Here is a 111,799-nt window from a genome sequence, read left to right as displayed (position 1 = left end):
CCCCTCGGTGTCGCGGATCAGGTCACTTGAGGAAGGGGAGGCGCTTGACCAGGGGGATGCTCCCCCACCAGCGGCCGAGGCCCAGGGTGTCGCCGGCGCTGACCAGGGCCAGGCCGATGATCAGGACCGCGTAGACGAGGTGGTCGTCCATGAAGGGGTTGTTCTCCGGAGGCAGGACGGCCGACCACATCATGACCAGCAGGGCGGCTCCCGCCGCGGCGGCGATCCGCATCCCCACGCCCAGGATGAGGGCGGCGCCGACGCCGGCCAGCCCGAGCATGAACAGCCAGTCGGCCCAGCCCGCTCCCGCGATGTCGTGGTAGAAGCCGGCGAACGGTCCGACGGGCGCGTGCGCCAGGAACCCCTCGGTGGGGCTGCCGCCGTCGATCCACGCCTTGGCGGCGGGGGTCTCGTGGCCGAGCCCGAAGGTCTTGTCCAGGAACGCCCAGAAGAAGATCCAGCCGAGCGCGAAGCGGGCGGCGGCCCACATGTAGCGGGCGGCGGGCGACTCGGTCAGCGGCTTGGGGGTGACCACGCGGATGAGGGTGTCGCGTCCCACGTGGGTCTTGTGCTCGGAGAGTGCCATCGCCTCTCACCTTCCATCACTTCGTTGATCTCGTCACCTCTTACTGAATCCTGAACCGGCCTTTGCCTGTAGGACCGTTAGGCGCACGATCGGCGGGACGAAGGTCCCCGGGTGCGGTGGTCGGAGGACCCGGGAGGTCCCGGGCGCGAGGGGCTTCCGCCTCTGCGGCCGCCGGCCCCGGATGCGTAGCGTCGCCATGGAGGGAAGGCGAAGGGACCGCGTCATGGGAGCGACGACCATGCGAGCACGGACCGGCCGCTGGCGCGAGCGGATCGACCGCCGGCGGCGCAGCTGCGGCTTCGACCGCAACGACCTGCGGCGCGGTGTGGACCGGATCCAGTGGAGGCTCGGTCTGCTGCTGCTCATGGTCTTCCTCAGCGCGACGCCGCCGCTGGTGGCCCATGCCGTCCGGGCCGCCTACGGCTCAGGGGTGCGGGCCGAGCACCGGCAGGCCGCCACCCGGCACCGCGTCGAGGCCACCATCGTGAAGGTGCGGGACCCGGAAGGAAGGCGCACGGTCACCGTCGCCTGGACGGACCCGAACGGGACGCGGCGGACCGCCGACTACACGACATGGCGGGGAGCCGCGGTCGGGGAGCGCCTCATCCTGTGGGCCGGGCCCGACGGCGTCTCGCTCACACCGCCGCGCCGGCACGCGCAGACGGTCGTCCACACCGCGGTGAACGGGACGGGGGTCGTCCTCGCCACGGGACTGCCCCTGCTCGGCTTCTATTGGCTCGTCCGGGCGCGGTGCGACCGGAGCCGCTACCGGATGTGGGACGCCGACTGGGCACGCCTCGACAACCACCGCATCGGCCCGTGACCTTCCGGTCAGGCGGGCTTGAGGGGGACGCGCCAGACCAGCACCGTGCCGCCCTCCGGGCCCCGCTCGGCGGTGCACGTTCCGCCGAGCCCCTCGGCACGGGCCTCCATGTTGCGGAGCCCGCTGCGGCGGCCGCCTTCGGTGATGCCGACGCCGTTGTCCTCCACCCGCACCGTGACATCGTCCCCGACATCGATGTTCAGGGCCGTCGCGGTGGCCTGGGCGTGCCGGGCGACGTTCGACATGGCCTCCCGGACGACGGCCAGGAGCTGCTCGCCGATCTCCTCGTCGACCGAGGTGTCGAGCAGGCCGTCCAGCCGCACCGAGGGCGCGAACCCCAGGTGCTCGGCCGCCCTGTCGGCCAGCGCGTGCACCCGGCTGCGCAGCGACGTCTCGTCGGTCTCGGGGCCCTGAAGCGCGAAGATGGACGAGCGGATCTGCCGGATCGTGTCGTCGAGGTCGTCCACCGCCCGCTGCACCCGGACGGCGACCTCCCGCTTCTGCGTGATCTTGATCGCCGCCATCAGCCCCATCGCGGTCGCGAACAGCCGCTGGATGACGGTGTCGTGCAGGTCCTTGGCGATCCGGTCGCGGTCCTCCAGCAGCGCGAGCCGCTCGGCGTCGCGGCGGCGCTCGGCCAGCTCCAGGGCCACCGCCGCCTGGCCCGCGAACGCCTCCAGCAGCCGCTGCGTCCCCTCCGAGAACAGCGCCCCGCCTGGCGGGTTGGCCACGGAGATGACACCGCGCGCCGCCGAGCCGAGCCCCAGCGGGACGACCAGCAGCGGACCCACCGGCACCCGCATGGGCACGTTCGACTCGCGCGCCGCCTTCTCACCGTTGGCCAGCCGCAGGGCGACCCCCTCGGTGAACACGGGCCCGGCCACCGACTCCTCCAGCGGCACCCGCAGGCCCTGCAACTGCTCGGCGTCCGCACCGCGGGCGGCCTCCACCACGAGGTGGCTGCTGCCGTCCTCCACCAGCGCCACGGTCGCGAGCCGGGCCTCGGCGATCTCCTGCGCCCGCTGCGCCACCAGCCTCGTCACCTCGTGCGGGTCGGTGCCCGACAGCAGCGCGGTGGACACCTCGGCCGACGCCTCCAGCCACCGCTCCCGGCGGCGCGTCTCCTGGTACAGGCGGGCGTTCTCGATCGCGACGCCGGCGGCCGTGGCCAGCGCGATCACCACGACCTCGTCCTCCTCCTCGAACTGGCCGCCGTCGGCCTTCTCGGTGAGGTAGAGGTTGCCGAACACCTCGTCCCGCACGCGGATCGGGACGCCCAGGAACGTGCGCATCGGCGGGTGGTTGGCCGGGAACCCGCTGGAGGCGGGATGCTCACCGAGGTCCGGAAGCCGCAGCGACCGCGGATCCCGGATCAGCAGGCCCAGGATCCCGTGCCCGTGCGGCCAGTGGCCGATCGCCTCGATCTCCCCGTCGCTCACGCCCACGGTGACGAACTGCACCAGGTGCTCGCCCTTCTCGTCGATCACGCCGAGGGCGCCGTAGCGGGCGTCGACGAGGGTGGTGGCCGCCTCGGTGATCCGCCGCAGCACCGATTCGAGGTCCAGCTCGCTGCCGATGGAGACCACGGCCTCCAGCAGCGCGTGCACGCGGTCGCGAGTCGAGCGCGCCGCCTCCAGCCGCGATTGCAGTTCCGACAGGAGGTCGTCGAGCTGCATCTGCGGCAGGATCAGTCGTGCCCTGTCATGACCGGTGCCCGAATCCTGTGCCACAGGTCCAGTATTACCCTGCGGAGGGCTAGAAGTCAGGTCAGGGACCTTCGTCCCTGATGACCTTGGTCACTCATGCGTCATCCTGGAAGGCATGCATCTCGACCACAGCGGCATGGAGATCCTCGACGACGGGGAATGCCGGTCACTGCTCCGCCGGTCGGCGATCGGCCGGATCGTGTTCACCCTCCAGGCGCTGCCCACCGTCCAGCCGGTCAACTACGTCTTCGACGGCGAGCACATCGTGGTGAAGACCTCGTCGGCCTCGCGACTGGCCACCGCCGCCTCCGACACGATCGTCGCCTTCGAGATCGACGACATCGACGCGGACGCGGGCAAGGGCTGGTCGGTGGTCACGGTGGGGCCCGCGCGCCGCGCCACCGAGCCCGCCGAGGTCGCCCGGCTCTCCGCCCTCCCCCTCCGCAGCTGGGCGCCCGGCGAGCGCGACCAGTTCATCGTCATCCGCCCCCGGCTCATCACCGGCCGCCGGATCCCCGACCGCGTCCCCCTCAAGGCTCCACGATCATGACGTCGTCGATGGGCCGGCGGACGGTCTCCAGCCCCTCCCCCTCGGGCAGGCCGATGCGCAGGAGCATCTGCGGGTAGGCGTCCCGGCAGAAGTGGGCGCGGATGAAGGCGCGCAGTTCCGGCACCTCCAGCGCCTGGGTGTGGAAGGCGGCCGCCAGGTCGCTCTCGGCCGCCCTCAGCAGCGCCCGCTGGAGCGCCAGGCCCGTGTGCAGCCAGTCGGCCGGCCCCTCGCCGTCGGACACCAGGAGCAGCGCCACCCCGGCCACCCCCGGCCGGCCCGGGGGCGGGGGCTCGGCCCCCCAGCCCTGGCCCCGCGCCCAGTCACGAGTGGGGAAGTTCGGGCTGGTCTCGGGGGTCTGCTTCGGGTAGGCCCCTTCCTGCATGCCGTCCTTGCGGGCCGTCCGGGGCGACGGCGCCCAGCGGCTGATCTCCGCCGCGTAGGCGGGAGTGCGGCGCTGGAGGTGCTCGGCCGCGTCGGTCAGGGCGGCCAGGGCCCCCTTGACGTGCGAGTCGACGGCCTCGATCAGCCGGGCGCCCTCACGCTCGACGTCGTACCGCATGGCCGTGAGGACCCCGGCGGGGACGGTCTCGGGACGGAACGCGCCCCGGTGGCTGCGCCGGCGCCGGATCTGCGCGTGCTCCCGCAGGGTCTGCTGGTCGGGCTCCTCGCCGGGCTCCAGGTGGACGTCGGCGAGCAGGTGCGGGCGGTCCGGGTCGGGCAGCAGCCGCAGCACGGGTTCGTAGCCCTGCGCGCGCAGCGACAGCCGGAGGTTGTAGAGGGCGGCACCGCAGCTGATCAGCATCTCCCGGCCCTTGGGGTCCGCCACCCCCAGGCGGCGGTCCGGGTCGGCGCGCAGGCTGATCCGCGAGCCGCGCACGCCGAACCGCCACGGCTGGGTGTTGTGCACCGACGGCGCCCACAGGGCGTCCTCGACGGCGCGGCGCATGTCCTCCGCCATGTCCGCGGGAGTCCTGTACCTCGTCTGCATGGATGGCTCCTTCCGTCACCTTTCAGCCTCACCCGCGCGACCTGACCTGCGGCAGGGCCGAAGGTCCGTCCCGAAGGGGCGCAGGGACGCGCGTCAGGTCGGGACGTTCGTCCCGCGGGGGCGGGACGTCCGCTGACTGGGGAGCGGCCCGGTCGGCGGGGTAGCGTCCATTCCGTCACCACTGGACCGAGGAAACGAGAGCCATGACCGCCGAGACGCCAGAGAACGCGGGGACGATCCGGGTCTTTCTGATGGACGACCACGAGGTCGTCCGCCGCGGAGTGGCCGCGCTGCTGTCCGCCGAGGACGACATCGAGGTCATCGGCGAGGCGGGCACCGCGGCCGAGGCACTGGCGCGGATCCCCGCCGTCCGGCCCGACGTGGCCGTCCTGGACGTCCGCCTGCCCGACGGGGACGGCGTGAGCGTCTGCCGCGAGCTCCGCTCCCAGCTGCCGGAGCTGGCCTGCCTGATGCTGACCTCCTTCGACGACGACGACGCGCTGTTCGAGGCGGTCATGGCGGGCGCGTCCGGCTACGTCCTCAAGCAGATCCACGGATCGGACCTGGTCGGCGCCGTCCGCACCGTCGCCACCGGGCAGTCCCTGCTCGATCCGCGCAGCACGGCCCGCATGCTCGAACGGCTCCGCACCCGCCAGGAGAAGACCGACCCCCTCAAGGGCCTGACCGAGCAGGAGCGCCACATCCTGGAGCTCATCGGGGAGGGCCTGACCAACCGGCAGATCGGCGAGCGCCTCTTCCTGGCCGAGAAGACGGTCAAGAACTACATCTCGAACATCTTCGCCAAGCTCGGCATGAGCCGCCGGACCCAGGCCGCCGCGCTGGCCGCGCAGCTCAAGGCCGACGGCGCCCAGTCCCGGGAAGGGCGCGGCTGAACCCTGGCCCGGCCGACCCTGGGGGGGCGGCCGGGCCAGGCCTCCCAGCCCGTCACCCGCGTCCGCGGACGATGGCGACCGGGCAGTGCGCGCGCATCAGCATCGCGTGGCCGACGGACCCCAGCAGCAGCCCGCCGAAGCCGCCGTGCCCCCGCGAGCCGACGACCAGAAGGCCCGCGTGGACGGACGCCCCCGCCAGCACCCGGGCGGCCCCGCCGTGGACGGCCTCGGACACCACATCGACGTCGGGGAACTTCGCCCACCAGCCGGCGAGCGACTCGGCGAGGACCCGCTCCTCCTCCGCGGCGACGACGGCGCGGTCGTAGACGAGGGGCTGCATGTCGCCCCTGCCCGAGGGGACCGGGTGCGACCAGGCGGACAGGGCCCGCAGCCGCACTCCGCGCAGGGCCGCCTCCTCGAAGGCGAACCCGACGGCGTCCGCCCCGGCCGGGGAGCCGTCCACGCCGACCACGACGTCTCCCCGGACGTCCGCGTTCGGAGCCCGGGTGACCACCACGGGGCACGTCGCGTGCGTCGCGACCTGCATCGCCACCGACCCCAGCAGCAGCCCCGAGAGACCGCCGGACCCTCGCGAGCCGGTCACGACCATGACCGCGTCGCGCCCCTGCTCGACGAGCACCTTGGCGGGCTGCCCGCCGGTCTGCTCGCCGGTCACCTCCAGCCCGGGCACGCGGTCGCGGGCGCGCGCGACGCCGAGCTCGACGATGTCCCGGCCGCCGTCGAGCAGCCGCTCCCGGACCTGGGCCGCACCCGGATCCGTCGGGACGTCGAACAGCCACGGCGTGACGACGTACACCACGTGCAGCGCGGCGCCCCTGCGGGCGGCCTCGTCGGCGGCCCAGTCGATCGCGAGCAGGCTCGGCTCCGACCCGTCGTCCCCGACGACGATCCTGTTCATACCGACACGCTCCGCAGTTCGCGGGCGATGCCGGCGGCCCACTCGGCGACGCGGTCGCGGTCGCGGAAGTCCCCGGACGCGGTCCGGGCGACCTTGGCGGCCATGAAGCCCTTGGCGTCGGGCGCCAGCCGCCCGCCGAAGGTGGCGTGGCCGCGGGCGTTGAGGCGGCGGGCGAACTTGGCGACGCCGGACACGGGGTCGACCGTGCGCTCCTCGGCGCTGCGGTCCAGGGGTCCGCTGCTGAACAGCCACACCGGCCGGTGCGCCAGCTCGTCCGCGTGGTGCCGGACGAAGTGGCGCGCCTCCCGGTGCCAGCGCCCGACGTAGAGGGCACCGCCGACCACGGCGGCGTCGTACCCGTCGAGCGTCTCGACGTCTCCGGCGGGCCGCACGTCGGCCTCCACGCCCGCCTCGCGCAGCGCGGCGCCCACCCATTCGGCGATCTCGGCGGTTCCTCCGCGCTCGGAGGCGTACGCCACCAGTACTCGGATCATGACGACTCCTTCACCTGCGTGTCGCGGTCGTGGACGACCGCTACCGGACTCGGCGCCTCGTGCAGCACGGACCGCGTGACGGCGCCGAGGGCGGTCTTGGGGGACGATCCGATCCCGCGGTCGCCGACCACGAGCAGCATCGCGTCGCGGGCCTCGTCGGCGAGGACGCGCGCCGCCCGCTCCAGGACGAACCGCTGCTCGACGGCGACCTCGGGGTGCGCGGCCAGGACGGGCGCGACCGCGGCGGCGAACCGCGCCTTGGCCTCCTCCTTGAGCCCCTGCGGATCGGTGAACGGGAGGCGGTCCGGGCCGGGGAGCACGGCGGGGTCCCACCAGGCGCACACCAGCGTCACCGAGGCGTGCCACAGCGCCGCCTCGCGCAGGGCGAACCCCAGCGCGGCCCGGCTCGCGGGCGACCCGTCGACGCCGACGACGATCCGCTTCTCGACCCGTGCCGGTTCATGGGCGGGCACCACGACGACGGGACGATCGGCGTGCGCGGGGACGTGCACGGCCGTGGAGCCGAGCGGCAGCCGGTCGAAGCCGCCCGCGCCGCGGGCGCCGACCACGATCAGTTCGGCGTCCCGCGCCGCCCCGAGGAGCGCGGCGGAGGGCGTGCCCTCGGCGAGCAGGGACCGCACGTCGAGGTCCGGGGCGGTCTCCCGGGCGATCCGGACACCGTCCTCCAGGGCGATGACCCCCATGCCGCGGACGATCTCCTGCGCCTCGTCTCCCCGCGGTCCCGGCGGATAGGGCCAGTTCCAGGCGTGGCAGACCCGCAGGGGCACGCCGCGCAGGGACGCCTCCGTCGCCGCCCAGCGCAGGGCGCGCCCGGCGGCCGGCGAACCGTCGAACCCGACCAGGACATGTGGTCCGTCCATCGTGTTCCACCTCCAGATCCCCAAGCCTCACAAGCCCGGGGGGCCGGTGGTCAGAGTCGTGGGTCCGCGGGCGCCGGGACCTTAGGCCCTGAACCGCGCCGCCGCGAGCGGCCAATATGGTTGCGGCAGGAGGTGCGACGATGAACGTCCCTTACGGCCCCGAGACCGCCGGACCCCGCGGCGGCGGCCGCGCGGCCCGATGACGACGGCTCCCGCGCCCTACCGCAGGCCCGTCGAGGACGTCGTGCGCGAGCTCGGCGGCGACGCCGCCGACGGGCTGGCCTCCGCCGAGGCGGCGCGGCGGCTGGAGCGGGACGGTCCCAACACGCTGCCCGCCGCGCGCGGGCGCGGCCCGGTCGTGCGGTTCCTCCTGCAGTTCAACAGCCCGCTGATCTACGTGCTGCTGGTGTCGGCGCTGGTGACCGGCCTGCTCGGCGAGCACGTCGACGCGCTGGTGATCCTCGGTGTGGTGGTCGTCAACGCCATCGTCGGGTTCGTCCAGGAGTCGCGCGCGGAGAAGGCGCTCGGCGCCCTGGCCGCCATGGCCGAGACGACGGCGCTGGTCGTCCGCGACGGCGCGGCCCGGCGCGTGCCGTCGGCCGGGCTGGTGCGGGGCGACCTGGTCAGGCTGGAGGCCGGCGACAAGGTCCCGGCCGACCTGCGGCTGCTGCGCACCGACGAGTTCGCCGTGGACGAGTCGGCGCTCACCGGCGAGTCGGTGCCCGTCGCCAAGGACACCGCGGCGCAGGACGAGGCCGCCCTCGCCGACCGCACCGGCATGGCCTTCTCCGGCACGCTGGCGACGGCCGGCAGCGCCGCGGGCCTGGTGGTGGCGACCGGCGCGGCCACCGAGCTCGGCGGCATCCACCGGCTGGTGCAGGGCACCGGCGCGGTCCAGACGCCCCTCACCCGCAAGATCACCGACTTCAGCAAGATCGTCACGGTGGCGATCCTGGCGCTGGCCGCGCTGACCTTCCTCATCGGCGTGCTCCGCGGGCGCGGCGCGACCGAGATGCTCACCGCCGCGGTCGCCCTCGCGGTCGGCGCGATCCCCGAGGGGCTGCCCGCGGTCGTCACGATCACCCTCGCGCTCGGGGTCTCCCGCATGGTCCGCCGCGGCGCCATCGTCCGGCACCTGCCCGCCGTGGAGACGCTCGGCAGCACCACCGTCATCTGCACCGACAAGACCGGCACCCTCACCCAGAACCAGATGACGGTCACCGCCGTCACCGCCGGCGGCCGCGACTACACCGTCACCGGCACCGGATACGCGCCCACGGGCGCGATCGAGCAGGCCGGCCGGGAGGTCGATCCGGCCGCCCACCCCGCGCTCCGGGAGGCGCTGCTGGCCGGCCTCGGCTGCAACGACGCGCAACTGCACCAGGCGGACGGCTGGCACATCACCGGTGACCCGACCGAAGGCGCCCTGCTGACCAGCGCGGCGAAGGCCGGCCTCGACCGCGCGCCGGACCGCGTCGCGACGCTGCCGTTCACCGCCGAGCGGCGCTACATGGCCACCCTGCACGAGGACGGCACCGTCTACGTCAAGGGCCCGGTCGAGCGGATCCTGGAGCTGTGCGAGGACGCCGCCGGCCCGGACGGCGCACCCGTCCCGCTCGACCGCGCGGCGGTCCACGCCCGCGCCGAGGACTACGGCGGCCAGGCGCTGCGCGTGCTGGCCTTCGCCCGGGGGCGGGCCGATGGTTCCGGCCTGGACGAGCCGCCGCCGCTGACCTTCCTCGGCCTGCAGGCCATGCTCGACCCGCCCCGCCCGGACGCCGCCCGGGCCGTGCGGACCTGCCACGACGCCGGCGTCCAGGTCAAGATGATCACCGGGGACCACGCCGCCACCGCCCGCGCCGTCGGAACCCGCGTCGGGCTGGACGGCGAGGTGATGACGGGCGCCGAGCTCACCGCCGACGTCTCGCCAGAACGCGTGCAGGCCACCACGGTCTTCGCCCGGGTCTCCCCCGAGCAGAAGCTCCGCCTCGTCCAGATCCTCCAGGACTCCGGGCACGTCATCGCGATGACGGGGGACGGCGTCAACGACGCGCCCGCGCTCAAGCAGGCCGACATCGGCGTCGCCATGGGGGGCACCGGCACCGACGCCGCCAAGGAGTCGGCCGACATGGTGCTCACCGGCGACGACTTCGCCTCGATCGAGCAGGCCGTCGAGGAGGGGCGCGGCGTCTTCGACAACCTCGTGAAGTTCATCGTCTGGGCGCTGCCGTCCAACATCGGGCTCGGGCTCGTGCTGGTCGCGGCGATCGTCGCGGGCACGGCGCTGCCCGTCCTGCCGCTCCAGGTCCTCTGGCTGAACATGACGGCGGTGCTCGTGCTCGGCCTGCCGTTCTCCGTGGAGCCGAAGGACGAGCACATCATGCGCCGCCCGCCCCGCGACCCGTCGCTGCCGCTGCTCACGCGCGCGATGACGCTGCGCATCCTGCTGGTCTCGGCGATCCTGCTCGCCGGCGCGTTCGGGCTCCAGCACTGGGAACGCGCCCACGGAGCGAGCCCGGCGGTCGCGCAGACGATCGTCGTCAACGTCTTCGCGCTGACGCTGCTCACCTACCTGTTCAACTGCCTGTCGCTGGACCGCCCGCTGCTGTGGCACGGCGTCCGCCGCAACCCCTGGGTCGGCACCAGCGTCCTGGCCCTCATCGCCATCCAGGCCCTCTACACCTACGCGCCCTTCATGAACGACCTGTTCCACTCCGCGCCGCTCGGTGGCGCCGCCTGGGGCCGCATCGTCGTCATCGCCGTCGTCTCCTACGTGGCGATCGAGCTTCTCAAGTACCTCCAGCGGGGCGCCGGTCCGGCCCTCCGGGCCGCCGGTCCGGGACGTTCGCCCCTGCCGCCGGACACCGCCCGGCGGGAGGCTGGAGCCGGAGGCACTCCGTCCGGCCCCGAGGAGGACCCATGACCGCCAGCCCGCCCCTGGAGCAGCGCACCGCCGCCGAGCTGATGAGCCGCGACCTGCTCACCATCGCCGCGGACGAGTCAGTGATCATGGCCTGGGAGCTGATGTGCCGGGCCGAGATCCACCACCTGCCGGTCACCGACGTCGAGGGCGGCTTCCTCGGCGTCCTCGACGCCCAGACCCTCACCTCGACCTGGAGCGCCACCGCTCCGCGCGACGCCCGCCGCCCCGTCACCGACCTCCTGCCGTCCCTGCCCGCCGCGACGGTGCGCCCGTCGGCCACCGTCGCCGACGCGGCGCTGGCCATGCTGGAGTCGGACAAGGACTACGTGGCGGTGACCGACGAGCACGGCGCGCTGGCCGGCCTCATCACCGCACGGGACCTGATCAGCGCCCTGGCCGGGGTGCACCGCGAGATCCCGGCGCGCTCCGGGGGCATGCCGTCCCTCTACCGGATCGAGCCCGTGCTCCCCCGCGAGGCACCGGCGCGCCATCCGGGCCGGAGCCCCATCGAACCCGACTGATCCTGCCGACCGCCCCGCGGCGAGGTCCAGGCGGCGCGAGGTCCAGGCGGCCGGTGAGGGCCAGCCTCAGGCGACGCGCTGGGCGGCGTACCGGGGCGACGGGACGATCGCGACCGAGCACGGGGCGTGGTGCAGCATCGCCGAACTGGTCGCCCCCAGCACCAGCGGATCCAGGCTCCCGGTGCCGCGATCCCCCACCACGAGCAGGTCGGCGTCCGCGGCGGCGGCCAGCAGGACCTCGCGCGGAGGCTCCAGCAGCAGCGAGACGTCCACATGGACCTTCGGGTACCGCCGCCGCCAGGGATGGACGGTCCGCTCCAGCATCGCGGCCCGCGCCCGGTACAGCCGGGCCTTGTCGGTGAACAGGGGCAGGTCGCTCGCGGGTACGGCCCCCGGCTCCCACGCCCCGTGGACCACGCGCAGGTCGCAGTCGCGCAGCGCGGCCTCCTCGATGGCGAACCCCACCGCCGCGTCCGCGTGCACCGACGCGTCGACGCCGGCCACGACGAGGCCGCGGTCGCCGCCCGCGTCGCGGACGGCGACCACGGGGCGGCGGGTCCGCGCCGGCAGCTCCACCGCCGTCGAGCCGTCGGGCAGCCGGTGCCGCTCGTGCGAGCCGACCACGATCAGCTCCGCGTCGTCGGACTCGTGCACCAGGGTCTCGCAGGCGGGCTCGCGCCTCAGCAGCGTGCGCACCTTCCCCTGCGCGCCCAGGTCGCGCGCGCGGCGCGCCCCCTTGCGCAGAAGGTTCTCCCCCGCCCGCTGGAGGACCGCCTCCACCCCGGCGTCCACGTGACCGCTCGGGTAAGGCCAGTGCCAGCAGTAGCACAGCTCCAGGTCGAGCCCGCGCAGCCGCGCCTCCTCGACCGCCCAGCGCAGCGCGGGGTCGTTCTCCTTGGTCCCGTCGTAGCCGAACAGGACGTTCGACCTCTGGGCCCTCGTCAGCGCGGCCATCCGTCCGGTCCCTCCCTCGAACGACGGTCTCGCCTTCAGTTTTCGCCGGTCGGAGCCCCTCGGGGAGGGGCCGAAGGTCCCGCCGCACCGGGTCGTCCGGTACTGCCCGGCGGCCGCCGGGCGGTGCCAGCGTGAGGGGAAAGCCCACCGGAGGGCCTCGACGACGCTGAGGAGACGCCATGAGCCGGTGGATCCTGGCCCACGACGGCTACGATCCCGCGGCGGAGGGGCTGCGGGAGGCGCTGTGCACCCTCGGCAACGGCTACCTCGCCACCCGGGGCGCCGCGCCGGAGTCCTCGGCCGACGGCGTCCACTATCCCGGCACCTACGTCGCCGGCTGCTACGACCGGCTCGAGGCCGAGGTCGGCGGGCTGCACGCCGACAACGCCGACCTCGTCAACATGCCGAACTGGCTGCCGCTGACCTTCCGCGCCGAGGACGGCGAGTGGTTCGATCCGGACGCGGCCCTCGACGAGGGCCGGCTGCTGTCCTACCGGCAGGAGCTCGACCTGCGGCGCGGCGTCCTGACCCGGCTCGTCCGCGTCCGCGACCGGGCGGGGCGGACGTGCCGCCTGGCCCAGCGCCGGATCGTGTCCATGGACGAGCCGCACCTGGCCGCGCTGGAGACCACGATCGTCGCCGAGGACTGGAGCGGCGCGCTGCACATCCGGTCCGGGCTGGACGGACGGGTCGCCAACGCCGGCGTCGAGCGGTACCGGAACCTGCCCGGGACCCATCTCACCCGCGAGGAACCGCCGCCGCAGCGCGACCCGGAGCTGCTCCTGCTGCGCGCCTCCACCGTCTCCTCCAAGATCGGCATCGGGGTCGCGGCCCGCACCCGGGTCTCGGTCCCCGCCAAGGCCGTCCGGCTCGCCGAGGCGGGCCTGGTCGCGCAGGACCTGACCGTGGACGCCGAGAAGGGCGCGCACGTCACGATCGAGAAGGTGGCGGCCGTCTTCACCTCCCGCGACCGCGCCATCGAGGAGTACGGAGAGGCGGCGCTGGACGCCGCGGCGGGTGCGGGCGGCTTCGACGCCCTGCTGGAGCGGCACACGCTGGCGTGGAACCGGCTGTGGCGGCGCTGCCAGCTGAGCGTCGACCACATCGAGGTCCAGCGCATCCTCAACCTGCACATCTTCCATCTGCTGCAGACCGTGTCGGAGCACATCGTGGACCTCGACGTCGGGGTCCCCGCCCGCGGACTGCACGGGGAGGCCTACCGCGGCCACGTCTTCTGGGACGAGGTGTTCATCCTCCCGTTCCTGACCATGCGGTTCCCCGAGATCGCCCGGGCGCTGCTGATGTACCGGTGGCGGCGGCTGCCCGCCGCACGGCGCGCGGCGGCGGCGGCCGGGCACCGCGGCGCGATGTACCCGTGGCAGAGCGCCGCCGACGGCCGCGAGGAGACCCAGCTGGTGCACCTCAACCCGCGGTCGGGCCGGTGGCTGCCCGACCACACGCACCTGCAGCGCCACGTCGGCCTGACGATCGCCCTCAACGTCTGGCGCTTCTACGAGGCGACCGGCGACGCCGAGTTCCTCGCCGAGTACGGCGCCGAGATCATGCTGGAGGTCGCCCGGTTCTTCGCGGACCTGACCGTCTACGACCACTCCACCGACCGGTACGGGATCCGCGGCGTCATGGGCCCGGACGAGTACCACGACGCCTACCCGGGGCGCGACCGGCCGGGCCTGGACGACAACGCCTACACCAACGTCCTCGCCGCCTGGCTGCTGGAGCGGGCGCTGGAGGCGCTCGCCGTGCTCCCCGAGGACCGCCGCGGGGAGCTGCGCGAGCGGCTCGCGCTGACCCGCGAGGAGATCACCCGGTTCGAGGACGTGGCGCGCAAGATGTACGTCCCGTTCCACGCCGGAGTGATCAGCCAGTTCGAGGGCTACGGCGACCTGGAGGAGCTCGACTGGGCCCGCTACCGGGAGCGCTACGGCGACATCCGCCGGCTGGACCGGATCCTGGAGGCCGAGGACGACTCGCCCAACCGCTACAAGGCGTCGAAGCAGGCCGACGTGCTGATGCTGTTCTACGTGCTCTCGCCGGACGAGGTGGACGCCGTCCTGCGGCGCCTCGGGTACGAGTACGGGCCCGAGCTGGCCGCCAGGACCATCGCCTACTACCTGCCGCGCACCAGCGACGGGTCGACGCTGAGCTCGCTCGTCCACGCGTGGCTCCTCGCGCACACCGACGGCGACGAGGCCTGGGGCGTCTTCCTCGAATCGCTGTTCGCCGACATCACCGGCGGCCCGCACGGCACGATCGCCGAGGGCGTCCACCTGGGCGCGATGGCCGGCACCGTGGACCTCGTCCAGCGGTGCCACGCCGGCGTCGGCACCCGGGGCGGCGCGCTGCGGCTGGAGCCGCGGCTGCCCTCCGCGATCGGCGAGCTGCGGCTCGGGCTCCGCTACCGCGGCCACTGGGGCATCGACCTGACCTGCCGCCAGGACCTGGTCCGCGTCGCCCTGCGCCCCGGCGCGGCCTCCCCCATCCGCGTCTCCTACGGCGCCGAGGACGTCGAGATCCAGCCCGGCACGTCCTGGGAGAGCCCCCTGCTGGCCGGCAGGCCGCCGCCGGCGATCGGCTGAGCCGGGCGGCGAAAGGCCCGGCCGGAAGGGGACCGACGGCGTCCGGCACGGTGACGTTGGACCTCTGCCCTCCCTCGCGGGCGGCGGCGAGCATGGAGTCATGAAGGAGGAAGCCATGAGGAGCGCGGACGGGGCGGCAGGCCTCTCGCGAGCGGAGTGCCTGCGCCTCATGAGCACCGCCGCGGTCGGCCGGATCGTCTTCACCGAGCAGGCACTGCCCGCGGTGGCGCCGGTCGGTTTCGTCATCGACGGCGGGGACGTGGTCATCCCGGTGCCGCGCGGCTCCCGGCTGGTCGCCGCGACCCGCGGCGCGATCGTGGCGTTCCAGGCCGACGACCTGGACGCCGCCTCCCGTACCGGCTGGTCGGTCACCGCCATCGGCCGGGCGCGGATCGTCCCCGATCCCGGGGACGGCGCCCACGAGGCCCTCCTGCCCTGGACCGCCGGAACGGACCCGGAGTTCATCCGCGTGTCCTGCCAGCGCGTCACGGGCCTGCGCGTCGGAGCCGTCTCCGCCGGCGACTGCGAGACCGCCGCTTGACTCCGCCCGAGGCGGACGGCGCCGCCCGGCCTCCTCCCCGTCCATGCCGAAAGGCCCTGAACACGAACACCCTGAACACGACGAAAGGCCCGGCGGTCGCCGGGCCTTTCGTCGTGCGGCGTTCGCCGTGTCCGGTTCCCTCAGGTCGCGGGGGCGCCCGCGGCGGGGACTACGGCGACCGGGCAGTGCGCGTGGTGCAGGAGCCCGTGCGTCACCGCGCGGCTGCGCGGCACGTTCAGGCCCTCGCGGGGATGCGAACCCGCGATCACCAGGTCGACGTCGCGGGACGCGGAGACGAGCGCGGCGGCCGGGTTGTCCTGAACGATGTCCTCCACGACGTCCACGCCGGGGAAGCGCTTGCGCATCGGCGCGTGCGCCTCGATGACGCGCCACCGGGCCCGCTCCTCGACACGGCGGATGTCGACGCCCGCTCCGGGCTCGTCCAGGGCCGCCGGGAACGGCCAGGCGTGCACGACGCGGAGCCGGGCGTCCCGTGCCGCGGCGGCGCGGAACGCGTACTCCAGGGCCGCGGAGTCGTCGCCGAGGCCGATCCCCACGGCGATCTCACGGCGGTCGGCGGTCGGTTCGCCCCGCACCACCACGACCGGGCAGGCTGCGTGGCGGACCGCGCCGAGCCCGACCGACCCGAGGACGAGGTCCGCGAACCCGCCGAGGCCGCGGTGGCCCACCACGAGTTCGAACGCCTCCTCGGAGTGCTCGGCCAGCGCCCGGACGGTCCGCGCGGAGGCCAGTTCAAGGGTCACCGGCACCTCCGGCCTCCGGGCGTGCGCGACGCGCTCGGCGGCGGCCAGCACCTCCTCGCCCTCCCGCGACAGGAAGACGACCTCACCGGGAGCGGTGTTGAGCGGGACGTCGTAGCCCCACCGCTCCACCGCGTGCAGGATCTTCAGTTCGCGCCCGTACCGGGCGGCCTCGTCGGCGGCCCAGGCCACGGCCCGTTCGGACGGGACGGAGCCGTCGGCCCCGACGATGATCGGATCGGACATGGTCACTCCTCTTTCGGTCCCTCCGGCGGACGTCCCGCCGGGACGGCGCCGGTCACTGGTCGATGGGCACCACGGCCACCGGGCATTGCGCGTGGTGCAGGACCGCGTGGTTGACCCGGCCCAGCGCCATGCCGACCAGCCCCGTCCGGCGGACGGCTCCGACCACCACGAGGGCGGCGGACCGCGACGCCTCGACGAGGGCCTGGGGCGGCGTGCGGTCCGAGACGAGCTGCTCCACCCGGACGTCCGGGTGGTGCTCGCGCAGGCCGGCCAGGGCCTCCGACAGCTCCAGGTCCTCCAGCACCCGCCGGCGGGGGGACCCGAACTCCGCGCCCACGGCGTGCAGCGCCAGGATCCCGGCGCCGCGCGAGGAGGCCTCCTCGAAGGCCCAGGCGAGCACGGCCCGCTCCCCCGGCCTCCCCTCGATCCCGACCACGACAAGGGCCGGGGCGTCGGCGGGGTAGGGCGCCGCGCGCGGCACCACCAGGACCGGGGACCGGGCGTGCGCCGCGGTGTACAGCCCGACCGACCCGAACAGCAGCCCCTCGAACCCGCCGAGGCCCCGCGAGCCCACGGCCACGAGCGCCGCGTCCTCGCTGCCCTCCACCAGCGCGGTCCCCGGATCCGTCCGGACCAGCCGCGTCTCGATGTCGAGGTCCGGATGGACCTTCAGCGTGTACTGCCGGGCCTCGCCGAGCAGGTCCTCCCGCTCGGCGGCCAGCCGCCGCAGCGCGTCCGGCGGGATCGTCCCGTCGTCGACCAGCGCCCGGGAGGCGTGGACCAGCTCCAGCGGCATCCGGTGCCGGACGGCGTAGTCGGAGGCCCAGTCGAGGGCCTGCCAGGCGTGGGCGGAGCCGTCGATCCCCACGATGATCCGAGTCGGCATGGTCATTCCTTTCCGAGCCGTCCCGCCGGCCGGGCCCGGAAGGCGCCCGGCCGGCGGCCGGCCGGGCTCAGCGGGTCAGGACGACTTTGAGGGCGCCGGTGTGGGCCGCGTCGGCGAAGACCTCGTAGGCCTTCGGGAACTCGTCCAGCGTGAAGTGGTGGGTGACGAACCGTCCGGCGTCGAGCTGGCGTCCGGCGACGAGCCGGAGCAGGGTGGGCGTGGAGAAGGTGTCCACCAGGCCCGTGGTGATGGTGATGTCCCGGATCCACTGCTCCTCCAGGTGCAGCGCGGCCGGGGCGCCGTGCACGCCGATGTTGGCGATGTGGCCGCCGGGCCGGGCCAGCGCTACGGTCAGCTCGAAGGCCTCCGGGACGCCGACGGCCTCGATGGCCACGTCGGCGCCGAGCCCGTCGGTCATCTCGCGCACCACCTCCACGGCGTCCTGCCGGGAGTTGTTGACCGTGCTGTCGGCGCCGAACTGCTTGGCCGCCTCCAGCCGGCTGTCGGCCAGGTCGATCGCCACGATGTGGCTCGGGCTGAACAGCCGCGCCCCCATGATCGCCGCGAGGCCGATCGGGCCGGCGCCCACCACCGCCACCACGTCGCCGGGGCGGACGGCGCCGTTGAGCACGCCGACCTCGTAGCCGGTCGGCAGGATGTCGGCCAGCATCAGCACGTCCTGCGCGGGCACGCCGGGCGGCAGGGGGTGCACCGAGGTGTCGGCGAACGGCACCCGCACGTACTCGGCCTGCGTCCCGTCGATCTTGTGCCCGAGGATCCAGCCGCCCCCGCCGAGGCACTGCCCGTAGCGGCCCTCGCGGCAGAACCGGCACGTGCCGCACGCGGTGATGCAGGAGACCAGCACCTGGTCGCCCGGCTTGACCGTCTTGACGCCCGGCCCGACCGCCTCGATCGTGCCGACCGCCTCGTGCCCGAGGATCCGCCCGTCGGTCACCGCCGGGACGTCCCCTTTGAGGATGTGCAGGTCCGTGCCGCAGATGGTCACCGCGTCCACCCGCACCAGCGCGTCGCCGTCCGCGACGATCTCGGGCTTGGGCACGTCCTCCCAGGACTTGCGGCCGGGCCCGTGGTACACCAGCGCTCGCATGGCGAGCCTCCCTCATCCGTCCTCAGGTTCGCTACCAGGGTCGGATCCGGCGGTGCGGCGGCGGCAGGGCCTAACGTCCCGCCGGGCGGGCCTAACGTCCCGGCGCCTCCGGCGCCGCGGGCACCGGCCCGGGCTCCGGCTCGGGCTCGGCACCGCCCATGTCGAGCCGGAACGGGGGGTAGCGGTCGGTCATCAGGAAGGCGTAGCCGGCCACCCGCAGGACCCACCGGTCCATCCCCATCACGAACCCGAAGACGCCCCGCAGATAGCGGCCGGTGAACAGCAGCGCGATCGCGGTGAAGAGCACCAGCAGGCCGACCAGGCTCGGCGGGTTCCAGTTCGAGTCGTCCCCGCCGTAGCCGCCGCCGGTGAAGACCGCGACCACCAGGTAGTGCGGGATCGCCAGCAGCCACCACTTCACCAGCACCAGCCCCCGCGACAGCCGCTCGGGGTACTCGATCCGCAGCCGGGCCGGGTAGTCCGGGACGTCCTGGAGCGTGAACGGCGGGTACCGGTCGGTGCCCAGCGCGCCGTACCCGTAGAAGGCCACCCGCCACGCCCAGCGCAGCACCCCGACGTCGAAGTCGAAGATCGCCCGCGGGTACCGGCCGGTGACCAGGATCGCGAAGAACGCGACCACGGTGAGCACGGTGAACGCGATCCCGAGGAAGAAAAGGACGATGTAGTGCGGGATCAGGAGCAGCCACTTCACCAGCCACAGCCACCGCGACAGCGGCTCCTCCAGCCGCCCCTCGACGTGGACCGGCATGTCTCGACCGTCCATCTCGACCTCCCCCTCAGGCGAGTGCCCGGCGGCCCCGGTGCGACCGGGCATGTCCTAGACCCACGGTCGGCTTCCGGCCCGCCGCGGCGTAGGGAGGAACGTCCGCACCCGGAAGGACCTAGGTCCGTGCGCGGCGGCGGCCCGGTGGGGGGCGGTCAGGTCCGCGCCGCCGGCCGCTTCCGCGGCGCCTGGGCGGCCCGGAGGTCCGGTCGCGTCGCGGTCGCGGGACGCGTCTCGGGCCTCTGCAACCCGAGCTGCACCTTCCACATGGCCTCGGCCAGGGCGTGGAACTGGAAGAGCAGGCGCCGCAGGGCCGGAAGGTCCCCGGCGGACGCCGTCGCGACGGCGTGCTCGGCCACGATCGCGAGGCGGTTGACGCGGCACGCCAGGAAGTGCGCGAGCGCCTCCTGCCGCACGCTCCCGGCCAGGGTGTCGAGCAGGACGGCCTCGGCGGCGCCCAGCTCGGCCATGACCTCGGCGGTGGCGGCCCGCACGTCGACGCCCGTCCCGAGGCCGCTCCTCGCCACCAGCCTGAGCCTGCTCAGCGCGGGGAGGCAGCGCCGGTGGTGCTCGCGCAGCCGGTCCTCCGGAACCGCCCGCTCCATCACACCCGTACCTGTGCCGCTCATGTTCCCTCTCCGTTCCGTGGCGGCACGCCGGCCCGCCGTGCCCGTCCTGGCCGTCGCGCACCTCGACGATCCCGGCTCCGGGCGGCGGGCGGGTAGGGAGAGAGGTCCCGCGCGAAAGGACAAAGGTCCCGAACCCGCCCACATCGCGGCGCGGGTGGGCTGCTCCCCCTCAACGCCAGACGGGGTTCACGAGCACACGGGGTTCACGAGCACACGGGGTTCACGAGCACACGGGGTTCACGAGCACACCGGGTTCACGAGCACACGGGGATCAGCGGCGCAGGGAGTTCAGCGGCACAGCGCTTCGATGTGGTCCGTGAAGTGCGGGAACTCCGCCTGCGCGGCGGCCGCGATCTCGGTGGGCGAGCGGTGCCCCGGGGCGTGGCGCTCGGCGATCGCGCGGAAGGCGTCGTTCGGCTCCGCGGGGGAGCCGGGGTCGTCAAAGGCCTCCTTGGGGCCGAGGCCGGCGGCGAACAGCCAGAGCAGGTCGCCGAGGTCCCGGGCGATCACACCGCGGTCGCCCTCGGAACCGACGTAGACCACGGGCTGGCCGGTGACCGGCGCGCCGGGCCGCGCCAGCCAGAAGCCGGTGTAGTCGCCGGCCCCGGTCGTGCCGAAGAAGCGGAACTCGCCGCCGTCCGCTTCGGGGTTGCCGGTCCACAGGCGGAACCACCACGTCGTCTCGGCGGGTTCCTCGAAGCGGTCGTAGAGCTCGAAGTCGCAGCCGCGCGCCTCGTCGGCCTCCTCGTCCCACTCCCACTCGAAGCCGATCTCGGCCACCTCGGCGAGGGCGGGGGGCAGTGCGAGGTCCGCAGGCGTCTCCGTCATCCCGGCAGGCTACGCGATCTTCGTCGCCCGCGAGGCCGGGACCGGGGCCGTCAGGGAGGCGGAGCCCCACGTCCGCCGCCCACCCGGAACCGGTCCGGGGCCGCGCGCTCGCCCGCCGCCGATTCGGCGATGATCCGGCCGAGCAGCGGCGCGAACTTGGCGCCGTGCCCCGAGCACGGCGAGGCGACCGTGATCCCGTCGGCGCCGTCGACCACGAAGTCCTCGGTGGGGGTGTTGGTGAACAGGCAGGTGGTCTCCGCGTACGGCTCGGGGACGACGCCCGGCAGGACCCGCCGGGCGTAGGCGGTGATCCGTTCACGGCTCGCCGGGTCGATCGCGCCGTCCTGCGCGGCGGCGCTCCGGACCGGCCGTCCGCCGTTGAACACGGCCACCTTCTGGCCGCTCCGGCCGCCGGGGAGGGCGGCGTCCCGGCCACCGGGCAGGCCGTAGACCAGCATGGCCGCCTCCGTGTGGATGAACGTCGGCCACGTCTCCGCCGGGGCTTCCCGGTAGGGGAAGTGGAAGACGTTCTCCTGCATCACCTGGAGCGGGGGGAACGCCGACAGGAACGCCTCCGGCAGCGGGAGGCCGCCGAGCAGGTCGGGCAGCCAGCCCCCGGCGGCGACGACGACCTTCTCGGCTTCGACCGCCCGGCCGGCCGGACCCGCCACCCGGTAGCCCGCGCCCGCCCGCTCGACCGACGCCACCGGCCGGCCGGTCTCGACCCGGGCGCCCTCGGCTCGGGCCAGCCGCAGCATGGCCGACACCGCGGTCTCCGCGTCGACCACACCGGCGGCCGGGTGCCAGAGCACATCGGACCCGTCCGCGAAACGGAACAGGGGCCACCGCGCGGCGGCCTCGGACGCGGTGAGCAGTTCGTGGTCGACGCCGACCTCCGCGAACACCGCGGCCAGCGCCGCGGGGTCGCGGGCCGCCCCGGCGTCCAGGGAGCCCGTCCGGGTGAAGAGCCGCTCGCCGGACAGCCGCTCCAGCTCGTCCCACTCGCGCCGTGCGTCGACGACCATCCGGACGTAGAGCGGATCGGCATAGCCGTACCGGAGGATCCGCGCGGACCCGTGCGAACTGCCCATGGCGTTGGCGGGCGTGTCACGCTCCAGCACCGTCACCTCGTGGCCGCGGCGGGCCAGCTGCCACGCGGTCGCGGCACCGACGAGGCCGGCCCCGATGACGACGAACGTGCTCATCGTGATGCCTTCCTTCCCAGCGTGTCCGGTCGCCGGGAACGCGGTCGCCCGCCCGGAAGGTCGGGGAGCGACCCCCGCGGCCTCGGATCTCGCCCCGGCCGCATCACCATAGGGTGACCGGATGGACAGCGATGAATTCGTCGCCGGATTCGACTACCCGATGTTCGTGGTGACCACCGTCGATCCGGGCACGGGGACGCGGGCGGGCTGCCTGGTCGGGTTCACCACGCAGACCAGCATCGAACCGTTCAGGTTCCTGGTGTGCCTGTCGCGGCGGAACCGCACCTACCGGGCGGCGGAGGCGGCGAAGGTCCTCGCCGTGCACGTCCTCGGCCGCAGCGAGGAGCAGCGGCGGCTGGCGGCGCTCTTCGGAGAGCGGACGGGCGACGAGATCGACAAGTTCACCCGCTGCTCCTGGCGGCCGGGGCCCGAAGGGGTGCCCCTCCTCACCGGCGCCCCCCGCCGCCTCGTCGGACGGATCGAGGAGCGCGTCGAGCTCGGCGACCACACCGGGTTCCTCCTGGCCCCGGTCGACGTGGCGATCGGGGCCGACACGGCCCCGCTCACCTTCCGCACGCTGCCCGACCTCGAACCGGGCCACGAAGCCGGCTGACCGCTCCCCCGAGGCCCGGGGCCGCGCACCGGGCCGGCGGTGGCTCAGCCGCCTGGCACGGTCCTTTCTGCGGTGGTCTGCTGACCGGGGAGGCCCGTCAGTCCTGGACGGGCACCAGGTCGCGGTCGTCGATCCGCCCGGTCCGCTCCGGCGGGACGGTCCGGCGCAGCACCGCGAGGGCGATCAGGGCGGCGGCGGCCAGGAGCGCGGCGCCGAGGCCGAGGCCGAGCGCGTAGCCGTCGTTGAGGGCCTCGGGGGTGGGCACGCCGCCGGTGCGGTGCTGGGCGGCCGTGCCGAGGGCGGCCAGGCCGAGGGAGGCGCCGATCTGGCGCGAGCTGTTGAGCAGCGCCGAGGCGGTGCCGGTCTCGTGGGACGCGACGCCGGCGGTGGCGATGGAGACGACCGGCGCCAGGCAGAGCCCGAAGCCCACGCTGGCGACGATCGAGGGCCCGAGCACATCGGTGGCGAACGCGCCGTCCGAGCTGATCATGGCGAACCAGGTGAACCCGGCCGCGGTCACCAGCCCGCCGGCGACCAGGAGGGTCCGCGGGGCCAGCCGGTAGCCGAGCTTGACGGCCAGCACCGATCCGGCGACGACCCCCAGGGCGAAGGGCAGGAACATGGTCCCGGACATGGCCGGCCCGTGCCCCAGGACCCGCTGCAGATAGAGGGACATGAAGTAGAAGGAGGAGGCCATCGCGGCGCCGACCAGGAGGTTGAAGGTGTTGGCGCCGGCCACCGAGCGGTTGGCGAACAGGCCGAGCCTGACCAGCGGCTCCCGGGCGGTGGTCCGCTCCTGCCAGAGGAAGGCGGCGAGCAGGACCGCCGCGGCCGCCAGGGTCGCCAGGGTGGCCGGGGAGGTCCATCCGTGCCGGTCCGTGCGGACGATGCCGAACACGAGCAGGGTCATCCCCGCGGTGGCCAGGACAGCGCCGAGGACGTCCGGCCGGCGGGCGCGGTCCGGTGCCGGGCCGGAGGCGACACCGCGCCAGGCCAGCGCCAGCGCGACGGCGGTCATAGGGACGTTCACCAGCATCACCCAGCGCCATCCGGCGTACTCGGTGAGCACGCCGCCGATCAGGACGCCGAACGCGCCGCCGGCGGCGTTCATCGCGCTCCAGATCCCGAAGGCCCGGACCCGCTCCCGGCCCGACGGGAACGTCGCGCTCAGCAGCGCCAGCGCCGCCGGCGCCAGTGCGGCGGCGCCGACCCCCTGGGCGGCGCGCGCGGCGACGAACTGGCCCGGTTCCCGGGCCAGTCCCCCGGCGAGGGACGCCAGGCCGAACAGGCAGAGGCCGAGCAGGAGGACGGGTTTGCGGCCGTACCGGTCGGCGGCCTTGCCGCCCAGCAGGAGCAGCCCTCCGAAGGAGAGGGCGTAGGCGTGGATCACCCATGTCAGGCCCACCGCGCTGAAACCGAGGCCGGCGGCGATCTGCGGGAGCCCGACGTTCACCACCGACAGGTCCAGCGACACCATGAACTGCACGACGGCCACCGCGGCGAGAGTCGGCCCGGGGCGGGCGGCGTCCTTCACTTCGTTCGTGTGCATGCCCGACATCGTGGTGTTCGAGCAGGTCGGCGGTCATCGGGCCGGGGATGGCTTCTTCCCCTGACGCCCGCGGCGTACGAACGGCGCCGCTACACCGCGGGGAGTAGTGGATTTCTCCGCCGCGACGCCGAGGAATCTCGCCGGAAAGAGTCTTAATCTGCACGAATGAGCTCCATGAACCGGTGGCGGCCGCTCGCCCAGGACGGACTGCTCGCCGTGGCGATGGCCCTCTTCCTGTCGCTCGTCGTGGCCATCACCCCGCACGCGGGCATGCTCGATCTCGCGTTCGCCCTCGCCGGCTCGCTCGTGCTCGTCGCCTGGCGGCGCGCGCCCCTGGTGTCGCTGGTGGGCAGCGCGGGCTGCATGCTCGCGCTCGCGGCGCACGTCCGGCCGGGCCCGGCGGCCGCCTTTCCCGTGATCGTGACCGTGTTCGCCGCCTTCAGCGCGGGCCACCGGCTGGCCACGGCGCTGGTGGGCGCGGCCTTCCTGGGCGCCGGCCTGGTGGTGGGGCTGCCCAGCGCCGAAGGGTCGCTGCGCGACCTCCAGAGCCTCTCGCTGCTGGTCGGCTGGTTCGCGGCGGCGGGCGTGGCGGCGACCGTGGCCCGGCACCGGCAGGCGTACCTGGAGGAGGCCGAGCGGCGGGCCGCCGAGGCCGAGCGCACCCGCGAGGAGGCGGCCCGCCGGCGCGCCGGCGAGGAGCGGCTGCGCATCGCCAGGGAACTGCACGACTCGCTCACCCACAGCATCTCGATCATCAAGGTGCAGGCCGGGGTGGCCGTCCACCTGGCGCGCAGGCGCGGCGAGGACGTGCCGCCCGCCCTGCTGGCCATCCAGGAGGCCAGCGGCGACGCCATGCGCGAGCTGCGCGCCACCCTGGAGGTGCTGCGGGACTCCGACCGGCCCGACGGCGAGTCCGCGGCCAGCGGTCTCGACCGGCTCGACGGCCTCGTGGAGCGGGCCCGCTCGACCGGGCTGCCGGCCACGGTGACGGTCTCCGGCACGCGGCGGGAGCTGCCGCCCGAGGTGGACCGGGCCGCGTACCGGATCGTCCAGGAGGCGCTCACCAACGTCTCGCGGCACGCCGGGGGCGCGGCCGCGGCGGTGCGCATCGACTACGCGGGCGGGGAACTGGTGGTGCAGGTCGACGACGACGGCAAGGCCGACCCGGCCGCGCCGCCCGTCCCCGGCACGGGCCTGCTCGGCATGCGCGAGCGCGTCGCGGCGCTCGGCGGCCGGCTGCGGGCCGAGCCCCGCCCCGAAGGGGGCTTCACCGTCCGCGCCGAGCTCCCCCTCGGGGAGCCCTCGTGATCCGCGTGCTGCTGGTGGACGACCAGGCGCTCATCCGCGGCGGCTTCCGCGCGCTGCTGGAGATCGAGGACGACATCGAGGTGGTGGCCGAGGCGGCGAACGGCGAGCAGGGCGTCGCGCTCGCCGTCGAGCACCGGCCCGACGTCGCCCTCGTGGACGTCCAGATGCCGGTGATGGACGGCATCGAGGCGACCCGGCTGATCGCCGCGGACCGGCGGCTGAGCGGCGTCCACGTCGTGATCCTCACCAACTACGGCCTCGACGAGTACGTCTTCAACGCGCTCCGCGCGGGCGCCTGCGGATTCATGGTCAAGGACACCGAGCCCGCCGACCTGGTGCAGGGCGTGCGGGTCGCGGCCCGCGGCGACGCGCTGCTGTCCCCCGCGATCACCCGCCGCCTGATCGGCGAGTACGTCGCGCGCCGCCCCGAGCCCGCCCCCGAGGGGCTCGACATGCTGACCAGGCGCGAGCGGGAGGTCACCGTGCTGGTGGCCCGCGGCATGTCCAACGACGAGATCGCCGCGCACATGGTGATCAGCCCGGCCACCGCGAAGACGCACGTCAGCAGGGTGCTGGCGAAGCTGCATGTCAGGGACCGCGCCCAGCTCGTGGTGTTCGCCTACGAATCCGGCCTCGTCACCCCGCGGCGCGGCTGACGCGCCCGCGGACTCACTGCTCGCGCGGCCTCACTGCTCGCGCGGCCTCACTGCTCGCGCAGCGCCTTGACGGCCTCGTCGGCGGTGGGGTGGAAGGCGAAGACCTGGTCGAGCCCGGTGATCTCGAAGACCCGGGTGAGGTCGGGGTTCAGCCCGGCGAGCACGATCCTGCTCTGCGCGGCCTGGGCCCGGCGGTAGCCGGCGATGAGGACGGTGATGCCGGTGGAGTCGCAGTAGTTCAGGTCGGTCACGTCGAGCACGGCGCCGCCCCCGGAGGCCAGGGGCAAGGCCTCCAGCGCCTCCCGCAGGCGCGGGGCGGTGTGGTAGTCGAGGTCTCCCGCGACGCGCAGCACGGGGACCTCCGCTCCCTCGGACGGGAGGTTGACGGTGAAGGTGGGCTCGGTCACCGAGGAGGCTCCTGTCCGGACGCGGCTGGACGGCGGGGCACGGAGAGGGCCAGCAACGCCGTGTCGTCACCGACTCCCGCGCCTAGTTCCGTGAGAAGTTTATGGATGTTCGCCAGCAGACTATCCGCTCCGTCACTGGGCTTGCTGGTCAGATGGGCGGTTAGGCCCTCGTCTCCGAGCATCGCACCGTCCGGCGTGCGGGCTTCGGTGAGGCCGTCCGTGTACAGCAGGAGGGCGTCGCCTGGGGCGAGGCGGACGTCTGCCTGGGCGAAGCGCGGTTCGGGCAGTATCCCGATGAGCTGCCCACCGGGCGTGGGTACGGCGTCGACCGTGCCGTCCGCGCGGACGGCCAGGGCGGGCGGGTGACCGCCCCCGGCCAGGGTCACGGCGAACGAGCCGTCCGGTTCGGGGGCCATGACCCCGAACAGGGCGGTGCAGAACCGGGGGTCGCTCTGGTACTCGCCTTTGAGGACGGCGTCGAGGTTGCCGAGCACGGCGCACGGGTCGGGGTCGTAGATGGCGGCGGAGCGCAGGGTGTAGCGGGTGAGGGAGGTCAGGGCGGCGGCCTCGGCGCCCTTGCCGCACACGTCGCCGAGGAAGAACGCCCAGCGCCCGTCGTCCAAGGGGAACAGGTCGTAGAAGTCGCCGCCGACCTCGTCCTGGGAGACGGGGTGGTACGCGGCGGCGGCGTCGAGGCCGGGCACCTCGGGCAGGGCTGGCGGCAGGAGCGTGCGCTGCAGGGTGCGCACCAGGCGTTCGGCTCCGGCGCGCATGGTCCGCTCGGCCGTGATGGTGCAGATCGAGGACAGCCGCCGTTCCAGCTCCTGGGCGACCAGCGCCGCCAGGTCGCTCAGGATGCCCAGCTGCTCCTCGGTCGCGTCGCGGGGGCGGGTGTCCAGCACGCTGACGGTGCCGAGCCGGTGGCCGTCCGCGGTGGTGATGGGCGCGGCCGCGTAGAAGCGGACGCCCGGCTCGCCGCGGACGAGCGGGTTGCCGGCCGCCGCCGGGTCGGTGAGCGCGTCCGTGACGACGTACGGGGCGTCGCGCAGGACGGCGGAGGCGCACAGGCCGGGGCCGCGGGCGATCTGCGAGACGCCGGGCAGGCCGTGGACGGCCTTGAACCAGACGCGGTCGCGGTCCACGATGCCCACGGCGGCCATCGGCGTGCCGCAGCTGCGCGCGGCCAGGGAGGCGATGGTGTCGAAGGCGCCGTCGGGCGGGGTGTCGAGTATCCGGTAGCGGCGGACGGCCGCCAGCCGCTCCCGCTCGCCGGGCAGAGCGGGTTCGGGTCCGAGGTGGCGGCCGGGGTCCGTCACCGTCACCTCCTGTGGTCGGTAGCGGTCGGCGGCGGTTCCGCCAGAAGATGGGCTTTACCCTGTTTGTACTGCTTATCACTTCGGCGGCGATCTGACGGTCGCCGGTCACCGCGGACGCGGCGCACCGCACGTCCGGGTACCGGGGAAACGGTTGTTGCCTCCGGGTCTCCGGGGGTAAAGGGTTGGCCATGCGGTGCGCGGACGCGCGGGGCGTCCGCTGAGTCGCGGTGGGTGATCGCCTGAGTGGAAGAGGGGTGCGGTGGCGGTTTCGGAGGACGCCGGGTTCGCCGGGGGCGCCCGACGCGAGCCGCGGGCGGGGGCCGGGCTGTTCTCCGCCGACGGGGAGATCGGCCCCGACCTCGCCGCCGTCGACTGGGCGGCGACGCCGCTCGGCCCCCCGGACGGCTGGCCGCAGAGCCTGCGGACGGCGGTCGACATCCTGCTGTCGTCCCGGTTCTCGATGTGGATGGCCTGGGGTCCGGAGCTGACCTTCTTCTGCAACGCCGCCTACCGCCGCGACACGCTCGGGCGCAAGTACCCGTGGGCGCTGGGCCGGCCGGCCCGCGAGGTGTGGACCGAGATCTGGGACGACATCGGGCCGAGGATCGACACGGTGCTCGGCACGGGAGAGGCCACCTGGGACGAGGCGCTGCTGCTGTTCCTGGAGCGGTCGGGGTACCCCGAGGAGACCTACCACACCTTCTCCTACAGCCCGCTGCGCGACGACACCGGCGGCGTGGTCGGGATGCTGTGCGTGGTCAACGAGGAGACCGAGCGCGTCATCGGCGAGCGCCGGATGACGACGCTGCGGGAACTCGGGTCCGATCCCAGCGTGGTCCGGACCGAGGAGGAGACGCTGGCCTTCGCCGACCGGCAGCTCGGCCGCAACCGCGAGGACCTTCCCTTCACCCTGACGTACCTGTTCGAGGACGGGGGTACGGCGCGGCTCGCGGGGGCGACCGGCATCTCCCGCGACCATCCGGCCGCGCGCGCCGAGCTGCGGGCGGACGAACCGGACGGAATCTGGCCCGCGGCGGCGCTGGCGCGGGGAGAATCGGTGCTGATGCAGCTCGATGATCCTCAGTTCGGCGTCCTGCCCTCCGGGGCCTGGACCCAGCCCCCCGACCAGGCCCTGGTGGCGCCGCTGCTGCGGCAGGGCCGCGCCCCGTACGGGTTCCTGGTGGCCGCGCTGAACCCGTACCGCCAGCTGGACGAGGGGTACCGCGGCTTCGTGGAGCTGGCCGCCGGGCACGTCGCGGCCGGGATCGGCAGCGCCCGCAGCTACCAGGCGCAGCGGCGGCGCGCCGAGGAGCTCGCCGAGCTCGACCGCGCCAAGACGACGTTCTTCTCCAACATCAGCCACGAGTTCCGCACCCCGCTGACGCTGATCATGGGCCCGGTGCAGGAGCTGCGCACCCGGCTGGGCGACGCGGGCGACCAGGTCCACCAGGAGCTGGACGTCATCCACCGCAACGGGCTGCGCCTGGGCAGGCTCGTCAACTCCCTGCTGGACTTCTCCCGCATCGAGGCCGGCCGGATGCAGGCGCGCTACGAGCCGGTCGACCTGGCCGAGGTCACGGCCGAGCTGGCCAGCGTCTTCCGCTCCGCCGTGGACAAGGCCGGCCTCTCCTTCGCCGTCGAGTGCGACCCGCTCCCCGAGCCGGTGTACGTCGACCGCGACATGTGGGAGAAGGTGATGCTGAACCTGCTCAGCAACGCGCTGAAGTTCACCTTCGACGGGGCGATCCATGTCCGGGTGGGCGCCGTGGACGGGATGGCGCAGGTGACGGTGGCCGACACCGGGGTGGGGGTCGCGGCCGGCGAGGTGCCGCGGCTGTTCGAGCGGTTCCACCGCGTCGAGAACACCCGCGCCCGCTCCAACGAGGGCAGCGGCATCGGGCTGGCCCTGGTCAAGGAGCTCGTCGGCCTGCAGGGCGGGACCATCACCGCCGCCAGCACCGAGGGCGAGGGGACCCGCTTCACCGTCCGGCTGCCGTTCGGGAGCGACCATCTGCCCCCGGGCGCCGTCGCCCCGCCGCGCTCCTCCACGGCGGCGTCGGTCACCGCCGACCCCTACCTCCAGGAGGCGCTGCGCTGGCTGCCCGCCGAGGAGCCCGGCGGCGACCCGAACTCGACCGACCCGACGCCGGCCGAGCCCGTCTCGGCGCCCGCGCCCGACGCCGCGGCGCGGGTGCTGGTCGCCGACGACAACGCCGACATGCGCGAGTACCTCACCCGGCTGCTGCGCGGCGCCGGCTACGAGGTCGACGCCGTCGCCGACGGCCGGGCCGCCCTGGAGGCGGTCCGCGAGACCGGCTTCGACATGGTGGTCAGCGACGTGATGATGCCGCACGTGGACGGGCTGGAGCTGGTCGCCGCGCTGCGCGCCGACCAGCGCACCGCCGCGCTGCCGGTGCTGCTGCTGTCGGCCCGCGCCGGGCAGGAGGCCTCGATCGAGGGCCTGCGGGCGGGCGCCGACGACTACCTGCTCAAGCCCTTCGCCGCCGCCGAGCTGCTGGCCCGCGTGCGGGCCAACGTCGAGCTGGCCCGGCTGCGCGGCCACCACGCCCGCTGGCGCACCGCACTGGTCGAGTCCATGCGGGAGGCGTTCTTCGTCTGCGACGAGGACGGCTCCTGCATCGAGTTCAACACCGCTTTCACCGACATCCTCGGCTACGAGGCCGCCGGGCTGCCCTATCCTCCGGAGCCCCCCTGGTGGCCGGACGAGAAGACCGATCCCGAGGCGCGCCGGGAGGTCGCCGCCGCCTTCGCCGACATGCTGGTGCAGGAGCGCGGCACCCGCAACGTCTCCCTCCGGCACCGCGACGGGCACCGGGTATGGGTCAGCGTGGCCTACAACCACGTCCACGACCCCGAGACCGGCCGGCGCGTCATCGTCGGCACCTTCCGGGACGTCACCGCCGACCACTACGCCATCCAGCGGGAGAGCGCCCTCGCGGCCCTCGGCATGCGCCTCACCGAGGCCGTGAACCTGCCCGACACCCTGGCCGGCGCGCTGGAGGAACTGCGCGACCTGTGGCACGCCGACCGGGTGCTGGCGGCCGTCTTCACCGGCGGCCCGCCCGAGCTGACCTCGACCGAGCCCGGACTGGCCTGGCAGGACCTGCCCGAGGAGCGCCGGGAGGAGATGGCCGCGCTGCGCGAGCACCCGACCCTCACCCCCGTCGCCGAGCACGCCACCGCGATCACGCTCGAACACCCCCGCGGGACCCTGGTCCTCTGGATCGACCTGAACGACCGCCGCCCCTTCACCGACCAGGACCGGCTGCTGCTGTCCCTGCTGGCCGGACGCCTCGCCCAGGGGCTGTCCCGCGCCAACCTGATCGACCAGCAGCGCGAGACCGCCCTCGCCCTGCAGCGCGCCATCCTCGGCCCGTCCGAGCTGCCCGACGGGTTCGCCGTCCGCTACGAGCCCGCGGCGCGGCCGCTGGAGGTCGGCGGCGACTGGTACGACATCTTCGCCCTCCCCGACGGCCGCATCGGCATCATCGTGGGCGACTGCGTCGGCCGCGGCCTGGAGGCGGCCACCGTCATGGGCCAGTTGCGCAGCGCCTGCCGGGCCCTCCTGCTGCAGGACGCCGGGCCGGCCCGGGCCCTCACGGCCCTCGACCGCTTCGCCGCCGGCATCCCCGGCGCGCGGTGCTCCACCGTCTTCTGCGGCGTCCTCGACCCCCGGACGGGCGAGCTCACCTACTCCAGCGCCGGGCATCCGCCCGCCATCCTCGCCCGGCCGGACGGCACCACCGAGCTGCTCGACGGGGGCCGGTCCGTCCCGATCGCCGTCGGCTCGGCACGGCCCCGGCCCGTCGCCGCGACCACGATCCCGGCCCGGGCCACCGTGCTGCTCTACACCGACGGCCTCGTGGAGCGCCGCCGCCGCTCCTTGTACGAGGGCATCCGGCAGGTGGGCGACGCCGTCCAGGACGGCCGCGAGCAGGGAGTCGACGAGCTCGCCACCCGCATCATGACGAGCCTGGCCCCACCGGGCGGCTACGACGACGACGTCGCGCTCATGCTGTACCGGCATCCCGCCCCGCTGGACGTGAGCTTCCCCGCCGAGTCCTCGCAGCTCGCCCCGCTCCGGGAGGCGCTGCGCGGCTGGCTCGCCCAGTGCCAGCTCCCCCGCCGCACCGCCCAGGGCGTCCTGGTCGCCGCCGGCGAGGCCTGCGCCAACGCCGTCGAGCACGGCCGCCCCACCGGCGGCGTGCACACCATCCGGCTGCGGGCCGAGGCCTTCGTCGACCAGCTGCATCTCACCATCGCCGACACCGGCCGCTGGAAGCCGCCCGGCCCTGACGGCGGCCTCAACCGCGGGCGCGGCACCGCGCTGATGCGCGCGCTGATGAGCAACCTCACCATCACGCCAGGACCGGACGGCACCACCGTCCACATGAACACCAGGATCGGCTCATGAGCACACCCCTGTCCCTCACGACCGCCCGGCGCCCGGACGGGAGGGCGCTCGTGACGGCCGTCGGCGAGATCGACATGAGCAACAGCCGGGTCCTCGCCGCCGCGCTGGACACGGCGCACGAGGAGAGGGGCGGTCTCGTCCTCGACCTCACCGCGGTCGAGTACCTTGATAGCGCGGGACTGAGCGTTCTGTTCGCCCACGCGGACCATCTCGAACTGATCGCTCCGCGGCTCCTGGAACCGGTGCTGACCCTCTCCGGGCTTCCGGAGCTGGCCACCGTCCGCCTCGCGCCCCCCGGGGCCGCACCCCCCGAGCCCGCGCGGCCCGAGACCGACCACACCTGAAGTCCCGGCGCACCGGTGGCGCCGGACCCCGACCCAGAGGAAAGCGGAACGACGTGGAGGCAACGCCATGGCCGAGGTGACCGGCCGCGCGCGGGACGGCCGGACTGTGATCACGATGACCGGTGACCTGGCCCTGGACACCGCGCAGCAGGCCGAGCAGCAGATGCGCCGGCTGCGCGGCGAGCACGGCGAGCACCTGGTCCTCGACCTGAGCGGCCTGCGCTACCTGGACTCGGTGGGCCTCAGCCTGCTGATGCGGTTCTACCTGGCGGCCGAGGGGCGCGGCGGCAGCGCCGTGCTGGCCGGCCCGCTGCAGGACTCGGTCCGGCGCGTCCTGCAGATCACCCACGTCGACGAGCGCCTGACCATCCATCCGACCCTCGACGACGCGCTGGCGGGCGCGCGGCCGCCGGGTGCCGACCTCCGGAGGACCTGAGTCCGCCGGCCGGCCGGTCCGCGCGGCGACGGCGGCCGTCCGGCGTGGACCCCGGCGGGCGCGGCCCGGCCGGGCGGACGGAGGACCACCTGTACATTACGGTCGCACGGTCGCGCGGTCGCGCGGCCGTGCGGGCGGCGGACGGGCCGGAGCGCGGTGTGCCGCGGATGCATATTTGCCATAAGGCAACTACTATCGGCGCGGCACCGGCGGGGCGGAGGGGGAAGAGGTGGTGGACGGACTGATGGCGCACGGTCTTGAGGCGACCGGTCTCGAGGCGACCCCTCCCGCGCTGCCCGGGCCGCGCGTACCGGTCCCGGTGGACGGCGCCGCCGACGGCGGGCCGGAGCTGGGGCCGCTGCGGGTGCTGCTGGTCGAGGACGACTCCGCCGACGCGATCCTGGTGGAGGACACGCTGGCCGACACCGGGCTGCGGGCGTCCCTGCAGTGGGTGCGCTCCCTTCCCGAGGCGCGGGGCCCGCTGTCCGCGAAGCCCGAGCCCGACTGCGTGCTGCTCGACCTGAACCTGGGCGAGTCGCAGGGCCTGGCGGTGCTCCGGCAGGTGCTGGAGTGGGCGCCCGGCGCCGCGGTGGTGGTGCTGACCGGGCTCGCGGAGTCGCAGGCGGGGACCGCCGCCCTGGCCGCCGGCGCGCAGGACTACCTGTCCAAGGACCAGCTCGAGTCGGACCGGCTCGGGCGGGCGATCCGCTACGCGGTGCAGCGGCGCCAGGTCCAGCAGGCGGTCGCGGCGCTGCAGGTCGAGCAGATGCGGGCCCAGGAGAACGCCCGGCTGGAGCGCGGGCTGCTGCCGCGCCCGAGGGTGTCCAACCCGCGGCTGCGGGTCGTCGCGCGCTACCGGCCCGGACGGGCGCACTCCCTGCTGGGCGGCGACTTCTACGACGTGGTGGAGACCGGCGACGGCCTGGTGCACGCCGTGATCGGGGACGTGGCCGGACACGGTCCCGCCTCCGCCGCCCTGGGCGTCAGCCTGCGGGTGGCGTGGCGGTCGTTCGTGCTGGCCGGGACCCGCGGGGCCCGGGTCGTCGAGCTGCTCGAAGAGCTGCTCGCCGGGGAGGACGGCGGCTCGGAGATGTTCGTCACCCTCACCACGGCGACCCTGTTCCCCGACCGCCCGGTGGCACAGGTCGTGCGCGCCGGGCACCCCGGGTTCCTGCTGCACGGGCGCGGCGAGGTCCGGCTGGTCGAGCCCCCGGGCGGGCTGGGCGTGGGCATGGTGCCCGGACTCGGCACCTGGCGCGAGCACGAGGTCCCGCTGCCGCCCGGCTCCTCCCTCGTCCTGTTCACCGACGGCCTGTTCGAAGGCCAGATCGACGCCGGCGGCCGGCGCCTGGACCTGACCGGCCTGCTCCGGCTCGCCCAGGGCCACCGCGAACGCTCCCCCGACGACTTCGTCGACACACTGATCACCGACGTCGAGGCGGCCTCGCTCCAGCACGGGGGCCTGGACGACGACGTCGCCGTCATACACCTTGGATGGACTCCCGCATGAGCACACCGCCCCTGACGGTGCAGGACACCGAGCCGGGCGAACCCGCCGGTTCCGCCGCACCGGCGCCGGCGAAGGGCCCCCCGCCGCGGCGCGGACCGACCGTCCGGGCATGGTTCATGCTGGCCGCGCTGCTGATCGTCGGGCTCACCGTCACCGGCGCCGTGGTGGTCCACAACCTGCTGGAGGAGACCGCGCGGGCCTCCGACCGGCTGGTGGACCGGATCGCACCGGCGCAGGTCGAGGCGAGCCGGCTGCAGATGGCCATGCTGAACCAGGAGACCGGCGTGCGGGGCTACGCCCTGGTGGGCGACCGGCAGTTCCTGCGGCCCTACACCGACGGGGTGGCCACCGAGCAGGAGTCCCTCGCCCGGCTGCGGCGGCTGCTGGCCGACGAGCCCGGGCTGCGCGCCGACATCGACGCGCTCCAGCGGGCGATCGGCGTGTGGCGCCGCGACTACGGCGCCGTCGTGGTCGCCCAGGTCGACGAGCGGGGGCCCGGCGTGGAGGCGGCCGCCACCGCGGCGCGCGGCAAGTCGTCCTTCGACACGGTCCGCGCCACCTGGACGGTCCAGAACCGCCACCTGGCCCAGGTCCGCGCCGAGAGCCGCACCGATCTCCGGCACACCCGCGCGGTGCGGGACTGGACGCTGACGTCCCTGTTCCTCGCGCTGCTGGCGACCGCGGCGCTGCTGGCGGCCCTGCTGCACTACGCCGTGGACCGGCCGCTGCGCATGCTCAGCACCGCCTCGCGGCGGGTCGCCGACGGCGACTTCACCCATGTCATCGGCGCGCACGGCCCCGCCGACGTGCGCGAGGTGGCCCACGCGGTGGAGGCGATGCGCGGCCGGATCACGATGGCGCTGGACCAGTCCACCGAGCGCGAGCGCCTGCTCCAGCGGCAGACCGCGGAACTGGACGCGCAGACCGTCGAGCTGCGCCGCTCCAACGCCGAGCTGGAGCAGTTCGCCTATGTCGCCAGCCACGACCTCCAGGAACCGCTGCGCAAGGTCGCCTCGTTCTGCCAGCTGCTGGAGCGCCGCTGCGCCGACCAGCTCGACGAGCGGGGCCACCAGTACATCGCCTTCGCGGTGGACGGCGCCAAGCGGATGCAGGTCCTGATCAACGATCTGCTGACCTTCTCCCGGGTCGGCCGGCTGCACCAGCACCAGCGGACGCTCGCGCTGGACGAGCCGCTCGACCAGGCGCTGGCCAACCTCGACGACGCCGTCGCCGAGGCCGGCGCCCGGATCGAGAGGCCGGAAAACCTTCCGCAGGTCACCGCGGACCCGACGCTCATGGTCATGCTGTGGCAGAACCTGCTCGGCAACGCGGTCAAGTTCCGCTCCCCCGACCGCGACGCGGTCGTCCGCGTCACGTGCGAGCGGGAGGACGGGTTCTGGCACCTGACCGTCACCGACAACGGGATCGGCATCCCCGGCGAGTACGCCGACAAGATCTTCGTCATCTTCCAGCGGCTGCACAGCCGCGAGGCCTACGCCGGCACGGGCATCGGCCTGGCGCTGTGCAAGAAGATCGTCGAGTACCACGGCGGCCGGATCTGGCTCGATCCCGACCGCGCGGAGGGCTCCCGCTTCCACTTCACCCTCCCGGTCGAGGAACGGCCCGAAGAGCCCGAGCAGTCCGACCGGCCCGCCGACGCGGTGTCCGGCGCCGCCGCGTCCGACAGCGCCAGTTCCGACACCGCAGCGCCGGACGCCGGCGTTCCGTCCCCGACCACCGACCTCCAAGGAGCCAGTTCGTGACCAGCACCGCCGTCCAGCCCATCACCGTCCTGCTGGTCGAAGACGACCCCGGTGACGAACTCATGACCCGCGAGGCCTTCGAGCACAACAAGGTCGGCAACACCCTGCACGTCGTCCGCGACGGCGCGGAGGCCCTGGACTACCTCTACAGGCGCGGGGACCACCCGGACGCGCCCCGCCCCGACCTGGTCCTCCTCGACCTCAACCTGCCCAAGCGCGACGGGCGGGAGGTCCTCGAAGAGATCAAGACCGACCCGGAGCTCGCCTCCATCCCGGTGGTGGTGCTGACCACGTCGTCGGCCGAGGAGGACATCCTGCGCAGCTACAAGCTGCACGCCAACGCCTACGTCACCAAGCCCGTGGACTTCGACCAGTTCATCAAGGCCATCCGCCAGATCGACGACTTCTTCGTCACCGTCGTCCGCCTCCCGACCCGCCACTGACCCCCGCGCCGCACCGCCTGGCCCGCCCCGGAGGCCGGGTTGGCGGAAGGCGGCGCGGGTAGTGCGCGGTGATGTTCTTCGACGGCTTCGCACTGGACCATGTCGACGTCGGTGAGGTCACGCTTCGAGTGCGGCACGGCGGGGCGGGAACGCCCGTGCTGCTGCTGCACGGTCATCCCCGGACGCATGCCACCTGGCACAAGGTCGCTCCCCTCCTCGCAGAGCGGCACAGCGTGGTGTGCCCGGATCTGCGCGGCTACGGGAAGTCGTCCAAGCCCCCGACCGACGCCGACCACACCCCCTACTCCAAGCGCGCGATGGCCGGGGACATGGTCGTCCTGATGCGGGCGCTCGGCCACGACGAGTTCGCCGTCGCGGGGCACGACCGCGGTGCGCTGGTCGCGTTCCGGACGGCGATGGACCACCCGGCGGCGGCCACCGCGCTGATCGCCATGGACGGACTGCCGGTGGTCGAGCACCTGGAGCGCTGCGACGCCCGCTTCGCGGCGGAGTGGTGGCACTGGTGGTTCTTCGGGCAGACGGACAAGCCCGCGGAACGGATCATCAGCGCCGACCCCGGCGCCTGGTACACCACCACGGACGAGCACATGGCCCCCGAGGCGTGGGCCGACTTCCGCGAGGCGATCCACGACCCGGCGACCGTGCACGGCATGCTGGAGGACTACCGCGCCGGCCTGGGCATCGACCGCCGCCACGACGAGGACGACCGCCGCGCCGGCCGCCGCGTCCAGTGCCCGACGCTGGTGCTGTGGTCCGCCCGCGACGACCTGGAGGACCTCTACGGCGATCCGGTGCGGATCTGGCGGGACTGGGCCGGCGACGTCACCGGCCGCCCCGTCGACTCCGGCCACCACATGGCCGAGGAGGCCCCCGAGGCCGTGGCCGGCGCGATCGGCGCCTTCCTCGATCGGCACGCGCCCTAGAACCCGCAGGAGAGTTCCCCCGGCCGAGCCGGGCCGCCCTGGCCGGACAGGGCGGCCCGGCTCGGCCGTCACGCCCGGAAGGCTCTTCGTCGCCGCATGGCGGAGAGCCACTCCGCTTCTGGGACCGCCGTGCCGTGTGAGCCCGCCGATACCGGGTAGGGACCGCAGCGGCGGATTATTGCCCAATGCAAAGATCATGGTGGTCGCGCGGGCGCCTCCCCCCGCCCGAGGACGTCTTCACAGGTCGTGCGCCGCGCGCCGCGGGAAGAGGCGATCATTGGCAGCGGACCGACGCGAATCGATCGACCGGCGCACCCATCAGCTCCTGGAGCGGCTGCACCGCCTCGCCCCGGACGATCCCGTCCGCGAGCGGCTCCGCGCCGAGATCGTCACGCTCAACACCGCCCTCGTGCGCAGCGTCGCGCGCCGCTACGCCGGCCGCGGCGAACCGGTGGAGGATCTGGAGCAGGCCGCCTTCGTCGGCCTGGTCTCCGCCATCAACCGGTTCGACCCCACCCGGGGCATCCGCTTCCTCGCCTACGCCTACCCGGTGGTCACCGGGGAGGTCCGCCGGCACTTCCGCGACCGGACCTGGGGGGTCAAGGTCTCGCGCCGCATACAGGAGCTGCGCCCGAGGCTGCACCGGGCGATGACCGACTTCACCGCGGCGCACGGCCGCTCCCCCACCGCCGCGGAACTCGCCGACCGGCTCGGCGTCGGCCTGGAGGAGACGCTCGACGCGCTGGTGGCCAGCGAGGCCTACCGCCCGCTGTCCCTGGACGCCCCGGCCGGCGGCTCCGGGGAGGACGACCCGGGCACGCTGGGCGACAGCCTGGGCGCCGACGACCCCGACCTGGAGGGCATCGTCGACGCCCAGGCGCTCCGGCCGCTGCTGGACGGGTTGCCCGAGCGCGAGCGCACCATCGTGCTGCTGCGGTTCTTCGGCAACAAGACCCAGTCCCAGATCGCCGTGCAACTGGGGATGTCGCAGATGCACGTCTCCCGGCTCCTCGCCCAGACCCTGAAGCGGCTCCGCCAGGGCCTGCTCGCCGGCACCTAGCGCCCGGCGGGCGCCGTCCGGCCGCGGCGTCCGTCCCGGCCGCCGCATGGCGAAACCCGGGCGGCCCATGGCGAGACCCGTGCGGAGTCGGGAGGCGCGGCCGAGGAAGCCGCGGCTAGCGTGATCGGCATGGACATCACCATTCACACGACCTTCCTCCCCCATGACGACCCGGAGGCCTCGGTGGCCTTCTACCGCGACGCGCTCGGCTTCGAGGTCCGCAGCGACGTCGGCGGCGGCAGGATGCGCTGGATCACGGTCGGCCCGCCCAAGCAGCCCGACACCTCGATCCTGCTGGCACCGCCGGCCACCGATCCCGGCGTCACCGACGACGAGCGCCGCGTCATCGCCGAGATGATGGCCAAGGGCACCTACGGCTGGATCCTGTTCGCCACCCCCGACCTCGACGACGCCTTCGGGCGGGTCCGGGCCGCGGGGGCCGAGGTCGTCCAGGAGCCGACCGAGCAGCCGTACGGAGTCCGCGACTGCGCCTTCCGCGACCCGGCGGGCAACCTGGTCCGCATCCAGGAGCTGCGCTGATCCGGCAGCGGACGATCGCTTTCGTCCGCTTCGTTCCTTGAATCCGAATTTGGGCGATCACGAGCTATTCATAGAAACTTGGCGGCTTTGTATCGACTACGCCCATGAGCAAGGTCATCATGGCGGCGTTCGCCCCCGGTCCCGGGAGCGCCGGGTCCGAGGGAATCGTCCCCTCCGGGGACTCACTCGTTCGTAGGAGGTACCTGTGCTCAAGCAGCGCTCCCGGCCGTCCTGGACGAAACGAGCCGCCGCCACCCTGGTGGCCGCGACGTGCGCGACGGGCGTCACCGCCAACGTCCCGGCAAGCGCGACGGTCTACGGATCCTGCACGATCTCACGCTGCTCCGACGGCCGCTACGCCGCCTCGGTGTGGGCCGGGAAGGGGTGGCCGGCCACCTCGGGCTGGTATTCCTGGCCGGACGGCCTGTACAACTACACCGGCGGCGTCTACCACAACTACGACGGCCAGCTCCCCTCCAGCGCCACCTACCACGAGTACGACGTGTACTCGCGGAACAAGGGCGCCTCGCGCGACGCCTACCGGATCGTCCACGGCAGCACCGGCGCCGTCTACTTCTCCCCGGACCACTACTCGAACTTCTACAAGATCTCCTAGAACGGGACCCGTCCGATGACCTCACCGCCGCCCTGGTTGACGCTGACCAGTGACCCGGTGCGGGCCGCCGTCGACGGGCACGACTGCCGGACCCGCGCCGCCTTCTTCCGGGAGGCGGCGCGGGCCCTCGGCTTCCCCGCCTACTTCGGCCGCAACTGGGACGCGTTCCTGGACTGCCTGCGCGACCTCGACCGGCCCGCCTTCACCGTGGCGCGCGCCGACGAGCTGCTGGCCGAGGAGGAGCCGCGCCAGCTGGCGATCCTCCTCCAGATCCTGGCGGAGGAGGGGCCGCCCACGACCTTCGCCGCCGCCCCCGACCGGATGCCCGTCCTGCGCGCCCGCCTGGCCGCCGCGCTCCCTCCCGACCAGGTCACGTGAGCGGTGAACTTCCGCAAACAGGTTTTGATACGCGCTTAGGCCCCGTTTGAGGGGTTAGGGCTGCGTCATGGCCCTTGACTTCCTGCGCCGCGGACTGGCGGCGGCGGCCGCCCTCCCCGGCGGAGAGACCGTCGTCGCCGCGGCGGACCACGCGGGGGCTCTGGGCGTCCGGACGGGGGCTCTCGGGGTCCGGGCGGCGTCCGTCCCGATCCGGCGGGCGGGACGTGTCCTCGGCGGAGTCGAAGGCATGGTGGGGCGGGCCCTCCGGCCGGCGCGGACCGTCCACCGGTACCCCGAGCGGCTGCACATCGAGCTGCGGCACCTGCACAGGGCGGAAAGGCGGTCCGAGGCGAAAGCCCTGGAGCACGCCGTCGAAGGACTTCCCTCCGTGCACTGGGCGCGCGTCAACGCGGCCCTGGGACGGTTGATCGTCCACGTGTCCGACGAGGTCTCACCGGAGACCGTCCTGGAGGTCGTCGAGGCGCTGGACGAGGCGTTGGAGGGCGAGGTGCCCGTTCTGGGCGGATCCGCGGCGCCGCCCGCGGCGATGGCCCTCGGCGCCGACCTGGTGGGGCTCACGATCACGGGGGCGCAGCGGGCGCTCGGGCGGGCTCTGCTGCCGTCCGAGCTCTCGGGGCTGGTGGCGTTCGCGGACACGGTGCCCCTCCTGCGCGGAATCCTGGAGCGGGCCGTGCCGGGCGCGCCGATCGAGCGCTGGCTCCCGCTGACCCAGGCCGCCGTGCAGGCGCTGACGTCCAGCGGGGCGGGCCTCGCCGTGGACGCGGCGCAGCGGCTGTGGCAGTGCCGCGAGGCCGCCGCCACCGGCCGGCTGTGGCGGCTCGCCGAGGAGGAGCTGACCGGCGCCCCCGAGCGGGCCGCCTCCACCGCCGCCCCCGGCGGGCCCGCACGCGAGCTGCCCGACGGGCCGCCGGAGCGGCACGCGCGCCGGATGCTCGCCTTCGGCCTCGGCGGGATCGCGCTCGGCGGGCTCCTGACCGGAAGCGGGCGCCGCGCGCTGGACGTCGGCGTCTCCGCGGTGCCGAAGGCGCCCCACGCCGCGCGCGAGGTCTTCGCGGCCGAGCTCGCGACCCGGCTGGCCGGGCAGGGGGTGCTGGCCCTCGATCCGAGGGCGCTGCGCCGCCTGGACCGGATCGACACGGTGGTGCTGGACGCCGGCGCCCTCCAGGCCGGCGACCTGGTGGTGGACGAGGTCGCCGTGCTCGCGGACACGTCGGAGGCCGAGGTGTCCGAACGCGTCCACGCGCTGTTCGACCTCAGGGCGCCGGACGAGGTCCGGGAGGCGGACGGATGGTCCCTCGGCCCGGTCGGGAGCGTGCCGGCCGGCCGGAGGGTCCCGGCCGAGGGCCGGGAACTCCTCCGCGGTCCGGGGCCGGTGCTGGTCCTGGCCGAGGACGGACGGCCGCGCGCCTTCATCCGCATGCGCCGCTCCCTGCGGGATGAGACGAACGCCCTGGTGACCGCCGCGCGCGAGGCCGGCGCGACGATCGTGCTGGCCGGTTCCGGCGTCGAACTGCCGATCCCCCCGGACGCCACCGCCCCCGGCGGCGCGGACCTCGCCGCCTCCGTCCACGGACTGCAGCAGGACGGGGCGTGCGTCCTGCTGGTCTCGGGCGATCCGGAGGCTCTCGCCGCGGCCGACATCGGCGTGGCGGTCCGGACGGACGGTGCGCCGCCGTGGGGCGCGCACCTGATGGTCCTGCGGGACCCGGCCGCGGCCGCGTACGTCGTCGCGGCGGTCGCCGCCGCGCGCCGCGTCAGCGAGCGGGGCGTCACGCTCGCGTGGTCGGGCACGGGAGTGGCCGCGCTGCTCGCCCTCACCGGGCCGCCCGGAAAGGCGGCGGACCGCGCGCTGGCGGCCGTCAACGGCGCGGCGGCCCTGGGCATGGTCCACGGCGCCTGGACGGCCCGCGAGGTGATGCGGCACGTTCCGGCGCCGCCGCTGGCGTCCACGCCCTGGCACGCCATGCCCGTGGAGGCGGTGCTGGACCGGCTGGACAGCCGTCCGGGCGGCCTGTCCGGCGACCAGGCGCGCGAGCGCGGCATGCGCGGACCGGAACGCGAAGAGGGAGGCCGGCCGCTGCTGCGAGCCGTGCTCCAGGAACTGGCCAACCCCCTGACGGCGGTGCTGGCCGCGGGCGCGGCCGGCGCGGCGGCGGTCGGCTCGCCGGCCGACGCCGCGCTCGTCGCCGCGACCATCGGCCTGTCCGGCCTGGTGGGCGGGCGGCAGCGGGTCTCCGCCAACGAGATCATCGCGGGGATCTCGGCCCGGTCCGGCGGGCCCGTCCGCGTCCTGCGGGACGGTGCGGAGACCCGGGTGCCGGCGGAGGACCTCGTCCGGGGCGACGTCCTGGTGCTCGCCGCGGGGGACGCCGTCCCGGCCGACTGCCGGATCGTCACCGCGCACGGGCTGGAGGCCGACGAGTCGTCCCTCACCGGCGAGTCCCTCCCGGTGTCCAAGGACACCGCGCCGACCCTGACCCGGCACGTCGCCGAGCGCCGCTGCATGCTCTACGAGGGCACCTCGGTCGCCGCCGGTGACTGCACCGCCGTGGTCGTCGCGCTCGGCGACGCCACCGAGAGCGGGCGGGCCATGGCCGCCTCGCTGGCGTCGGGTCCCACCACCAGCGGCGTGGAGGCCCGCCTCAAGCAGATCACCGAGGCGACCACGCCGATGGCGCTCGGCGCGGCCCTCGGCGTCGTCACCTCGGGCCTGCTGCGCGGCGGACCGCTGCGCCGCGCGCTGTCCGAGGGCGTCAACCTGGCCGTCGCGTCCGTCCCGGAGGGGCTCCCGCTGCTGGTCAGCGCCGCGCAGGTGGCCGCGATCCGGCGGCTCGCCGACCGGGGGATCTACGTCCGCGACCCGCGCACCATCGAGACGCTCGGCCGGGTCGACGTGCTGTGCTTCGACAAGACCGGCACCCTGACCGAGGGCCGCATCACGCTCGCCGGCATCGCCGACCACCGCCACGAGGGGGACGCCGGCCGGCCGGACGAGGCGCTCCGCGGCGTCCTGGCCGCCGCCCTGCGCGCCACACCGCTGCCCGCCAACGGGCGGCACAGCCACGTCACCGACGCCGCCGTGGACGAGGGCGCCGCGAAGGCGGGCGTGGACCGCGACTTCGGCGGGGCGTGGAAGCAGGTCCACAGCATGCCGTTCGAGCCGTCGCGGGCGTTCCACGCGACCCTCGGCTCGTTCGGCGGGGAGCCGACGGTGTTCGTCAAGGGCGCCCCGGAGGTCGTGCTCCCGCTCTGCGCCCGCACGCCGGACGGCGAACTGGACCGCGAGACCCGGCGGCGCGTGCGCACGCGCGTCGAGCGGCTCGCGTCCAGCGGCCACCGCGTCCTCGCCGTCGCCGAGCGCCGCATGCCGGGCGGCGCCGAGACGGTCGGCGAGGACGAGGTGACGGGCATGACCTTCCTCGGGCTGCTCGGACTCGCCGACACCGTCCGCGCGACCGCCGCGCCCGCGGTCGCCGAGCTGCGCGCCGCCGGCGTCCAGATCATCATGCTCACCGGCGACCACCCGGCGACCGCCGCGGCGATCGCCGCCCAGGTCGCCGGCGACAGCGTCGAGCACCGCGTCATCACCGCCGACGAGATCGACCGGCTCGACGACGACGCCCTGTCGGAGGCCCTGATCGGCGTGGACGTCGTCGCCCGGTGCACTCCCGTCCACAAGGTCCGCGTCGTGCGCGCCCTGCGCGGTCGGGGCCGCATCGTCGCGATGACGGGCGACGGCGCCAACGACGCGGCCGGCATCCGCCTCGCCGACGTGGGCATCGCGCTCGGCCGGCGCGGCACGGCCGCGGCGCAGGCGTCCGCGGACCTCATCGTCGCCGACGACCGGCTGGAGACCATCGTCTCCGCGCTCGTGGAGGGGCGCGCCATGTGGGCGTCGGTCCGCGAGGCCCTCGCCATCCTGGTCGGCGGCAACCTCGGCGAGATCGCCTTCACGCTGCTCGGCTCGCTGCTGACCGGCCGCGCCCCGCTGTCGGCCCGCCAGATGCTGCTGATGAACCTGCTCACGGACCTGGCTCCCGCCCTGGCCGTCGCCGTCCGCGTCCCGACCGAGGAGACCAGCACGGTGCTGCTGTCGGAAGGCCCGGAGACCTCGCTCGGCTCCGCCCTGACCCACGACATCGCGCACCGCGCGGCGGTGACCACGCTCGGCGCGCTGACCGGCTGGCTGGCGGGCCGCTTCACCGGCCCGGCCGTCCGCGCCCGCACCATCGGCCTGGTCGCCCTCATCGGCACCCAGCTCGCCCAGACGCTCAAGGCGGGCCACAACGACCGCGCCGTCCTCCTCAGCGCGCTCGGCTCGGCGGCGCTCCTGGCGGTCATCGTCCAGACGCCGGGCGTCAGCGGCTTCTTCGGCTGCATCCCCCTGGATCCGATCGCCTGGGCCACGGCCGCGGGGGCCATCGCCGCCGCGATGACGGTCAGCCGCTTCCTCCCGGCCGCCGACCGGCGCTCCGCTCCTTGACGCCCGGGGCGGCCGGGGATCCCTCGGCGGGCCGGATCACCGGTAGCGTCGGGGCATGCGGCTTCATGTGGGGTGCGCGATGTGGGCCCACGCGCGGTGGCAGGGGCGGTTCGTCCCGCCGTCGCTGCCTCCGGGCGAGCGGCTGCGCGCCTATGCGAGCTGGTGCAACGCGGTGGAGGGCAACACCACCTTCTACGCGACGCCCGAGCGCGGCACCGTGGAGTCGTGGGCGGAGCAGACCGGTCCCGACTTCCGGTTCGTGCTCAAGCTGCCGAAGACGATCACGCACGAGCGGCGGCTCGCCGGGGGCGGTGAGGAGCTGCGGGCGTTCCTGCACGCGATCGAGCCGCTCGGGCCGCGGGCGCACGCGCTGTGGATCCAGCTCCCCGGCTCGTTCGGCCCCGGTGACCTCGGGACGCTGGCGGCGTTCCTGCGCGGGCTGCCCGCGGCGCACGCCTACGCCGTCGAGGTGCGCCACCGCGCGTTCTTCGAGGACGCGGGGTCCGCGCGCGACCTCGAACGGGTGCTGACCCGGGCCGGCGCCGAATGGGTCCCGTTCGACACGACCGCGTTCTTCCGGAGCCGTCCGACCAGCGACGCCGAGCGGGACGCCTGGACGAAGAAGCCGCGGGTACCGCGCCGGGCGGCGGCGCTCACCGACCGTCCCATCGTCCGCTACCTCGGCCGCGACGACACCGAGAGCACCGTCGAGGGCTGGCGGTTCTGGGTCGACCGGGTCGCCGGATGGCTGGCCGAGGGGCGCTCCCCCACCGTGTTCGTCCACACGCCCGACAACGCCGACGCGCTCGCACTCGCCCGCCGCTTCCACGACGAGGTGCGGGCCCGCGTGCCCGGGCTGGAGCCGCTGCCCGAGCCCGTCCCGGCGGAGCCTCCGACGCTGTTCTGACCGGTCAGCCCGGCTCGAGCATCGCCCGGGTCGCCTCCTCGACGATGTCGCGCATGGCGCGTTCGGCGGCCTCGGCGTCCCCGGCCTGCACCGCCTGCGCCACCTCGGCGTGCCAGCGGATCGCGGCGGGCTCGGGGTGCGCGGGCATCAGGTCGTGGTGGGTGCGGCCCGCCAGGACGGCGGCGACCACGCCGCTCAGCGCGCCCATCATCTCGTTGCCGGACGCCTCCAGGAGCGTCCGGTGGAAGCGGATGTCCGCGTCCAGGTAGGCCTCCAGATCGCCGGACCTGCCGTGCACCGCCATCTCCATGACCGCGCCGGTCAGCGCGCCGCACTGCGCCGGCGTCGCGCGGCGGGCGGCCAGCGCGGCGGCCACCGGCTCCAGGCCGCGGCGCAGCTCGCCGAGGGAGCGCAGCTGCTCGTCCCGGCCGTCGCCGTCGAGCCGCCAGCCGATGATCTGGGGGTCGAAGAGGTTCCAGGCCGAGCGCGGGGCGACCGTGACGCCGACCCGGCGGCGGCTCGTGACCATGCCCATCGACTCCAGGACGCGGATCGCCTCCCGGACCACCGACCGGGACACCGCGAACCGCGCCTCCAGCTGCTCGATCCGCAGCACCTCGCCCGCGGGCAGGGCGCCGGACGTGATCAGCATGCCGAGCCGGTCGAGGACGCTGCCGTGCAGGCCCGCCGGCGGGGTCTCCACCATGCGCCAATCATCACATGAAACAGGGTTAGATGCCGACAAAGATACGATTTTACGGCTCTATCCCTTGTTAACGGCAGGTTATAGCCGCGACACTCGGGCGACCATCATCGTTCTCTCCGGCTCCCAGGAGGATGACCCATGCACCCGATCGTGCTGGCCGCGGCGCCGGCGGCGTCGAGCGGGAGGCTCGTGCCGGCCGCGCTCGCCGGCATCGCGCTGATCGTCGTACTGATCACCTACTTCAAGGTGCACCCGTTCCTGAGTCTCACGCTCGGCTCGCTGCTGGTCGGCCTCGTCGCGGGGCTGCCGGTCGCCGACACCATCGACGCCTTCGTCAAGGGGTTCGGCGACACCGCCGCCGGGGTCGGCGCGCTGATCGCGTTCGGCGCCATGTTCGGCAAGCTGCTGGCGGACTCCGGCGGCGCGGACCAGATCGTCGACACGATCATCGGGCGCACCGGGCGCCGGTTCCTGCCGTGGGCGATGGCGCTCGTCGGCGCGCTCATCGGGCTGCCGATGTTCTTCGAGATCGGGCTGGTCCTGCTGGTGCCGGTCATCGTGCTGGTCGCGCGCCGCGCCCAGATGTCGATCGTGGCGGTCGGGATCCCGGCGCTGGCGGGCCTGTCGGCGATGCACGGGCTCGTCCCGCCGCACCCCGGGCCGCTCGTCGCGATCGACGCCCTCAAGGCCGACCTCGGCCTCACCCTCGGCCTCGGCATCCTCGTCGCGCTGCCGACCATCGCGCTGTCCGGCCCGGTCTTCGCCCGGTACGCGGCCCGCTGGGTCGACGTCCCCGCGCCGGAGCTCTACGTCACCGGCGCGGACGAGCGCAAGACCGCGGACGAACGCGACGCCGACGACGAAGCCGTCATGAAGGTCAAGCCGCGGCGGCGCCCGTCCTTCCCGGTCACCCTGCTCACCGTGCTGCTCCCGGTCGTGCTGATGCTGGGCAAGGCCATCGCCGACATCACCCTGGACGAGGGCGGCCAGGTCCGCACCGTCCTGGACAACCTCGGCACCCCGCTGGTCGCGCTGCTCATCGCGGTCGTCGTCGCCATGTTCACCTTCGGGCGCGGCTCGGGCATGGACCGGGACGCGATCGCCTCCTCGCTGGCCGGGTCGCTGCCGCCCATCGCCGGCCCGCTGCTGATCGTCGCCGCGGGCGGCGGCTTCAAGCAGACGCTCGTCGACACCGGGATCGGCGAACTGGTCGCCGACTGGGTCAAGGACAGCGGCATGTCGGTGCTCTTCCTGGCGTGGCTGGTCGCCGTCCTCATCCGGCTCGCCACCGGGTCGGCGACCGTCGCCACCGTCACCGCGGCCGGGATCCTCGCGCCGCTGGTCACCACGCTCGACAGCGGCGAGACCTCGCTGCTCGTCCTCGCGATCGGGGCCGGCTCGCTGTTCTTCTCCCACGTCAACGACGCGGGCTTCTGGCTGGTCAAGGAGTACTTCGGGCTGTCGGTGGGGCAGAACATCAGGACATGGTCGATCATGGAGACCCTCATCTCGGTGAGCGGCCTCGTGTTCGTCCTCCTGTTGAACCTGGTGGTGTAGCCATGACCTATCCCGACGCCCGCTACTTCGGCGACGGCGAGAACAGTGGAGCGTTCCGTCCCGCCGGGGCCGCGCCCGACCTGCTCATGGGCGCGGCCGACGACGACGGCGTCCACCGCGGGACGCGAGTGCACTACCTGGGCACGGGCGGCTCGACGAACGGCGCGTTCGGCCTCTACCGGTGGGAGATGGGGCCGAAGCCCTCCGGCCCGAGCCCGCACTTCCACCGGACCATCACCGAGTCGTTCTACATCCTTTCGGGGACGGTCCGGCTGTACGACGGGACGGGCTGGAAGGACACCTCGGCCGGCGACTTCCTGTTCGTCCCCGAGGGCGGCGTGCACGCGTTCCGCAACGAGTCGGGCGAGCCGGCGGCGATGCTGCTGCTCTTCACGCCGGGCGCTCCCCGCGAGGCCTACTTCGAGGAGCTCGCGGAGATCGCCGCGACCGGCCGGCAGCTGAGCGACGAGGAGTGGACGGACCTGTACCGGCGCCACGACCAGTACATGGTGTGACGGCCTGACCGGGTGGTCGGGGCGGCAGCGCGCCGCCCCGACCACCGGCTAACCGCCGATGAACCCCTTGGACTTCAGCCAGCTCTCGGCGACCTCCTCCGGCTGCTTGCCCTTGATGTCGACCTCGCCGTTGAGCTCCTGGAGCACCGAGTCGGTGAGCACCGCGGCGATCGGGTTCACGATCTTGCCGATGGCGGGCGCGTCCTTGTAGACGGACTCCCGGACGGTGAGGGCGGGGTTGTAGACGGGGAAGAACTTCCTGTCGTCCGGCACCGGGGTCAGGCCGAGCGCCTTGATGCGCCCGTCGGTGGTGGCGACCTCGCCGAAGGCGCACGGCTCGCCCTTGCCGACGGCGTCGTAGATGGCGCCCTCGGCCAGGGTCGCCACGGCCGACTTCGGCAGGCTGAACCCGTAGGCCTTCTGCAGGCCGGGCCAGCCGTCGCTGCGTCCCGCGAACTCGCTCGCCACGCATGTGGACGCCTTCGACGGGTCGCTCTTCGCCAGCCGCGCGTAACCCGACAGGTCCGCTATCCCGAGCCGCCGCATGGTCGTCGTCTTCACCGCGATGGCGTAGGTGTTGTTGGCGGGCGCGGCGGCCAGCCACCTCACCTTGTTCTTCGCGAGGTCCTGCTCGGCGACGGCCGCGTACTGCCCGGCCGGGTCGCCGATCGGCTCGGTCTGCTTGAGGTAGTTGATCCAGGCGGTTCCCGTGTACTCCCAGTACGTGTCGATGCTGCCGGACGTCAGCGCGGCCCGGGTCGTGTTGCTGCCCTGGAGCCCGCACTTCTCCTTGACGGTCGCGCCCGCCGAGCGCAGCGCGAGCGCGGTCACCTGGCAGAGGACGAGCTGCTCGGTGAACTCCTTGGACCCGACGGTCAGGGTGACGCCCTTCAGCGAGGCGCCCTTGGCCAGGCTCCCGGCCTTGGCGTCGGTTCCGGTCGAGCTGAAGCATCCGGCGGTCAGGGCGACGGCGGCGAGGGACGCGGCGGCGGGGAGCATGCGCATGGTGACTCTCCTCGGGGGTTCAGAGGCCGCGGGGGCGCAGGACGAACTCGACGATGCCGACCAGCCAGTCGGCGGCCATCGCGAGCACGGCGGTCAGGACGCTTCCGGTGAGCAGGATCGGGGTCCGGTTGAGGGAGATGCCGGTGTTGATGAGGTCGCCGAGCCCGCCCGCGTTGGTGAACGCGGCCAGCGTCGCGCTGCCCACGTTGAGGATCACCGCGACCCGGACGCTGGCGAGGATCACCGGGACGGCGAGCGGCAGCTCGACGCGGAACAGGACCGCCGCCCTGGACAGGCCGATGCCGCGCCCCGCCTCGACGAGCGACCGGTCGACGCCCCGCAGGCCGACCATCGTGTTGCGCAGCACCGGCAGGGCCGACACGAGGATGAGCGCGATCACCGCCTTCTGGAAGCCGATGCCCACCGTCACGGCGAGCAGGACGAGGACCCCGATGGACGGGACGGCCTGGCCCACGTTGGCGAGCGCGAGGAACGGCGCCGCCAGCCGGTCCAGCCGCGGCCGGGTCAGCAGCACGCCGAGCGGGATCGCGATCGCCAGGACGAGCGCCGTCGACACCGCGACCAGCGCGATGTGCCGGAGGAACTGGTGGGTGATCTCGGTCCGGTCGAGGGAGCGGCGCTCGATCGCGTCGAGGTCGAGGCCGCGCACGTAGAGGTAGAGCGCCGCCGACACCACGGCGAGGAAGACGGGGGTGACGAGGAGCCCGGCGAGGGAGCGTCCGCCGGCCTCGTCGCCGGGCCTCGTCCGCTCCGGCACCGCCGTGACGGTCATCGCCGCCGCTCCGGGGCCTGCCGGACGATCGCCGACCACGAGACGGCGCCGGCGGGGCGGCCGTCCCCGTCCAGGACGGTCGCGGTCTCGGCCCCGGCGCGGAGCATCGCGTCGAGGGCCTCGTACAGGGACTGGTCCGCGCGGACGGTCGCGCCCGCGGCGCCTTCGGCGGCGGGCCGCAGCTCGATCGAGCCGACCTCGACGAGCCGCAGCCGCCGCATCGCGGCGCCCGCCCCGACGAACTCCCTGACGAACCCGTCGGCCGGCTCCGCGAGGATCGCCGCGGGCGTGTCGTACTGCACCAGCTTCGCCCCCTGTCCGAGGATCGCGATCCGGTCCCCGAGCTTGAGCGCCTCGGTGAGGTCGTGGGTGACCAGCACGATCGTCTTGCCGATCCGGGCCTGGAGCTCCAGGAACGCGTCCTGCAGGCGCTCCCGCGTGATCGGGTCGAGGGCGCCGAACGGCTCGTCCATCAGCATCGCGGGCGGGTCGGCGGCGAGGGCGCGGGCGACCCCCACGCGCTGCTGCTGCCCGCCGGACAGCTCCTTCGGATACCGGCCGCGGTAGGTGCCCGGGTCGAGGCCGACCATGTCGAGCAGCTCGTCGACGCGAGAGCGGACGCGCCCCTTGTCCCAGCCGAGCGTGCGCGGGATGAGTCCGACGTTCGCGGCGATCGTCATGTGCGGGAACAGCCCGACCTGCTGGATCACGTAGCCGATGCGGCGGCGCAGCCGGTCGGGGTCGGCCCGGGTGACGTCCTCCCCGTCGAGCAGGATGCGTCCCGCGGTCGGCTCGATCAACCGGTTGACCAGGCGCAGCGTGGTCGTCTTGCCGCAGCCGGACGGGCCCAGCAGCACGACGATCTCCCCGTCCCGGACGCTGAGCGTGAGGTCGTCGACGGCCGGGGCGTCCTGCCCCGGATACCGCTTGGTGACGCCCTCCAGCCGGATCATCTCCCGTCCGGGCGGGGCGGCCTGCGCGGTCTCGGTCGCGGCGGGTTCGGTCATCGCAGCCCCCTGGGGGTGGTGAGCCGGGACAGCAGGAGGAACAGCGCGTCCAGGACGAGCGCCAGGACGGCGACGCCGAGCGTGCCTGCGAGGGTGTCGTTCAGCGCGTTGGCGCCGCCGATGCGGGCCAGCCCGCCGAAGATCAGCTCGCCGAGCCCCGGCCCGGCCACGGCGGCGGCGATCGCCGCGATCGCCACGGTCATGATCGTGGCGACCCGGACGCCGGTGAGCACGACCGGCCAGGCCAGCGGCAGCCTGACCCGCAGCATCCGGCTCAGCGGCCCCATCCCCATCCCCCGCGCCGCCTCCTCGACGGCGCTCGGCACGCCGTCCAGGCCGGTGATCGTGTTGCGCAGGATCGGGAACACAGCGTACAGCGCCAGCGCGGTGACGGTGGGCGCCAGGCCCAGCCCGAACACCGGGATGAGCAGCCCGAACAGGGCGAGCGACGGGACGGTGAGCATGGTGCCGGTGACGCCGAGGGCCAGCCCCCGCGCCCGCGGCCGCCCCTCGACCGCGATACCGAGCCCGATCCCGACCACCGCCGCGATCCCGACGGCGATCAGGACGACCTCGGCGTGCTCGCCCGCCATCCGGGCGATCGTGGGCCAGCGTTCGGCGAGGTACTCGGAGAAGCTCATCGCCGCCTCCCCTCACCGCGGGGGTCGGCGGGAGCCCGGACAAGGACGGTGGCGTCGGCGTCTCCCATACCTCAGAGGCTGCCTACGGATGATCAGTCTGGCAATAACAGATCGGTGAGAACGAACACGCACTCCCGCCCCCAGCGCCGCCAGACCCGCGAACCCCCCACCTCCGCCGCGCCGAAGCGACCGCAGATCGACCCCCGGAAAAGGCGGCTGGGCAAAGGGCGCGGACCGGCCGACACTGGTGGGACCGCGCCGAAAGGAGCCCCGAGGTGCCGTACGCCTACGATCCGGAACTCCTCCCGTGGATCGAGACGGTCCCGGATCTGTCGATCGCCGACATCGAGCAGACCCGCCGGGACGAAGCGAAGATGTTCGGCGGGATGCCGGAATACGTCCCTCCCGCACCGGTCGAGACCCGCGACATCACCATCCCCGGACCACCGGGCGCCCCGGACGTCCCGCTCCGCGTCTACGCTCCGGCAGACCGGGCGGGGGTCCTTCCCGGCCTCGTCTACCTCCATCCGGGCGGATTCGTCCTCGGCAGCATCGACATGTCCGAGGACGACGCGACCCGCATCGCGGCAGAGGCCGGCGCCGTGGTGGTCTCCGTCGAGTACCGGCTCGCTCCCGAACACCCCTTCCCGGCCGGGCTCGAGGACTGCTACGCCGCCCTCACCTGGACGGCGGCGCACGCCACCGATCTCGGCATCGCCCCTGACCGGCTGGCGGTGGGCGGCGAGAGCGCGGGCGGCGGACTCTCCGCGGCCGTCGCCCTGCTAGCCCGGGACCGGGGCGGTCCCCCGCTGTGCTTCCAACTCCTCAGCGTCCCTGAACTGGACGACCGCCTAGACACGCCTTCCATGCGCACCTTCACCGACACGCCGATCTGGCACCGCCCCAACGCCGAACTGAGCTGGGATTACTACCTGGGCAAGGGTGTCCGCGGCACCGAAGCCGTCTCCCCGTACGCGGCACCCGCCCGAGCCGCCGACCTGTCCGGTCTACCGCCCGCCTACATCACGGCCTGCGAGTTCGACCCGCTACGCGACGAGGCCCTGACCTACGCCCAACGCCTGATCCAGGCAGGCGTCCCCACGGAGGTCCACCACTACCCAGGCACCTTCCACGGCTCCACGATGATCACAGCCGCCACCATCACAAACCGCATGCTCGCCGACCGCACCAACGCCCTCCGCCGCGCCCTACACCTCACCCCCTGACCTGCCCAAAACGACCACGCGAACGAGCCCACCACAGCACCACACCGCCGGGCCCGCGAGGACCACTCGCACGCACCTCCACCGACCACCGACCACCGACCGGCAACGCGGCCCCGCCCGCAGGCACATGACACCGACCGCCACACCCCAACGTTGGCCCACCAGCCAAGCCGTTTTCCGCACAGCGGAAGGAACCAACACTCCCGTTACGCCCACCCACAAGGATCGAAGCGTCGGACGCGCCCCAACTCACGCCCCCGACTGGACGCGGCCCCATGCTTCCCAGGGCCGCGTCCAACCCCACCGCCAGCAGTCACGGCAGTCCATCCGGGCACGGTGGCGTCGACGCCGCCGATCGCCAGCACCAGCGCTCTCGCCAGTGCCCGGCTCATGCTGATCCTTCCGGGGCCGCGTCCTGACCTGCGCCATGCACGCCTTCGCCTGCTTCCGGGACGAGCGGGCGGCCCCGCTCTCGCATCGGCGCGTGTCGGTGGGGGCGGCTAGCCTCTGGCCATGGCAGCGCGCTTCTCCCACCTGGTCATCGATTCTCGAGAACCGTCCGCCCTCGCCGAGTTCTGGGCGGCCGTCCTCGAGCAGCCGGTCCTCTACCGGTCGGAGGACGAGGTCATCGTCGGGGCGGACCCGCACACCTACCCCGGACTGTGCTTCATCCGCGACAACGGCACGAAGACCTCGAAGAACCGGCTGCACATCGACCTCGACCCGGACGACCAGGACGCCGAAGTGCGGCGCATCCTCGCTCTGGGCGCCTGCCGAGTCGACATCGGCCAGTCCGCCGACGTGTCGTGGGTCGTGCTCGCCGACCCCGAAGGCAACGAGTTCTGCGTGTTGCGGCCTCACGCCTCTCTCATTGAGTAACTCCTCCATGAACGGGCCGAACTTCAGGATGGGATGGCAGAAATGAGTGACTTCGACGCGTTGGTCCGGGTGCGAGAGATCTGTTTGTCGTTGCCGGAGGTGGTGGAGAAACCCTTCGGCGGGCACACGGCGCCCTCCTTCCGCATTCGCGACAAGATGTTCGTGATGACCTCCGAGGACGGCCTGTCCCTGACGTTCAAGGCCGGACCCGGCGTGCAAGAAGCCCTCGTGTCGGAGGCCCCGGAGCGCTTCTTCGTCCCGAAGTACGTGGGCCCCAAGGGCTGGGTCGGCGCGCGACTCGACGTCGACCACGACTGGGACGAGATGACCGAGCTGATCGAGGACAGCTACCGACTCATCGCGCCGAAGCGCCTGGTCAAGCTCCTCGACAGCGAACAGCCCTCCTCTCACTGAGCATCGCCGCCGACGTCCGGTGCCAGCACATCCGGTCCTCGCACACGACGCTCGGCCCATGCGCACGGCGGGCACGCCGCCACACACGGCGGACTCGATGACGTGCGCACGGCGCGCTAGATGGCAGACGTGCGCACAGCGTGCTCTATGGCATACGCATGTCGCGCCGACCCGTCCGCGTGGCTTGCCGGGTCCCATGCACGCGTCTGCGCCCGGCCCATCCGCGCAGCTGCGGCACCCACCCGTGTCCGCGCTGATGCGGTGTCCGGCCGGTCGGCCCGTCCGCGCGGCCGCCGCGACCGCACCGGGCGGCGCGCCAGGCGCCATGCGCGCCTCTCCGCACAGCCATGGCACGCGGCGGTCTCGATCGCATACGAGCGGCCTACCGGGTCTCAACCCGAGCGCCGCGCCCGGCCGAAACGCGCGGCATACCGGGCGGCATGCGCGCCTCTGCACCCTGCCCATGCGCCCGTGAATCCCGCATGCCACGCGAGCGTCGCGCTTGGCCCGTCCGCGCGGTGTGCCGGGTGCCATGCGCGTGCGGTGCCCGGCCCGTGCGCGTGGCAGAGCCGGCCGCCCGTGCGCGCGGCGGGCGCGATCGCATACGGGCGGCGTACCGGGGGGCATGCGCGGGGGCCCTCGGCCCGTCCGTGCGGCGGGCCGAGCGCCACGCGTGAGAGGCGCTCGGCCGTGCGCGCGGTGGGGTCGATCGCATACGAGCGGCGTGCCAGGTGCCTTGCGCGCGGCGGGCCGGGTGCCACGTGTGGGAGGCATTTGGCCCGTGCGGACGGTGGGGCGATCGCATGCGGGAGGTACCGGGTGGCGTGCGCGGGGGCTCGGGGCGTCCGTGCGGCGTACTGGGTCGGTCCGTGCGGCTGGCCGGGAGGCTGCGGGCGTAGTGGCGGAGGGCGGCGTTTAGCGTGGCGACTGGCGGTACGGGGGTGCTGGCGTTGGGGGGGTTCGGTGTTGTCGTCCTCGTGGGTCAGTGGGGGCGGCGGTTTAGGTGGGTTAGGCGGGTGGCTATGCGGTCCATCGTGGTGTTGTCGGGGTTCCAGCCGCGTTGTTGTAGTGCTGTCAGGAGGGTGGCCAGGTAGGGGGTGGGGCGGGTTAGGAAGTTCTTGGTGACGGGGATGATTTCCCAGCCCATTTCCTTGGCAAGCCAGTCTCGGCGGCGTGCGTCGTGGGCTCTGGCCTCTCGGCCGGTGTGGTGGCGTTCACCGTCGTATTCGAGGCCTACGCGGAAGTCGCGGTAGCCGAGGTCGACGTAGAGCGGATGGCCCCGTGGGCCCTGGACGGGGATCTGGGTCTCCGGGCGCGGGAAGCCGGCGTCCACGACGGCTACGCGGATCCAGCTCTCGCCGGGGGAGGCCGCGCCGCGGTCGCCGAGCCGGAGGATCTGGCGAAGCCGTTTGTTGCCTCGGTATCCCGGCAGCGTGCGTGCCATCGCGGCGAGTTCCCCGACGTCCACGTGCCGGCGCAGGAACTGGTCGAGAGCCGCGACCGCCTCGCAGCGAGGGAGCCAGCGGGCGCAGTCGAGGGCGGTGCGGGCCAGGCATGTGAGGCGTACATCGGATTCCTCCACCACGTGGTCGGGCGGTATCTCGACGTTGTCGGCGGTGACCGGAAATGAGTCGGACGTTCCGGGAGTGAGGAACTCGACGTCCCAGTCGATCTCGCTCACTCCCGGGGGTAATACGTCCAGGCCCCACAACCATGCGGCCGTGCGCCGCGCGATGACGACCTCGCGGGGAAGGAGGCCGCTCAACGCTGCGGCGCGTGCGGCGAGACCGGCTCCCTTGACGGGGAGGAGATAGGCGCCCGGGCCGACGGGAATGATCGAATCGGCGGCCGTTCGCTTCCAGGTGAGGGTGAATCCGTCCATGGCCCGATGATGGCGGGCCGGGGGTTTGCGTGAATGCCGGCCCAAGAATGTGGATAACTTGAATTTCCCCAGGTCGGAGCTTTAGTCGCGGAGCGTGCCGCCCGGTGGCGGCTCCTCGGGGACCGGCGCCGCGGAGACGGCGCTCGTGGCCCACAGGGCCAGGCGGTTGATCAAGTCGGGGGTGGCCGCCACCTCGGCGTGGCCGAAACCCGGTTCGATCCAGAGTTCTTTCGGGTCGGACGCCGCCCGGTAGAGCTGGTGGCCGTGCTCGACGGGGAAGAAGGAGTCCGCTGCGCCGTGGACGACCAGCAGCGGCACCGGCGCGATCCGCCCGGCGACCTCGTGGGGCGCCTCCGGGATCGGATCCCACCCGTTGGGGGCGATCCGGGTGCCGCGCGCCAGCCGGACGGCCATCCGGCCCGCGCGCCGTTCGATCACCCAGTGGACGCGCCGCATCGGCGCCGTCCCGCGGTAGTACCAGCGGGCCGGGGCGCTGACGGAGACCACCGCGTCCACCCCGCCGTGCAGCGCCGCGTGCCGGACGACGACGGCGCCGCCCATGGAGAACCCCGTCAGGACGATCCGTCCGTATCCTCGGCGGCGCGCCGCGGCGACCGCCGCGTCGACGTCCAGGACCTCGCGGTCACCGACCGTGGAATGCCCGCCGGACCGCCCGTGGCCGCGGAAGTCGATCCCGATGACGCCGCCGTGCCGTCCGAGGGCGGCGGCGATCCGGCGGAGCGCGGGCTGCCGCCACGAGCAGGTGAAGCCGTGCGCCAGGACGAAGCAGACGTCGCCTTCGTGCCGCGTGTGACCGGCGTCGATGCGGACGCCGTCGGCGGCGTAGAGGGTCAGCGGTTCGGGTGTCGCCACACCTCAATGATCCCGCATCGGCCGCGGTGAGGGCCGGGACGGCTTCTCCTCGGTCCCATAACGGCCTTCCCGCGACACGGCCAAAACCGCATTCCCAAACCACGGTTCTGGTCACGCCGAGCACAAAGACTCGCAAGCGGAACCGGTGCGTTAATCGACCCCCGGGAATCCCGCACCTCAATGGCCCACAGCAGGCACCACGGTTGTCCATGGGGAAATGATGATTTGGGGGTGTCACCTCCGGGGTGGGCTGAAAGGGCAGGCCGCTGGGTAGATATCCGAACGTGTCTGGTGGGCTGATTGGTCGGCGGGCTCAGGCGTCGGATTGGCTGCTATGGACAGCGAAGACCGCGCGCTGCGGGTGAGAGCACGCCGTACGCGGCGAGCCGGTGAGCGCGGAGGCATCCCGCTCCCGGACGATCCGGAATCCCCGGGAACCGCTCCGGAGCACCTGCGCGAGGCCGAGGAGTACGCTCGGCAGGCGATGATCTCCTCGGCACGGGCCCACGACCGCGCCGCGGTGCTCCTGGAGGGAATGGCGACCGCCCATCCCGAAGAGGCGGAACTGCATCTCAAGTCGGCCGCGCGCCATCGCCGGTGGGCCGACAACGACAGGAGCCTGGCCCGGCAGTACGCGCCGCGAAGCAGCGAACCCGACCGCCTCTGAACCCGCCTCCCCGCACACGGCGGGACGCGGAGGCGTCGGCCGCCGGCGCATGACTCCGTCATGCGGAAGGCCGGCCCTCTGAACCGGCGGGAAGCGGACGCGGGGGTGCGGTCAAAAGCCGGTGACCGATACCGACGCTGCGAAAGGTCCGCGATGACCAGGATGAAACCGCGGTGACCGCCGAGGTGCACCAGCACAGCGACAAGGCGATCATCGAGAGGTCCCGGCGGGATCCGGAGGCGTTCGCCGGGCTGTACGACCGGCACGCCCCGGCGATCCACCGGTACCTCGCCCGGCGGCTCGGGCGCGATCTGGCCGACGACCTGATGGCCGAGACGTTCCTGCAGGCGTTCCGGCAGCGCGACCGCTACGACCCGGAGCGCCTGAACGCGCTGCCCTGGCTGTACGGGATCGCCACCAACCTGATCAACCAGCACCGCCGCCGCGAGATGCGGTTCTGGCGGGCTGTGGCCCGCACCGGAGCCGACCCCGCCGCGGGCTCGGCCGACGAGGGGGTGGCGGACCGGGTGGCCGCCCAGGGCACCCGGCCGCGACTGGCCGACGCGCTGCGCCGCCTGAACCGCGGGCAGCGGGACGTGCTGCTGCTGACCGCGTCCGGAGACCTGTCCCCGGCCGAGATCGGCACGGCCCTCGGCATCGCCACCGGCACCGTCCATTCCCGGCTCAGCCGCGCCCGCGCCAGGATGCGCGAGGCGCTCGGCGGGATCGACCCCCTTGACATGGGAGAGGAGCAGTTCCATGGGTGAACTCCACCGCATGTACGACGAGGTGGCCCCGCCGAGCCCGGAGGTCCTGGCCGAGGGCCGGGCCCGGCTGGTCGCCCTCACCGGGGACGACCGGCGCCGCAGCCCGCGGCCCCGGCGGTCGAGGGGCCTGCTGGCGGTCGCTCTGGCCGGCGCGGTGGCGGCCGCCGGGGCCATGGTGGTCGCGGCGCAGGGCTCGGACGACGGCCCCCGCGAGATCCGGCCGGTCAGCGCCCACGAGGTGCTGACCCGGGCGGCCGCCGCCGCCCGCCTGGAGCCCGAGCTGCACCCCCGTCCCGGCCAGTACCTCTACGTCCGGTCGGTCGTCGCCTGGGGGCCGGGCAAGGTCGCTACGGGCAAGTCCGCGGGCAAGGAGACGCGGGAGCGCTGGGTGTCGGTCGACGGCTCCGAGCCGGGGCTGCTGCGCGAACCCTGCCGCAGGCCGGGAGCCGATGTCTGCGACTCCCCGATCCCCGTCCAGGACGAGAGCGCGCCCGTTCCCCGTCCGGGCAGTCATCTGTGGCTGGTGCGTGAGCTGCCGGGGCTGATCGAGCATTGGAAGCCCCAGGTCAAGGCGCACACGCCCGCTCCCGCCGCGACTCCGGGCCGCGACAGGGCTTTCGGGGTGTGGAACTGGTACGGCGTGGGCGAGCTAGTCGGCGACTACCTGCCCCCGAGACTGCGCGCCGAGGTCTTCGAGTTCCTCAGCGACGTCCCGCGGGTCAGGGTGGACGAGCACGCGACCGACGCCCTCGGCCGTCCCGCCGTCGCCCTGTCCCAGGACTCCGGCGGCGGTCGGCTGGAGCTGATGTTCGACCGCTCCACCTACCGCTTCCTCGGCAGCCGCTACCTCGATCTGAAGCCCCGCCCCGTCGGCGGCGACTGGACCTCCGAGCCGGAGAGCGGCGCCGGAGAGGTCAAGACCACCGTCCTCCAGGTCAAGGTCGCCGACCGCCTCCCCACCGGATCCTGACCGCGGACGACGGGCCCGGCATCAGCCCGATGCCGGGCCCGCCGGCGTCGCCCGGTGCGCCCGGCCCGCCGAGCCCGGACGCGCTCCGGCTTCTCCGCTCGGACGGTGGGGAACTGTGCAAGGATCTGATCATCTCTAGAGGAGGTCCTTGTGCGGGTTGGGGTTCTGCTCAACGAGCGGGGCGGGGTCGAGGCGCTGGGCAAGCTGGCCGACGACGCGCGCCGCGCGGCGGACGACGGCTTCTCCTCCGCGTGGATGTCGCAGATCTTCGGGGTGGACGCGCTCACCGCGCTGGCCGTGGCGGGCAGGGGGGTGCCGGGGATCGAGCTGGGGACGGCGGTGGTCCCGACGTATCCGCGCCACCCGGCCGTGCTGGCGCAGCAGGCGAGGACGACCGCCCTCGCATTGCAGGGGCGGTTCACGCTCGGCATCGGGCTGTCCCACAAGATCGTCATCGAGGACATGTACGGGTACGACTACGGCCGGCCGCTCCGGCACATGGACGAGTACCTGTCGGTGCTGGCGCCGCTGCTGGCCGGGGAGAACGCCTCCTTCACGGGTGAGACGGTGCGGGGCCACATCGGGTTGAGCGTGCCCAACGAGGGGCGGGTGCCGCTGCTCCTGGCGGCGCTCGGCCCGAAGATGCTGAAGCTGGCGGCCGAGCGCGCGGACGGGACGGTGCTGTGGATGACCGGGCCCGTCACCGTCCGCGAGCACATCGTGCCGACCATCACGGCGGCGGCCGAGGCGGCCGGACGGGACGCGCCGCGCGTCGTGTGCGTCCTGCCCGTGTGCGTCACCGGCGAGGTGGAGCGCGCGCGGGAGCAGGCCGCTGAGACGTTCGAGGTGTACGGGGTCCTGCCGTCCTACCGGGCGATGATGGACCGGGAGGGCGTGGAAGGGCCGAAGGACCTGGCGATCGTCGGGGGCGAGGACGCGGCCGCGGCGAAGCTCGAGGAGCTCGCGAAGGCCGGCGTCACGGACTTCGTCGCCGCCGAGTACATGCCGGGCGACCGGCGCACCCGGGACTTCCTCAAGTCGGTCGCGGGGAGATGAGCTCGTAGAGGTTGCCGCTGGCGTCGGAGAAGTAGACGCCGCGGCCGCCGAGCGGGTGGTCCTCGTCCACGCGGCCGCTGTCGGCGTGGGCGGGGTCGTCGCCGTAGGGGATCTCGCGGGCGTCGAGGCGTTCCACGATCGTGTCGAAGGTGACCGCGTCCACGTCGAAGGCCAGATGGTGGCCCTGCGGGTAGGCGACGGTCAGGAAGTCGAGGGTGAGGCCCTCGTTCACGCGGATCGGGACGAAGTGCCGCGCGTGCGGGTGCGCGCCGGTGTACTCCAGGCCCATGACGGCGGCGAAGAAGCGGGCGGCCTCGTCGTTGTCGGCGGCCGTCACGATCGCGTGGTTCAGGGTGATCGTCACGCGGCGTCCCCTTCCTTGAGAGCGCCGTGCAGGAAGACGTCCAGGTACTCCTCGACGGACGGGCCCGGTGCGCCGGGGCCGGCGCCGCGGCCGCGGCTGAACACGAAGCCCATGAAGAGGCTCGCCACCTGCTCGACGGGCAGGCGCAGCCGGTCGCGTTCGGGCTCGAACAGCTCGGCGAGCGCCTCGCAGGTCTGGACCATGGAGGCCGCGCGGTCGGGCCCCGGCTCGCCTTCCCCGGGCGCGCGGCGCTCGCGCCGCCCGGTGGCGTGCAGGGTGCCGAGCACCAGGCCCATCCGGGCGAGGTAGGCGTCGATCGCGGCGGCGGCCTCGGCGAGCCGCGCGGGCAGCGGCTGGTCGAGCGGGATGGCGCCGATCTCCGCGAGGACGTGGTCGGTCCGCAGCGCCTCGGCGACGCAGGCGTCCAGCAGCTCGTCCTTGTCGGCGAACACGCGGAAGACGGTCGCCTCGCCGATGCCGGCGGCGCGGGCGATCTGCGCGGTGGTGACGGACGTGCCGTGCTCGGCGACGAGCGGCAGGGCGGTCCGGATGATCATTTCGCGGCGCTGCTCCGGGCTCATCCCGGGGGCGCGCCGCCTGGTTCTCTGCTCCATGCCCGCCACCGTACGGAGTGAGTACTCACTCCGTCAATACCGAAGTGAGCATGATACTCACTCCGCACAACCCGACAGATCAGCATTCGGTGGCTGATACCGTTGCGATGCTGCGCGCCTGGAGCGAAGTCCGGTGGAAAATCCGGCGCTGTCCCGCAACTGTGGTGCCCCTCTCGAAGTGGCCGAGCCAGGTCGCCTCCTCGCGCGCCGACGATTGTCGACCTCGTGGAAGGGCGATCCGTCATGAACGGGCCGCGGCTTCCCTCCAGCCAGGAGGCTCTTGTGAGACCCGTACGCACCTTGGGCGCGGTGATGGCCATCGGCGTCGTCACCTTCGCCGCCGCCTGCGGCGGCGGCGACGGCAAGTCCGGCAGCGCGAAGGACGGGGCGTCCGTCACCGTCCAGGCCGCCAACGGGGCGGTGTCCGTCCCGGCCAAGCCCAAGCGCATCGTGTCCCTCTCCCCCACGCACACCGAGACGCTCTTCGCCATCGGCGCCGGGTCGCAGGTGGTCGCCGTGGACGACTACTCCAACCACCCGGCCAACGCCCCCCGGACGAAGCTGTCGGGCTTCAAGCCCAACGCCGAGGCGATCATCGCGTACAAGCCGGACCTCGTCGTGCTGTCCGACGACCTGGACGGCATCGTCAAGGCGCTGGGCAAGGTGAAGGTCCCCGTCCTGCTGGAGCCGGCGGCCGCGAACCTGGACGAGGTGTACGACGAGATCAACGACCTCGGGCAGGCGACCGGCCACGCGGCCGAGGCGAAGAAGGTCACCGACGGCATGCGCGCGGACATCCAGCAGACGGTCGCCGCGTCGGCCAAGGCCAAGGGCCTCACCTACTACCACGAGCTGGACAACCAGCTTCACTCGGTGACGTCCAAGACGTTCGTCGGCCAGGTGTACGGGCTGTTCGGCCTGCAGAACATCGCCGACAAGGCGGACAAGGCGTCCGGCGGCTACCCGCAGCTGTCCCGCGAGTACCTGCTCAAGCAGGACCCCGACCTGATCTTCCTTGCCGACACCAAGTGCTGCGGGCAGAGCGCCGCCTCCCTCGCCAAGCGCCCCGGCTGGTCCGACCTGGACGCGGTCGGGCACGGCGGCGTGGTGGAGCTCGACGACGACATCGCCTCCCGCTGGGGGCCGCGCCTGGCGGAGTTCGTCAAGGCGATCGGCGACGCGGTCCAGAAGGTTCAGTGACCGCTTCCGCCGAGGACGCCCGGCCGTGAGCAGGCGTCGGCCGCGGCCCGGGGACGACGGCTCACGGGACGGGAGCCAGGCCAAGCTGCGGGCGCTGCCATTGGTGGCGGCGGCCGGGCTGCTGCTCGCGACCCTGCTGGCGGGGGTGCTGGTCGGGTCGGCCGGGCTGTCGGTCGGCGGGGTCCTGAAGGCGCTGGCCGACAGGATCCCGTTCGTCAGCGTCGACAGCGGGTTCGGCGTCATCGACGAGAACGTGCTGTTCCAGCTCCGGGTGCCGAGGGCCCTGATGGCGGCGCTGGTCGGCGGGATGCTCGCCGTCGCGGGCGCCGGGTACCAGGGGGTGTTCCGCAACCCGCTCGCCGACCCGTACCTGCTCGGCGCGGCGGCCGGGGCCGGGGTCGGGGCGACGCTGGTCATCGCGCTGGTGCCGGGCGACCCCGGGTACGGGGTGCCGCTCGCGGCCTTCGTCGGCGCGATCGGCGGGGTGGCCTTGGCCTACCTGCTGGGCAGCGCCGCCACCGGGCGCGGGAACGGGACGGCGACGCTGGTCCTGGCCGGCGTCGCGGTCTCGTCGTTCCTCGCCGCGGTGCAGACGCTCATCCAGCAGATGAAGTCGGAGGAGCTGCAGCGGATCTACTCCTGGATCCTCGGCGGGGTCGGGTCGGCCGACTGGCACCAGCTCGGGCTCGTCTTCCCGTACGCGCTGGTCTCCACCGTGGTCCTCCTCGCGCACGGCCGGCTGCTGGACGTGCTGAGCGTCGGCGACGAGGAGGCTGCGTCGCTCGGCCTGTCGGCGTCGCGGGTCCGGCTGACGGTGCTGGTGGCGGCGTCGCTGGCGACGGCGTCGGCGGTGGCGGTGAGCGGGCTGATCGCCTTCGTCGGCATCGTCGTGCCGCACATCGTGCGGCGGCTGGCGGGCGGGTCGTACCGGATCGTGCTGCCGCTGTCGCTGCTCGGCGGCGCGGCGTTCCTGGAGGTCGCCGACCTCGTGGCGCGGACGGTGATCAGCCCGGGCGAGGTCCCGCTGGGCGTGGTGACGGCGTTCGTCGGCGGGCCGTTCTTCGTCGCGGTGCTGCGCGCGTCCCGCAGGCAGGTGGACACATGACCGTCTCGGTGCGGGGCCTCGATGTCGCGCTCGGCGGGCGGCAGGTGCTGAAGGGCGTGTCGCTGGACGTCCCGGCCGGGTCGTGGACGGCGGTCATCGGGCCGAACGGCGCGGGGAAGTCGACGCTGCTGCGGGCGGTCCTCGGCCTGGTGCCGTCCCATGGCGAGATCACCCTCGCGGGCGCGGACCTGCAGTCGCTCAAGCCGAGGCAGCGCGCCCGGCTCGTCGCCTACGCCCCGCAGAGCCCGAACCTTCCGGTGGGCATGACGGTGTTCGACTACACCCTGCTGGGCCGCTCCCCCTACATCCCGCATCTGGGACGGGAGAGCGCCCGCGACCGCGCCGTCACCGGAGAGGTCCTCGACCGCCTGGGCCTCACCCCGTTCGCGGCCCGCCCGCTGGACCACCTCTCCGGCGGGGAGCGGCAGCGCGTGGTGCTGGCCCGCGCCCTCGCGCAGCAGACCTCGGTGCTGCTGCTGGACGAGCCGACGACGGCGCTCGACATCGGCCACCAGCAGCAGGTGATGGAGCTGATCGACCGGCTGCGGCTGTCCGACGGGCTGACCGTGGTGACCACCATCCACGACCTGACGCTCGCCGGGCAGTACGCCGACGGGCTCGTCCTCGTCTCGGAGGGGCGGGTGGCGGCGGCCGGCCCGCCCGACCTGGTCCTCACCCGCGACACCGTCGAGAAGCACTTCGACGCCCGCGTGGTCGTCACCCCGGGGCCGGGCGGCCGGCCGATCCTGTCGCTGGAGCGCCCGTGAACCTCGAGACGGTGTGGCGCGAGGAGGACGGCCGGCGGCTCGCCTCGACCGTGTGGCGGGCCGGCCCCGGCCATCGGATGATCTCCTCGGCGATGCTGGGCGGCGGCATCGGCCCGGCCCGCTGGGTGCTGAACGCGCAGGTGCCCGGCGCATACGCGCGGACCGACCCGGTCGCGCACCTCTCCGAACTCGCGGCCGCGCGCGGGCTGGAGGGCCCCGGCGTCGGGATGCTCACGGCGGCCTCGGTCGCGCGCACGGTGCGGCGGGACGACGAGGGCGTGAGCGTGTCGGCGACGGTCGGGCTGCGCGTGCCGACCTGGGCGGCCTCCCCCGCCGGGACGCCCGACCCGGAACTGGCCCCGCTGGAGGGGGACGGGACGCACGCCCGGACGCCCGGAACGATCAACATCGTGGTCGCCGTTCCCGTCCCGATGAGCGACGCGGCGCTGGTCAACGCGGTCGTCACCGCCACCGAGGCCAAGACCCAGGCGCTGCTGGAGGCGGGCTTCCCGTGCACGGGCACGGCGTCCGACGCGCTCTGCGTCGCGGCCACGACCCGCGGGGAGCGGGAGGTCTTCGCAGGACCCCGGTCCACCTGGGGTTCGCGGATCGCCCGGGCCGTGCACGCCGCCGTCCGCGCCGGAGCCCTCGACTACGCCGCCCGGCTGGAGGCCGGCGGTTAACCGGCCGCCGTACCACCCCGGTGCGGTACGGCGGCCGGTCTCAGGGCCAGTGCAGTGTGGGGGTCAGGCCTCACCTCCTACCTGTGCGTCGCGTGGCCGGCAGGCGATCAGCCGGCATGGGGAAGGCGATGTCCGTTGATCCCGCCGTGTCCTCCGTGTCCGTAGCCGTTGTAGTCGTTGCGGGGCAGCGGGTCGGTGGCGAGCGGGTCGCCCCCGTCCAGCAGGGACCCGCCCATCGGGGGCAGGGAGTGCAGCCCGGTCGGCGGCTCCCGGTCGACGGCCGGGCGCGGCCCGGTCGCGGACGGGTCCGCGCGCCCCTCCGACAGCGCGGTGAGCGCGTCGACGCGGCGGCGCGCGCGCTCGGCCTCGGCCCGGGCGGCGTCCCGCTCGGCGGTCAGCGCCTTAACCGCGGCGCGCAGCTCCTCGGCGGCGCGGGTGAGCTGCCAGTTGTGCTGCTCCAGCTCGCGGGCCCGCGCCTGGATCTGGTCGCGATCGGCGACGGCCTGCCCCCGTTTGGCCTCGGCGTCGCGGACGGCGGAGCGCAGGTCCTCGGCGGCGCGGACGGCCGCGGCGGCCTCGACGCGCTGCCCCTCGACCAGGGTCTCGGCCTCCGACAGCCGCCCGTGCAGAGCGACGAGTTCCGAGCGGGCGCTCTCCAGGGAGGCGAGCAGCTCGCCCTCCCGGGCGGCCATGCGGTCGCGCTCGCGCTCGGCGGCGAGCCGGGCGGCGCCCGCGCCGTCGGCCTCGTCCCTGGCCTCCTGGCATTCGCGCCGCGCGGTGTCCCGCTCGGCGGCGAGCCGCTCGGCCTCGGCGCGGGCGGATTCCGCCTCCTGCTCGGCGGCCTCGGCGCGGGCGCGGGCGGTCGCGGTCTCCCGCCACGCCACCTCGGCCTGGCGCTGGGAAGCGTCGCGCTCGCGCTGCGCGATCGCGACATGCCCGGCGGCCTCGGCGCGGGCCTCGGCGATCCGCCGCTCGACGCCCGCGACGCTCAGCTCGGACACCAGCGAGCCGGCGAGCCGGTCGGCGAGGCCCTCCAGCCGGTCGACCATCTCCCACGTCCAGGCGACCTGGCCGGTGAGGCCGGGCGACTCCAGTCCGCGCTCCCGGCTCTCGCGCGCGGCCCGCTCGCACGCGCCGTCCCCGTCCTGGCAGTACCGGACGGTGCGGGCGCCGCGCACCGGCTGCGGCACGGGCCGTCCGCAGCCGGCGCACGGCCAGACCGCGACCGGGTCACCGAGGCGTGCGATCCCGGCGCGGTCGTCTTCGGGGGCGGGCGCCCGCCCCGCTCCGGCCGGGGCGTCCGGCAGCGCGTCGGAGGCCGCCCGCGGGCCCGCCGGGTCCGCGCGGGCCGCCGGCTCCTCCGCCTCGGCGTAGGCGGCGGGGTCGGTGATGACGGGAAGGTCGGTCTGCGTCGGGGCGGCGGGGGTCGGGGCGACGTTGTCGAGGGGGGCGACCTTCAGGTCTTTCATGTGCCGTTGTACGCACGGACGCCCGGAGGCGTTCGACGTTCGCGGCGACGAGTTCCCGCCGGTCCCTCCCCGCGGCGTCAGCCCTCCTGTTCCCGCAGGTAGGCCTCCCGCACGCTGCGGCGGCTGAGCTTTCCGGACGGGGTCCGCGGCAGCGATTCGCGGAACTCCACCTGCCGGGGATGCTTGATCCGCGCCAGCCGGGGCGCGCAGTGCGCGAGCAGTTCGGCGGCGAGGGCGTCCCCCGGGGCGGCGCCCTCGGCGGGTTCGACGAGCGCGACGACCCGCTGCCCCCAGTCGTCGTCCGGGACGCCGATGACGGCGACGTCGCCGACCGCCGGGTGCTGGAGCAGGACCGACTCGACCTCGGCGGGGTAGATGTTCACCCCGCCGGAGATGATGAGGTCGGTGCGGCGGTCGCTCATGTAGAGCCAGCCGTCCTCGTCGAGGCGGCCGAGGTCGCCCGGGGTGTAGTACTCGCCCCGCATCGCGGCGGCGGTCTTGGCCGGGTCGCCGTGGTACTCGAACCCGGGCTGACCCGACGCGTAGATGAGGCCGATCTCTCCCGGCGGCAGCTCGGCGCCCTCCGGGTCGAGGATCTTGATCTGCACGCCGTCGACCGCGCGTCCGACCGTCCCGGGGCGGGCGAGCCACTCGTGCGGGGCCGCGACGACGACCGCGCCGCTCTCGGTGGAGCCGTAGTACTCGTAGAGGACGGGCCCCCACCAGTCCATCATCCTCTGCTTGGTCTCCACGGGGACGGGCGCGGCGCTGTGGTACACCTGGCGCAGCGTCGACAGGTCGTACCGGGCGCGGACGTCGTCCGGCAGGGCCAGCATCCGGTGGAACATCGTCGGCACCATGAACGCGTTGGTGACGCCGTGCCGCTGGATCAGCTCCAGGGTGTGCTCGGGGTGGAACCGCGGGGCGACGACGACGGCGTGGCCGAGGTTCAGCGCCATCATCGCGTGCACACAGGGCGCGGAGTGGTAGAGCGGCGCGACGGCGAGGTGGACCTCGTCGCCGGGGACGAGCCCGAGGTGCCGCCCCAGCGTCCGCCGCATGATGTCGATCAGCACCTCGGGCGCGATGTCGAGCAGGGGCCGCCGGACGCCCTTGGGCCGCCCGGTCGTCCCGGAGGTGTAGAGCATGATCGAGCCCATGCGCCGCTTGGCGGGCGGCTCCGCGCTCCCGGAGGCGCACAGCGCGGCCATCGACCGGAATCCGCCGCCGGTGTCGACGCTCACCCGGCCCTCGGCCGGGACGCCCGCCTCGTCGGCCGCGCCCGCCACCGCCTCCGCCAGCGCGCTCTCGGTGATGACGGCCTTCGCGCCGCTGTCGCCCAGGATGTAGCCGATCTCCGGCGCGGTCAGGTGGCGGCTCACCGGGACCAGGTACAGCCCCGACTGGACCGCCGCCAGCAGCACGGTGAGGAACTCGGGCCGGTTGCCGAGGACGGTCGCCAGCGTGTCGCCAGGACGAAGCCCGATCGCGGTCAATGCGTTGGAGAGCCGGTTCACCTCGGCGTGCAGTTCGCCGTAGGACATCGGTACGCCGGGGGCCAGCACGGCGGGGCGGTCCGGGTCGTTGCGCGCGATCTCGTAGAAGCCGACACCCTCGACGCCCATACGGCTCTCCTCCGTCCGGGGGGCATGCAACCGAATCGTGTTCGACCATCTGATCCGGGCGGCGCCGGGACAGTCAAGGCCGCCGGTGTCCGGCCCACGCCCGATGGGGAAGATCGTCCGATCCAGGACAGCGGTTTTCCATGACCTTGCTCGTCCGGGCAATTATCATTGGACGTCGGATCGAAGAACGGAACACCGTGCTTTCCTCGGCGACGGAGCCGGAATGAGTGAGTCGGGCAACGAGAACTCTGGTTCGCGGCTCGACCGGCTCATGCAGGCGGCGATTCCCGGTCTGCTCTTCGGTGTGCTCTCCGGCCTGATCGTCAAACTGATCAACGCGTTCGCCTGGCTGGAGACCCTCACGCTGGCGCTGCTCGGTCTGGCCATCGCGGCGGGCTCGGTGGCGCTGTCGGTGGCGCTGTTCCGCTCCCAGCGGGCGGGGGCCGTGCTGAAGAGGGTCTTCGAGAAGCTCCCCTGGAACGCGGAGGCCGTGGCGTGGACGTTCGCCGGCGCGGCGGCCATGGCGGTGGTCCTGCTCGCGGGGACGGGCATCGTCGCGCTGGCCGGGCACGCACGCCCGTGCGGCCGGCCGCTGGAACTGCGCGTCGTCACCACGCCGGAAGCGCTTCCCGCGCTGCGCGACACCGCGAAGGCCTTCGAGGCCGGCAGCGAGGAGCGGGGCTGCCGCGAGTACACCGTCACCGTCACGCCGGAGCCGGAGTTCGTGCAGCTCTCCGAGGCGTTCGGACGGCTGTGGCGGCGCAGCGAGCCGCCGAGCGGCGAGGTGGCGCCCGCACCGGCCGACGAGCGGCTCTACGGCCCGCAGCCCGACGTCTGGATCCCGTCGTCGACGGCCGAGTTCGAGTACGTGGAGAAGAGCCCGGCCCAGGTCCGCGAGGTGCCGGCCGCCGGGTCCCCGAGCCCGAGCCCGCCCGCCAAGGTCGACCCGGTGTTCACGCCCCGCGGCTCGCTGGGGTCGTCGCCCCTGGTCCTCGCGTTGTTCGGGAAGTACGGGGTCAGGTACTCGGCCTTCAAGCCGCCGGAGCGGTCCACCGCCGCCCTGCTGCAGCGCTTCGACGAGGCGGGCGTGAGGCCGCGCAACATCGCCCGTCCCGTCCCCGAGACGTCGGCTCCCGCGCTGGCGGTGACGCCCGTCCTCTACCAGGCGCTGCCGGGCGACGCGCGTCAGGACGAGGAGTTCGCCTCGCCCACCGCCCTGGTCGCGCCGGACGCGGTGACCCTGCTGTGCAAGGCCCGCCAGGGCTCCCGTCCGCCGGACCGCATCGCCTTCGCCGTTCCGGAGCAGGTCGTCAGCGACTACGACACCGGACGGCTCAAGGAGCAGTGCGGCGCCGCCGAGGCGCCCGCCGCCGGCGGCGAGTGGATGCTGTACCCGTACTACGCGGCCGACCTGCCGACGCTCGACTACCCCTTCATCCAGGTGACCTGGCGCGGCCAGGACACGCGCGAGCGCGACCAGGGCGTCGCCCGGTTCCACCGCTGGCTGGCCGGCCATCCCCTCACCCAGCAGGGCTTCCGGGACCCGCAGGGCCTCATGCCGTCCGCGCACGAGGGCGACTCCGCCCGCCCCGACCTGGTGGCCCTGCGGAAGAAGGCCGGCTCCAACATCGTCCCGACGCAACTGGCCCCGGTGGGCGCGAACGGCGGCGGCCAGGACGTGGCCGCGAACCTCGAACGCGTCGCCGGCGCGCGCCCCCCGATCTCCGTGGCCCTCATGCTCGACGTGTCGGGGTCGATGAGCCGCCCGGCCGTGGGCCGCGACACCCGGCTGGCGCGCGGGGTCTCGTTCCTGCAGAGCCTGGTCGCCCAGCTCCAGAGCCATGACAGCGCGGGCTTGCAGGTGGCGTCGGAGAAGAAGTCGCCGGTCGACCCCTACACCCTGGAGAACGTCCGGCTCACCGGGACCGACCCCCGGCAGAAGAACCGGATCACGAGCCATCTCCAGGCGGTCGCGACCACCGGGAGCGACATCGCGCTCGGCGACATGATCGGAAAGGCCGAGCTGGGCCAGGGGGCGAAGAACCTGATCGTCGTCACCGACGGGCAGTCCGGCGGATCCGGCGATCCCGGATCGATCCGCGAGGCGGCCGCGAGGTTCCGCGACCGGCACCGGGACGTGCGGGTGACGGTGGTGCTGACGGGTCCGACGGGCTGCGACGCCTCCCCCGCCAAGGAGGTCGCGGACGCGTTCGGCCCCGCGGACGGCACGGCGTGCGTGGCGCTGACGCGGACGCCGGAACCGCAGCAGGCCGCGCAGCTCCTCTCCGACCTGCGATGAACGGAGGGCGATGACGGGACGGCGGCGACGGTTCCCGCCCCGGGGGCGGACGTCCTGGCTGGGCGCCGCGAGCGGGGCCGGGGCGGTGCTGGTCTGCGGGGCGGCGCTGGTCCTGTGGCCCGGCTCCTCCGGGTACCGGGCCCTGGCGCCCGACTGCGCCCGCTCGGAGCTGGTCGTGGCGGGCGGTACCGACGTGAGCCTGAACAACCAGCGCCGGCAGCTGATCCGGGACTGGAACGCCGGGGGCAACCCGCACGCCACGCTCGTGGAGGTCGCGGAGTCCACCGACTCCCAGCACAGCCAGATCAAGGCGATGGAGGAGTCCGGCGGCTGCGGCTACGACGTGCTGGTCATGGACAACACCTGGACGGCGGAGTTCGCCGCCGGCGGTTACCTGCGGCCGCTCGACGACATCGGGAGGCGGAGCGACTTCTTCCCCGTCGCGCTGGAGACCGGGCAGTGGCACGGCAAGCAGTACGCCGTCCCGTTCAACGTGGATGTCGGGCTCCTCTACCGCCGCGACGGCGTGCAGGCCCCGGGGAACTGGTCGAACCTGCTCGATTCCGGGGCCGCGTTGCAGCTCGGCGACTACGAGGGGCTGACGGTCAACGCCCTGGAAGCGGTGTGGAACGACGGGGGCGGCCGTCTGCTCACCGGCGAGGAGCACCCCGACCAGGAGAAGTTGCGGAAGAAGGTGTTCCCGGCGCTGGAGCGGATGGCCTCGCATGTTCGCGAGCCGCGGTCGGCGCGCTGGCCGCTGGCGGCGTCGCGGTCGTACGACGAGCAGAAGAGCATGGAGGCGTTCCTGTCCGGGGCGCCGCTCATGCGGAACTGGCCCTACGCGTTCTCCACGCTCGCGACCGAGCCGGGGATGCGGGACGGGAAGCGCCTGCGGTACGCGGTGGCCGCCCTGCCCGGCACGACCGTCCTGGGCGGTCAGAACCTCGCCGTCTCCAAGCACTCCCCCCATCCGGACGCCGCGCTCAAGCTCGTGGAGTACCTGAGCGGAACGGACAGCCAGCGGCTGCTGTTCGCGTGCGGCGGCTTCGCGCCGGGACGCTACAGCGCGCTCGGCCTGAGCCCCGAGCACCACGCGGAGGCCGATGTGAAGGTGATGACGTGCTCCGCCGCCGAGCAGGCGCTCAAGTCGGGCGGCGGCGGATCCGACGGCGCCGAATCGGAGGAGGTCGAACTCGACGAGGCGCAGCTGACCGACCTCGGGAAGGCCGTGGTGCAGGCGCTGGCCCGGGCGCAGCCGCGTCCCGTGACGCCGCACTACAGCACGTTCACCGGTACGTTCCGCGGCTGCGTGCAGAAGATCTTCGACCGGTCGGGGACGGACGCGAAGACGTTCGCCAGGGTTGTGGGCCGCTCGCTCGACGGGCGCACGGCGTCCTGCTGACCGCGGCCGGTCAGCGGGCGCGTTCGAGGGCCGCGCGGGCCATGCCGTGCAGGAGGTCGCCCATCGCGTCGCGGTCGAGGCCCTGCGCGGCGCTGCGCGGGGTGGAGTTGAGCAGGCCGAAGCAGGCGTGGACGGCGGCGCGGGTGCGGTCGTCCGGGAGCCGGGGGCCGAGGCGGCGCAGGACGGCGACCCACTCCTCGACGTAGGCGCGCTGGAGCCGGCGGATGCGGTGGCGCTGCGGCTCGGGGACGTTGTCCAGCTCCCGCTCGTGCACGGTGATCAGCGCGGGGTTGTCGAGGGCGAACGCGATGTGCCAGCGCAGCAGCGCGTCCAGGGCGCGGCCGGGGTCGGGGTCGGCGGCGCGGCGGACGCCCTCGGCGAGCAGCCGCTCGCTGATGTCGAGGAGCATCTCGGCGAGCACGGCCTCCTTGCCGCTGAAGTGCCGGTAGAGGGCGGGCCCGGTGAGCCCGACGGCCCGGCCGAGGTCGCCGATGGACGCCCCGTGGTAGCCGCGGCGCGCGAACAGCTCGGCGGCGGCGCCGAGGATCTCGGCCCGGCGCGGATTGGGCGGGCCCGGCGGCGCCTCGGCCGGATGCGACGTCATGCGGCCAGTCTAGACTAGAGTTGTTAACGACCGTTAACATCGGCATTGTTAATGAACGTTAACCGGGAAGGGGGGTCATGAGCGGACCCGAGATCGGCTCGCGCGCCGACGTCGCGGGCGAGGCGTTCAAGGCGAACGCCGCGCACAACGAGGCGCTCGTCGCGGAGCTGCGCGACCGCGTCGACCGGGCGGGCCGCGGCGGACCGGAGCGCGCCCGCGAGCGGCACGTGGCGCGCGGCAAGCTGCTCCCCCGCGACCGGGTCGACACGCTCCTGGACCCCGGCTCGCCCTTCCTGGAGCTGTCGCCGCTGGCCGCGAACGGCATGTACGGGGACGAGGCGCCGGGCGCCGGGATCATCACCGGGGTCGGCCGGGTCTCCGGCCGCGAGTGCGTCGTGGTCGCCAACGACGCCACGGTCAAGGGCGGCACCTACTACCCGGTCACGGTGAAGAAGCACCTGCGGGCGCAGGAGGTGGCGCTCCACAACCGCCTGCCCTGCGTCTACCTGGTCGACTCCGGCGGCGCGTTCCTGCCCCGGCAGGACGAGGTGTTCCCCGACCGCGAGCACTTCGGCCGCATCTTCTACAACCAGGCCACGATGTCGGGCCGCGGCATCCCGCAGATCGCGGCGGTGCTGGGGTCGTGCACGGCGGGCGGCGCCTACGTCCCGGCCATGAGCGACGAGGCCGTCATCGTCCGCGGCCAGGGGACGATCTTCCTGGGCGGGCCGCCGCTGGTGAAGGCCGCGACCGGCGAGGTCGTGACGGCGGAGGAGCTGGGCGGCGGCGAGCTGCACTCCCGCACGTCCGGCGTGACCGACCACCTCGCCGAGGACGACGCGCACGCGCTGCGGATCGTCCGCGACATCGTCGGCACGCTGGGGCCGCGCGAGCCGCGCCCGTGGGAGGTCGCGCCGCCGGAGGAGCCGGCCGCCGACCCCTCCGAGCTGTACGGGATCGTCCCGCCGGACTCCCGCACCCCCTACGACGTGCGCGAGGTCATCGCCCGCATCGTGGACGGCAGCCGCTTCCAGGAGTTCAAGAAGGAGTACGGCGCCACGCTCGTCACCGGGTTCGCGCGCATCCACGGGCACCCGGTCGGGATCGTCGCCAACAACGGCATCCTGTTCGGGGAGTCCGCGCAGAAGGGCGCGCACTTCATCGAGCTGTGCGACCGGCGCAGCGTCCCGCTGGTGTTCCTGCAGAACATCACCGGGTTCATGGTCGGCCGCGAGTACGAGGCGAGCGGCATCGCCAAGCACGGCGCGAAGATGGTGACCGCCGTCGCCTGCGCCCGCGTCCCGAAGTTCACCGTCGTGATCGGCGGCTCGTTCGGCGCCGGGAACTACGCGATGTGCGGCCGGGCGTACTCGCCGCGCTTCCTGTGGATGTGGCCGAACGCCCGCATCTCGGTCATGGGCGGCGAGCAGGCGGCGAGCGTCCTCGCCACCGTGCGCCGCGACCAGATGGAGGCGCGCGGCGAGGAGTGGCCCGCCGAGGACGAGGAAGGGTTCAAGGCGCCGATCCGCGAGCAGTACGAGGCGCAGGGCAACCCGTACTACTCGACGGCCCGGCTGTGGGACGACGGGGTGATCGACCCGCTCGACACCCGGCGCGTGCTGGGGCTCGGGCTGTCGGTCGCGGCCAACGCACCGCTGGAGCCGGTCGGCTACGGCGTCTTCCGGATGTGAGGGTGTTGATGTTCGACAGCGTCCTGGTCGCCAACCGCGGGGAGATCGCCGTCCGCGTGTTCCGCACGCTGCGGCGGCTCGGCATCCGTTCCGTGGCCGTGCACGCCGGGGCCGACGCCCTGGCGCGCCACGTGCGGGAGGCCGACGAGGCCCTGCTGATCCCGTCGTACCTGGACATCGAGGCCGTCATCGCGGCCGCCCGCGACTCCGGCGCCTCGGCCGTGCACCCCGGGTACGGGTTCCTCGCCGAGAACACGGCGTTCGCGCGGGCGTGCGGCGAGGCGGGGCTGGTGTTCATCGGCCCGCCGGCCGAGGCGATCGACGCGATGGGCGACAAGATCCGCGCGAAGCGGACCGTCGCGGCCGCCGGCGTCCCCGTCGTCCCCGGGCGGGACGAGCCCGGCCTGTCCGACGCCGAACTGGAGGCCGCCGCACTGGAGGTCGGGCTGCCGGTGCTGCTCAAACCGTCCGCGGGCGGCGGCGGGAAGGGCATGCGGCTCGTCCGGGACGCCGCGGACCTGCCGGAGGCGATCGCGTCCGCGCGGCGGGAGGCCCGCGGCTCGTTCGGCGACGACACGCTGCTCGCCGAGCGGTTCGTGGAGAACCCGCGGCACATCGAGATCCAGGTCTTCGCGGACGCGCACGGCGCCGCCGTGCACCTCGGCGAGCGCGAGTGCAGCCTGCAGCGCCGGCACCAGAAGATCATCGAGGAGGCGCCGTCCCCGCTGCTGGACGCCGCGGCCCGCGAGCGGATGGGCGCCGCCGCCGTCGCCGCCGCGCAGGCCGTCGGGTACGTGGGCGCCGGGACGGTCGAGTACATCGTCTCGGCCGACCGCCCTGACGAGTTCTTCTTCATGGAGATGAACACCCGGCTCCAGGTCGAGCACCCCGTCACCGAGCTCGTCACGGGCCTCGACCTGGTCGAGCTCCAGCTCCGGGTGGCGGCGGGAGAGCCGCTGCCGTTCGCGCAGGACGAGGTGCGGCTCGACGGGCACTCCATCGAGGCCCGCGTCTACGCCGAGGACCCGGCCCGCGGCTTCCTCCCCACGGGCGGGAAGGTGCTCGCGCTGAGCGAGCCCGAGACCGCGCGGGTCGACTCCGGGCTGGACGTCGGGACGGAGGTCGGCGGCTCCTACGACCCCATGCTCGCCAAGGTCATCGTCCACGGCGCCGACCGCGCCGAGGCGCTCCACAAGCTCGACCGCGCGCTCGCGTCCTACACGCTGCTGGGCGTCCCGACGAACGTCGCGTTCCTGCGCGCGCTCATGCGGCACCCGTCCGTCGTGTCGGGCGACCTCGACACCGGCCTGGTCGAGCGCGCCCTGGACGAGCTGGTCGCGGGCGCGTCCGTCCCGCCCGAGGTGCTCGCCGCCGCCGCGCTGGAGCGGATGCTCGACCTGGAGTCCGGCGACGACCCGTGGGACGTCCCGGACGGCTGGCGGCCCGGCGCCCACGCCTGGGCGCCGTGGATCATCACCCCGTCCGGCGGTGACCCGGTGGAGGTCCGCGTCCAGGGCAGGGCCGCGTCCGCGCGCGTCGCCGTCGGCGGCGAGGAGCCGGTCTCCGCGTCGCTGACCAGGCCGTTCACGCTGACCTACGGTGGAAGGACGACCTCGTTCGCGAGCGCCCGGGACGGGCGCACCCTGTGGCTCGGGCGCGACGGGCACGCGTGGGCGCTGAGCGAGCACGTCCGCGCCGAGGGCGGCGCCGACGCCGCGGCCGCGGGCGACGGGGTGCTGCGCAGCCCGATGCCCGGGACGGTCCTGGCGGTCAAGGCGGCCGAGGGTGACCGCGTCGAGGCCGGGCAGGCCCTCGTGGTCGTCGAGGCGATGAAGATGGAGCACACCGTCACCGCGCCGCTCGCCGGCGTCGTGGCGAAGCTGCCGGTCCGCGCGGGCGCGCAGGTCGCGCTCGACGCGGTGCTGGCCGTGATCGAGGAGGCATGACGGTGCCGGTACCCCTCTCCGGCCTTCCCGAGCGGGTCACGATCTACGAGGTCGGGCCGCGGGACGGGCTGCAGAACGAGAAGGCGGTCGTCCCCGCCGAGGTGAAGGCGGAGTTCGTGACCCGCCTGGCGGGCGCGGGGCTGCGCACGATCGAGACGACCAGCTTCGTCCACCCCAAGTGGGTGCCGCAGCTGGCCGACGCCGAGGAGCTGCTGGACATCCTGCCCCGCTCCCCCGAGCTGCGGTATCCCGTCCTCGTGCCGAACGAGCGCGGCCTCGACCGGGCGCTCGCCAACGGCGTCACCGAGATCGCGATCTTCGGCAGCGCGACCGAGACGTTCGCCCGCCGCAACCTCAACCGCACCGTGGACGAGTCCCTCGCGATGTTCGCCCCGGTCGTGGAACGCGCGCGCGCCGAGGGCCTCTGGGTGCGCGCCTACGTGTCGATGGTGTGCGGCGACCCCTGGGAGGGCGACGTGCCCGTCGAGCAGGTGGTGTCCGTCGCGTCCCGGATGATGGACATGGGCTGCTCCCAGCTCAGCCTCGGCGACACCATCGGCGTCGGAACGCCCGGCCAGGTCACCGCGCTCATCGAGGCGCTCACGCAGGCGGGCATCGGCACCGACCGGCTGGCGGTCCACTTCCACGACACATACGGCCAGGCCCTCGCCAACACACTGGCCGCACTCCGCGCCGGCGTCACCGTCGTGGACTCCTCCGCGGGCGGCCTCGGCGGCTGCCCGTACGCGGAGAGCGCCACCGGCAACCTGGCCACCGAGGACCTCGTCTGGATGCTCAACGGCCTCGGCATCGAGACCGGCGTCGACCTCGCCGGGCTCGCGGCCACGAGCCGCTGGATGGCGGGCCACCTGGGCCGCCCAAGCCCGTCCCGCGTAGTCCAAGCCCTGTCACCTGAATCGGAGTAGCGCAAATGATCGACTTCACGCTCAGCGAGGAGCAGGAGGAGCTGCGGCGCACGGTCGAGCGGTTCGCCCGCGAGAGCGTCGCCCCGGTGATCGGGGACCTGTACGAGCGCGGCGAGTTCCCCTACGAGATCGTCGCCGCGATGGGGAAGATGGGGCTGTTCGGGCTCCCGTTCCCCGAGGAGCACGGCGGCATGGGCGGCGACTACTTCACGCTCTGCCTGGCCCTGGAGGAGCTGGCGCGCGTCGACTCGTCCGTCGCGATCACGCTGGAGGCCGGGGTGTCGCTGGGCGCCATGCCGATCTACCGGTTCGGGTCGGCCGAGCAGAAGGAGCGGTGGCTGCCTCAGCTCACCTCGGGCGAGCGCCTCGCGGGCTTCGGGCTGACCGAGCCGGGCGGCGGCTCGGACGTCCCCGGCGGCATGCGCACCACGGCCCGGCTGGACGGCGACTCCTGGGTGATCAACGGCTCGAAGGCGTTCATCACCAACTCCGGCACCGACATCACCGCGTTCGTGACCGTGACCGCGTTCACCGGCGAGAACGAGATCTCCACGATCATCGTCCCGAACGGCACGCCCGGCTTCACGGTCGGCCGCAAGTACTCCAAGGTCGGCTGGTCGGCGTCCGACACGCGGGAGCTGTCCTTCGACGACGTCCGCGTCCCGGCGGAGAACCTCGTCGGCGAGCGCGGCCGGGGGTACGCCCAGTTCCTGCGGATCCTGGACGAGGGCCGCATCGCGATCGCCGCGCTGTCGGTCGGCCTCGCCCAGGGCTGCGTGGACGAGTGCCTGCGCTACGTCCGCGAGCGGGAGGCCTTCGGCAAGGAGATCGGCCGCTACCAGGCCATCCAGTTCAAGGTCGCCGACATGGAGACCCGCGCGCACACCGCCCGCCTCGCCTACTACGCGGCGGCCGCGAAGATGCTGGCGGGCGAGCCCTTCAAGAAGGAGGCCGCCATCGCCAAGCTGGTCGCCTCCAACGCCGCCATGGACAACGCCCGCGACGCCACGCAGGTGTTCGGCGGCTACGGCTTCATGAACGAGTACGCCGTCGGCCGCTTCTACCGCGACGCGAAGATCCTCGAAGTGGGCGAGGGCACCTCCGAGGTCCAGCGCATGCTGATCGCCCGCGCCCTGGGCCTCCCGACCTCCTGACCTGACCCGCCCCGGCGGCCGGCCCGCTCCCCGCGGCCCGGCCGCCGAATCGCGCCAAGGGCGCCCCTGCCTCAGGGGCGCCCTTATTGATGCATGGCGCCCTTCACACCTTCGGTCGAGCCTCCCCGCCGATGAGCGGCGCAGGGGCGCCACCTCTCCCCCCGCCCTTGCTATATCCCTTTTATGGCATTTGCTCTATCGATCGATCCGCGAAGCAAAAAGATCTACACTACGCCTTTCATGATCTGCGCTCGACTCGCTTTTAATGCAGTTTGCCGAAGGGTATTCTCTGAGTTGGACCTAGAGTAAATATCGATCACAAGGGGGGTCAGTAATTGACTCAGGACTCCCGCTCAGAGTAACCGCGCCACAGGCGTCCCCGCCCGAGACCTGCGAGGATCTGCGATCTTCACCGGGTGCACCTTCCCGCCATTTCCGAACAGGAATCTCCCCGGCCTGTCACGCCTTCGCAAGAAACTCACCGCAAGGCCCAATACCGGCGCGGCCTTCAAGTATGCCGCGCCAGCCGCGCCTGCGTCCAAGAAAACGAAAAGGCAGCCACGCATTCCTGGGCGCATGCTCGAACCCCGTCAGACCACTCCAGAAGGAAGATCCATCATGGCACCCGTCATCACCTCCCTCTCCTGCGGCCCACAGGCGACCAACCAGGGAAACGCCGGCCAGACCCTGACCATCACCGGGACCGGCCTGTCCGGATCCACCAAGGTCAGATTCGGCGCCAGCGGCCCTCAGGTCACTCCCAGCGCCACCACGGCCACGTCGGTCACCTGCACCGTTCCGGCCGGCAGCGGAGTGGTCTCCATCGCCGTCCTCAACGGCGGGGTCTGGAGCAACTCCCTGACCTTCTACTACATCCCCACGCCGAGCCTCTGCGGCCTCAATCCGGCCGACGGGCCGGCGACCGACCCCCCGGCGATCACTCTCATGGGCAACAACCTCCTGACCGCCAACCAGGCGACGTTCGACGCCGCACCGGTGTCGGCGAGCTCCACCACCGACAACGCGGCCCAGGCGACACCCACCAGCATCACCGAGGTGGGTGCCCCGCCCTACTTCCAGAGCGTGACCGTGGCCCTCCGCACCGCCGGCGGCACCGCGACGCTGAACGACGCCTACATCGCCTACGACGCACCGACGATCACCACCGTGGACCCCTCCAGCGGCGACGCGGGCACCGAGGTGCTCATCACCGGTACGGGATACGTGGGGCCCTTCGTCGAAGTCACCTTCGGCGGGATCCAGGCCGCGGCCACGGCCATCTCGGAGACGCAGATCACCGCCACCGCCCCCAGCGACCCAACCCTCACCGGATCCCAGGACGTGGCTGTCACCACTGCCGGCGGAACCGACACCCTGACCGGCGGCTTCGCCTACCCCACCCCGTAAGGAACGGTACTCCGCGAAGAACCCGCGCCCTGGCCGGCCGGCGCCGGCCAGGGCGCCTCATCGACAGCGAGGAAGTGATCAGTCATCGCTCTCCCAGTGGTCAGCGGCCTGAACCCGCTTTCCGGTCCGTCCTCGGGCGGCAACCCGGTGTTCATCACCGGGCACGGGTTCACCGGAGTGACGCGTGTCCGCTTCGGCACGGCCAACGCGGACTTCATCTTCAACTCCGACACCAGGATCACCGCGACGGCGCCGCCCGCATACACACTGACCCCGGTCAACGTGATCGTCACCACTCCGCGCGGCAGCAGCCAGTCGGGGGTGCTCTACAGCTACATCAGTACCGGCCCGGCCGGTGTCACCAGTGTCGACCCCGATGTCGGCCCCCTCGAAGGGGGGAACACGGTCACCGTCAACGGCACGGGTCTGTCGACGGTGACCTCGGTGTGGTTCGGCGAGGCCGCCGCCCTGGCCTTCACCGTCGTTTCGGACAGCCAGATCACGGCCACGGTCCCCGCCGGTACCGGCACGGTCGACGTATCGGTCAACGCACCCTGCGGGACGGGCGGGGCGGGGACGTGCGGCACCTACACCTACATGGGAGTCCCGTCGGTCAGCAGCCTGGCCCCCGACCACGGCCCGGCCTTCGGCGGCAACTCCGTCGTCATCAACGGCTCGAACCTGACCGATGTCGACACCGTGCTCTTCGGTGCCGACATCGTCCCCTTCACCGTCATCTCCGATTTCCAGATCACCGCCATCGCGCCGGAGGGCAGCTCGGGCGAAACCGTTTTGGTCTCCGTGGCGAACAGGCTGGCATCCAGTTCTCCCGCCGTGCCGTACACCTACGACTGAGCCGTAGGCCGCCCCACAAGCCCGCAGGATGACCGGCGCTGCCGGGTACCCGGCATTCCTTGAGACGCGCTCGCGCACCGACAGATCACCCCAGAAAGAAGATCCACCAATGGCACCCGTCATCATTTCCCTTTCCTGCGGCCCGCAAGCGACCAACCAAGGGAACGCACCCCAGGCCCTGACCGTCACCGGGACGGGCCTGGCCGGATCCACCAGGGTCAGGTTCGGCACCAACGGCCCCCAGGCCACTCCCAGCGCCACCACCGCCACGACGGCCACCTGCACCGTTCCGACCGGCAGCGGAGTGGTCGCCGTCGCCGTCTACAACGCCGGCGTCTGGAGCAACACGCTGCCCTTCTACTACATCCCGTCGCCGTACGTCTGCGGCCTCAGTCCGGCCGAAGGATCGGCTGCCGCGCCCCCTGCGATCACCATCACGGGCAACCACCTCCTGACCGCCAACCAGGCGACGTTCGACGCCACACCGGTGACCGCGTCCGCCACCACCGACAACGCGGTGCAGGCGGTCCCCGCCGCCATCGCCCAGGTGGGCGGCTCGCCCTACTTCCAATACGTGGACGCCACCCTCCGCACCGCCGGCGGCAACGCGACGCTGACCGGCCGGTTCGTCGCCTACGACACACCGACGATCGCGACCTCGCTACCCACCTTCGGCATCGTGGGCACCCAGGTGACCATCACCGGGACAGGCTTCGTCAGCAACTCCATCACCGTCACCTTCGGCGGCTACCAGGCCGTCGCCAACACCCTCTCGGAGACCGAGATCGTCGCCTTGGCCCCCGCCGGTCCCGGCGTCCTGAGCCCCGTGGACGTGGTCGTCAACACCGCGGGCGGTACCGCTACCAAGATCGACGCCTTCTCCTACGTCATCGGATAGGAGGGGACTCCGCGAAGAAGCCGTACCCTGGCCGGCCGGCGCCTCGTCGGCATCGAGGCAGTGAGCGGTCATCGCTCTCCCAGCGTGCCGTGGACCGGGACCGAGCCGCGGTCCGGTCTACGGCTCGCAGCCGCGGATGGTGCCCGGCGGGTAGCAGTTGTCCGGGATGTTCGCCCTGATGGTCGAACCCACGGAGGTCACGACACCCGGGGTGGGGATGTTGTAGACGACGTTGTAGACGCCGCCGCCCGGGAACCCCTGGGCGGCGGAGTTCTGGTTGTTCTCGATCACGACGCCGTAGAGCGCGGTGACGCCGTAGTTCAGGACGCCGCCCCCCGCGAACTCAGCGAAGTTGTTGTCGATGCGGCTGGAGGAAATGGTCGTTTTGCCGGTCTCGCTCGTGTAGACGCCGCCGCCGCCGTCCTGCGGGGAGGTGTTCCCCGTGATGCGGGTCGTCACGAGTCTGAGGTCGCCGGAGTTGGCGACTCCCCCGCCGCTGACCCCGGTGTTGCCACTGATCGTGCTCGTGGTGGAGATCAGTGCGGTCGCGCCGGCCCCGTTCGACAGACCCCCTCCGTCGCCGGTCGCCTTGTTGTCGCTGATGCCCGACCGGAAGAGGTACAACGTCCCGTCGTTGTTGATTCCGCCGCCCTCACCGTCGACGTCGCCGCCCTCGAAGGCCACGTTCGTCGCCTCGAAAGTGGCGCCGGGGGCCACGTCGACGACGCGGAACTTCTCGGTGGCGGACGGGTCCCGGACGATCCGCGTCCCCGTCTGGCCGACCAGGGTGATCCTGCCGGTGATCCGCGGCAGCGCCGAGGCCGGGCCGTTGGCGGTGGTGTAGCCGTACGTGCAGTTCGGGGCCAGCCGAATGGTCGCGGCGGGCTTCGTGTTACCGGTCTCGATCGCCGACTTGAGCTCCCCGGTGTCGCACAGCACATCGGCCTGGAACTGGTGGGCCGCCATCGGTTCGGCCCGGCCAGGACTCGCCGCCCGCGCGGGCACCGCCGGCGAGGCCGCGGCCATTCCCGCCGCGGAGAGGGCGGCGAACGCCCCCGCGCCGAGGAACACCCTTCGATATGCGCCCATTTTTCCCCTTTCGGGTAAATGCGACAATGGCCGCATCGCCCCTAGAACAGCCGTCGCCAGATCGCCAGGAAACAGTGAAACACACGCCAGCAAATCAGGCGGCAAGGGAAATTGAACATGCCCGTATAAGACACATTCTCGTCTGGTCAAGAATGATCGCCAAAGTAACAGCGCTCTCCCCGGCGGGGGCTCGGCCCCGCACCGGCGATGGCGCCTTCCGGCCGGCCGGACGCGCCGCGCTTCGCTCGCGGCCGCGGGGCGTCCGGCGCGATACAGTCGGCGGATGCTGCTGCGCGCGTACGGCATCGCCCGCTCCCTGCTCATGTACTACGGGGTGCCGGGCAAGCACCGGCGCGCGATGCGCCTCTACGGCGAGTTCCTCGGTCCCGGTGACCTCGCGTTCGACATCGGCGCCCACGTGGGCGGGCGGGTGCGCACCTGGCGGCGCCTCGGAGCGAGGGTGGTCGCGGTGGAGCCGCAGCCCGACTGCCTGCGCGTCCTGAACCTGTTCTTCGGCCGCGACCGCGACGTCACCGTCGTGCCGGGCGCCGTCGGGGCCGAGTCCGGGAGGGCCAGCCTGGCCATGTCCACCGCGACGCCGACGGTGTCCTCCATGTCCCCCGGCTGGATCGACGCGGTGACGACGGACCAGAGCTTCGCCCGCGTCCGGTGGGACCGCTCGATCGGCGTCGACGTGACGACGCTGGACGATCTCATCGCCGCCCACGGCGTGCCGGCCTTCTGCAAGATCGACGTCGAGGGCTTCGAGGCGGACGTGCTGGCGGGGCTGTCCCGGCCTCTGCCCGCCCTGTCGTTCGAGTACGTGCCGTCGGCACACGAGGCCTCGCTGAAGGCGCTGGGCCTCGTGGACGGGCTGGGCGACTACGTCTACAACTACTCCCCCATCGAGACGATGCGGCTGGCCAGTCCGCGCTGGCTCGACGCGTCCGAGCTGCGCCGGCGGCTGGAGAAGATCCGTCCGCGCGGCCGTTCCGGGGACGTCTACGCCCGCCTCCGCACGCCCGGCGGCTAGCGGGCCGGAGGGGGCGCTTCGCCGGGCAGCCAGTCGCGGGCCGGGTCGTACTCCAGCCAGCGGTGCCGCCGCCCGTACTCGGCGAACCCGCTGACCAGCGCGGTGAGCATCGGGTGCGGCGACTGACGCGGCCAGATCAGCGACCAGGCGTAGAGCGGGGTCGGGTCGACGACGGGGACCGCCCGGACTCCGGGGGCGCCGGGCAGCGGGGCGTCGGCGGGGAACAGCGTGATCCGTCCCGGCTCGGCCGGCAGGCCGGCCAGCAGGTGCTCCACCCCGAGGTTGGCGCCGCCGGACACGGCGCGGACGCCGAACTCCTCGCAGAACCGGTTGATGAAGTCGAGCCGGTCGGCGGCCGCGGGGAACCACAGGTGGCGTCCGGCGAGGTCGGACGGGCGGACGCCGGACGCGGCGGCGAGCGGATCCCCGGCGGCGACGAGGACGTCCACGGGTTCGAGCCGGACGAGGCGGTGCGCCAGCCCGTCCGGCAGCGGCGGGTGCACGCGCCCGAACGCGGCGTCGATGTCGCCGCGCAGCAGTGCCGCCGCCGCGGCGGGGAGGTCGCGGCTCATGCCGAGCTCGACGTCGAGCTCCGGCCGTTCCTCGATCACCGGGGCGACCGTCCGGGCCGGGCCGTACAGGTGCCCCCAGACGTCGAGCCGCAGCGGCCGGCCGGCGGCGTGGACCGCGCCGACCGCTGCCTCGGCGGCCCGCAGCGCCTCCCGCGCCGGCTCCAGGAAGCGGCGCCCCGCTCCGGTGAGCTCCACGCTCCCGCGGGTGAAGAGCGCGACTCCGAGCGCCGCCTCCAGCCTCGCCACCCGCTTGGAGACCGCCTGCTGGCTGATCGACAGCTCCTCGGCGGCCCGCCCGAAGTGCAGGTGGCCCGCGACGGCGACGAACGCGCGCACCTGGCCGAGGTCGAGGTCCATGCCCCTCATCGTGGGCGACAACCGGTGGTTGTCAACCCGGCCCGGCGGCTGTTGGACCGGCCCGGCGCCCGCCCGGTTTCCTGCGGGGCATGAGAGCACTCCTTCCCGAAACGGGCTCGGTGGCGTTCGGCGAGGTCGACGAGCCGGTCCCCCGTCCGGACGAGGCGCTGGTGAAGGTCGCGGCGTTCTCGGTGAACCGGGGCGAGACGTTCCAGCTGGAGTCCGACCGGCCCGGCTGGCGGCCCGGCAAGGACGTCGCGGGCCTCGTCGTCCAGGCCGCCGCCGACGGATCGGGGCCCGCGGCCGGCAGCCGGGTCGTGGGCCATCCGCCGTCGGCGGGCTGGGCGGAGTACGTCGCCGTCCCGACCACGTCGCTCGCCGAGATCCCCGCCTCCGTGTGCGTCGAGTCGGCCGCCGCGCTGCCGCTGGCCGGGCTCACCGCGCTGCGCCTGCTGCGCGCGTCCGGCGCCACGGCCGGGATGCGCGTCCTGCTGACGGGCGCGTCCGGCGGCGTCGGGCACTACTTCGTCGAGCTCGCGGCCGGCGCGGGAGCCGAGGTCACCGCCGTCACGGCGTCCCCGGAGCGCGGGCGGCGGCTCGCCGAACTGGGCGCCGCGGTCGTCCACGATGTGCGGGACGCGGCCGGGCCCTTCGACGTCGTCCTGGAGTCCACGGGCGGGGACGCCCTGCCGCTCGCGCTGGCGCGCACGGCGGCCGGAGGCACGCTCATCTGGTTCGGGCAGGCGAGCCGCCGGCCCGTGACGCTGGACTTCTTCGACTTCTTCGACGGCCCCGAGTCCGCGTCCATCAGGCACTTCCACTACGCGGGCGCCCCGTACGGGGATGATCTCGCCACGCTCGTCCGGCTGACCGCGGCCGGGCGCCTCCACCCGGAGCTCGGCCGCGTCGCCGACTGGAGCGAGACCGCCGCCGTCCTCACCGACCTCCGCGAGCGCCGCGTCCGCGGCAACGCCGTCCTCACCCTGGAGCAGAACCGATGACCGCCTTCTTCGACGAGCCCGTCGCCCCCTTCGCCTCCGTCAACCGGTCGCGCGCCATCGCCGCGGGGATCGACCCCTACCAGTACGACGCGGTCACCGCCACCCTGACCTCCCTGCACGAGTGGCCGGACGCGTTCGCGCGGACCGGGCGGGAGCATCTCGCCCGCGCGGAGAAGGCGCACCTGCCGCGCTCGGCGGGCGAGGCGTTCCGCGACGCCGCGCTGTGGTTCCACTTCGCCACGGTGCTGCCGAACCCCGACCTCGCCGAGCACGGCCGGGCCACCGCCGCGTCCGCCGACGCCCTGCGCCGTTCGCTCGCCGTCCTCGCGCCGGACGCCGAGCACCTCACCGGCCCCGACTTCACCGGCGTCCTCCGGCGCCCGTCCCCGGACGCCCCTCTGGTCGTCCTGGTGCCGGGCATGAACTCCGGCAAGGTCGAGTTCATGCCGATCGCCGACGCGCTCGTGCACCGCGGTCTCGCCGTGCTCGCCATCGACGGGCCCGGCCAGGGAGAACTCGCCGTCCGCGGTGTCTGGGAACCCGACTACCAGCGGGTCGTGGCACAGGCCCTCGACGCCGTCGACGGCCTGCCCTCCGCCGTCGGGCTGATCGGGCTCAGCATGGGCGGCTTCCTCGCCTCCGCCGCCGCGCGGCACGAGCCCCGGATCGGCGCCGTCGTCACCGTGAGCGGGCCCACCGCCATCACGTGGGACGAGCTGCCGCCGTACGTGACGGAGTCTTTCGTCCTGCGCACGGGCGGGGAGGCGGCCGCCCGCGAGTTCGCCCGCCGGGTGACCGCTCCCCCGGTGCCGCAGCCGCTCCGCGTCCTGGACGGCGGGCTGGACGTCATCCCGGGCGTCGCCAACGGCGAGGAGTTGGCCCGCCGGGCGGCGAAGGGCGAGTACGTGCTGATCCCCGAGGGCAACCACCTCTTGGAGAACTGCCGCTGGCTCTGGCTCCCCGAGACGCTCGACTGGCTCGCCGCCCGGCTGAGCGACGACCCCGCGTCCGTTGTCAGGCGCTATGTCGAGGCGGTCGCGAACGGCGACCTGGACACGATCAAGGCGAGCTTCACCGACGACGCCAGCTGGACCTACCCCGGCGACCTTCCGCTGAGCGGCACCTGGAAGGGCCGGGACGCGATCGTCGACGGCTTCCTCGGAGGCGCCGGACAGCTCTTCCAGCCCGGGGGCGAGCCCGAGGTCGCCCTGACCGGTGTGGTCGCGGACGGCGACCGGGTCGTGGCGGAATGGACGTCGCGGGGAACGGCCCGCGGCGGAGCGGCCTACGACAACCCGTGCCTCGGCGTGTTCACCGTTCGGAACGGCAAGATCACGTCGGTCCGGGAGTACACCGACACGCAGCACGTCGAACGCACCCTGTTCGGCTCCTAGTCCGCCCCGGCCGCTCCTCAGCGCCGTGCCTCGTGTGCGGGGCGGCCGCCGGCCTCCTTCGCGACCGCTTCGCGGACGGCGGGGGCGATCTCCTGCCCCCAGCGGCCGACGGAGGCGAGGTCGTGCGTCCCGCCCTCGGGCGAGAACAGGGTGAAACCGGACGCGCCGTGCTCCAGGACCGCCCGGGTCAGCTCCTCGGCCCACTGCTCCGGAGAGCCGCCGATCCAGCGCCCGTCGCGGTCGCGGGTGGCCCGCAGCGGGCGGTCGGTGATGCGCCCCGGGAGGTTGAAGATCGTGCCGATCTCGCGCGGGTCGCGGCCGGCGGCCGCCGCGGCCTCGTCGATGACCGGCCGCGACGTCCGGTAGCGCTCGCTGAGCCAGTCCGCCGCGTGGCCGGGGATCCAGCCGTCGGCGACCCGGCCGGTCGCGGCGAGGGACTTCGGGCCGACCGACCCCGTCCACACCGGCGGCGCGGCCACCGGGGCCGGCTCGATCTCCTCCACCCGGTAGTGGCGGCCCCGGTGGGTGACCGGCGGGCCGCCGCCCGCCAGCTTCCGGACCAGGACGATCGCCTCCTCGAAGGCGTCAACGGCGTCGCCCGCGGGCAGCCGCGGCACGCCCATGTCGGAGATCCGGTCCCACAGCCCGCCCGCGCCCATGCCGAGGACGACGCGGCCGCCGGAGAGCGCCGACAGGGACGTCACCGTCCGCGCGAGCATGGGAGCCGGCCTGGTCGGCAGGTTCGTGACGTTGGCCAGACCCGCGATGTGCTCGGTGCGGCCCAGGACGAAGCCGATGGCGGCGTAGGCGTCCACGCGGTCGCCGAGGTAGGGGTGGTCGGACAGGGAGAAGTGGTCGAGGCCGTCCCGGTCGGCCTGCTGGGCCATGCGCAGGAGGCCGGCGGCGTCCTCGATGACGGTGTGCGCGCCGAACCCGAAAAGGGGCCGCTGTACTGACATCGTTCTTCCTTTCGTCGTGCGGGTCGTCAGGCCTTGCCGAACAGGTCGGCGAAGCGGCCGGTGAACAGGTCTGCGCCCTTGTACTCGGCGACCGTCTCGGCCGGGACGACCTGCGGGCCGTCGGGTCCGGGCAGCTGGCCGACGCCGCGGCGCGGCCCGAGGGGTAGCAGAATCATGGGATCGGGCGCGGGCCGGTAGCGGGCGGCGGGCCGCTCGCCCCGGAGCCGGGCGGCGATGTTCTCCGCCACGACCTCGGCGTGCTGCATCGCGTACCCGGCCCTCTTGGACTCGGGGATGTCGGTGATGTCGCGGATCGCGTAGACGTGCTCGTGCCCGCGGACGTTGAGGGTCTCGGTGACGGGGACCCGGCCCTGCGGGGTGAGGGCGGTGAGGCGCCCGTCGGCCGGGTATCCGCTGTTGATCGACCGCGACCGTACTGCTCATGATTGCACGCTCCCGCGGACAGGAATTGCAGTTCGTGATACGAACAATATTAGTTCGTACTGCGAACTGCAACCCCGCCCCGAGGCGGGCGCTCTCAGTGCCTGCGGGCGGCCCCCTCGTCGGGTTCCGCGAACACCACCGGAACGTCGTTCTCCAGCACGACGCGTCCGAGCAGGTCGGCGAGCGTGTCGCGCTCGGCCTCGCTGAGGCCCTCCGGCAGCCTGTCGACCCGCCGGCAGGTCTCGGCGTAGAACTCCTCGACGAGCCCGCTCCCCCGCTCGGTCAGCGCGACCCTGACCGCGCGCTGATCCCTCGGGTCGGCCTCGCGGCGCACCAGGCCGTTGCGCTCGGTGCGGTCCACCAGGCCGGTGAGGCTCGACTTGGCCAGCCCGAGCATCGCGCCCAGTTCCCCCATCCCCAGGGGCCGCCTCATCAGCACGCACAGCAACTGCCCCTGCTGCGAGGTGAGGCCGTACTCCCGCGCCGACTCGGCATAAACGGCGTTCACGAGGAACGCGCCCCGCACGAGTGCCCCCACGACGCCGATCCGTCCCTCATCATCCTTGCCCACGCGCCCAGCGTATCCCGGCAGTTCGTGCGGCGAACTACCGCACGGCCGCCGCCGAGGCGGCGCGACGCGAGCAGGCGGCCGCCGAGCCTGGTCGACTGCTCTATAGCTTGACAGCTAACGACCTTAGCTTTACCTTGGCTAATGACGTTAGCCAATACTTCGGAGGTCGTCGTCATGAGCACAGTCACCGCGCCGGGCAGGGCCTCCGGCGCTCGCAACGTCCGCCGCGCCGCATGGTTCGCCGGGGCGCTCTTCTGGGCCGCCTTCGCCGTCCTCGAAGGCGTCAACCACGGGTGGCCGGCGGTGATCCTGGCCCTGACCTTCTTCGTGGTCCCTGACCTGGCCTTCCTCGCCGGCCTGCGCAAGGCCCGCACAGTGCAGCCCGGACAGCTCCCTCCGCGCGCCGTCCCGTACTACAACTCCCTGCACCGGGCGCTGGTGCCGTTCGCGCTGATGGTGGTCTACACGGTCACCCCGCTGAACTGGGCACCGATCTTCGCCGCCCTCTGCGGATGGATGGCGCACATCTCCTTCGACCGCGCCCTCGGCTACGGCCTCCGCACCAAGGACGGCTTCCAGCGCCACCCCTGACGTCGCTCCACCGCCCCCGGCGGAGGGAGATCCGGGTGGCACATGCGGTCCGGGGAGAGGGGGAGCATGCCGTGGTGAGCTACGACAAGGAACTGGCCGATCGGGTGGAAGACCTGCTCGGAGCGAGGCGGGACGCGGCGCCCAAGCGGATGTTCGGCGGGATCGCGTGGATGGTGAACGGCAACATGGCCGTCGTCGTGAGGGGTCGGGGCGGGCTGATGGTCCGGGTCTCCCCTGACGACCACGACGCGATGCTCGCCGAGCCGGGCACCTCCACGACCGTCATGCGCGGCCACCCGATGCGGGGATGGATCACGGTGGAGCCCGAGGCCTGCGCCACGCCGTCCGACGTGGCCGCATGGGTGGACCGAGGACTCGACCACGCCCTCAGCCTGCCCGCGAAGTAGGGCCGGGAGCACACCCGGCCCCGGGCGGGGCGCCGGAAGGGCCCGCGCGGAGCGATGAGTTTCGGGGGCGGCGGCGGTCCGTCTGGGGTGCGTGCAGGCGGAGGGAGGGTGGGATGTCGCGTCCGTCACACTTCGTTGACCTCGAGTGCGGTGGAGGTCGGAGGGTGAGGGGCGCAGAGCAGGCAGGATTTGTCGGACCCCGCTGGAATACTCCCGGAGCGCCCAGGGTTTAATCGTTCGCGAAAGTGTCAGTCGCTGCAGTATTTTGCGGCGGTACCTAGGCAAGCCCTGAGCAAACCCCCTGAGCTACGTGCCCACGGCCCTCGCGTGCCCACATGCGGGCCCTGACGATTGGAAGAGAGTTGACCGCTCCCGCATCTCCCAAGATGGCGGACGGCCCGCTGGAGAAATCCGACGCCGGAGGAGGACTGGACCGCGGTGTGCTCGCGGCGGCCATGGTGGTCGTCCTCGGGGCGATCATGTCCATCCTGGACGTGACGGTCGTCAACGTCGCGATCAACGACCTCGCGAAGGAGTTCGAGACCTCGCTGGCGACGATCCAGTGGGTCGCGACCGGCTACACCCTGGCGCTGGCCACCGTCATCCCGATCACCGGGTGGGCCTCGGCCCGGTTCGGCACCAAGCGCCTCTACATGATCTCGATCGGGCTGTTCGTGGCGGGCTCGATGCTGGCCGGCATGGCCTGGTCCGCCGAGTCGCTGATCGCCTTCCGGGTGCTGCAGGGCCTCGGCGGCGGCATGATCATGCCGGCCGGCATGACGATCCTGACCCAGGCGGCGGGCCCGCAGCGGGTCGGCCAGGTGATGAGCATCGTCGGCGTGCCGATGCTGCTCGGCCCGATCCTCGGCCCGATCATCGGCGGCTACCTCGTCGACGACGTGTCGTGGCGGTGGATCTTCTTCATCAACCTGCCGATCGGCATCGTCGCGCTGGTGATGGCGGCGCGGATCCTCAAGCGCGACCAGCCGAAGAAGACCGAGCGGCTCGACTTCATCGGGCTGCTCCTGCTGTCCCCCGGCCTCGCCTCGCTGATCTACGGCGTGGCCAAGGGCGCCGAGCTGAAGGACTTCCTGAAGACCGAGGCCCTGGTGTTCTGGGCGGTCGGCGCCGTGCTGGTGCTCGGGTTCGTGTTCCGCGCGCTGAAGGCCGAGAACCCGCTGATCGACCTGCGGCTGCTCAAGCGGCGCTCGGTGGCGGCCGCGTCCGGCACGATGGTGCTGTTCATGATCGCGTTCATGGGCGCCATGCTGCTGCTGCCGCTGTACTACCAGACCGTGCGCGGCGAGGGCGCCCTCCAGTCCGGCCTGCTGCTGGCCCCGCAGGGCCTGGGCGCGATGATCACGATGCCGATCGGCGGCAAGCTGACCGACCGGATCGGCCCCGGCCGGGTCGTGCTGGTCGGCATGCTCATCGTGGTGGCGTCGGTGTCGGGCTTCGCCTCGATCCTGGAGGCCGACACCTCCTACTGGGCCCTCGGCGGGGCGCTGTTCGTGATGGGCCTCGGCATGGGCATGACGATGATGCCGACCATGGCGGCGGCCATCCAGACCCTCGTCCACGACGAGGTTCCGCGGGCGAGCACGATGCTGAACATCATCCAGCAGGTGTCCGCCTCCGTCGGCACCGCGATGATCTCCGTGCTGCTGGCCAACCGGCTGGTGTCCGAGCTCGGCGGCGGGGCCGGCGGCGAGATCGGCAGCACCGAGAAGGTGCCGCCGGCGGTCATGCAGAAGATCGCCGGGCCGATGGCGGACGCGTTCCAGCACACCTACTGGTACTCGGCCGGGCTGCTGCTCCTGGCGTTCCTGCCGGCGCTGCTGCTGCCGCGCAAGAAGCCGGAGGCCCCCGCGGTCGACGCGCCGATGCCGATGCACTAGAACGCCCCTGGCGCGTTCCAAACCCCGGCCGACCCCCAAGGGGCCCCGGCCGGGGTTTGGCCGTTCAGGGCGCTCTCAGGCCGTGGCAGGGCGCGCGTGCGCCCAGTACTCGTCCTTCAGGAGCCGCTTGTAGAGCTTGCCCGTGGGGTGCCGGGGCAGCTCGGCGCGGAAGTCGACCGAGCGCGGGCACTTGTAGTGGGCGAGCCGGTCGCGGCAGTAGGCCATCAGCTCGGCCTCCAGTTCGGGGCCGGCGTCGTCCATGGACAGCGGCTGGACGACGGCCTTGACCGCCTCCCCCATCTCGGCGTCCGGGACGCCGAACACCGCGACGTCGGCGACCTTCGGGTGCACCGCGAGGACGTTCTCGGCCTCCTGCGGGTAGATGTTCACCCCGCCGCTGATGATCATGTAGGCGCGGCGGTCGGTGAGGTAGAGGAAGCCGTCCTCGTCCACGTGGCCGACGTCGCCGAGGGTCGTCCAGCCGTGCCCCCAGGGGTCGCGGGACGCGGCGGTCTTCGCCTCGTCGGCGTGGTATTCGAACACGGGGCCGTTGCCGAAGTAGAGCGTGCCCGGCTCCCCGGGCGGCAGTTCCCGGCCGTCCTCGCCGCAGACGTGGACCTCGCCCAGGATGGGCCGGCCGACCGTGCCCTTGTGCGCCAGCCAGTCCTCGGAGTTCGTGTACACGAAGCAGTTGCCCTCGGTGCCGGCGTAGTACTCGTGCAGGATCGGCCCCCACCAGGCGATCATCTGCTCCTTGACGGGCACGGGGCAGGGCGCGGCGGCGTGCACCGCGCAGCGCAGCGACGACACGTCGTAGCGGGCGCGGGTCTCCTCCGGCAGCTTCAGCATCCGGATGAACATGGTCGGCACCCACTGGCTGTGCGTGACGCGGTACTTCTCGATGGCGGCGAGGGCCTGCTCGGCGTCGAACCTCTCCATCACGACGACGGCGGCGCCGAACCGGTGGAAGTTGAGCGAGTACCTCAGCGGCGCGGCATGGTACAGCGGCGCCGGGGAGAGGTAGACGGAGTCGGCGTCGGGCTGGAAGAGGAACGCCAGGAGCTGGTACAGCGGCCCGGCCTCGCCCATCGGCGCCTTCGACAGGGGCGGTTTCACGCCCTTGGGGCGGCCGGTCGTGCCGGACGAGTAGAGCATGTCCATGCCCTCGCACTCGTCCTCGATCGGCGTGGGCGGGTGCTGGGCGACGCGCTCCTCGTAGGAGTCGTAGCCGGGTGCCGTGCCGTCGAGCATCAGGCGCAGCGGCACGTCCGGCGGCGACTGCGCCGCCACCTCAGTGGCGGCGCTGGTGATGAAGGCCTTCGCCTCGCAGTTGCCCGCGATGTAGGCGAGCTCCTCGGCCTGGAGCCGCGAGCTGATGGCGGTGTAGTAGAGCCCGGACCGCTGGGCGGCCCAGGCGACGGCCAGGTAGAGCGGATGGTTCTCCATCATGAACGCGATGTGGTCCCCCGGCCGTAGCCCCTCCGCGCGGAGCAGCTGCGCGAGCCGGTTGGACTCCTCGTTCAGTTCGCGGAAGGTGACGACCCGCCCGGAGCCCGCCATGACCACGGCGGGCTTGTCGGGCGTCCGAGCGGCGATCTGCCCCAGATGCATGGCCGCAACCTACCTGGCCGGACCGGTAAATGGAATCCCGTTCGGTTTGCTGCCGGGTCAGATGAGGATGTGGTCGAAGTCACCGTCCTTGGCTCCCCCGACGAACGCCTCCACCTCCTCGCGCGTGTAGACGAGGATCGCTCCCTCGGGGTCCCTGGAGTTGCGCACGGCGATCTCCCCGGTGGGAAGTTCCGCCATCTCGACGCAGTTCCCGGACGGGTTGCTCCGCCGGCTCTTCTGCCAGACGAGCCCGTTGCGCCGGACGTCCGACATCTGGTGGTGGCCGTCCATCAATGCCCCCTCTAGGCGTCTCGGCCTCCCTGTCCCGGGAGACCGCGATCTCGCCCCACCCCACACCATGGTACGAGATGCACGTGCATTCGTTCTTGCATTCGTTCATGCAGACGGCCTTGCATCTGCACGACTTGGGGAGCAAGATAGCGAACGCTCGCCGGTGACCAACCCGCACGCCTCTGAGGTTTGACCATGACCGTTGACCAGGCAGACGACGTCGCAGCCCACGCCGCCATGGGGGGCGCGCGGCCGCGGCACGTCTCGGCCGTCCGCACGCCCTGGCCCGACGCCCCGCCGATGCCGCTCGGCCCGAACGTCCACGAGCAGGCCGCGCGCGTCCCGGCCGCCGTCCCCGGCCTCGCCGGGCTCTGGCCGGCCCCGCACGCGGGCACCCCGCGCACGGCCCGGCGGGTGCTCCCCGCCGAGATCACCGCGCCCCGGTCGGCGCGCGAGTTCACCCAGGTCACGCTGGACGCGTGGGGCCTGGCCGACGATGCCGGGGACGTGGTCGTCGCCGTGTCGGAGCTGGTGACCAACGCCCTGCGGCACGGCCTGGAGGGCATCCCCCAGCCGCTGCCGCTGTGCCCGATCCAGCTCGTCCTGATCGGCCACCCGAGGCGGCTGGTCGTGTCGGTGACCGACCCGGGCGCGGGCGCGCCCGAGCCGGTACCGGGCGAGCCCGACCGGTGCGCGGAGGGCGGCCGCGGCCTCGTCGTCGTCGGCGCGGTCAGCGACTCCTGGGGCTGGGCGCGCCTCGCGACCGGAGGGAAGGCCGTCTGGGCCGCCTTCGACCTGCGCCTCAGCCCTCCAGCACAGCGGTAGTCTGCTCGGCCGGAGCCGGCCGGGCGGGGTTCTCCAGCTCGCTGAGGAACGCCTGGGCCCACCGGTCCACGTCGTGCTCGATGACGCGGCGGCGCATGGCGCGCATCCGCCGCGCCTGCTCGGCGGGCTCGGCGTTCAGCGCGGCCATCAGGGTGCTCTTCAGGCCGTCGATGTCGTAGGGGTTGACCTGGAAGGCGCCGCGCTTCAGCTCGGCGGCGGCCCCGGTGAACTCGCTGAGCACGAGCGCGCCCCGCAGGTCCTTGCGGCAGGCCACGTACTCCTTGGCGACCAGGTTCATGCCGTCGCGCAGCGGGGTCACCACCATCACGTCCGCCGCGAGGTACAGCGCGGTCAGCTCGGCGCGGTCATACGAGCTGTGCAGGTAATGGATGACCGGAAACCCGATCTCGCCGTGCTCCCCGTTGATCCGGCCGACGAGCTGCTCGATCTCCTCGCGGAGCAGCTGGTACTGCTCGACGCGCTCCCGGCTCGGCGTCGCGATCTGCACGAAGACGGCCTGGCCGGGCTTGATGTGGCCCTCCTCGACCAGCTCCCCGAACGCCTGGAGCCGCTGCGTGATGCCCTTGGTGTAGTCGAGCCGGTCGACGCCCAGCAGCACGGTCGCGTCGCCGAGGTCGGTGCGGATCTCCTGCGCGCGCTCCTGGACGTCCTCGCGCCCGACCAGGTCGTTCAGCTCGCCCACGTCCACCGAGATGGGGAAGGCGCGGGCCCGCACGACGCGGTCGTCCCAGAAGACGTCCTGCTTGAGGAAGCGGGCGTCCAGGAGCCGCCGGCAGAGCCGCACGAAGTTGGCCGCCGCCCCGGGGAGCTGGAATCCGACCAGGTCGGCGCCGAGCAGCCCCTCCAGGATCCGCCGCCGCCACGGCAGCTGCCAGAACAGCTCCACCGGCGGGAAGGGGATGTGCAGGAAGAAGCCGATGCGCAGGTCGGGACGCAGCTCGCGGAGCATCTGCGGGACGAGCTGGAGCTGGTAGTCCTGCACCCAGACGATGGCGTTCTTCGCGGCGACCTTCGCCGCCGCCTCGGCGAAGCGCCGGTTGACGCGGACGTAGGCGTCCCACATGGCCCGGTCGTAGACGGGCGGGGCGACGACGTCGTGGTAGAGCGGCCACAGCGTGGCGTTCGAGAACCCCTCGTAGTAGAGCTCGACCTCCTGCGCGGACTGCGCGATGGGATGCAGCGACATGCCGTCCTCTTCGAACGGCTCCAGCTCCTCGTCCGGCGCGCCCGTCCAGCCGATCCACGTGCCCTGCCTGCGCCTCATCACCGGGGCGATCGCGCTGACCAGCCCGCCAGGGCTGCGCCGCCAGCGCGGCACGCCGTCGGCTCCGACGTTCCGGTCCACCGGCAACCGGTTGGCCACCACAACGAACTCACTACCGCGCGACACTCTGCGACCCGCCTCTCCAGGGAACTCTCAGCGCTCACTCATGCCCAGAAACGGTCATCGGGAACATCTTGTCACTTCGACGTAAAGGACCCGATGCCCGCAAAGGGGGATGTCAGACGGCCGGGGCGGCGCGGACGGCGGATTGGAGCGGGCCATATTCCTTTCCAGGCAGGTGACCGCTGTTGACGCCGCGGTCACGCCGTCCGGCGCCGCGGGCGGCGAAAGTTACCTAGATCACAGTCGTGGGCCCCCGCGCGACCGCGGGGGCCCGGTGTATCAGGCGTTCACGGAGCGCCGGGCAGGGACTTCCTCGCGACCGCGGCGCCCCCACAGGACGGCGTCCAGGGAGAACCGTCCGGCGCCGGTGAAGGCCAGGAGGAGGCAGGCGGCGCCGAGGACCATCACGTACTCGTAGCCGCCCTCCTGGTTGAACAGGCCCTTGCCCATGTGGACGTACCAGAAGGCCCCGGCCATGTCGAGGGCGATGAGGACGCCCGCGAGCGGCACCAGGACGCCGGCGATGAGCGCGAGGCCGCCGAGCAGCTCGACCCAGGTCCCGTAGACGGCGGCGAGGCCCGGCAGCGGGATGCCGAGGTGGTCGAACGAGCGGGTGACGGCGGCGTGGCCCTCGTCGGTGAGCTTCTGCCAGCCGTGCGCGACGAAGACCACCCCGACCGCGATCCGGCCGATCAGCAGGCCGGCGTCGGGCAGTGCGGGGTGACGGCGGGGTGGGAGCATTCCCCATCTCCTTCGGTCGGAGGTTCGAGCGTCCCGGGGGACGCGGGCAGAGTGATTCAAATTCAGACCATCTAGAAACCTCAAGACTGTTTTCATGCCAACTAAAATCACTGCATGCGCGACTTCGGGGGGATCGTCGAACGCACGCCCGCGCGGACCGTCCGGCCGGCCACGGCCCGGGAGGCGGCGTCGGCGGTCCGCGAAGCCGCCGCGCAGGGCCTCGAAGCGGTGCCACGGGGCCTCGGACACTCCACCTACGGGCAGTCGCTCACCTCGGGCGTCTCGGTCGACCTGAGCGGGCTCGCGGGCGTGCACGAGGTCGGCCCCGACCGCGCGGTGGTCGGCGCCGGGACGAGCTGGCGCGCGGTCCTCGCCGCGACCCTGCCGCTCGAGCTCACCCCGCCGGTCCTGACCGACCACCTCGACGTCACGGTCGGCGGGACGATCTCGGCGGGCGGCGTCGGCGGGACCTCCCACCGGTACGGGACGCAGGCCGACAACGTCCTCGCCCTGGACGTCGTCGTGGACGGGGAGCCCGTCGCCTGCTCGCCTGCCGTCCGCCCGGACGTCTTCGACGCGGTCCGCGGCGGGCTCGGCCGGCACGGCATGATCACCGGGGCGACGCTGCGGCTCGTCCCGGCGCCTGAGCGGGTGCTGTCCTGCACGGTGCCGTGCCGGGACGCCGCGGCCCTCCTGCGCTTCCAGCGCGAGACCCCGGCCGAGCACATCTCGGGCCAGGTCAAGCCCTCCGATGCCGGCTGGGCGTACGAGGCCAAGGCCGTCCTGTACGGACCGGGCGAACCGCCTCCGGGCACCACGGAGACCGAGGAGCTCTCCTACGCCGACTTCGCCGACCGGCTGCGTCCCGACGTGGCGGAATTGGTCGCGCTCGGTGAGTGGGCGCGCCCGCACCCGTGGGGCATGGTGTTCCTGCCCGGCCCCGCCGCCGCGGCGGTGATCGAGGAGACGGTCGCCGGAATGACCCCGGCGGATCTCGGCCTCAGCGGCGTGATCCTCGTCAAGGCGCTGCGGGTCGACCGCGTCCCGATGCTGGCGGCGCCCGACGATCCCGTCCTGTTCAGCGTGCTGCGCACCGCCTCACCGGGCTGCGCGCCCGTCGCCGCGATGCTCGCCGCGAACCGGGCCCTGCTCGACCGGGCCGAGGCCGTCGGCGGCGTCCGCTACGCCGTCGACTCGGTCCCGCCCACGGGGTAGGCCGGCTGAAAGGCCTCCCCGCTCACTGCGCCAGGGCCATGACCTCCGCGCCCGGGAGCCCGGCGAGGGCCCCGCCCGGCAGGAGGATCTTGGACTTGCGCAGGCCGCTGCCGATGACGACGTGCGGAGAGGCGGCCACGGCCTCGTCCACGAGGATCGGCCACCCCGCGGGGAGGCCGACCGGGGTGATGCCGCCGTACTCCATGCCGGTCAGGGACGTGGCGTCGGCCATCGGCGCGAAGGAGGCCTTCCGGGCGCCCAGGTGCTTGCGGACCACGCCGTTCACGTCGGCGCGGCCGGTCGCCAGGACCATGCAGGCGGCGTACGAGACCTCGCCGCCGCGCTTGGCCGCGACGACCACGCAGTTGGCGCTGGCTTCGAGGGGGACGCCGTAGCGCTCGCAGAACGCCGCCGTGTCGGCGAGGTCGGGATCGATCTCGGCGGCCTCCGCGCCGGGCAGGCCGCCGATCGCCGCGGCCACCGAGCCCGCCAGCAGGTCGAGACGTCCGTTCGCCGGGCCCCACTCGAGCGTGCCGACCATGTGCCGTCCCCCTCCCGTGATGCCTCCCACCCTGCCACGGTCTTGACGGCGGGGCCGCCCGCGTGGTCCAGTGGCTCATCCACTCATCCTCTGGAGGTTCTCGGTGCCGTCCTCCCCGATCCCCCGCGACACGGTCGTGGACGCGCTCGTCGACCGGCTGCGCGACGACGTGCTGAGCGGCCGCTACCCGCCCGGCTCCTACCTCCCGCCCGAGCGGGACCTCGCGGCCGGCTACGCGGTCACCCGGACGTCGCTGAAGCACGCCATCGTCCGGCTCGCGCAGGCCGGGCTGCTGGAGACGCGGCACGGCGTGGGGACGAGGGTCCGCGACTACGAGCGACTGGGCGGCCCCGAGCTGCTGCCGATGCTGGTCAGCACGGTCGGGACGGCCTGGATGGCGGAGATCTTCGAGGTGCGGCGCGAGGTCGGCGCGCAGGTCGCGGCCAAGGCGGCGGTGCACGCGACCGGCGAGCAGCGGGCCCGGCTGCGGGAGCTCGCCGGGCAGGTGCGGGACGCCGCCGGGGCCGAGGAGGCGCAGCTCGCCGAGTGCGAGGTCCACCGGGTCATCGCGGCGGCCACCGGCAACCGGGTCTACGGGTTCATGGTCAACGCCCTGCTGAACGGCTACCTCGCCGTCCGGGAGGGCTTCACGCACGCGTTCGCCGACCCGCCGGCCGCCGCCGGCCGGCTCGCGCCCCTGGTCGACGCCCTGTGCGACGGCGACGCCGCGCGGGCGCGCGCGGCGGCCGGCGCGTACTTCACCGAGACTGAGTCGATCATGCGGGGTGCGCGGTGACCGCGCGGCGCACGGTCTTCAGCGAGGTGATGGAGGGATCCCTGCGGCTCGCCGGGGAGGACCGCGACCGCGAGATGCGGTTGGAGCTGACCGCCGACCTGCCGGGCGTCCTGCGGCCCTGGGGGGACGCGGAGGGGGCGCTGGCCGGCCGCGTCCACGTGCCGGGCTGGGCGGACGACCCCGGAGCGGCGGGGCGGCTGCGGGTGGCGCCGCTCGCGGCGCGCAGGATCCGCTACACGCTCGGCTTCACCGCCGGCGACGGGCGGCGGCTGCGCCTGGACGGCTGGAAGACCGTCACCCCGCGGCGTCCCGTCCGGTCGATGACGTTCCTGCCGCTCACGGTGACCGACGAGGACGGGGCCGTGGTCGGTGAGGCGCGGCTGCGCTTCCGCCTGCGCCGCGACCTCGCCCGCTTCCTCGGCGGCTTCCGGTTCCCCGGGCCCGATCCGATGCGGTCGCGCTGGCGCGGCCAGGCCGGGCGGCTGGAGGTCTGGTACACGACGCTGACCGATCCGGCGACCGGAACCGGCGTCTGGATCCACCACGAGCTGGTCGCGTCGGCCCAGCACGGGCCGGCCGGGGACGGGCCGAGCGGGGACGGGGCGGCGGGCGCGGCGCGGGCGCACGGCTGGGCCGCCGTCTTCCCGCCCGGGGAGGCGCCGGTCCTCGCGCGGTTCGGCCCGCGGGAGTGGAGCCCTCCGGAGGACGCGGCGTTTGCCGCCGGGCCCGTCGTGCAGGCCGACGGCCGGCTCACCGGGACCGCCGGAGACCTCACCTGGGATCTGCGCGAGTCGGGCGGCGGGCCGCCCCTCTACACGTTCCCGCGCTGGGCGTGGGAGTCGGAGCTGCTCCCGGCGGCGCAGATGGTCCCGAGGCCGGCCGCGGCGTACGACGGCGTGGTCCGGTTCGGCGGCCGCACCCTCGAACTCGCCGCGGCGCCGGGCGCGTCCGCCCGCATCTACGGGCACGGGAACGCGCGCCGGTGGGCGTGGCTGCACGCCGACCTCGGCGGCGGCGACGTGTGCGAGATCGTGGCCGCCGTCTCGACGCGGCCGGGGATGAACCGGCTCCCCCCGCTGCCGTTCCTCCGGCTCCGGGTGGACGGCGCCGACCTGGCCTCCGGCGACCCGCTGCTCGCGGCGCTGCGGCTGCGCGCCGACATCGGCCTGCCGGTCTGGACCGTGCGGGGCCGCATCGGGGACCGGGCCGTCCACGTCAGGGTGGCGCTGCCGCCCGGGGAGACCGTCTCGGTCGACTACGCCGATCCGGACGGCGCCCCGGCCGTCTGCCACAACTCCGAACGCGCCGACGTCCGGATCCTCCTGGCCCGGCGGTCGGGACGCGGCTGGGAGACCGAGCGCGAGTGGCGGCTGGACGGCACCGGGCACGCGGAGGTGGGGCTGCGGTGAGCGCGATGACCGGAACGGTCGCGGCGCTGCTCGGCATCGAGGACGCCGGCGACCTCGCCCGGGTCTCGGCCCGCGCGGAGGCCATCGGCCGGGCGCTCCCGGCGCCCGCGCGGCTCGGGCTGCGCGCCGGCGCGGGCACGCTGGACGCGCTCTCCCGGCTCGCCACCGGGCACCCGCTGGACGGCCTGGACGCCGACCGCCGGGACGCGTTCTGCGCCCTGCTGACCTCCCGCGAGCCGGCGGCGCGGCTCGTGGAGGCGCTGAAGATCCCGCTGCTGCTCGCCGCCGGGACCGAGCTGCTGCCGCTCCCCCCGGCGGCCGGCGACCCGCGGCCCGACGCGCCGCTGGACTGCACGCCGTCCGGCGGCTGGCCCGCGTGCTCGACCGCCGACGCCGTCGTGGTCGGGTCGGGCGCGGGCGGCGCGATGGCGGCGCGGACCCTCGCCCGGCGGGGCTTGTCGGTGGTCGTCCTGGAGGAGGGGCGGCGGTTCACGGTCGCCGAGTTCCGCGACCGCCCGCCGCTCGACCGCTTCCTCGACCTGTACCGGGACGGCGGCTCCACCGTCGCGCTCGGCCGCCCGCCTGTGCTGCTGCCCCAGGGCAGGGCGGTCGGCGGGACGACCGTCGTCAACAGCGGCACCTGCTACCGGACGCCGGACCGCGTCCTGCGGCGGTGGGCGGGGCTCGGCGTCCCGGTCGAGGACTTCGGCGGCCGGCTCGACGAGGTCGAGGCCACGCTGCGGGTCGCGCGGCAGCCGCTCGGCCCCCTCGGCCGCAACGGGCTGCTCGCCCTGGAAGGCGCGCGGCGGCTCGGCTGGCGCGCGGGGCCGCTGCGCCGCAACGCGCCCGACTGCGTGGGCAGCGGGCAGTGCGCCGCCGGCTGCCCGCACAACGCCAAGTACGGCGTCCACCTGAACGCGCTCCCCCAGGCTTGCGAGGCGGGAGCGCAGATCGTCTCCCACGCCCGGGTCGAACGGATCCTCGTCGAGCGCGGCACGGCCACCGGCGTGCGCGCGCGCCGCCCGGACGGCACGGCCTTCGAGATCCTCTCCCCCCGCGTCGTCGTCGCGGCCGGCGCCACGGAGACGCCCCTGCTCCTGCGGCGGTCGGGGCTCGGCGGGCATCCCGGGGTGGGACGCGGGATGGCCGTCCACCCGGCGACCAACATCGCGGGGCGCTTCGCCGAGCCGGTCGTGTCGTGGTCGGGGGTGATGCAGAGCGTCGGCGTCGAGGAGCTGCACGGCGACGGCATCCTCATCGAGGCGACCGCGAGCCCGCCCGGCATGAGCTCGTTCCCGCTGCCGGGCGCGGGACGGGCGCTGCGCCGCGCGCTGGAGGACGCCGACCGCCTCGCCGTGCTCGGCGCGATGATCGCCGACGCCCCGTCCGGGCGCGTGCACGGCGCCCGGCACCGCGCGCTCGTCCGCTACGACCTGGCCCGCGAGGACGCGGCCCGGCTGCGGCGGGCGCTCGTCGCGATGGGCCGGATCCTGTTCGCGGCCGGAGCCGAGGAGGTCCTCACCGGCCTGCCGCGCGGCCCGGTCGCCCGGGACGAGGCCGAACTCGTCCGCGCCGTGGCGATGGCGCCCGCGGCCGACCTGCACCTGGCCGGGTTCCACCCGACCGGGACGGTGAAGCTGGGCGGCGACGCGGCGCGGGCGCCGGTGGACCCGTCCGGACGGCTGCGGGGCGTGCGGGGCGTCCACGTGGCCGACGCGTCGGTCCTGCCGACCTGCCCCGAGGTGAACCCGCAGCTCACCATCATGGCGATGGCGCTGCGGATCGCCGAGGGGATCGAGTAGGGCGCCGCGGCCTGGCCCCGACCGGACGTCAGGACCCCAGGTACCGCAGGACGGCGAGGACGCGGCGGCTGTACCCGGTCGTGTGCGACAGGTCGAGCTTGTCGAAGATCGCGTTGACGTGCTTCTCGACGGCGCTCTGCGAGATGTGGAGGTGCGCGGCGATCGAGGCGTTGGTGTGCCCCTGCGCCATCGTGTCGAGGACCTCCCGCTCGCGCGGGGTGAGCCGCGCCAGCGGGTCGCTCCGCGCGCCGTGCGCCGCGAGCAGCCGGCGCACCACCTCCGGGTCGAACGCGGCGCCGCCCGCGCCGACGCGCTCCAGGGCGTCGAGGAACTCGTCGACCTGCGCGACCCGGTCCTTCAGCAGGTAGCCGACGCCGGCGGTGTCGGCGGTGATGAGCTCGGCCGCGTAGCGCTTCTCCACGTACTGCGACAGGACGAGCACCCCGACGTCCGGCCAGCGCCGCCGGATCTCCAGGGCGGCGCGCAGGCCCTCGTCGGTGTGGGTCGGCGGCATCCGGACGTCCACGACCACCACGTCGGGCGGGCCGCCGGCCACCGCCTCGACCAGCGCGTCCCCGTCGCCGACCGCCGCGTCCACCCGGTGGCCCTCCTCGGCGAGCAGCCGCACCAGGCCCTCGCGCAGCAGCGTGGAGTCCTCGGCCAGCATCACCCGCACGGCAGCTCCGCGGTGATCACGGTCGGGCCGCCGCGCGGGCTGTCCACGGCGAACGTCCCGTCCAGGGCGGCCACCCGCCGGGCCAGCCCGGCGAGCCCGCCGCCCGCGGGGTCGGCTCCCCCGCCTCCGTCGTCCTCGATGCGCACGCCGATCATTGTCGCGGAACCCGCCTGCCGGTGCTGGACGGCCACCCGCACCGCCGAGGCGCCCGAGTGCTTCGCGGCGTTCGTGACGGCCTCGCAGACGACGAAGTAGGCGGCGGTCTCCACCGCGTGCGGGACCCGGACCGGGACGTCGTAGTCGATCGCCACCGGCAGCGCGGACCGCTCGGCCACCGTCTCCAGCGCCGCCCGCAGCCCCTCGCCGTCCAGCGCGGCGGGGTAGACCCGCCAGGTGACCTCCCGCAGGTCCGCCAGCGCCCGCTGCGACTCCTCGTGCGCCTGCCTCAGCAGCTCCGACGCCCGCTCCCCGTCGCCCGCGCGGCGGGCCCGGCCGATCAGCATGCCGAGCGCCACGAGCCGCTGCTGGACGCCGTCGTGCAGGTCCCGCTCGATGCGGCGGCGCTCGTCGTCCACCGCGTCCACCACCTGCGCCCGCGTCACCGACAGCTGCGCGATCCGGCGCTCGTACTCCTCCAGCGGGCTCGGCCCGAGGCAGCGCCTGGCCACGCTCCGCTCCATCGCCGCGACCCCGACCAGGCCCTGGACGGCGAGGAAGAGTAGCACCAGGCCCGCGGCGGCGAGGTAGAGGACGATCCACCAGCTCGGCGGGATGCCGTCCATGTGGTCGCCCGTGATCCACCAGCCGACCGCGAGCCGGACCGCGGCCGCCGCCCCGTAGCCGACCAGCAGCAGGATCACGCCGCCGAGCAGCCCCACCGGAACCCGCAGCACGAGGTAGGCGAGCGCCTTCAGCGGCCCGTACCGGACGGCCCGGTCCTCGCCGAGGAACACCCGGAGCCGCCACAGCTCCAGCTCGGCCAGGAGTTCGGCGCCGTCAGCGACGGCCGAGGGGACCTTCCGCCGCCCGCGCGAGAACGCCATCGAGTACGCCATCAGGAGCGCGGCCACCGCCAGCAGCACCAGTTCCGCTCCGGCGGTCGCCGCGCCGAGCAGCAGGCCGGCCGCGGCCCGGCCCACGGGGCGCGTCCCGCCGCGCCGCGCCTCAGAAGTTGCGATCACGTTCGAGTTCTCTCGCCTCCGCTCGGTGGGCCCCGGCCCCCGGCCGCCGCGAGGACCCGCGCGCCTTCACGATACGTACGGCGGCGAACGCGAGCGCGGCCAGTCCGGCCAGCGCGAGCACGGCCTTGGAGTAGGCCCCGACGAACTCCTCGACCGTCCGCCAGTTGTCCCCGAGCCCGTATCCGGCCAGCACGAACGCCGTGTTCCACAGCAGGCTGCCGAGGGCGGTGTAGATCAGGAACACCCGCATGCGCATCCGCTCGACCCCGGCGGGGACGGAGATCAGGCTGCGGAAGATCGGGACCATCCGGCCGAAGAACACCGCCTTGGTCCCGTGCCGGGCGAACCACGCCTCCGTCCGGTCGAGGTCGTCGAGCTTCAGCAGCGGCAGCCGGGCCACCAGCGAGCGGATCCGGTCCCGTCCGATGAGCGCCCCGATCCCGTACAGGGCCAGCGCCCCGGCCACGCTGCCGGCCGTCGTCCACGCGAGCGCCGCCACCAGGCTCATCCGGCCCTGCGCGGCCGCGAACCCCGCCAGCGGCAGGATCACCTCGCTCGGCAGCGGCGGGAACAGGTTCTCCAGCGCGATCGCCAGCCCCGCCCCCGGCGCGCCCAGCTTGTCCATCAGGTCGGTCGCCCACCCCGCGACGCCCCCCGCGGGCTCGCTCCCGGACACCGCGTACATCGTCTCGATCATGTACACGACGCTAGGAACCGGGGCGTCCCGCCACCATGGAGCGCACCGCCGACCCGTCCGGCCGCACGCCGCACCGCTCCCCTGCGGAAAACCGCACCCTGCCGCGCCGGGAAGGCGAAGACGGTGATCCGCCCTGACGACGGATCACCGCCTTCGCCCGTTCAGGCGTGCGTGAGACCAGGTCGGGCTCAGGCCGCGGCCCCCAGCGTGCCGTGCGGGTCGAGGACGTACTTGCGCGCCGCGCCCCGGTCGAACTCGGCGTACCCCTCCGGAGCCTCGTCGAGCGGGATGACCGACGCGTTGACGTTCCGGGCGATCTGGACCCGGTCGTGCAGGATCGCCATCATCAGCTGCCGGTTGTACTTCATCACCGGGCACTGGCCCGTGACGAAGTACTGCGACTTGGCCCAGCCGAGGCCGATCCGCAGCCCGAGCCGTCCCTCCTTCGCGTTCTCGTCCGGCGCGCCCGGGTCACCGGTGACGTACAGGCCGGGGATGCCGAGCCCGGCGGCGGTGCGGGTGACGTCCATGAGCGTGTTGAGGACGGTCGCCGGCTGCTCCGTGCCCGCCCCCTCGTGCCCCTGGCCGCGCGCCTCGAACCCGACGCAGTCGACGGCGGCGTCCACCTCGGGAACGCCGAGGATCTGCTCGATCTGCGCGCCCACGTCGCCGTGCTCCGACAGGTCGATGGTCTCGCAGCCGAAGCCGCGGGCCTGCGCCAGCCGCTGCTCGTTCATGTCGCCGACGATCACGACGGCGGCGCCGAGCAGCAGGCAGGCGGTCGCGGACGCGAGGCCGACCGGTCCCGCGCCCGCCACGTACACGGTCGAACCGGTCGTGACGCCGGCGGTGTAGGCGCCGTGGTACCCGGTCGGGAAGATGTCCGACAGCATCGCCAGGTCGGGCAGCTTCTCCATCACGGTGTCGCGGTCGCCCGGGAACTTGAGCAGGTTGAAGTCGGCGTACGGGACGACGGCGTACTCGGCCTGGCCGCCGTGCCAGCCGCCCATGTCGACGTACCCGTAGGCGGCGCCCGGCCGTTCCCGGTTGACGTTCTCGCACACGCCGGTGTTGCGCTCCTTGCAGTTGCGGCAGCGGCCGCACGCGATGTTGAACGGGACGCTGACGAGGTCGCCCTCCTTGATGAACTCGACGTCCCTGCCCGTCTCGACCACCTCACCGGTGATCTCGTGGCCGAGCGTGAGCCCGGCCGGCGCGGTCGTCCGGCCGCGCACCATGTGCTGGTCGGAACCGCAGATGTTGGTGGCCAGCACCTTCAGGATGACGCCGTGCTCCAGCTTGCGCCCGCCCTGTTCGGCCAGTTCGAGCTTGGGGAAGTCCAGGTCCTCGACCGTGACCTCGCCCGGCCCCTGGTACACGACGCCTCGGTTGGTGTCCGCCATGTCCTCTCCTTCCGGGTAGAGAGTCGGCTCGCAGGCGCCCGGAGCGGCGGCCCGTGCTCGTCGCCCCCGTCCTCGGACGTCACGGGTGTCCACGATGGGTACGACCGGGATGTACCCGATTTGTAGCCGTTAGTCCGATTTTCCGGGGAGGGTCCGCGAGAATCCGGAGACCGCGGGACGGCGGGGACGCCGCGGCGGAGCGGCTGACGAGCAGCGCGGATCGGCTGACGGGCAGGGCGGATCGGCCTAAGCTAGTCGATCACGTCACCGCCCCGCGGGCACCCGGGTGCACAACAGAAGGAGCCGCACACGTGGCCGACGACCTCCCCGAGAACGCGCCTGCGGGCATCGACCCCACCACGCCCACGTTCGCGCGCGTGTACGACTACTTCCTCGGCGGCAAGGACAACTTCGCCGCCGACCGCGAGGTGGCCGACATGGTGATGCAGCTCGTGCCGGAGGCCCCCGTCGTGGCGCAGGGCAACCGGGTCGCCATCGAGCGGGCGGTCACCTACATGGCCCGCGATCTCGGGATCGACCAGTTCGTCGACATCGGCTCGGGGCTCCCCACGGCCTCGAACGTCCACCAGTTCGCCCGGGCGGCCAACCCGGACGCGCGGGTGGTGTACGTCGACAACGACCCGATCGTGCTGGCGCACGGGCGGGCGCTGCTGACCGAGACCGGCGTCGCCACGTTCATCCAGGGCGACCTGTACGAGCCGCGGAAGATCTTCACCGACCCCGCGCTGACGGCGCTGCTCGACCTGTCGCGTCCGGTGGGGGTCGTGCTGGCGGCGATCATCCATCACGTGCCGGACGAGCGCGACCCGGCGGGCGTCGTCCGGGCGCTCCACGAGTTCCTGGCGCCGGGCAGCCACGTCGTGCTCACCCACCTGCACGACGCGGGGGACGACCCGCGCGTCGAGGAGGCCAAGCGCGTCCTGCAGTCGGGGCTCGGCGGGTCCTACTTCCGGCACTCCTCCGAGATCGAGCGGTTCATGGAGGGCCTCACGATCCTGGAGCCGGGAGTGGCCCACGTGACCGAGTGGCGGCCCGCCGGGCCCACCGGACCCCTGGAGCACCCGCTGCACACCCAGATGGTCGCCGTGCTGGGGCGGAAGGACTGATCGACCGATTCAGCGGAGAGTGAAACCGGGTCCGCCTCCCGCCGCGCACGGAGGAGGCTCGGAGGCCCGGTTCCCGCAGGCCGTGCGGTTACGGACGGCCTCGCCGCCGGTTTCGGACTCCGGTCCGGTCATGATCACAGTAAAGGATCTTTTAGATCGACTTTTCCGTTGTTGAGCCTTTCTTGTAGCGTTCGCAGCGTTTTGTGAAGTGCATTCATGATCGGACTTCCCCGCCACAAGATCATTTGAGGACGCCGCGATGCCCCTGGCGACAGGCCTGGCCGCGGCCGCGCTCCTGGGCCTGCTGACGCTGCTGGCCACCGCGCGGCGCGGCCGCAGCCGAGACCGTTCGGACGACCAGCACCCCGAGTCGCTGACGGCCGTCCTCGACCCGGGGGACGAGGAGTACCTCGCGTGGCTGGCCGACCACCACTGGCCTGCCGACGAGTACCTCGACCTTGAGCACGAGTGGCGGGTCGAGCTGGAGTTCGGCGAGCCGGCGGGGCACTACGAGTCGCCGCTGTGCCCCCGGTGCGACCTGCGGCGCGAGGACGTCTGGCCGTGCCCCGCCTGCGGCAGGCTCCTGCACTCCTCCTGCGGCCACGGGATGCGGCGCCGCGCCGTCGAGCGCCCCTACCGGACGCACGGCACCAACTCCGAGGCCGTCATCGCCGAGTGGATCTGCACGGGCTGCACGGCCGTCGTGGGCCTGGACGTGGACCACGGCGACGAACCGGATGGTGGCATCTTGCGGTGAATCGCCCCTGATTGCCCGAGCTTGGGGGCGTTCACACGTGTTCGAGGGTAAAAAATCCGTCATCCACTTGCATATTTCGGACGCCGCGCGGCAGGCTGCTTTATGTCCCTTAATCACGTGGGGCACCTGGAGGAGCCAGTGACCGCCGAACACCACACCGTCTGCACGCACGAGCCGCCCTGTCCGCAGCCGGACGACCTCGACCGCGAGGCCGCGCGCATCATCGCCGCCCACCCCGAGCAGGGCTGGAACCTGCTCTGCAACGGCGTCGTCGTCTTCGACGACACCGGCGAGCTGCTTCCCGACGGCCGCGTCATCGACCCGCACCGCCCCATCACGGCCGCCTAGCCGCGCGGCCCGACCCGGCACGGCCGTCCGACGGCGTGCCGGTCCTCTCCGACGCCGGGTGAGCTCCTCCTCCGCCGCCCAGGCCGCCCCCGGGCCCGCGCACATCGGACCACTGACCGTCCGATCCGCACAGGACCTCCGCCCGCCGCGGGTCCGCCGCACCGGCCCGATGAACCGGCGCTCGTCCCCCACCGCGCCGCTCCGGCGCCCACCGGGACTCCGGTGACGTTATCTCCGCCGCAGCCCATGCCAAGGCCACTTTTCCGCGCCCGCGTGAGCCGACCACCACCGGATTCCATCCTTCACACCAAAGCCTGGCAGCGTGCGCCGCAAGCCCGCGTGTCGCGGCTCCGCTGCGCGCGGATCGCGTCAGCCTTGGAGAGGTGATCGACCGGGCGGGGTGAACCCAGGTGATCCTCGCCGGCTCGCGCGCGCCCGCGGGAGGCTCCACGGTCTCTCCGTCTCCGGCGGGTTCGCAAGTCGGGCTCCCATCCGGCGGGCGATCCCGGTAGCGTTCAACTGTTTTGCTACTTACGCAACAATCGTGCGGAACTCGACCGCGAAAGGACGGTGTGGTGTGGTCACAGTCCTGGTCCTCGCGTCCCTGGTCGCCCTGTTCGGCCTTTTCCTGCCGAACCTCCTCCACCCCATGCCGCCGCGCTGCGCCGCGGAGCCTCAGCGGTTCGCTCCCGAGACGCCGTCTCCCGTCGCGGTCCCTCCCCCGGCCGCCGAGCCCCCGGGTCACCCGGAGTCCATGACCGCCGAGCTGGACCCGGACGACGAGGAGTACCTCGCCTTCGTGGCCGACGAGCTCTGGCCCGACGACGAGTACCTGGAGCTGGAGCACACCACCGACGGCGAAGAGGAGTCCGGCGGCAGCAGCATGCTCATGTGACGGGCCGGGCACCGGTGGACCGTTCCGCTGCGGACGGCGGCGCGCAGGCCGAGGCGGCCCACGAGACCGGTCACGTGGCGGGGAGCGGAGCTCCGGTCTCCAGGAGGGTCTTGAGGCCGGACAGGACGAGCGGCCAGCCCTGCCGCGACATGCCGAGCAGGACCTCCCCGCCCTCGTGGACCACGGTCAGCTTCACCGTCTCCCCGGCGGGTTCGAGTTCGAAGGCCACCGTGGAGCGGGGTTCCCGGAGCAGCCCGGCCCGGGTCTCCTCGTCCACACCGGCGGACCGCGCCCACTCCGGCGTGAAGGTGTGCCAGGTGTAGGAGAGGCGCCGGCCCGGCTCGGCTTCGAGGACGACCTGCTCGGGGTCGGACATCGTCGCGCCCTCGTCGTGCCAGGTGATGGCTGACCCGGGCTTCCAGTCGCTCTCGAAGGCCACCCCCCAGTAGCGGCGGGTGAACGCGGGGTCCGTGAGCGCCTCCCAGAGCCGCTCCGGCGTGGTCATGACGTAGGTCGTGTAGACGAACTCGTTTCCGGTCATCGGGGCCTGCTCCGGGGATTCCTAGGGCTTGCGGCCCACGGCGCCGTAGGCGTCCACGGCCTCCGGCTCGGTCGTCGTGTCGGGGCGCCAGTGCGTCACCGGGACGACGCCCGGCTCCACCAGTTCCAGCCCGTCGAAGAAGTGCGCGATCTCCTCGGGGGTCCGCAGCCGGAGGTGCGCGTTGCCCGAGGCGTTCCAGACGTCCACGATGCGGTCGGACGCCTCGCCGTGCACGACGTTCGTCCCGTCGTACATGGCGAAGTAGCTGCCGGAGGGCACCGCCTCCATGAGCCTGCGGACGATCCCGTACGCCTGGTCGTTGTCCGGGACGAACTCCAGGATGCCCATCAGCGTGAACGCGACCGGCTTCGTGAGGTCGAGCGTCTCAGCGGCGCCCTCCAGGATCGCGTCGGGCTCGCGCACGTCCGCGTGGATGTAGGCGGTCCTCCCCTCGGGCGTGCTGGTGAGCAGGCCCTTCGCGTGCTCCAGGACCAGGGGGTCGTTGTCGACGTAGACGATCCTCGACTCGGGCGCGGCGCGCTGCGCGACCTCATGGGTGTTGTCCACCGTCGGCAGCCCCGTGCCGATGTCGACGAACTGGCGGATCCCGGCCTCGGCGGCCAGGTGCCACACCACCCGGTTCAGGAACAGCCGGGAGGCGCGCGCCAGCCGGGCGACGTCGGGCAGCATCCCGAGGATCTGGTCCCCGACCTCGCGGTCCACCCGGTAGTTGTCCTTGCCGCCCAGCCAGTAGTTCCAGATGCGCGCCACGTGCGGGACGCTCGTGTCGATGCCGGGTACGGGCCTCTGCTCGGTCATGAGCCACCCCCTCGGCCGACCTCTTCCCGCTACGGGCGAAGGTCAGTCATCGCCACCGGCGCCGCCGGGCGCTACTTGAGGAGCTGGCGGGCCATGACCATGCGCTGGATCTGGTTGGTGCCCTCGTAGATCTGGGTGATCTTGGCGTCGCGCATCATCCGCTCGACCGGGAACTCGCGCGTGTACCCGTACCCGCCCAGCAACTGCACCGCGTCGGTGGTCACGTCCATCGCCACGTCCGAGGCCAGCGCCTTGCACGCCGACGACACGAACGTCAGATCCGGCACGCTCTCCCCGCCCATCGCCCGCTCGGACTTGACCGCCGCGTGGTAGGTCAGCTGCCGCGCCCCCTCCAGCCGCATCGCCATGTCGGCCAGCATGAACTGCACACCCTGGAAATCAGCGATCGCCTTGCCGAACTGCCGGCGCTGCTTGACATACCCCACCGCGAAGTCCAGCGCCCCCTGCGCGATCCCCAGCGCCTGCGCCGCGATCGTGATCCGGGTGTGGTCCAGCGTCGCCAGCGCCGTCTTGAACCCCGTCCCCTCCGCACCGATCATCCGGTCCGCCGGGACCCGCACGTCCTCCAGGATCACCTGCCGGGTCGGCGACCCCTTGATCCCCAGCTTGCGCTCCTTGGGCCCGAACGACACCCCCGCGTCGGCCTCGGCGTCCACCACGAACGCCGAGATCCCCCGCGCCCCCGCACCCGGATCGGTCACCGCCATCACCGTGTAGAACCGCGACACCCCCGCGTTGGTGATCCACATCTTGGTCCCGTTCAGGACCCACCCCTCGCCCTCGCGCACCGCACGCGTCTTCATCCCCGCCGCGTCCGACCCCGCATCGGCCTCCGACAACGCATAGGAGAACATCGCCTC

At 73.5% G+C, this 111,799-nt stretch carries 106 protein-coding genes; 60 read left to right on the top strand and 46 right to left on the bottom strand.

The genetic code is table 11. The features are described 5' to 3' along the window. Positions 1-22: 22 nt before the first annotated feature. The gene (locus AB0C21_RS16960) at positions 23-586 is read right to left on the bottom strand and encodes a DoxX family membrane protein (RefSeq protein WP_500205049.1); all 564 of its coding nucleotides are present in this window, start codon (positions 584-586) and stop codon (positions 23-25) included. 238 nt (positions 587-824) lie between these two features. On the opposite strand from AB0C21_RS16960, the gene AB0C21_RS16955 reads away from it, so the two are divergent. After that, positions 825-1,409: an Rv1733c family protein gene (locus AB0C21_RS16955; RefSeq protein ID WP_500205048.1), complete on the top strand. Its 585-nt coding sequence runs from the start codon at positions 825-827 to the stop codon at positions 1,407-1,409. 8 nt (positions 1,410-1,417) lie between these two features. On the opposite strand, the gene AB0C21_RS16950 is transcribed toward AB0C21_RS16955, so the two are convergent. Continuing rightward, positions 1,418-3,139: a sensor histidine kinase gene (locus AB0C21_RS16950; RefSeq protein ID WP_500205047.1), complete on the bottom strand. Its 1,722-nt coding sequence runs from the start codon at positions 3,137-3,139 to the stop codon at positions 1,418-1,420. A gap of 91 nt (positions 3,140-3,230) precedes the next feature. Here AB0C21_RS16950 and AB0C21_RS16945 point away from each other — a divergent pair, with 91 nt between their 5' ends. Then, positions 3,231-3,665, top strand: coding sequence for a pyridoxamine 5'-phosphate oxidase family protein (locus AB0C21_RS16945; protein ID WP_500205046.1), 435 nt, complete (start codon positions 3,231-3,233; stop codon positions 3,663-3,665). Here the strand turns inward: AB0C21_RS16945 and AB0C21_RS16940 are convergent. Continuing rightward, entirely contained in the window at positions 3,646-4,653 is a 1,008-nt protein-coding gene (locus AB0C21_RS16940; protein WP_500205045.1) for an Acg family FMN-binding oxidoreductase, read from the bottom strand. The genes AB0C21_RS16945 and AB0C21_RS16940 overlap by 20 nt on opposite strands. A 203-nt stretch (positions 4,654-4,856) precedes the next feature. On the opposite strand from AB0C21_RS16940, the gene AB0C21_RS16935 reads away from it, so the two are divergent. Beyond that, the gene (locus AB0C21_RS16935; RefSeq protein WP_149257056.1) at positions 4,857-5,546 is read left to right on the top strand and encodes a response regulator transcription factor; all 690 of its coding nucleotides are present in this window, start codon (positions 4,857-4,859) and stop codon (positions 5,544-5,546) included. Positions 5,547-5,598: 52 nt separating this feature from the next. On the opposite strand, the gene AB0C21_RS16930 is transcribed toward AB0C21_RS16935, so the two are convergent. The 3 genes from AB0C21_RS16930 to AB0C21_RS16920 are packed head-to-tail and all read right to left on the bottom strand — an operon-like array spanning position 5,599 to position 7,840. Further along, a complete protein-coding gene (locus tag AB0C21_RS16930) occupies positions 5,599-6,465 on the bottom strand; it encodes a universal stress protein (RefSeq protein WP_500205044.1) in 867 nt (288 codons plus the stop codon). After that, a complete protein-coding gene (locus tag AB0C21_RS16925; protein ID WP_500205043.1) occupies positions 6,462-6,959 on the bottom strand; it encodes a flavodoxin domain-containing protein in 498 nt (165 codons plus the stop codon). Before AB0C21_RS16925 ends, AB0C21_RS16930 begins: the two co-directional genes overlap by 4 nt. Further along, positions 6,956-7,840 (bottom strand): universal stress protein, encoded by an 885-nt coding sequence (locus AB0C21_RS16920; protein ID WP_500205042.1) that lies wholly within the window; start codon positions 7,838-7,840, stop codon positions 6,956-6,958. Before AB0C21_RS16920 ends, AB0C21_RS16925 begins: the two co-directional genes overlap by 4 nt. Positions 7,841-8,039: 199 nt before the next feature. Between AB0C21_RS16920 and AB0C21_RS16915 the strand changes: the two genes are divergently transcribed. After that, complete coding sequence (locus AB0C21_RS16915) at positions 8,040-10,763, top strand: cation-translocating P-type ATPase (protein WP_500205041.1); 2,724 nt, start codon at positions 8,040-8,042, stop codon at positions 10,761-10,763. Beyond that, positions 10,760-11,284 (top strand): CBS domain-containing protein, encoded by a 525-nt coding sequence (locus AB0C21_RS16910; RefSeq protein WP_500205040.1) that lies wholly within the window; start codon positions 10,760-10,762, stop codon positions 11,282-11,284. The genes AB0C21_RS16915 and AB0C21_RS16910 overlap by 4 nt, the downstream gene beginning before the upstream one ends. Positions 11,285-11,350: 66 nt before the next feature. On the opposite strand, the gene AB0C21_RS16905 is transcribed toward AB0C21_RS16910, so the two are convergent. Then, positions 11,351-12,238, bottom strand: coding sequence for a universal stress protein (locus AB0C21_RS16905; protein WP_500205039.1), 888 nt, complete (start codon positions 12,236-12,238; stop codon positions 11,351-11,353). 179 nt (positions 12,239-12,417) lie between these two features. Between AB0C21_RS16905 and AB0C21_RS16900 the strand changes: the two genes are divergently transcribed. Together AB0C21_RS16900 and AB0C21_RS16895 are read left to right on the top strand one after the other, a co-directional pair. Then, complete coding sequence (locus tag AB0C21_RS16900; RefSeq protein ID WP_500205038.1) at positions 12,418-14,835, top strand: glycoside hydrolase family 65 protein; 2,418 nt, start codon at positions 12,418-12,420, stop codon at positions 14,833-14,835. A 115-nt stretch (positions 14,836-14,950) separates the two neighbouring features. Further along, a complete protein-coding gene (locus AB0C21_RS16895; RefSeq protein ID WP_149257064.1) occupies positions 14,951-15,376 on the top strand; it encodes a pyridoxamine 5'-phosphate oxidase family protein in 426 nt (141 codons plus the stop codon). A 140-nt stretch (positions 15,377-15,516) separates the two neighbouring features. On the opposite strand, the gene AB0C21_RS16890 is transcribed toward AB0C21_RS16895, so the two are convergent. The 7 genes from AB0C21_RS16890 to AB0C21_RS16860 all read right to left on the bottom strand — a co-directional run bounded on the left by AB0C21_RS16890 (position 15,517) and on the right by AB0C21_RS16860 (position 21,823). Beyond that, complete coding sequence (locus AB0C21_RS16890) at positions 15,517-16,383, bottom strand: universal stress protein (RefSeq protein WP_500205037.1); 867 nt, start codon at positions 16,381-16,383, stop codon at positions 15,517-15,519. A 52-nt stretch (positions 16,384-16,435) separates the two neighbouring features. Further along, the gene (locus tag AB0C21_RS16885; protein WP_500205036.1) at positions 16,436-17,269 is read right to left on the bottom strand and encodes a universal stress protein; all 834 of its coding nucleotides are present in this window, start codon (positions 17,267-17,269) and stop codon (positions 16,436-16,438) included. A 67-nt stretch (positions 17,270-17,336) separates the two neighbouring features. Continuing rightward, positions 17,337-18,377: a zinc-dependent alcohol dehydrogenase family protein gene (locus tag AB0C21_RS16880; RefSeq protein ID WP_149257067.1), complete on the bottom strand. Its 1,041-nt coding sequence runs from the start codon at positions 18,375-18,377 to the stop codon at positions 17,337-17,339. Positions 18,378-18,468: 91 nt separating this feature from the next. Beyond that, the gene (locus AB0C21_RS16875) at positions 18,469-19,161 is read right to left on the bottom strand and encodes a DUF4389 domain-containing protein (RefSeq protein WP_500205035.1); all 693 of its coding nucleotides are present in this window, start codon (positions 19,159-19,161) and stop codon (positions 18,469-18,471) included. 155 nt (positions 19,162-19,316) lie between these two features. Beyond that, the gene (locus AB0C21_RS16870) at positions 19,317-19,790 is read right to left on the bottom strand and encodes a hypothetical protein (protein WP_500205034.1); all 474 of its coding nucleotides are present in this window, start codon (positions 19,788-19,790) and stop codon (positions 19,317-19,319) included. 288 nt (positions 19,791-20,078) lie between these two features. Next, the gene (locus AB0C21_RS16865; RefSeq protein WP_500205033.1) at positions 20,079-20,618 is read right to left on the bottom strand and encodes an SMI1/KNR4 family protein; all 540 of its coding nucleotides are present in this window, start codon (positions 20,616-20,618) and stop codon (positions 20,079-20,081) included. Positions 20,619-20,668: 50 nt separating this feature from the next. Beyond that, positions 20,669-21,823, bottom strand: a complete 1,155-nt coding sequence (locus tag AB0C21_RS16860; RefSeq protein ID WP_500205032.1) for an FAD-dependent oxidoreductase — start codon at positions 21,821-21,823, stop codon at positions 20,669-20,671. 121 nt (positions 21,824-21,944) lie between these two features. On the opposite strand from AB0C21_RS16860, the gene AB0C21_RS16855 reads away from it, so the two are divergent. After that, a complete protein-coding gene (locus AB0C21_RS16855) occupies positions 21,945-22,436 on the top strand; it encodes a flavin reductase family protein (protein WP_500205031.1) in 492 nt (163 codons plus the stop codon). 97 nt (positions 22,437-22,533) lie between these two features. On the opposite strand, the gene AB0C21_RS16850 is transcribed toward AB0C21_RS16855, so the two are convergent. Next, positions 22,534-23,985, bottom strand: coding sequence for an MFS transporter (locus AB0C21_RS16850; protein ID WP_500205030.1), 1,452 nt, complete (start codon positions 23,983-23,985; stop codon positions 22,534-22,536). 165 nt (positions 23,986-24,150) lie between these two features. Here AB0C21_RS16850 and AB0C21_RS16845 point away from each other — a divergent pair, with 165 nt between their 5' ends. Together AB0C21_RS16845 and AB0C21_RS16840 are read left to right on the top strand one after the other, a co-directional pair. Further along, entirely contained in the window at positions 24,151-25,293 is a 1,143-nt protein-coding gene (locus AB0C21_RS16845) for a sensor histidine kinase (RefSeq protein ID WP_500205029.1), read from the top strand. Then, positions 25,290-25,949, top strand: a complete 660-nt coding sequence (locus AB0C21_RS16840) for a response regulator (protein ID WP_149257075.1) — start codon at positions 25,290-25,292, stop codon at positions 25,947-25,949. Before AB0C21_RS16845 ends, AB0C21_RS16840 begins: the two co-directional genes overlap by 4 nt. Positions 25,950-25,996: 47 nt before the next feature. Here the strand turns inward: AB0C21_RS16840 and AB0C21_RS16835 are convergent, their stop codons facing one another. Then, positions 25,997-26,356: an STAS domain-containing protein gene (locus AB0C21_RS16835; protein WP_500205028.1), complete on the bottom strand. Its 360-nt coding sequence runs from the start codon at positions 26,354-26,356 to the stop codon at positions 25,997-25,999. Further along, positions 26,353-27,672, bottom strand: a complete 1,320-nt coding sequence (locus AB0C21_RS16830; protein ID WP_500205027.1) for a PP2C family protein-serine/threonine phosphatase — start codon at positions 27,670-27,672, stop codon at positions 26,353-26,355. Before AB0C21_RS16830 ends, AB0C21_RS16835 begins: the two co-directional genes overlap by 4 nt. A 259-nt stretch (positions 27,673-27,931) precedes the next feature. On the opposite strand from AB0C21_RS16830, the gene AB0C21_RS16825 reads away from it, so the two are divergent. The 13 genes from AB0C21_RS16825 to AB0C21_RS16765 all read left to right on the top strand — a co-directional run bounded on the left by AB0C21_RS16825 (position 27,932) and on the right by AB0C21_RS16765 (position 45,552). Beyond that, a complete protein-coding gene (locus tag AB0C21_RS16825) occupies positions 27,932-32,107 on the top strand; it encodes a SpoIIE family protein phosphatase (RefSeq protein ID WP_500205026.1) in 4,176 nt (1,391 codons plus the stop codon). Further along, positions 32,104-32,451: an STAS domain-containing protein gene (locus tag AB0C21_RS16820; RefSeq protein WP_500205025.1), complete on the top strand. Its 348-nt coding sequence runs from the start codon at positions 32,104-32,106 to the stop codon at positions 32,449-32,451. The genes AB0C21_RS16825 and AB0C21_RS16820 overlap by 4 nt, the downstream gene beginning before the upstream one ends. Positions 32,452-32,518: 67 nt before the next feature. Next, positions 32,519-32,887: an STAS domain-containing protein gene (locus tag AB0C21_RS16815; RefSeq protein ID WP_500205024.1), complete on the top strand. Its 369-nt coding sequence runs from the start codon at positions 32,519-32,521 to the stop codon at positions 32,885-32,887. A 232-nt stretch (positions 32,888-33,119) separates the two neighbouring features. Then, the gene (locus tag AB0C21_RS16810; RefSeq protein ID WP_500205023.1) at positions 33,120-34,397 is read left to right on the top strand and encodes a PP2C family protein-serine/threonine phosphatase; all 1,278 of its coding nucleotides are present in this window, start codon (positions 33,120-33,122) and stop codon (positions 34,395-34,397) included. Beyond that, positions 34,394-36,160 carry a sensor histidine kinase gene (locus tag AB0C21_RS16805; RefSeq protein ID WP_500205022.1) on the top strand — a complete coding sequence of 589 codons (1,767 nt, stop codon included), beginning with the start codon at positions 34,394-34,396 and terminating at the stop codon, positions 36,158-36,160. Before AB0C21_RS16810 ends, AB0C21_RS16805 begins: the two co-directional genes overlap by 4 nt. Then, positions 36,157-36,603 (top strand): response regulator, encoded by a 447-nt coding sequence (locus AB0C21_RS16800; RefSeq protein WP_149257080.1) that lies wholly within the window; start codon positions 36,157-36,159, stop codon positions 36,601-36,603. Before AB0C21_RS16805 ends, AB0C21_RS16800 begins: the two co-directional genes overlap by 4 nt. 71 nt (positions 36,604-36,674) lie before the next feature. Further along, a complete protein-coding gene (locus tag AB0C21_RS16795) occupies positions 36,675-37,547 on the top strand; it encodes an alpha/beta fold hydrolase (RefSeq protein ID WP_500205021.1) in 873 nt (290 codons plus the stop codon). Between the two features lie 277 nt (positions 37,548-37,824). After that, on the top strand, positions 37,825-38,607 hold the full coding sequence (locus tag AB0C21_RS16790) for an RNA polymerase sigma factor SigF (RefSeq protein ID WP_500205020.1): 783 nt from the start codon (positions 37,825-37,827) through the stop codon (positions 38,605-38,607). Positions 38,608-38,736: 129 nt separating this feature from the next. Continuing rightward, entirely contained in the window at positions 38,737-39,147 is a 411-nt protein-coding gene (locus tag AB0C21_RS16785; RefSeq protein WP_500205019.1) for a VOC family protein, read from the top strand. 205 nt (positions 39,148-39,352) lie between these two features. Continuing rightward, entirely contained in the window at positions 39,353-39,763 is a 411-nt protein-coding gene (locus tag AB0C21_RS16780; RefSeq protein ID WP_149257084.1) for a ribonuclease domain-containing protein, read from the top strand. A gap of 15 nt (positions 39,764-39,778) precedes the next feature. Next, on the top strand, positions 39,779-40,141 hold the full coding sequence (locus AB0C21_RS16775) for a barstar family protein (protein ID WP_149257085.1): 363 nt from the start codon (positions 39,779-39,781) through the stop codon (positions 40,139-40,141). Positions 40,142-40,208: 67 nt separating this feature from the next. Further along, a complete protein-coding gene (locus AB0C21_RS16770; protein WP_500205018.1) occupies positions 40,209-44,645 on the top strand; it encodes a cation-translocating P-type ATPase in 4,437 nt (1,478 codons plus the stop codon). A 55-nt stretch (positions 44,646-44,700) separates the two neighbouring features. Then, positions 44,701-45,552, top strand: a complete 852-nt coding sequence (locus AB0C21_RS16765) for a DUF72 domain-containing protein (RefSeq protein ID WP_500205017.1) — start codon at positions 44,701-44,703, stop codon at positions 45,550-45,552. 4 nt (positions 45,553-45,556) lie between these two features. Here the strand turns inward: AB0C21_RS16765 and AB0C21_RS16760 are convergent, their stop codons facing one another. Further along, positions 45,557-46,258, bottom strand: a complete 702-nt coding sequence (locus AB0C21_RS16760; RefSeq protein ID WP_149257088.1) for a FadR/GntR family transcriptional regulator — start codon at positions 46,256-46,258, stop codon at positions 45,557-45,559. Between the two features lie 138 nt (positions 46,259-46,396). Here AB0C21_RS16760 and AB0C21_RS16755 point away from each other — a divergent pair, with 138 nt between their 5' ends. Both AB0C21_RS16755 and AB0C21_RS16750 read left to right on the top strand, forming a co-directional pair. Beyond that, on the top strand, positions 46,397-47,815 hold the full coding sequence (locus AB0C21_RS16755) for a GntP family permease (RefSeq protein WP_500205016.1): 1,419 nt from the start codon (positions 46,397-46,399) through the stop codon (positions 47,813-47,815). 2 nt (positions 47,816-47,817) lie between these two features. Then, complete coding sequence (locus tag AB0C21_RS16750; RefSeq protein WP_500205015.1) at positions 47,818-48,330, top strand: cupin domain-containing protein; 513 nt, start codon at positions 47,818-47,820, stop codon at positions 48,328-48,330. A gap of 48 nt (positions 48,331-48,378) precedes the next feature. Here AB0C21_RS16750 and AB0C21_RS16745 read toward each other — a convergent pair whose 3' ends face one another. From AB0C21_RS16745 to AB0C21_RS16730, 4 genes are read right to left on the bottom strand one after another with little or no spacing between them, the layout of a single operon-like run. Beyond that, entirely contained in the window at positions 48,379-49,335 is a 957-nt protein-coding gene (locus AB0C21_RS16745; protein WP_500205014.1) for a glycine betaine ABC transporter substrate-binding protein, read from the bottom strand. Between the two features lie 19 nt (positions 49,336-49,354). Next, positions 49,355-50,128 carry an ABC transporter permease gene (locus AB0C21_RS16740; protein ID WP_500205013.1) on the bottom strand — a complete coding sequence of 258 codons (774 nt, stop codon included), beginning with the start codon at positions 50,126-50,128 and terminating at the stop codon, positions 49,355-49,357. Beyond that, positions 50,125-51,135 carry an ABC transporter ATP-binding protein gene (locus AB0C21_RS16735; protein ID WP_500205012.1) on the bottom strand — a complete coding sequence of 337 codons (1,011 nt, stop codon included), beginning with the start codon at positions 51,133-51,135 and terminating at the stop codon, positions 50,125-50,127. The genes AB0C21_RS16740 and AB0C21_RS16735 overlap by 4 nt, the downstream gene beginning before the upstream one ends. Next, positions 51,132-51,776 (bottom strand): ABC transporter permease, encoded by a 645-nt coding sequence (locus AB0C21_RS16730; protein WP_500205011.1) that lies wholly within the window; start codon positions 51,774-51,776, stop codon positions 51,132-51,134. Before AB0C21_RS16730 ends, AB0C21_RS16735 begins: the two co-directional genes overlap by 4 nt. A gap of 275 nt (positions 51,777-52,051) precedes the next feature. Between AB0C21_RS16730 and AB0C21_RS16725 the strand changes: the two genes are divergently transcribed. The 3 genes from AB0C21_RS16725 (at position 52,052) to AB0C21_RS16715 (ending at position 54,295) form a co-directional block, all read left to right on the top strand. Continuing rightward, a complete protein-coding gene (locus AB0C21_RS16725; protein WP_500205010.1) occupies positions 52,052-53,002 on the top strand; it encodes an alpha/beta hydrolase in 951 nt (316 codons plus the stop codon). Between the two features lie 513 nt (positions 53,003-53,515). After that, positions 53,516-53,881, top strand: coding sequence for a VOC family protein (locus tag AB0C21_RS16720; protein ID WP_500205009.1), 366 nt, complete (start codon positions 53,516-53,518; stop codon positions 53,879-53,881). Between the two features lie 42 nt (positions 53,882-53,923). Further along, positions 53,924-54,295, top strand: a complete 372-nt coding sequence (locus AB0C21_RS16715) for an MmcQ/YjbR family DNA-binding protein (RefSeq protein WP_500205008.1) — start codon at positions 53,924-53,926, stop codon at positions 54,293-54,295. Positions 54,296-55,277: 982 nt separating this feature from the next. Here the strand turns inward: AB0C21_RS16715 and AB0C21_RS16710 are convergent. Both AB0C21_RS16710 and AB0C21_RS16705 read right to left on the bottom strand, forming a co-directional pair. Continuing rightward, positions 55,278-56,177, bottom strand: a complete 900-nt coding sequence (locus AB0C21_RS16710; protein ID WP_500205007.1) for a type IV toxin-antitoxin system AbiEi family antitoxin — start codon at positions 56,175-56,177, stop codon at positions 55,278-55,280. 81 nt (positions 56,178-56,258) lie between these two features. After that, a complete protein-coding gene (locus tag AB0C21_RS16705; RefSeq protein WP_500205006.1) occupies positions 56,259-57,050 on the bottom strand; it encodes an alpha/beta hydrolase in 792 nt (263 codons plus the stop codon). Positions 57,051-57,384: 334 nt separating this feature from the next. Here AB0C21_RS16705 and AB0C21_RS16700 point away from each other — a divergent pair, with 334 nt between their 5' ends. The 4 genes from AB0C21_RS16700 (at position 57,385) to AB0C21_RS16685 (ending at position 60,510) form a co-directional block, all read left to right on the top strand. Next, the gene (locus AB0C21_RS16700) at positions 57,385-57,717 is read left to right on the top strand and encodes a hypothetical protein (RefSeq protein WP_500205005.1); all 333 of its coding nucleotides are present in this window, start codon (positions 57,385-57,387) and stop codon (positions 57,715-57,717) included. A 173-nt stretch (positions 57,718-57,890) separates the two neighbouring features. Beyond that, positions 57,891-58,484: an RNA polymerase sigma factor gene (locus AB0C21_RS16695; protein ID WP_500205004.1), complete on the top strand. Its 594-nt coding sequence runs from the start codon at positions 57,891-57,893 to the stop codon at positions 58,482-58,484. After that, the gene (locus tag AB0C21_RS16690; protein WP_500205003.1) at positions 58,477-59,454 is read left to right on the top strand and encodes a CU044_5270 family protein; all 978 of its coding nucleotides are present in this window, start codon (positions 58,477-58,479) and stop codon (positions 59,452-59,454) included. Before AB0C21_RS16695 ends, AB0C21_RS16690 begins: the two co-directional genes overlap by 8 nt. A 150-nt stretch (positions 59,455-59,604) precedes the next feature. Continuing rightward, a complete protein-coding gene (locus AB0C21_RS16685) occupies positions 59,605-60,510 on the top strand; it encodes a TIGR03564 family F420-dependent LLM class oxidoreductase (protein ID WP_500205002.1) in 906 nt (301 codons plus the stop codon). Here the strand turns inward: AB0C21_RS16685 and AB0C21_RS16680 are convergent. Next, on the bottom strand, positions 60,488-60,874 hold the full coding sequence (locus tag AB0C21_RS16680) for a VOC family protein (protein ID WP_500205001.1): 387 nt from the start codon (positions 60,872-60,874) through the stop codon (positions 60,488-60,490). The two genes, AB0C21_RS16685 and AB0C21_RS16680, sit on opposite strands and share 23 nt — an antisense overlap. Next, on the bottom strand, positions 60,871-61,488 hold the full coding sequence (locus tag AB0C21_RS16675) for a TetR/AcrR family transcriptional regulator (RefSeq protein ID WP_500205000.1): 618 nt from the start codon (positions 61,486-61,488) through the stop codon (positions 60,871-60,873). Before AB0C21_RS16675 ends, AB0C21_RS16680 begins: the two co-directional genes overlap by 4 nt. Before the next feature lie 282 nt (positions 61,489-61,770). Here AB0C21_RS16675 and AB0C21_RS16670 point away from each other — a divergent pair, with 282 nt between their 5' ends. From AB0C21_RS16670 to AB0C21_RS16655, 4 genes are all read left to right on the top strand, one after another. Next, positions 61,771-62,688 (top strand): ABC transporter substrate-binding protein, encoded by a 918-nt coding sequence (locus tag AB0C21_RS16670; protein WP_500204999.1) that lies wholly within the window; start codon positions 61,771-61,773, stop codon positions 62,686-62,688. Between the two features lie 85 nt (positions 62,689-62,773). Further along, complete coding sequence (locus tag AB0C21_RS16665; RefSeq protein ID WP_500205333.1) at positions 62,774-63,793, top strand: FecCD family ABC transporter permease; 1,020 nt, start codon at positions 62,774-62,776, stop codon at positions 63,791-63,793. Next, the gene (locus AB0C21_RS16660) at positions 63,790-64,560 is read left to right on the top strand and encodes an ABC transporter ATP-binding protein (protein WP_500204998.1); all 771 of its coding nucleotides are present in this window, start codon (positions 63,790-63,792) and stop codon (positions 64,558-64,560) included. The genes AB0C21_RS16665 and AB0C21_RS16660 overlap by 4 nt, the downstream gene beginning before the upstream one ends. Further along, the gene (locus AB0C21_RS16655; RefSeq protein ID WP_500204997.1) at positions 64,557-65,243 is read left to right on the top strand and encodes an adenosylcobinamide amidohydrolase; all 687 of its coding nucleotides are present in this window, start codon (positions 64,557-64,559) and stop codon (positions 65,241-65,243) included. Before AB0C21_RS16660 ends, AB0C21_RS16655 begins: the two co-directional genes overlap by 4 nt. Positions 65,244-65,350: 107 nt before the next feature. On the opposite strand, the gene AB0C21_RS16650 is transcribed toward AB0C21_RS16655, so the two are convergent. After that, complete coding sequence (locus tag AB0C21_RS16650; RefSeq protein WP_500204996.1) at positions 65,351-66,712, bottom strand: chromosome segregation ATPase; 1,362 nt, start codon at positions 66,710-66,712, stop codon at positions 65,351-65,353. Positions 66,713-66,789: 77 nt separating this feature from the next. Further along, positions 66,790-68,337 carry an AMP-binding protein gene (locus AB0C21_RS16645; RefSeq protein ID WP_500204995.1) on the bottom strand — a complete coding sequence of 516 codons (1,548 nt, stop codon included), beginning with the start codon at positions 68,335-68,337 and terminating at the stop codon, positions 66,790-66,792. A gap of 223 nt (positions 68,338-68,560) precedes the next feature. Here AB0C21_RS16645 and AB0C21_RS16640 point away from each other — a divergent pair, with 223 nt between their 5' ends. Together AB0C21_RS16640 and AB0C21_RS16635 are read left to right on the top strand one after the other, a co-directional pair. Then, a complete protein-coding gene (locus tag AB0C21_RS16640; RefSeq protein ID WP_500204994.1) occupies positions 68,561-70,636 on the top strand; it encodes a vWA domain-containing protein in 2,076 nt (691 codons plus the stop codon). A 10-nt stretch (positions 70,637-70,646) separates the two neighbouring features. Continuing rightward, positions 70,647-72,038 carry an extracellular solute-binding protein gene (locus tag AB0C21_RS16635; protein WP_500204993.1) on the top strand — a complete coding sequence of 464 codons (1,392 nt, stop codon included), beginning with the start codon at positions 70,647-70,649 and terminating at the stop codon, positions 72,036-72,038. Between the two features lie 10 nt (positions 72,039-72,048). Here the strand turns inward: AB0C21_RS16635 and AB0C21_RS16630 are convergent, their stop codons facing one another. After that, positions 72,049-72,642 (bottom strand): TetR/AcrR family transcriptional regulator, encoded by a 594-nt coding sequence (locus tag AB0C21_RS16630; RefSeq protein WP_353818784.1) that lies wholly within the window; start codon positions 72,640-72,642, stop codon positions 72,049-72,051. A 77-nt stretch (positions 72,643-72,719) separates the two neighbouring features. On the opposite strand from AB0C21_RS16630, the gene AB0C21_RS16625 reads away from it, so the two are divergent. From AB0C21_RS16625 to AB0C21_RS16595, 7 genes are all read left to right on the top strand, one after another. Beyond that, the gene (locus AB0C21_RS16625) at positions 72,720-74,333 is read left to right on the top strand and encodes a carboxyl transferase domain-containing protein (protein WP_500204992.1); all 1,614 of its coding nucleotides are present in this window, start codon (positions 72,720-72,722) and stop codon (positions 74,331-74,333) included. An 8-nt stretch (positions 74,334-74,341) separates the two neighbouring features. Then, a complete protein-coding gene (locus AB0C21_RS16620; protein ID WP_500204991.1) occupies positions 74,342-76,279 on the top strand; it encodes an acetyl/propionyl/methylcrotonyl-CoA carboxylase subunit alpha in 1,938 nt (645 codons plus the stop codon). Further along, positions 76,276-77,205: a hydroxymethylglutaryl-CoA lyase gene (locus AB0C21_RS16615; protein WP_500204990.1), complete on the top strand. Its 930-nt coding sequence runs from the start codon at positions 76,276-76,278 to the stop codon at positions 77,203-77,205. Before AB0C21_RS16620 ends, AB0C21_RS16615 begins: the two co-directional genes overlap by 4 nt. Positions 77,206-77,210: 5 nt before the next feature. After that, positions 77,211-78,359 (top strand): acyl-CoA dehydrogenase family protein, encoded by a 1,149-nt coding sequence (locus AB0C21_RS16610; RefSeq protein ID WP_500204989.1) that lies wholly within the window; start codon positions 77,211-77,213, stop codon positions 78,357-78,359. Positions 78,360-78,977: 618 nt separating this feature from the next. Then, a complete protein-coding gene (locus AB0C21_RS16605; protein WP_500204988.1) occupies positions 78,978-79,766 on the top strand; it encodes an IPT/TIG domain-containing protein in 789 nt (262 codons plus the stop codon). A gap of 96 nt (positions 79,767-79,862) precedes the next feature. Further along, positions 79,863-80,621, top strand: a complete 759-nt coding sequence (locus AB0C21_RS16600; RefSeq protein WP_500204987.1) for an IPT/TIG domain-containing protein — start codon at positions 79,863-79,865, stop codon at positions 80,619-80,621. 109 nt (positions 80,622-80,730) lie between these two features. Beyond that, positions 80,731-81,519, top strand: coding sequence for an IPT/TIG domain-containing protein (locus AB0C21_RS16595; RefSeq protein ID WP_500204986.1), 789 nt, complete (start codon positions 80,731-80,733; stop codon positions 81,517-81,519). Positions 81,520-81,636: 117 nt separating this feature from the next. Here AB0C21_RS16595 and AB0C21_RS16590 read toward each other — a convergent pair whose 3' ends face one another. Beyond that, positions 81,637-82,608, bottom strand: a complete 972-nt coding sequence (locus AB0C21_RS16590; RefSeq protein ID WP_500204985.1) for a hypothetical protein — start codon at positions 82,606-82,608, stop codon at positions 81,637-81,639. A 283-nt stretch (positions 82,609-82,891) separates the two neighbouring features. Here AB0C21_RS16590 and AB0C21_RS16585 point away from each other — a divergent pair, with 283 nt between their 5' ends. Then, on the top strand, positions 82,892-83,641 hold the full coding sequence (locus AB0C21_RS16585) for an FkbM family methyltransferase (RefSeq protein WP_500204984.1): 750 nt from the start codon (positions 82,892-82,894) through the stop codon (positions 83,639-83,641). Here AB0C21_RS16585 and AB0C21_RS16580 read toward each other — a convergent pair. Beyond that, positions 83,638-84,570 carry a LysR family transcriptional regulator gene (locus AB0C21_RS16580; protein WP_500204983.1) on the bottom strand — a complete coding sequence of 311 codons (933 nt, stop codon included), beginning with the start codon at positions 84,568-84,570 and terminating at the stop codon, positions 83,638-83,640. The genes AB0C21_RS16585 and AB0C21_RS16580 overlap by 4 nt on opposite strands. 89 nt (positions 84,571-84,659) lie before the next feature. On the opposite strand from AB0C21_RS16580, the gene AB0C21_RS16575 reads away from it, so the two are divergent. Both AB0C21_RS16575 and AB0C21_RS16570 read left to right on the top strand, forming a co-directional pair. Then, entirely contained in the window at positions 84,660-85,571 is a 912-nt protein-coding gene (locus tag AB0C21_RS16575; RefSeq protein WP_500204982.1) for a zinc-binding dehydrogenase, read from the top strand. Continuing rightward, a complete protein-coding gene (locus tag AB0C21_RS16570) occupies positions 85,568-86,965 on the top strand; it encodes an alpha/beta fold hydrolase (protein WP_500204981.1) in 1,398 nt (465 codons plus the stop codon). The genes AB0C21_RS16575 and AB0C21_RS16570 overlap by 4 nt, the downstream gene beginning before the upstream one ends. Before the next feature lie 17 nt (positions 86,966-86,982). Here the strand turns inward: AB0C21_RS16570 and AB0C21_RS16565 are convergent, their stop codons facing one another. The 3 genes from AB0C21_RS16565 to AB0C21_RS16555 form a co-directional block, all read right to left on the bottom strand. Then, positions 86,983-87,924 (bottom strand): LLM class flavin-dependent oxidoreductase, encoded by a 942-nt coding sequence (locus tag AB0C21_RS16565; RefSeq protein WP_500204980.1) that lies wholly within the window; start codon positions 87,922-87,924, stop codon positions 86,983-86,985. A gap of 26 nt (positions 87,925-87,950) precedes the next feature. Further along, a complete protein-coding gene (locus AB0C21_RS16560) occupies positions 87,951-88,190 on the bottom strand; it encodes a hypothetical protein (protein WP_500204979.1) in 240 nt (79 codons plus the stop codon). 272 nt (positions 88,191-88,462) lie between these two features. Continuing rightward, positions 88,463-88,939, bottom strand: coding sequence for a MarR family winged helix-turn-helix transcriptional regulator (locus AB0C21_RS16555; RefSeq protein WP_500204978.1), 477 nt, complete (start codon positions 88,937-88,939; stop codon positions 88,463-88,465). Between the two features lie 174 nt (positions 88,940-89,113). On the opposite strand from AB0C21_RS16555, the gene AB0C21_RS16550 reads away from it, so the two are divergent. From AB0C21_RS16550 to AB0C21_RS16540, 3 genes are all read left to right on the top strand, one after another. Next, on the top strand, positions 89,114-89,530 hold the full coding sequence (locus AB0C21_RS16550; RefSeq protein WP_500204977.1) for a DUF4260 family protein: 417 nt from the start codon (positions 89,114-89,116) through the stop codon (positions 89,528-89,530). 74 nt (positions 89,531-89,604) lie between these two features. Beyond that, on the top strand, positions 89,605-89,937 hold the full coding sequence (locus AB0C21_RS16545) for a TfoX/Sxy family protein (RefSeq protein ID WP_500204976.1): 333 nt from the start codon (positions 89,605-89,607) through the stop codon (positions 89,935-89,937). Between the two features lie 362 nt (positions 89,938-90,299). Further along, positions 90,300-91,835: a DHA2 family efflux MFS transporter permease subunit gene (locus tag AB0C21_RS16540; RefSeq protein WP_500204975.1), complete on the top strand. Its 1,536-nt coding sequence runs from the start codon at positions 90,300-90,302 to the stop codon at positions 91,833-91,835. 75 nt (positions 91,836-91,910) lie between these two features. On the opposite strand, the gene AB0C21_RS16535 is transcribed toward AB0C21_RS16540, so the two are convergent. Further along, positions 91,911-93,446, bottom strand: a complete 1,536-nt coding sequence (locus tag AB0C21_RS16535; RefSeq protein WP_500204974.1) for an acyl-CoA synthetase — start codon at positions 93,444-93,446, stop codon at positions 91,911-91,913. A 57-nt stretch (positions 93,447-93,503) separates the two neighbouring features. Beyond that, positions 93,504-93,737, bottom strand: a complete 234-nt coding sequence (locus tag AB0C21_RS16530; protein WP_149257128.1) for a DUF397 domain-containing protein — start codon at positions 93,735-93,737, stop codon at positions 93,504-93,506. A gap of 195 nt (positions 93,738-93,932) precedes the next feature. Here AB0C21_RS16530 and AB0C21_RS16525 point away from each other — a divergent pair, with 195 nt between their 5' ends. After that, a complete protein-coding gene (locus AB0C21_RS16525; RefSeq protein WP_500204973.1) occupies positions 93,933-94,562 on the top strand; it encodes an ATP-binding protein in 630 nt (209 codons plus the stop codon). Here the strand turns inward: AB0C21_RS16525 and AB0C21_RS16520 are convergent. Together AB0C21_RS16520 and AB0C21_RS16515 are read right to left on the bottom strand one after the other, a co-directional pair. Further along, complete coding sequence (locus AB0C21_RS16520; protein WP_500204972.1) at positions 94,540-95,946, bottom strand: alpha,alpha-trehalose-phosphate synthase (UDP-forming); 1,407 nt, start codon at positions 95,944-95,946, stop codon at positions 94,540-94,542. The two genes, AB0C21_RS16525 and AB0C21_RS16520, sit on opposite strands and share 23 nt — an antisense overlap. Positions 95,947-96,249: 303 nt before the next feature. Next, positions 96,250-96,711: a DoxX family protein gene (locus AB0C21_RS16515; protein WP_353818767.1), complete on the bottom strand. Its 462-nt coding sequence runs from the start codon at positions 96,709-96,711 to the stop codon at positions 96,250-96,252. Between the two features lie 114 nt (positions 96,712-96,825). Between AB0C21_RS16515 and AB0C21_RS16510 the strand changes: the two genes are divergently transcribed. After that, positions 96,826-97,926 carry an FAD-binding protein gene (locus AB0C21_RS16510; RefSeq protein WP_500204971.1) on the top strand — a complete coding sequence of 367 codons (1,101 nt, stop codon included), beginning with the start codon at positions 96,826-96,828 and terminating at the stop codon, positions 97,924-97,926. Between the two features lie 22 nt (positions 97,927-97,948). Here AB0C21_RS16510 and AB0C21_RS16505 read toward each other — a convergent pair whose 3' ends face one another. Beyond that, positions 97,949-98,467 (bottom strand): YbaK/EbsC family protein, encoded by a 519-nt coding sequence (locus tag AB0C21_RS16505; RefSeq protein WP_500204970.1) that lies wholly within the window; start codon positions 98,465-98,467, stop codon positions 97,949-97,951. Between the two features lie 103 nt (positions 98,468-98,570). Here AB0C21_RS16505 and AB0C21_RS16500 point away from each other — a divergent pair, with 103 nt between their 5' ends. From AB0C21_RS16500 to AB0C21_RS16490, 3 genes are read left to right on the top strand one after another with little or no spacing between them, the layout of a single operon-like run. Beyond that, the gene (locus AB0C21_RS16500; protein WP_500204969.1) at positions 98,571-99,263 is read left to right on the top strand and encodes a FadR/GntR family transcriptional regulator; all 693 of its coding nucleotides are present in this window, start codon (positions 98,571-98,573) and stop codon (positions 99,261-99,263) included. Then, the gene (locus AB0C21_RS16495; protein ID WP_500204968.1) at positions 99,260-100,672 is read left to right on the top strand and encodes a tocopherol cyclase family protein; all 1,413 of its coding nucleotides are present in this window, start codon (positions 99,260-99,262) and stop codon (positions 100,670-100,672) included. The genes AB0C21_RS16500 and AB0C21_RS16495 overlap by 4 nt, the downstream gene beginning before the upstream one ends. A 5-nt stretch (positions 100,673-100,677) precedes the next feature. Beyond that, complete coding sequence (locus tag AB0C21_RS16490) at positions 100,678-102,474, top strand: GMC family oxidoreductase (protein ID WP_500205332.1); 1,797 nt, start codon at positions 100,678-100,680, stop codon at positions 102,472-102,474. 28 nt (positions 102,475-102,502) lie between these two features. Here the strand turns inward: AB0C21_RS16490 and AB0C21_RS16485 are convergent, their stop codons facing one another. The 4 genes from AB0C21_RS16485 to fdhA form a co-directional block, all read right to left on the bottom strand. Continuing rightward, positions 102,503-103,150 (bottom strand): response regulator, encoded by a 648-nt coding sequence (locus tag AB0C21_RS16485; RefSeq protein WP_500204967.1) that lies wholly within the window; start codon positions 103,148-103,150, stop codon positions 102,503-102,505. Further along, entirely contained in the window at positions 103,141-104,331 is a 1,191-nt protein-coding gene (locus tag AB0C21_RS16480; protein ID WP_500204966.1) for a sensor histidine kinase, read from the bottom strand. The genes AB0C21_RS16485 and AB0C21_RS16480 overlap by 10 nt, the downstream gene beginning before the upstream one ends. Further along, positions 104,315-105,028, bottom strand: coding sequence for a DedA family protein (locus tag AB0C21_RS16475; RefSeq protein ID WP_500204965.1), 714 nt, complete (start codon positions 105,026-105,028; stop codon positions 104,315-104,317). The genes AB0C21_RS16480 and AB0C21_RS16475 overlap by 17 nt, the downstream gene beginning before the upstream one ends. 188 nt (positions 105,029-105,216) lie before the next feature. Beyond that, positions 105,217-106,431, bottom strand: coding sequence for a formaldehyde dehydrogenase, glutathione-independent (gene fdhA, locus AB0C21_RS16470; protein ID WP_500204964.1), 1,215 nt, complete (start codon positions 106,429-106,431; stop codon positions 105,217-105,219). 311 nt (positions 106,432-106,742) lie between these two features. Here fdhA and AB0C21_RS16465 point away from each other — a divergent pair, with 311 nt between their 5' ends. The 4 genes from AB0C21_RS16465 to AB0C21_RS16450 all read left to right on the top strand — a co-directional run bounded on the left by AB0C21_RS16465 (position 106,743) and on the right by AB0C21_RS16450 (position 109,558). Continuing rightward, positions 106,743-107,558: an SAM-dependent methyltransferase gene (locus tag AB0C21_RS16465; RefSeq protein ID WP_149257137.1), complete on the top strand. Its 816-nt coding sequence runs from the start codon at positions 106,743-106,745 to the stop codon at positions 107,556-107,558. A 259-nt stretch (positions 107,559-107,817) separates the two neighbouring features. After that, entirely contained in the window at positions 107,818-108,315 is a 498-nt protein-coding gene (locus tag AB0C21_RS16460) for a hypothetical protein (RefSeq protein ID WP_200841650.1), read from the top strand. 138 nt (positions 108,316-108,453) lie between these two features. Next, on the top strand, positions 108,454-108,663 hold the full coding sequence (locus tag AB0C21_RS16455; protein WP_235036514.1) for a DUF5999 family protein: 210 nt from the start codon (positions 108,454-108,456) through the stop codon (positions 108,661-108,663). 577 nt (positions 108,664-109,240) lie between these two features. Next, the gene (locus AB0C21_RS16450) at positions 109,241-109,558 is read left to right on the top strand and encodes a hypothetical protein (RefSeq protein ID WP_500204963.1); all 318 of its coding nucleotides are present in this window, start codon (positions 109,241-109,243) and stop codon (positions 109,556-109,558) included. A gap of 70 nt (positions 109,559-109,628) precedes the next feature. On the opposite strand, the gene AB0C21_RS16445 is transcribed toward AB0C21_RS16450, so the two are convergent. From AB0C21_RS16445 to AB0C21_RS16435, 3 genes are all read right to left on the bottom strand, one after another. Continuing rightward, positions 109,629-110,099 carry an SRPBCC family protein gene (locus tag AB0C21_RS16445; protein ID WP_500204962.1) on the bottom strand — a complete coding sequence of 157 codons (471 nt, stop codon included), beginning with the start codon at positions 110,097-110,099 and terminating at the stop codon, positions 109,629-109,631. 21 nt (positions 110,100-110,120) lie between these two features. Next, positions 110,121-110,918, bottom strand: coding sequence for an SAM-dependent methyltransferase (locus AB0C21_RS16440; RefSeq protein ID WP_500204961.1), 798 nt, complete (start codon positions 110,916-110,918; stop codon positions 110,121-110,123). A gap of 71 nt (positions 110,919-110,989) precedes the next feature. Further along, positions 110,990-111,799 (bottom strand): acyl-CoA dehydrogenase family protein (locus AB0C21_RS16435; protein ID WP_500204960.1); only part of this gene is annotated, 810 nt, incomplete at its 5' end.

The organism is Spirillospora sp. NPDC049024 (assembly GCF_040649235.1).
In the GTDB taxonomy this organism is placed as follows: domain Bacteria; phylum Actinomycetota; class Actinomycetes; order Streptosporangiales; family Streptosporangiaceae; genus Spirillospora.
The sequence above is the reverse complement of the archived record's forward strand: the minus strand, read 5'-3'. Positions and strand labels throughout refer to the sequence as shown.

What these genes read in the sequence shown, in the direction of transcription:
- AB0C21_RS16475 (WP_500204965.1), bottom strand. Translation starts at nt 105,028, where the DNA reads ATGATCGAGACGATGTACGCGGTGTCCGGGAGCGAGCCCGCGGGGGGC.
- AB0C21_RS16955 (WP_500205048.1), top strand. Translation starts at nt 825, where the DNA reads ATGCGAGCACGGACCGGCCGCTGGCGCGAGCGGATCGACCGCCGGCGG.
- AB0C21_RS16765 (WP_500205017.1), top strand. Translation starts at nt 44,701, where the DNA reads ATGCGGCTTCATGTGGGGTGCGCGATGTGGGCCCACGCGCGGTGGCAG.
- AB0C21_RS16945 (WP_500205046.1), top strand. Translation starts at nt 3,231, where the DNA reads ATGCATCTCGACCACAGCGGCATGGAGATCCTCGACGACGGGGAATGC.
- AB0C21_RS16805 (WP_500205022.1), top strand. Translation starts at nt 34,394, where the DNA reads ATGAGCACACCGCCCCTGACGGTGCAGGACACCGAGCCGGGCGAACCC.
- AB0C21_RS16870 (WP_500205034.1), bottom strand. Translation starts at nt 19,790, where the DNA reads ATGAGCGGCACAGGTACGGGTGTGATGGAGCGGGCGGTTCCGGAGGAC.
- AB0C21_RS16650 (WP_500204996.1), bottom strand. Translation starts at nt 66,712, where the DNA reads ATGAAAGACCTGAAGGTCGCCCCCCTCGACAACGTCGCCCCGACCCCC.
- AB0C21_RS16690 (WP_500205003.1), top strand. Translation starts at nt 58,477, where the DNA reads ATGGGTGAACTCCACCGCATGTACGACGAGGTGGCCCCGCCGAGCCCG.
- AB0C21_RS16580 (WP_500204983.1), bottom strand. Translation starts at nt 84,570, where the DNA reads ATGGACCTCGACCTCGGCCAGGTGCGCGCGTTCGTCGCCGTCGCGGGC.
- AB0C21_RS16595 (WP_500204986.1), top strand. Translation starts at nt 80,731, where the DNA reads ATGGCACCCGTCATCATTTCCCTTTCCTGCGGCCCGCAAGCGACCAAC.
- AB0C21_RS16930 (WP_500205044.1), bottom strand. Translation starts at nt 6,465, where the DNA reads ATGAACAGGATCGTCGTCGGGGACGACGGGTCGGAGCCGAGCCTGCTC.
- AB0C21_RS16865 (WP_500205033.1), bottom strand. Translation starts at nt 20,618, where the DNA reads ATGACGGAGACGCCTGCGGACCTCGCACTGCCCCCCGCCCTCGCCGAG.
- AB0C21_RS16960 (WP_500205049.1), bottom strand. Translation starts at nt 586, where the DNA reads ATGGCACTCTCCGAGCACAAGACCCACGTGGGACGCGACACCCTCATC.
- AB0C21_RS16605 (WP_500204988.1), top strand. Translation starts at nt 78,978, where the DNA reads ATGGCACCCGTCATCACCTCCCTCTCCTGCGGCCCACAGGCGACCAAC.
- AB0C21_RS16715 (WP_500205008.1), top strand. Translation starts at nt 53,924, where the DNA reads ATGAGTGACTTCGACGCGTTGGTCCGGGTGCGAGAGATCTGTTTGTCG.
- AB0C21_RS16610 (WP_500204989.1), top strand. Translation starts at nt 77,211, where the DNA reads ATGATCGACTTCACGCTCAGCGAGGAGCAGGAGGAGCTGCGGCGCACG.
- AB0C21_RS16855 (WP_500205031.1), top strand. Translation starts at nt 21,945, where the DNA reads ATGGACAGCGATGAATTCGTCGCCGGATTCGACTACCCGATGTTCGTG.
- AB0C21_RS16740 (WP_500205013.1), bottom strand. Translation starts at nt 50,128, where the DNA reads ATGACCGTCACGGCGGTGCCGGAGCGGACGAGGCCCGGCGACGAGGCC.
- AB0C21_RS16815 (WP_500205024.1), top strand. Translation starts at nt 32,519, where the DNA reads ATGGCCGAGGTGACCGGCCGCGCGCGGGACGGCCGGACTGTGATCACG.
- AB0C21_RS16440 (WP_500204961.1), bottom strand. Translation starts at nt 110,918, where the DNA reads ATGACCGAGCAGAGGCCCGTACCCGGCATCGACACGAGCGTCCCGCAC.
- AB0C21_RS16710 (WP_500205007.1), bottom strand. Translation starts at nt 56,177, where the DNA reads ATGGACGGATTCACCCTCACCTGGAAGCGAACGGCCGCCGATTCGATC.
- AB0C21_RS16755 (WP_500205016.1), top strand. Translation starts at nt 46,397, where the DNA reads ATGCACCCGATCGTGCTGGCCGCGGCGCCGGCGGCGTCGAGCGGGAGG.
- AB0C21_RS16675 (WP_500205000.1), bottom strand. Translation starts at nt 61,488, where the DNA reads ATGGAGCAGAGAACCAGGCGGCGCGCCCCCGGGATGAGCCCGGAGCAG.
- AB0C21_RS16530 (WP_149257128.1), bottom strand. Translation starts at nt 93,737, where the DNA reads ATGGACGGCCACCACCAGATGTCGGACGTCCGGCGCAACGGGCTCGTC.
- AB0C21_RS16820 (WP_500205025.1), top strand. Translation starts at nt 32,104, where the DNA reads ATGAGCACACCCCTGTCCCTCACGACCGCCCGGCGCCCGGACGGGAGG.
- AB0C21_RS16535 (WP_500204974.1), bottom strand. Translation starts at nt 93,446, where the DNA reads ATGCATCTGGGGCAGATCGCCGCTCGGACGCCCGACAAGCCCGCCGTG.
- AB0C21_RS16940 (WP_500205045.1), bottom strand. Translation starts at nt 4,653, where the DNA reads ATGCAGACGAGGTACAGGACTCCCGCGGACATGGCGGAGGACATGCGC.
- AB0C21_RS16920 (WP_500205042.1), bottom strand. Translation starts at nt 7,840, where the DNA reads ATGGACGGACCACATGTCCTGGTCGGGTTCGACGGTTCGCCGGCCGCC.
- AB0C21_RS16635 (WP_500204993.1), top strand. Translation starts at nt 70,647, where the DNA reads ATGACGGGACGGCGGCGACGGTTCCCGCCCCGGGGGCGGACGTCCTGG.
- AB0C21_RS16550 (WP_500204977.1), top strand. Translation starts at nt 89,114, where the DNA reads ATGAGCACAGTCACCGCGCCGGGCAGGGCCTCCGGCGCTCGCAACGTC.
- AB0C21_RS16900 (WP_500205038.1), top strand. Translation starts at nt 12,418, where the DNA reads ATGAGCCGGTGGATCCTGGCCCACGACGGCTACGATCCCGCGGCGGAG.
- AB0C21_RS16935 (WP_149257056.1), top strand. Translation starts at nt 4,857, where the DNA reads ATGACCGCCGAGACGCCAGAGAACGCGGGGACGATCCGGGTCTTTCTG.
- AB0C21_RS16735 (WP_500205012.1), bottom strand. Translation starts at nt 51,135, where the DNA reads ATGACCGAACCCGCCGCGACCGAGACCGCGCAGGCCGCCCCGCCCGGA.
- AB0C21_RS16565 (WP_500204980.1), bottom strand. Translation starts at nt 87,924, where the DNA reads ATGTCAGTACAGCGGCCCCTTTTCGGGTTCGGCGCGCACACCGTCATC.
- AB0C21_RS16775 (WP_149257085.1), top strand. Translation starts at nt 39,779, where the DNA reads ATGACCTCACCGCCGCCCTGGTTGACGCTGACCAGTGACCCGGTGCGG.
- AB0C21_RS16925 (WP_500205043.1), bottom strand. Translation starts at nt 6,959, where the DNA reads ATGATCCGAGTACTGGTGGCGTACGCCTCCGAGCGCGGAGGAACCGCC.
- AB0C21_RS16460 (WP_200841650.1), top strand. Translation starts at nt 107,818, where the DNA reads ATGCCCCTGGCGACAGGCCTGGCCGCGGCCGCGCTCCTGGGCCTGCTG.
- AB0C21_RS16505 (WP_500204970.1), bottom strand. Translation starts at nt 98,467, where the DNA reads ATGGTCGGCACGCTCGAGTGGGGCCCGGCGAACGGACGTCTCGACCTG.
- AB0C21_RS16575 (WP_500204982.1), top strand. Translation starts at nt 84,660, where the DNA reads ATGAGAGCACTCCTTCCCGAAACGGGCTCGGTGGCGTTCGGCGAGGTC.
- AB0C21_RS16615 (WP_500204990.1), top strand. Translation starts at nt 76,276, where the DNA reads ATGACGGTGCCGGTACCCCTCTCCGGCCTTCCCGAGCGGGTCACGATC.
- AB0C21_RS16515 (WP_353818767.1), bottom strand. Translation starts at nt 96,711, where the DNA reads ATGCTCCCACCCCGCCGTCACCCCGCACTGCCCGACGCCGGCCTGCTG.
- AB0C21_RS16640 (WP_500204994.1), top strand. Translation starts at nt 68,561, where the DNA reads ATGAGTGAGTCGGGCAACGAGAACTCTGGTTCGCGGCTCGACCGGCTC.
- AB0C21_RS16875 (WP_500205035.1), bottom strand. Translation starts at nt 19,161, where the DNA reads ATGGACGGTCGAGACATGCCGGTCCACGTCGAGGGGCGGCTGGAGGAG.
- AB0C21_RS16850 (WP_500205030.1), bottom strand. Translation starts at nt 23,985, where the DNA reads ATGCACACGAACGAAGTGAAGGACGCCGCCCGCCCCGGGCCGACTCTC.
- AB0C21_RS16700 (WP_500205005.1), top strand. Translation starts at nt 57,385, where the DNA reads ATGGACAGCGAAGACCGCGCGCTGCGGGTGAGAGCACGCCGTACGCGG.
- AB0C21_RS16890 (WP_500205037.1), bottom strand. Translation starts at nt 16,383, where the DNA reads ATGTCCGATCCGATCATCGTCGGGGCCGACGGCTCCGTCCCGTCCGAA.
- AB0C21_RS16510 (WP_500204971.1), top strand. Translation starts at nt 96,826, where the DNA reads ATGCGCGACTTCGGGGGGATCGTCGAACGCACGCCCGCGCGGACCGTC.
- AB0C21_RS16620 (WP_500204991.1), top strand. Translation starts at nt 74,342, where the DNA reads ATGTTCGACAGCGTCCTGGTCGCCAACCGCGGGGAGATCGCCGTCCGC.
- AB0C21_RS16845 (WP_500205029.1), top strand. Translation starts at nt 24,151, where the DNA reads ATGAGCTCCATGAACCGGTGGCGGCCGCTCGCCCAGGACGGACTGCTC.
- AB0C21_RS16585 (WP_500204984.1), top strand. Translation starts at nt 82,892, where the DNA reads ATGCTGCTGCGCGCGTACGGCATCGCCCGCTCCCTGCTCATGTACTAC.
- AB0C21_RS16645 (WP_500204995.1), bottom strand. Translation starts at nt 68,337, where the DNA reads ATGGGCGTCGAGGGTGTCGGCTTCTACGAGATCGCGCGCAACGACCCG.
- AB0C21_RS16885 (WP_500205036.1), bottom strand. Translation starts at nt 17,269, where the DNA reads ATGCCGACTCGGATCATCGTGGGGATCGACGGCTCCGCCCACGCCTGG.
- AB0C21_RS16730 (WP_500205011.1), bottom strand. Translation starts at nt 51,776, where the DNA reads ATGAGCTTCTCCGAGTACCTCGCCGAACGCTGGCCCACGATCGCCCGG.
- AB0C21_RS16720 (WP_500205009.1), top strand. Translation starts at nt 53,516, where the DNA reads ATGGCAGCGCGCTTCTCCCACCTGGTCATCGATTCTCGAGAACCGTCC.
- AB0C21_RS16770 (WP_500205018.1), top strand. Translation starts at nt 40,209, where the DNA reads ATGGCCCTTGACTTCCTGCGCCGCGGACTGGCGGCGGCGGCCGCCCTC.
- AB0C21_RS16625 (WP_500204992.1), top strand. Translation starts at nt 72,720, where the DNA reads ATGAGCGGACCCGAGATCGGCTCGCGCGCCGACGTCGCGGGCGAGGCG.
- AB0C21_RS16590 (WP_500204985.1), bottom strand. Translation starts at nt 82,608, where the DNA reads ATGGGCGCATATCGAAGGGTGTTCCTCGGCGCGGGGGCGTTCGCCGCC.
- AB0C21_RS16910 (WP_500205040.1), top strand. Translation starts at nt 10,760, where the DNA reads ATGACCGCCAGCCCGCCCCTGGAGCAGCGCACCGCCGCCGAGCTGATG.
- AB0C21_RS16860 (WP_500205032.1), bottom strand. Translation starts at nt 21,823, where the DNA reads ATGAGCACGTTCGTCGTCATCGGGGCCGGCCTCGTCGGTGCCGCGACC.
- AB0C21_RS16915 (WP_500205041.1), top strand. Translation starts at nt 8,040, where the DNA reads ATGACGACGGCTCCCGCGCCCTACCGCAGGCCCGTCGAGGACGTCGTG.
- AB0C21_RS16660 (WP_500204998.1), top strand. Translation starts at nt 63,790, where the DNA reads ATGACCGTCTCGGTGCGGGGCCTCGATGTCGCGCTCGGCGGGCGGCAG.
- AB0C21_RS16760 (WP_149257088.1), bottom strand. Translation starts at nt 46,258, where the DNA reads ATGGTGGAGACCCCGCCGGCGGGCCTGCACGGCAGCGTCCTCGACCGG.
- fdhA (WP_500204964.1), bottom strand. Translation starts at nt 106,431, where the DNA reads ATGGCGGACACCAACCGAGGCGTCGTGTACCAGGGGCCGGGCGAGGTC.
- AB0C21_RS16750 (WP_500205015.1), top strand. Translation starts at nt 47,818, where the DNA reads ATGACCTATCCCGACGCCCGCTACTTCGGCGACGGCGAGAACAGTGGA.
- AB0C21_RS16895 (WP_149257064.1), top strand. Translation starts at nt 14,951, where the DNA reads ATGAGGAGCGCGGACGGGGCGGCAGGCCTCTCGCGAGCGGAGTGCCTG.
- AB0C21_RS16560 (WP_500204979.1), bottom strand. Translation starts at nt 88,190, where the DNA reads ATGCAGCACGCCGAGGTCGTGGCGGAGAACATCGCCGCCCGGCTCCGG.
- AB0C21_RS16795 (WP_500205021.1), top strand. Translation starts at nt 36,675, where the DNA reads ATGTTCTTCGACGGCTTCGCACTGGACCATGTCGACGTCGGTGAGGTC.
- AB0C21_RS16445 (WP_500204962.1), bottom strand. Translation starts at nt 110,099, where the DNA reads ATGACCGGAAACGAGTTCGTCTACACGACCTACGTCATGACCACGCCG.
- AB0C21_RS16785 (WP_500205019.1), top strand. Translation starts at nt 38,737, where the DNA reads ATGGACATCACCATTCACACGACCTTCCTCCCCCATGACGACCCGGAG.
- AB0C21_RS16525 (WP_500204973.1), top strand. Translation starts at nt 93,933, where the DNA reads ATGACCGTTGACCAGGCAGACGACGTCGCAGCCCACGCCGCCATGGGG.
- AB0C21_RS16630 (WP_353818784.1), bottom strand. Translation starts at nt 72,642, where the DNA reads ATGACGTCGCATCCGGCCGAGGCGCCGCCGGGCCCGCCCAATCCGCGC.
- AB0C21_RS16570 (WP_500204981.1), top strand. Translation starts at nt 85,568, where the DNA reads ATGACCGCCTTCTTCGACGAGCCCGTCGCCCCCTTCGCCTCCGTCAAC.
- AB0C21_RS16905 (WP_500205039.1), bottom strand. Translation starts at nt 12,238, where the DNA reads ATGGCCGCGCTGACGAGGGCCCAGAGGTCGAACGTCCTGTTCGGCTAC.
- AB0C21_RS16880 (WP_149257067.1), bottom strand. Translation starts at nt 18,377, where the DNA reads ATGCGAGCGCTGGTGTACCACGGGCCCGGCCGCAAGTCCTGGGAGGAC.
- AB0C21_RS16745 (WP_500205014.1), bottom strand. Translation starts at nt 49,335, where the DNA reads ATGCGCATGCTCCCCGCCGCCGCGTCCCTCGCCGCCGTCGCCCTGACC.
- AB0C21_RS16490 (WP_500205332.1), top strand. Translation starts at nt 100,678, where the DNA reads ATGACCGGAACGGTCGCGGCGCTGCTCGGCATCGAGGACGCCGGCGAC.